This window comes from Tessaracoccus yangjingae (assembly GCF_055326235.1).
In genome coordinates this window covers 361,284-473,328 of record NZ_JBUZNN010000002.1, presented here as the reverse complement: position 1 = coordinate 473,328, position 112,045 = coordinate 361,284, and the positions used below count along the sequence as shown (strand labels likewise).

The window sequence follows — 112,045 nt, the reverse complement described above, 5'->3', positions numbered from 1 at the left end:
GCGGGTGACGCCGGGCTCGACGTGGATGAGTGGTTCTCGACCGTGACCCGCGCCCGGCCGTACGCCGGCCTGGAGCGCGGCCTGCTGGACTCCGTCGTCGAGCTGCTCACCGGCGCCTACCCGGCCGCCGACTTCGGGGAGCTGCGGGCGCGGCTGGTCCTCGGCGACGACGGGCGGCTCTATCCCCGGCCTGGCGCGCTGCGCCTCGCCGCCACGTCGGGCGGCACCATCCCGGACCGCGGGATGTTCGGCGTGTTCCTCGCCACCGACGAGCAGGGGTCGCGTCGCGTCGGGGAGCTCGACGAGGAGATGGTCTATGAGTCGCGGGTGGGCGACGTGTTCACGTTGGGCGCCTCCGCCTGGCAGATCGAGGAGATCACGCGGGACCAGGTGCGCGTCTCCCCCGCGCCCGGCCGCACCGGCCGCCTCCCGTTCTGGCGGGGCGACGACGAGGGCCGGCCCGCGGAGCTCGGCCGCCAGATCGGGCGTCTGCAGCGAGAGATCTCGCGGGACCCGTCGCGGCTCGACCGCCCGCAGCTCGACGCGAACACCCGCGCGAACCTGGCCACCTACATCGAGGAGCAGCGGGCCGCGACCGGAGTGCTGCCCGACGACACCACCGTGGTTCTCGAGAGGTTCCGCGACGAGCTGGGTGACTGGCGCGTGGTGGTGCACTCCCCGCTCGGTCGCCGCGTGCTCGGCGCCTGGTCGCTCGTGATGGCCGAGGCTCTCTCCCGGGCCGCCGGAGTCGATGTCCAGCCGGTCGTCTCGGACGACGGGGTGGTGCTGCGGCTGCCCGACTGCGAGGCCGCGGACCGGCTCCCCGAGTTGCTCGTCGTGGACCCAGACGACGTGATCGACATCGTCACCTCGCAGGTTGGCGGCACGGCGCTGTTCGCCGGGCGCTTCCGGGAGTGTGCCGCGCGCGCCCTGCTGCTGCCCCGCCGTACCCCCGGGCGCCGCGCGCCGCTCTGGCAGCAGCGCCAGCGCGCCGCGCATCTCCTCGAGGTCGCCCGCCACCATCCACGCTTCCCCATCATCATCGAGACAGTCCGCGAGGTCACGCAGGACGCCTACGATCTGCCCGGCCTCGTCGAGCTGATGCGCGGACTGCGCTCCGGCGGGATTCGGCTGGTCGAGATCACCACCGAAACCCCCAGCCCGTTCGCCGCGACACTGCTCTTCCGCTACACCGGCGCCTTCATGTACGACGGCGACACCCCCCTGGCCGAGCGGCGCGCCGCGATGCTCTCGATGGATCCCGAGCTGCTGGCCGCCGCCCTCGGCACGCTGGATCTGCGGGAGCTACTGGACCCGGACGTTGTGGCGGAGGTGGTGGCTGAGCTGCAGCACACGGCGCCGCAGCGCAGGGCGGCCACCGTCGACGACCTGGCCGAGCTCCCCCGCCTCCTCGGGCCCGTGCCGCTCACCGCCCTCCCGGAGCGGGTGGCGCTGCCGGATCTCGACGCGGCGCTGGCGGAGCTGGCAGGCCGGGTGGCCACTGTGCGGCTCGCGGGGGCACCCCACCTGGCGGCCCCCTCGGACCTCGGGCTGCTGCGCGACGCGCTGGGCGTGCCGGTACCGCACGGGCACACCGCGCCCCCCGCCACCGAGGGCCGCGACCCCCTCACCCAGCTGGTCGCCCGCTTCGCCCGCACCCACGGCCCCTTCACCGCGCGGGAGGCAGCGGCCGCGTTCGGGCTCGGGGCGGCGACGGTGGCGCTGATCATCGAGCGGGAGGTGGCGGCCCGGCGCCTCATCACCGGCAGGTTCACGCCGGGGGTGACCGATCAGGAGTTCGTGGACCCAGAGGTCCTCAGGCGGCTGCGCGGGCGCAGCCTTGCGGCCGCCCGGCGCGAGCTCCAGCCCGTCTCCCAGAGCGCCTACGCGCGCTTCCTCGCCGCCACGCACCTCCTCGACCACCGCCCCCGCTCCAGCCCCGACGAGGTCCTCCTCGCCCTGCAGCGCCTGGCCGGCGCGGTGTTGCCGGCCAGCGCGTGGGAGACGCAGGTGCTGCCCTCCCGGCTGGCCGGCTACTCGCCCGCGCACCTGGACGCGCTCGTGGCCGAGTCGGAGGTCGTCATCCGGGTGCGCGGGTCCGCGGGCCCCAACGACCCGCTCGTCGCCCTCGTCCCGGCCGCCGACCTCGACCTGCTCGGACCCGTCGAGGTTCCCCCGTCGGAGGAGGCGCTCGCCCTGGCGGCGGCGCTCGCCGAGGGGGACGGCACCTTCGCCTCGCTGCATGCCTCCCTGGGCGGCTCGTCGGCGGAGCTGACCGAGGCGTTGTGGAGGGCCGCTGAGGAGGGCGCGGTGGCGCCGGCCTCGATGGCGGCGCTCCGGGCGCGGATCGGCGGCAGCAGCCGAGGCGCCCACCGGGCGGCGCGCCCCTCGCCGCGGCGCCGGGCGCGGCTTCCGCGCCCCTCGCGCGGACTGCTCATGGCCGGCGGACTGATCACGCCTCCGTCGGCCGCCGGGCGCTGGTACCGCCTGCGCGATCCCCAACTCCCGCCCGCCGAGGCCGCGATCGCGACGGCGTCGTCGTGGCTCGAGCGGCACGGGGTGGTCACCCGGGGCGGGGTCACCGCCGACGGGACACCGGGCGGGTTCGCGGCCGCATACCGGCTCCTGTCAGAGCTGGAGAGCGCGGGCACCGTGGTGCGGGGCTACGTCGTCGAGGGCCTGGGCGGGGCCCAGTTCACCACGCGGGAGGTGATCGGTCAGGTGCGTTCCTTCGCCGATTCGCCGGACCGCACCGAGTGGCCCTCCGGTGCGCGCCATCCCGCCCCGGCGGTCCTCGCGGCCCTCGACCCGGCCAACCCGTACGGCAGCGTGCTGCCCTGGCCGGAGCACCCCAGCGCCCGCCCGGCAAGGGCGGCCGGGGCGCTCGTGGTCCTGGCCGACGGGCTCTGCCTGGCCCACGTCACCCGCGGCGGCCGGGTCCTGACCCTCTTCGGCGACCCGGCGGACCGGTCCGAACGGGCCGCCATGGTCACCCGGGCCCTCCTCGAGGCCGTCGCCGAGGGGCGCATGGAGCGGCTGCGGATCGAGGAGATCGACGGAGGCCGCGTGGGAGGTTCGGGACTCGAGGCGGCGATGCGGGCCGCGGGGGGGCGGATCTCGCCGAAGGGCATCGTGCTGGAGCCCGGGCATGCCTGAGGGGGATTCCGTCTGGCGCCTGTCCCGGCGGCTGCAGCCGCTCGTCGGCCGCACCATCGTGCACAGCCAGTTCCGACTGCCCCAACTCGCCACCGCCTCCCTGACCGGCACCACCATCAGGCGGGTCTGGCCGCACGGCAAGCACCTGTTCTGGCTGTGCGACGAGCAGGTCCTGCACACCCACCTGCGCATGGAGGGCGCCTGGCGCACCCACCCCGTCGGGCAGCGGTGGGGCCTCCCCTCGCACACGGCGCGGCTGGTCGTCCAGGTCTCCGGCGGCGTGGAACTGGTGGGCCACAGCCTGGGGCTGGTGGAGCTGTGGCCCATGGCGGAGTTCGGCACCCGCATGGGCCACCTCGGCCCGGACCCGCTGGCCGAGGACTGGGCGACCTCCGGGCGGTGGGCTCCGACCGGCCGCGACGAGGCCCTCCGCCGGATGCTCGCCACCCCCGAGCGCACCGTCGGTGAGGCCCTCATCGACCAGCGGATCCTCGCCGGGGTGGGCAACGAGTACCGCGCCGAGATCTGCTTCCTGCGCGGGGTCCATCCGGCCACGCCTGTCGGCCGCACCGATGCCGGCGCCGCTGTGGACCTCGCCGCGAGGGTCATGCTCGGCAACCTCGACAGCCCGGTGCGTACCTTCACCGGCGACCACCGCCCTGGGCACGCCAGCTTCGTGTTCGGGAGGAAGGGCCGGCCGTGCCGACGGTGCGGCGCCGCCGTGGAGTCGGCGACGCTCGGCGGCGCGACCTCGGTGGCGGACCCCCGCGCGGGCCAGGAGCGAATCATCTGGTGGTGTCCCACCTGTCAGCCGGGGCCCCTGACCTGACGCCCCGCCCACGCCGGTGATGCCCGGTGTGGAATACTCATCGATGTAAACCAACGATCCGAAGGGGTGCCTCATGGCTGCGACGATGCAGGACGTCGCCCGGCTCGCCGGCGTGTCGGCCAAGACCGTCTCGAACGTGGTCAACGACCACCCCCACGTCAGCGACAGCACCCGCAAGAAGGTGCTGCAGGCCATCGAGAAGCTCGACTACGAGCTCAACATCACGGCCCGCAACCTGCGCAAGGGTCGCACGGGCCTGATCGGCCTGGCGCTCCCTGAGCTGAAGCTGCCCTATTTCGCGGAACTGGCGGACTCCGTCATCGTCGAGGCCGAGAAGGTGGGCCTGCGGGTCCTCATCGAGCAGACCAACTCGGACCGGGAGCGCGAGATCGACGTGCTGCACGGCCAGCGGCGGTTCATGACCGACGGCCTGATCTTCTCCCCGCTGGCGCTGGGCCAGGACGACATCCACCTGTTCAAGGTGGACTTCCCGCTCGTGCTGCTGGGCGAGCGGGTGTTCGGGTCCACCAACGACCACATCACCATGAGCAACGTCGAGGCCTCCAAGGCCGCCACCAAGCACCTCCTTGACACCGGGCACCGCCGCATCGCGGTCATCGGCACGCACCCAGGAGAGAAGGTGGGCTCGGCGGCGCTCCGCGAGCAGGGGTTCCGCGCGGCCATGGCGGAGGCGGGGGTTCCCGTCGACGAGCGGCTGATGTGCGAGACGCAGATCTGGCACCGCAACACCGGCGCCCAGGCCATGGACGCCCTCATCGCGTCCGGCGCGCCGTTCGACGCGGCCTTCGCGCTCAACGACGCCATGGCTCTCGGCGTCCTGCACAGCCTCAGCTCCCACCGCATCGACGTCCCGGACGACGTGGCGGTCATCGGCTTCGATGACATCGAGGACGCCGCCTACACCCGGCCCACCCTCAGCACCATCGCACCCGGGCGCGACGAGATCGCCTCCCGCGCCGTCGCCCTCCTGCAGGACCGGATCGCGGAGAGCAACACCTCCCCCGATGGCCGCAAGCCCATCCAGCGGATCTTCGCCCAATACGAGCTGGTGATCCGCCAGTCGGCACCCGCCATCTCCTGATCCGGTAATCGATACCCCGGGCGGGGCCACATCGCGCCTTGACCGGCACCAACCGTCGTGTCATGATTGTTTACATCGATGAATGACCGAGCGGCGAAGGAGCCGATTTCATGAGCGTTGCACGCCTAGTCCTCAACCCTGCCTACACCGTCGGCCCCGTCCGGCGGCGCACCTTCGGGTCGTTCGTGGAGCACCTGGGACGCTGCGTCTATACCGGCATCTACGAGCCCGGTCACCCCACCGCCGACGAGGACGGCTTCCGCGGCGACGTGCTCGACGTGGTGCGCGAGCTGGGCGTCTCGACGGTGCGCTACCCCGGCGGCAACTTCGTCTCCGGCTACCGCTGGGAGGACGGCGTGGGCCCGGTCGAGGACCGTCCCGCCCGCCTGGATCTCGCCTGGCACTCGACCGACCCCAACACCTTCGGCACAGACGAGTTCATGAAGTGGGCCGCCAAGGCCGACATCGAGCCGATGATGGCCGTGAACCTCGGCACCCGCGGCGTGCAGGAGGCCCTCGACATCCTCGAGTACTGCAACGTGCCGGGTGGCTCACACTTCGCCGACCAGCGCCGCGCCAACGGCGCCGAGGAGCCCTACCGGGTGAAGATGTGGTGCCTGGGCAACGAGATGGACGGCCCGTGGCAGATCGGCCACAAGACCGCCGAGGAGTACGCCAGGGTGGCCACCGAGACGGCCCGCGCCATGCGGATGATCGATCCGGGGATCGAGCTGGTGGCCTGCGGCTCGTCCGGCCGCTCCATGCCGACCTTCGGCGAGTGGGAGCGCACGGTCCTGACCGAGGCCTGGGACCAGGTGGACATGGTCTCCGCGCACGCCTACTACTGGGTCAAGGACTCCGGCCTCCAGGAGTTCCTGGTCTCCGCCGAGGACATGGACCGCTTCATCGCCTCCGTGGCCGCGACCGCGGACGCCGTGGCCACCGCCCGCAAGAGCGACAAGACCATCGGCATCTCGTTCGACGAGTGGAACGTCTGGTACCAGGACCGCACGCCGTCCCAGCCCCCGACGGGGGACGACTGGCCGGTGGCACCCCGCCTCCTGGAGGACCACTACAGCGTGGCCGACGCCGTCGTGGTGGGCAACCTGCTCATCTCGCTGCTCCGCCACACCGACCGGGTGTGGTCTGCGAGCCAGGCCCAGCTCGTCAACGTCATCGCCCCGATCATGGCCGAGCCCGAGGGCCCGGTCTGGAAGCAGACCATCTTCCATCCCTTCGCGCTGACCTCGAAGTACGCCCAGGGCGACGTCCTGCGCGTCCTCATCGACGGCCCCACCATCCGGAGCGCCGAGTTCGGCGACGTGCAGGCGGTCGACGCCGTCGCCACCTGGAGCGAGGCGGAGGGCGCTCTGTTCCTGGTGAACCGGCACGAGACCGACACCGTCACGGTGTCCTGCGAGGTCCCGGCCGGCACCTCGCTGGCCGAGGCCGTGGTGCTGCACCACAGCGACCCGCTGTGGCAGGCCAGCCCTGAGGACGACACCACCGTCGCACCGAGGGCGCTGGACTCGGCCGTCATCGACGGCGCAACCCTCACGCTCGACCTGCCGCCCACGTCGTGGGCCATGGTCCGCCTGGCCCGCTGACGTGCGGAGCCGAATGGCGGCGCTGGCCGTCGCCGTCGCCCTCGGCCTGACCGGATGTCAGGCCGAGGGCGGCGCCCCGGAGTTCGCCGACGTCACGGTGCACGACCCCGATCACATCGCCGTCGACGGCACCCACTACCTCGTCGGCTCCCACCTGCAGGCGGCCTCCAGCCCGGACCTCCTCCGGTGGACTCAGGAGGCCGAGGGCGTCAATCCCGAGAACCCCCTGTTCGAGGACGTCACGCAGGAGCTCTCAGAGGCCCTCGAGTGGGCGGAGACCGACACGCTCTGGGCCCCGGACATCATCCAGCTCGCCGACGGGCGCTTCTACCTCTACTACGACGCCTGTCGCGGGGACTCGCCGCTCTCGGCCATGGGCATCGCGGTAGCCGACGAGGTGACCGGCCCCTACGAGGACCTGGGGCTGATCCTCAGGTCCGGGATGAGCGGAGAGAGCGAGGACGGTACCCCGTTCGACGCGCGCGTACACCCCAACGTGATCGACCCCGACGTCTTCTACGACGCCGACGGCAAGCTATGGATGGTGTACGGGAGCTTCTCAGGCGGCCTGTTCATCCTCGAACTGGACCCGGCGACCGGCTTCCCGCTGCCCGGCCAGGGCTACGGCACGCACCTGTGGGGCGGGAACCACTCCCGCATCGAGGGGCCTGCCGTCATCTACGACGAGGAGGCCGGCTACTACTACCTCTTCGTCACCTACGGCGGCCTTGACGCGGGCGGCGGCTACAACATCCGCGTCGCGCGCTCGGAGAACCCCGACGGACCGTACGTGGACGTCGAGGGCCGGGCGATGTCGGACGTGAAGTCCGATCCCACGCTTCCGCTGTTCGACGACGTCACCATCGCCGAGTCCGCAGTCAAGCTCATGGGTAACCACGTGCTGGCCCCGGCGGCCGACGGAATGCCAGCAGTCGGCTACGTCTCCCCGGGTGGCAGCTCGCCGTTCGTCGACGAGGAGAGCGGCCGCACCCTGATCGCCTTCCACACCCGGTTCCCCGGGCGGGGAGAGGCACACCAGGTGCGAGTCCACGAACTCGACATCGACGGGGACGGCTGGCCCGTCATCTCGCCGCTGCGCTGGGCGGGCGATCCGGACAGGGAGGCATCCGCCGATGACGTGCCCGGTTCCTACGCGCTGGTGGACCACGGCCCGCGCACCATCGGCCGGTCGATGGCGGGGACCGAAGCCATCACGCTGGCCGACGACGGCACCCTGACCGGGGACCGGGCCGGCACCTGGGAGGCCGACGGCGACCGCGTGATCCTGACGCTCGACGGTGACAAGGTCACCGCGGAGACCTTCCGGCAGTGGGACGAGGCGGGCCAGAGGTGGGTGACGACGCTCAGCGGCCTGACCGCCGGTTCCACCGCGCTGTGGGCGGTCCCCCAGAGCTGATCTCTCAGCGGACGCTGCGGCGCACGCGCAGCTCAGGAGCCAGCTGCGTGCGCGCCGGGGCCTGCCCACGAATGGCTGCCACGAGCACGTCCACGCAGGCGCCGCCGAGCTCCGTGAACGGCTGAGCGACGGTCGTCAGCGGCGGGGCGAAGAAGGCGGCGCCGATCGAGTCGTCGTAGCCGACCACACTCACCCGTCCCGGGACGTCGACCCCCGCGTCACGCAGCCCCGCCATCAGACCCAGGGCGATGGCGTCGTTGCCGCAGAACACCGCGTCCGGCAGGGCACCGTCGTCGAGCATTCTCTGCGCGGCCGCGTACCCGGACTCGGCGGACCAGTCCCCCACGATCAGCTCCGGCACGGGCAGCCCGGCGTCCGCGAGGGCGTCGCGCCACCCCGAGATGCGCTCCCGGGCGTCGAACCAGTCCAGGGGGCCGGAGATGTGGGCCACGGTGCGACAGCCGCGTCCGACCAGGTGCTCGGTGGCCATGCGGCCGCCCATGCGCTGGTCGACGGTCACCACGTGGCAGCCATCGGTGGGCGCGGTGTCGGCCATCAGCACGGTCGGGATCCCGATGCTGTGCTCTCGGGTGAGCCTCGCCATCCGCTCGTGCGGCGCGACGATGGCGATACCCTCGACGCCGCGGTCGCGGAAGCCCTTGAACACCTGGGCCACCTCGTCGTCATCGGGGTTCTCGAGCGCCGCGACGAGCGTCGAGTAGCCGGCTGCCCTGGCCGCCACCTCGATCCCGGCGACGGTGCCGGACGGGCCGACGAAGCCGGACCCCGTCCAGACCACCCCCAGGAGGGCGGTCTGCTGCGTGATCAGCGTCCGAGCCGCGAGGTTGCGGACGTAGCCCAACTCGGCGATGGCCGCCTCGACGCGTTCACGGGTTTCCGGGCGGACCGTGTCGGGGTCGTTGATGACCCGCGACACCGTCTGGTGGGACACGCCCGCCAGACGGGCCACGGCGATCATCCCCGGGGGCCGGGCGGCGGCCCGACCCCCACGGGACACGGGCTCAGACGCCCTGGGTGAGCCGGTGGTAGACCTGCTCAAGGCGGCGCTCCTGCGCGAAGCCGCGGGCGGTGGTGGTCTCGTCGATGATGGCCAGCTCCATGCCTGCGATCTCGGCGAAGTCCTCCCACATCTCGCGGGTGGTGGCCGTCGACATGGCGGTGTGGTGCGCCGCGCCGGAGATCAGCCAGCACTCGGCCGAGGTGGCGAAGTCGGGAGCGGGCTCCCAGACGGCGCGGGCCACGGGGAGGTTCGGCAGCGGGGCGTCGGGCTCCACGTTCGTGACGATGTTCATCGTGAGGCGGAAGCGCTCACGCATGTCGGCCATGGCGACGACGAGGGCGGGGCCGGCGTCGGCGTCGAAGACCAGGCGCACGGGGTCCTCGCGGTCCCCGATGCCGAGGGCGTGTATCTCGAGCTTGGGCTTCGAGGTGGTGAGGCTGGGGCACACCTCGAGCATGTGGGCGCCGAGGATCTTCTCCTTGCCCGGCGTCATCTCGTAGCAGTAGTCCTCCATCAGCGACGCCCCACCGGGGAGGCCGTAGCCCATCACCTTGGCCAGACGGACCAGGATCGCCGTCTTCCAGTCGCCCTCGGCGCCGAAGCCGTAGCCCTCTGCCATGAGGCGCTGGACGGCGAGGCCGGGGAGCTGCTTGAGCCCGCCGAGGTCCTCGAAGTTGGTGGTGAAGGCGCCGAACTTCCCGGCCTCCAGGAAGCTCCGCATGCCGAGCTCCTGGCGTGCCCCGTAGCGCAGCGACTCGTGCCGGTCGCCGCCCTTGCGGAGCTCGGGGACGACGTCGTAGAGCTCCTCGTACTCGGCCACCAGGGCGTCGACGGCCTCGTCGGAGACGGCGGCGACGGCGGCCACGAGGTCGTTGACGCCCCAGGTGTTGACGGAGACGCCGAGGCGCAGCTCGGCCTCGGTCTTGTCACCCTCGGTGACTGCGACGTTGCGCATGTTGTCGCCGAACCGGGCAAGCTTGGTGTTGTGGAGGGAGTCCCAGCCGGCGGCCGCGCGGGCCCAGGTGCCGATCTTCTCCTGCACGGCCGTGGTGGACGCGTGGCCGACGACAGTGCGGCGGGCCTTGCCCAGCCGCGACGCGATGTAGGCGAACTCGCGGTCGCCGTGCGCGGACTGGTTGAGGTTCATGTAGTCCATGTCGATGGTGTCCCACGGCAGGCCCATCGAGGCCTGGGTGTGCAGGTGCAGCATCGGCTTGTCCAGGGCGGCGAGTCCGAGGATCCACATCTTGGCCGGCGAGAAGGTGTGCATCCAGGTGATGACGCCGATGCAGCTCGGGTCCGCGTTGGCGGCCAGCATCTCGGCGCGGATGGCGTCGCGGTCCTTGAGCGTGGGGCGGTGGACGATGGAGACGGGGATGGACTCGGCCCCGTCGAGCAGCGCCGCCACCTCCTGGGACTGTGCGGTGACCTGATCCAGGGTCTCGGGGCCGTAGAGGTCCTGGGATCCGGTGAGGAACCAGATCTCCTTGCCGACGAAGGGGCTTTCCATGGGTTCTCCTTGAGGATCTTCGCTTCCGGCCCAGGCCAGCCGTCGATGGCACGGCCTCACCGATGTGAACGTTCACAGATTAGGCTCTTGCGGCCCCGTTTGTCCACCCCGCAGAGTCCTGGCCGGGGGCGTCGCGGGTCAGATGAGCTGGGCCTCGAGCCGGCCTCGCGTGCCGGCGTCGAGCGGCATCTTCCTGCCGTCGAGGTCCGCGCACACCAGGACCGTGCGGCCGCGGACGAAGAGCGTTCCTTCGGCCGGGTCGACGATCTCGGCGGCCAGGGTGATCGACGACGATCCCAGCGCCACCGGCGCGACCCTCACCTCGTACGGGTCCATCCGATGGTCCATCTGGGCCACGTAGTCCACATCCTGGCGAGCGACCAGCCAGAGGTGCCGGCTACCCGACGACCCGACGCGGGCCATGCCCGGGTCCCAGCGCGTGGTCGCGGTGATGCGGGCCTGTTGCAGGTAGTCGAACACCTTGGCGTTGTTGATGTGGCCGTAGGAGTCGAGATCCGTCCAGCGGACCGGCAGCGGCACAGCGGTCCCGCGACCTTCGAGCGACGGCGCCACCAGCGCCCTCATCGGCTCGGCCTCCACGCGGTGGGACTCGAAGAACGGCCTGTACTCCGGCCTGATCCGCGTCGGCGCCTGGCCCTCGAAGTCGAACGGACACAGCAGCGTCCTGGCGACCACCGCCAGTTCACCGTCCTGTCGCAGCTCATAGGAGAGCGCCACCCGGGCGGCACCGAGCTCGGAGACGCCGAGGGACACCTCGACGCCGTCGTCCGAGTAGTCGATGGCGCGCCGGTACTCGATCTGGTGCCCGACCACGACGACGCCGTCGTCCAGGAGCTGCGATGCGGGCCCGCTGCGCAGGAAGGCCACGCGGCCCTCCTGCAGGTAGTCGACGATGATGGCGTTGTTGACGTGCCCCTGCGCGTCCAGGTCGGACCAGCGCAGGGGGCAGCGAACCTCGAACACTCAGTCTTCCTGCGGGTACAGCGAGTCCACGATGGCCGAGTACTTCTCCGTGACGATGGAACGGCGGATCTTCATGTTGGGCGTGACGCCCGCATTGTCGACCGTCAGCTCATGGTCGAGGATGGCGAACTGCTTGACCGTCTCCCACCGCTCGAGCTTGGCGTTGACGCGCTCCATCCACTTCTCGATCGAGGCCTTGATCTCCGGGCGTTGGCTCAGCTCCGCATAGCTGAGGTTGCCCAGATCGCGCTTGTCCGCCCACTTCTGCAGCATCACCGGATCCAGCACCACCAGGGCCGAGACGTACTTGCGTCCCTCACCGATGGCCACCGACTGCGCCACGTACGGGATGTTGGCCTGGATGGCGCTCTCCACCTTCTGCGGAGCGACGAACTTCCCGCCCGAGGTCTTGAAGAGGTCCTTCTTGCGGTCGGTGATCTTGAGGTGCCCGGTGGGCGTGATCTCCGCGATGTCGCCGGTGTGGTACCAGCCCTCGGCGTCGATCGCCTCGGCCGTCTCCTCGGGGAGGTTGTGGTAGCCGGGCGTGATGATGGGGCCGCGAAGCAGCAGCTCACCGTCGTCGGCCAGCTTCTTCTCGATGCCGGGCAGGATGGGGCCGACCGTGCCGAAGTGCGGATCCTTGGGCAGGTCCACGCCGGCGATGGCGCTGGTCTCCGTGGCGCCGTAGCCCTCCACGATGAGGATGCCCGCGCCGTAGAACCACTGCTGGACCTGCGGCGAGAGCTTCGCGGCGCCGGAGATCATGAACTTGATGTTGCCGCCCAGCTTCTCCTTGAGCTTGGAGAAGACGAGCTTGTCCGCGACCTTGTACTGCAGCGCCAGGGCGCCCGTGAGGGGCCGGCCGGCGAGGCGGTCGTCGATGGACTGGTAGCCCACATGGAAGGCCCAGCGCGCGATCCTGCCCTTGAGGCCGGTGGACCCCGTCATCACGGCCGCACGCACCTTCTCGAAGATGCGCGGGGCGCCACACATGAACGACGGCTTGACGATGCCCAGGTTCTCGACGATCTTGTCGATGCGGCCGTCGACCGCCGACGCGAAGCCGTAGTCCAGCTGCACTGCGATGAGGGCCTTGCCGAAGACGTGGCTGAGCGGGAGCCACAGGTACTGCAGCTCGTCCGGCCCGATGATGTCGAGATACTTGGTGGCGGCGCCCTCGTAGACCCAGGACATGTGGTTGAGCCGGACGCCCTTGGGTCGGCCGGTGGTGCCCGAGGTGTAGATCAGCGTCGACAGCGACTCCCGCGAGGTCTTCGCGATCGCGTCGTCGACGGCGGTGGGGTGCTCGGCCAGGTACCGCTCGCCGGCCTCCTTGAGGTGCTGGAACGAGATGATCCGGTCGTCGAGCGTCAGGCCGGTGGTGTCGAACACGACGATCGTGTGCACCTGCTCGTCGAACTCCGGGGTGTCGGTGAGCTTCGCCACCTGCTCGGCGTTCTCCGCGACGAAGATGACCGAACCCGAATCCTTGACGATGAAGTGCAGGTCACCCGCCTGGGTGTTGGGGTACACCGTCGTCGTGGCGCCGGCGGCGAGGGCGATCGCGAGGTCCGTGAAGATCCACTCGATCCGGGTGTTGGAGCAGATCGCCACGCGCTCCTCGTACTGGAGTCCGCGCGAGAGGAGGCCGGCGGCGAGGCGGTCCACGATGTCGCTGGTCTCCTGCCACGTCAGCTTCGCCCATGCGGTGGGACCCTCGACGGCGCCCTCCGGGTACATGAAGGCCAGCTTGCCGGGCGTGGCCGCGACGCGGCGCCGCAGCATGTGACCGACGTTGTCGGCCGCCTTCTCCAAGAGTTCTTCCCGAATGCCCACGTGACAGTCCCTTCCTCAGCGTTTCGCCAAGACTATCGGGGGCCCGCAGGAGCGGGTAGAGGTTTGCGCCAGAGGCGTGTCACCCCGGGGGTACTTGAATACTAAACAATCTGCTACGCTGGGGGAATGTCCGAACCAGTGAACGGGTGGCTCAGTGAGAGCCAGCAGCGCGTCTGGCGGAGCTATCTCCTGGCCAAGACGCACATCGACGACTACCTCGAGGAGGCGCTCCGGGACTTCGGTCTCAGCCTCGCCGAGTATGAACTCCTCGTGCGGATGTCGGAATCACCGGACCATACCATCCGCATGGGCGAGTTGGCGGCCTCCGTCGGCCACTCGCGCTCCCGCCTCACCCACACGGTCAAGCGCATGGAGCAGGCCGGGTACGTGACGCGGACCTCGTGCGCCTCCGACGGTCGCGGCGTCCAGGCCACCATGACCGAGGCGGGCTTCGAGCTGCTGAAGAAGGCTGCGCCGGCGCATGTGGACTCGGTGCGGCGGGTGTTCGTCGACGCCATGTCCCCTGAGGACTACGTTGCCCTCGGGCGCGCGATGTCGGCGGTGCTGGCGGTGGCAGACTAGGGCGGGTGACCACCACCTCCGCGGCCCACGCTGACCTGCTCGACCGTCTCGGGGATCTCGCGGAGATCGTCGACACCTCCACCCTGACGCGGGCGCTGTACTCCAGCGACTCGTCGCTGTACCGCGTTGCGCCGATGGCGGTGGCCCACCCCCGCACCCCCGACGAACTCGTCGCCCTCGTGCGGGCCGCGCTGGAGTCGGGCACCCCCATCACCGCCCGCGGAGCCGGCACCTCGTGCGCGGGTAACGCCGTCGGCCCGGGCCTGGTGATCGACACCTCTCGGCACCTCAACCGGATCCACTCGATCGACCCCCAGACGCGCACGGCCGTGATCGATCCCGGCGTGGTCCAGGACCAGCTGCAGATCGCCGCCCGCCCGTTCGGCCTGCGCCTCGGCCCGGACCCGTCCACCTCGAACCGCTGCACCGTGGGCGGCATGATCGGCAACAATGCCTGCGGCCCCAGGGCGCTGGGCTACGGCCGGATGGCCGACAACGTGGTCTCCCTCGACGTCGTCACCGGCAACGGTGAGCTCCTCACCCTCGGCGCCGACGACGTGCCCGAGCTGCGCTCGCTCGTGGCGGCCAACCTCGGGGTCATCCGCACCGAGTTCGGCCGCTTCACCCGCCAGGTCTCCGGCTACTCGCTGGAGCACCTGCTGCCGGAGCACAAGTTCGACCTCCCCAGGTTCTTCGCCGGCACGGAGGGCACGCTCGGCGTGATCGTGCGGGCCACGGTGCGGCTTGTCGCCGACGCCCCGGAGCGGCTGATGGTGGCGCTGGGCTATCCCACCATGGCCGACGCGGGTGACGACATCGCCAACCTCCTGCGCTTCAAGCCCACCGCCTGCGAGGGGCTCGACCGCCGGATCGTGGACGTGGTGGTCGCGAAGTCGGGCGCCGCCTCCGTCCCCCCGCTGCCCGCGGGAGACGGCTGGATGTTCCTGGAGGTGGTCGGCGACGACCCCGCGGAGGTGCGTGCCCGGGCCGAAGCCCTCGCCGCCGAGGCCAAGGCCGGTGAGGGCTGGGTGGTGGACGACCCGGCGCTGGCGGCACAGTTGTGGAAGATCCGGGCCGACGGCGCCGGCCTGGCGGGCGTGAGCCTCGAGAAGCCCGCCTACGGCGGGTGGGAGGACGCCGCCGTCCCGCCCGCCCAGCTGGGCAACTACCTCCGCGCATTCGACGACCTGCTGGCCAAGCACGGCCTCCACGGCCTCCCCTACGGCCACTTCGGTGACGGCTGCGTGCACTGCAGGATCGACTTCCCGCTCACCGAACCCGACGGCGCCGCGCGGTACCGCGCCTTCGTCGAGGAGGCCGCGACGCTGGTGGCCGGCTTCGGCGGATCCATGTCGGGCGAGCACGGCGACGGCCGCGCCCGCTCCGCGCTCCTACCCCACATGTACTCCCCCGCCGCGATCGGGCTGTTCGCCGGCGTCAAGCAGATCTTCGACCCCCGCAACCTGCTCAACCCCGGGGTCCTGGTGGACCCGGCGCCGGTCGAGCAGGACCTTCGGATGGTCGCCGCGAGTCGCTCACCCCTCTCCCTGTCGGACGCCCAGTTCGTCGAGGAGGTGCACCAGTGCAGCGGAGTGGGCAAGTGCCTGGCCAACACCACAGCCGCCGGCGGCGTCATGTGCCCCAGCTTCCAGGCCACGAGGGACGAGAAGGACTCCACGCGCGGCCGTGCCCGCGCCCTGCAGGAGATGGTCAACGGCTCCCTCATCACCCAGGGATGGCGCTCCCCCGAGGTGCACGCCGCCCTTGACCTCTGCCTGTCCTGCAAGGGGTGCGCCCGCGACTGCCCCACCGGGATCGACATGGCCGCCTACAAGGCGCGCGTCACCCACGAGCGGTACAAGGGCCGGCTGCGCCCGCGCAACCACTACGCGCTCGGCTGGCTGCCGCGCTGGGGCCGACTCATCACCGCCGTCCCGGGGCTGGGTTCGCTGGTCAACCTGGTGGGCAAGGCCCCGGGCCTCGGCCGGCTGTTGAGGTGGGGCGCCGGGGTGGACACCCGCCGCGACATTCCCCGCTTCGCGAACCGCAGCGCCCGGAGCCGGATGCCCGCCGTGCCCGCAGGCTCCAAGGGGCGCGTGCTGATCTGGGTGGACTCGTTCTCGGACTGCTTCGAGTCGAACTCGTTCGCCGCCATGGTGCAGGTGCTGGTTCGCCTCGGCTACGAGCCGGAGGTCCTGAAGGAGAACGCCTGCTGCGGGCTCACGTGGATCTCCACCGGCCAGCTCGACGGCGCCCGCCGTCAGCTCACCGCCGCCGCGGCCGTCCTGGCCTCCTATGTGCGCGACGGGGTGCCCATCGTCGGCGTAGAGCCGTCGTGCACCGCGGTGTGGCGCAGCGACGCCCCCGAGCTGCTCCCGGGCGACGCCAACGTGGCCGCGCTCAACGGCGCGGTGCTCACCCTGGCGGAGTTCCTCGCCACCGACAAGGACTTCCGCGCCCCGGACCTCACCGGCCACACCATCGTCGCGCAGCCGCACTGCCACCATGCCTCCGTCATCGGGTGGGCCAAGGACAGGGCGCTGATCGAGTCCACGGGCGCCACGCTTGTCGCGGTGGGCGGCTGCTGCGGCCTGGCCGGCAACTTCGGCGTCGAGCGCGGCCACCACGACGTGAGCGTGGCCGTCTTCGAGCACGACCTGGGCCCCGCCGTCGAGGCGCACCCCGACGCGATCGTGCTCGCGGACGGGTTCAGCTGCCAGACCCAGCTGACCTCCCTGGCGGGGAGGGCCTCGATGTCGCTGGCGGAGCTGCTCGCCACGCACTGACCGCGGCGCGCCGGAACATCAATGCAACCGGCGCCCTCCCCCGAGGCGTAGACAGGGCACATAGTCATAACGCCAAGAAGGAGGGGAAGCGACGTGGACGAAGCCCAGTTCGACCGGTTCTACGCGAGCTCGTATTCCAAGCTCGTGGGCCAGGTCTATGCGATGTGCGGCAACCTGGCCGAGGCCCAGGACTGCGTCCAGGAGGCGTTCATCCGGGCGTGGGACCATCGCAGCCAACTCGACGTGCAACGCAGCCCGGACGCCTGGGTGCGCACCACCGCGTACCGCCTGGCCGTCAGCCGCTGGCGCAAGGCGCGCCGCGCGTTCCGGCAGCCGGACAGGGCGCTCGAGCCGGAGCGCACCCTTGAGCCCACGCCGGACCGGGTGGCCATCAACCGCGCACTCGAGCAACTTCCCGACGCGCAGCGCCGGGCGATCGTGCTCTACCACCTGTGCGACCTGAGCGTCAACGAGATCGCCCTGGAGGTGGGCTCCCCCACCGGCACCGTCAAGGCCAGGCTCGCCCGCGGGCGGCAGACGCTCGCCCGCCTACTCAACACCGATTTGGAGGTCCGTCATGCCTGAACACATCCCTGAGTTGGACCACCTCGCTGCCCAGGCCAAGGAGGCCAGCATGCTCCCCGCAGATGAAGTCCGTCGCCTCGGCGACCGCCGTCGCACCACGCGGCGCGCCGGCCTCGCCGTGGCCGCCGTCGGTGCTGTCGCCGCGCTCGGCGTGGGCGTCTGGGCCGTCGCCCCCATGCTCCGCGGGGCCGACAACCCCGACTGGGCCGCCTCGCCCAGCCCCACCGTCAGCCCCGTCGAGAGCCCCAGCGCCTCGCCGGACCCGACGGCGTCACCGAGCCCGACGGAGGCGCCGTCGCCCACCGCGCCGGCCGGCCCCACTCCCCCGACGTGGGCCAACGTGCCCACCGTCGAGCTGATGTACCCGTACGACGCCTCGATGGTGGGGGTGCTGTCCGAGAGCGAGGCGATGGGCGAGACCGCCAAGGGCCTGTGCGACCGCGGCGAGTGGGGCAGCCCCACCACCACCCTGGTCCGCTCGTTCGGGATCGAGGGCGAGCTTCCCACCTACGCCATCGTGCTCGGGTACGCCGACGTGGCCGCCGCCTCGGAGGGATACGACGAGATCCACACCGCCGCCCTCGAGTGCGAGACGATCATGACGGACGCCGGCTGGGACCGGGTCAGTTCGGCCGAGGACCTGCGCCTGCCGTTCGACGGCTCCACCGTCGAGCAGGAGCCCACCAGGGCGGCGTACTTCTACGGCATGGCCGTCATGGACGGCGAGGACGTGGGCGTGTTCAACGACACCCTGGTCATGCAGGCCGGCGAGCGAGTGGTGTGGCTGGTGAGCACCTTCGAGGGCATGGACAACAACTGCTCCGTGCTCGCCGGCGATGACGCTGGGCAGTGCTCCTTCGCCAAGTCGCTGCCGGAGGTGCTCGAGCTGCTCGTCAAGTAACCGAAAACGCACAGGCGCTCCCCGGTCTCACGACCGGGGAGCGCCTGCGTGTGGGGGGTCAGCGGGTGAGGCGGCGGTGCGTCGAGCGGTGCGGACGCGCGGCCTCCGGGCCGAGGCGCTCGAGCTTGTTGACCTCGTAGTCGGCGAAGTTGCCCTCGAACCAGAACCAGCGCGGGGTGCCGTCCTCGTCCTCGCCCTCCCAGGCGAGCATGTGAGTGGCCACCCGGTCCAGGAACCAGCGGTCGTGGGAGATCACGACGGCGCAGCCGGGGAAGTCCAGCAGGGCGTCCTCCAGGCTGGAGAGGGTCTCCACGTCCAGGTCGTTGGTGGGCTCGTCGAGCAGCAGCACGTTGCCGCCCTGCTTGAGCGTCAGGGCGAGGTTGAGACGGTTGCGCTCACCGCCGGAGAGAATGCCGGCCAGCTTCTGCTGGTCCGGACCCTTGAACCCGAACGACGCCACGTAGGCGCGCGAGGGCATCTCGAAGTTGGCCACCTTGATGAAGTCCAGGCCGTCGGAGACCACCTGCCACACGTTGTCCTTGGGGTTGAGGCCCGAGCGGCTCTGATCCACGTAGCTGAACGAGACCGTCTCGCCGATCTTGACCTCGCCCGAATCGGGCTCCTCCTGGCCGGTGATGGTCTTGAACAGCGTGGTCTTGCCGACGCCGTTGGGCCCGATGATGCCCACGATGCCGGCGCGGGGCAGGGTGAAGGACAGGTCCTTGATCAGCACCCGGTCCCCGAAGCCCTTGGTGAGCTTCTTCACCTCGAGGACGATCGCGCCCAGGCGCGGGCCCGGGGGGATGTTGATCTCGGAGGTGTCGATCTTGCGGTTGCGCTCGGCCTCGGCGGCCATCTCCTCGTAGCGCTGCAGGCGGGCCTTGCTCTTGGCCTGGCGGGCCTTGGGCGAGGACCGCACCCACTCAAGTTCCTTCTCGAGGATCTTGGCGCGCTTGGCGTCCTTCTTGCCCTCGATCTGGAGGCGCTGGCGCTTCGTGTCGAGGTAGGTGGAGTAGTTGCCCTCGTACGGGTGCAGCTTGCCGCGGTCCACCTCGCAGATCCACTGGGCGACGTTGTCGAGGAAGTACCGGTCGTGGGTGACGGCCAGGACGGCGCCCGGGTAGGACTTGAGGTGGCCCTCGAGCCAGTTCACCGATTCGGCGTCCAGGTGGTTGGTGGGCTCGTCGAGGAGCAGCAGGTCCGGCTGCTGGAGCAGCAGCTTGCACAGGGCCACGCGGCGGCGCTCGCCGCCGGAGAGCACGTCGACGATGGCGTCCGGCGGCGGGCACTGCAGGGCGTCCATCGCCTGGTCGAGACGCGCGTCGACGTCCCAGGCCTCGTGGGCGTCGAGGTAGGTCTGCAGGTCACCCATCTCGGCGAGCAGCGCGTCGAAGTCCGCGTCCGGCTCGGCCATCTCGTGGCCGATCTCCTCGAAGCGGGCCATCTTGGACTTGATCTCGGCGACGGCCTCCTCCACGTTCTCCTGGACCGTCTTGCCCTCGGTGAGCGGGGGCTCCTGGAGCAGGATGCCGACGGTGGCGCCCTTGGCCAGCGCCGCGTCGCCGTTGTTGGGGCGGTCCATGCCGGCCATCAGCTTGAGCATGGTGGACTTGCCGGCGCCGTTGGGGCCGACGATGCCGATCTTGGCGCCGGGATAGAAGGACAGGGTGACGTTGTCGAGGATCACCTTGTCGCCCACCGCCTTGCGGACGTTGTGCATGGTGTAGATGAACTCAGCCACGTGGAGTGCCTTTCGAATTGACCGCAGGCCAGTATGCCAGCAATCCCCAGGAGACCCGATTCGGCCGGGTGAGGCTCAGAGCAGCCTGTCCAGCGCGGCGCGGGCGGCGGCGTAGCGCTGCACCTCGGCCTCGGCCGGGGCGATCACCAGCTCCCGCGCGACGGCGGCGACGGAGGCCTCGAGCGCCTTCTTCGCGCGGCGCGCCGCCCGGTTCGCGGCGGCCGCGATGGCCAGCTGGGAGCCGGCCGAGAGCAGGATGCCGGCCGCGACACCCCCCAGCGCCAGGAGGGTGGGCAGCGGCACCCGCGGCCCGTCCGCGGGGCCGATCGGCACGGTGGCGAGCTGCCCCAGCCCGAAGTAGGAGAGCACCACGTTGAGCGTGAGCCAGCCGAGCCCCACCACGACGGCGCCGATCAGCAGCCACTGGAGGACCCGGATGACCTGCCACCACACCGGCGTCCGCGACACCTTCAGGTCCGTGGCCACGACGGCGCGGTCCAGCTGATCGCCCAGCGTGTGCTCGTTGCTGCGCACCGCGCGGAAGATGGCCTCCTGCCACACCGCGGGCATCCCCTCCCCCAGCTCTGCGGCCACGGCGCGCAGGCCGGAGGCCTGCTGGGCCGCCGCGGCGGCGGAGCGGGCAGGCAGCGAGCTGCGGGTGAGCGACGGCGCCTCAAGCTCGGCACGATCGGGGGGCGCGCCCAGGCGCAGCCTCTTCAGCGGATCCGGCCTCAGGCGCCCCAGCCACTTCACGAGCGGCCAGCCCGTGGCCAGCTGTCCGCGATGCCGCACCGAGCTGCGCACGGCGTCGACGACGACGTCCACTCCCGCCGCACCCGACAGGTGGGCCGTGAGCCGCCCGACAGTGCCCTTGTCCGCGGCGCCGACCCTGCCCCGGCCCACCGCCGCGTCGAGCTGCCCGGCCGCCACGGCCACGTCCGCGGCCAGGCGTGCGGCGGCGGCACGCTTGCCCTCGGCAAGCCGCGACAGCTGCTCGCGCAACTCACCGACGCCGACGCCGGTGACCGCGCTGGTGGCAAGGACGGGCACGTCGGCCAGGCCGTCGTCGTCCAGAAGGCGTCGCAGATGAGCGAGGCACTGCTCGAGCTGCGGCGGGGTGAGGCGGTCGGCCTGGTTGAGCACGACGGTGATCACGTCGCGGTGCTGCGCCAGCGGCCGGAGGTAGTTGTGGTGGATGGCGGCGTCGGCGTACTTCTGGGGGTCGAGCACCCAGACGAACTGGTCCACCACCTCCACCATGCGGTCCACCTCCTGGCGGTGCGACGAGGCGGTGGAGTCGTGGTCCGGCAGGTCCAGCAGGACCAGGTCCGCCATCCGGGGCTCCGGGGGCGCCACCTCGTGGCGGCGGGCCACGCCCAGATGGTCGAGGAGTGCGGTGTTGGTGGCGGAGAAACTGGCGGCGAGGGTGCTCGACGTGGTGGGCCGGCGGGGCCCCTGCTCCGCCAGCCTGGTGCCCGTCAGGGCGTTGAACAGCGAGGACTTGCCCGAGCCGGTGGCGCCGGCCAGCGCCACGACCGTCTGACCGCCCGCGGCCAACCGCCGGGAGGCCCGCCCCAGCACGGCCTCGGTGTGCTGCTCCACCTCGGCGGGTACCCGCCCCGCCACCAGGCCCAGCGCATCCCGCAACCCGTCGAGCTGCTCCGTCACGGTGGCCATCAGTCCATCCCCACTGGCCGGGTGAGATCGTCGAATGCGGCCCGGGCCGCGGACCGCAGCGCCGTACGGGCGCCGTCCAGGGCGCCGGCTGCCGCAGGGTCCACCGCGAGGGCATCCAGCACCTCGGTGTAGCGGGCCAGCTCGCCGGCCATGACAGCGTCGACGCGGGCCTCGAGTTCCAGCCGGGCCTGCTGCGCGAGCTTGCGCACGGCGTCCTCGCCGAAGACGGCCTCGAGCAGCCGCTGCGCGAGCACGGAGGCGCCGCCGGCGATGCCCACCTCGGCGCCCGTGAGCCCTCCGGTCAGGGTGAAGACGTAGATGATCAGGGCCGCCCCGACTGCGTTGGTGCCCAGCGCCAGGAACCGGGCCCGCATGCGCCGGCCGCGCCCCTGCTCCTCCACCAGGCGGAGCACGTCGGACTGCCAGGCCCGGATGGCGCCCGCGGCCACCTCGTCGAAACCCTCGGACGCGGAGGTCAGGGCGGGGACGGCGGCGACGATGTCGCGGCCCCAGCGGGTGTGCGACCATGCGACCGCGGTGGCCTCGGCGGCTCTCTCCCCGGCGTCCTTGACGACGGCGGCCAGGCTGTCGGAGATGGCCACCTCGACCGCCTCGACCTTCTCGTCGCCGGTGAACCAGCCGGTGATCCGGTCCCGGAGGGCACCGATGCGCTGCTCGACCGAACGCATGAACTCGCCGGTGCCGACCAGGTCCTGCCATCGGCTCAGGATCTCGCCGCGGAGCATGGTGCCGTCGCCCGCCGCTCGGCCCACGTCCGCGGCGGCGTCGCGGTAGGCGCGGGCGGCCTGCTCGCGCAGCTCGTCGACCGCCGCCCCCTGCCGCACCATGCCCTCGGCGAGGCCCTCGAGCTGGGCGTCGATGGAGCGCACGGAGCCGGCGAGGGTCTGGACCGCCACCTGGGACCGGGCCTCGGATTGGGCCGCGAGGGACTCCACCCAGTGCCGGATGCCGGCCACGTCACCCGGGGGGAGCATGCCGTCGTGCGGGAGGGAGCGCTCGACGACCGCGAACAGCCTGGCCGAGGCCAGGCCCCGCTCCGCGAGCATCTGCGCCAGATGACCTGCCACCTCGTCCACGGCGCCGGGCGGGCAGCGGTTGACGATCACGGCGACGACGGTGTTGCGCTCGGCCGCCGCCGCCAGGTAGTCCCAGGGCACGGCGTCGGCGTAGCGGGCAGCGGAGGTGACGAACAGCCACAGGTCGGCGGCGAGCAGCAGCTGGCGAGCCAGGCTGCGGTTGGCGTCGTCGACCGAGTCGATGTCCGGGGCGTCAAGCAGCGCGAGGCTGGGAGGGAGGTCCGGGAAGGCCACGATCTGGAGGGCACGGGAGTCGTGCAGCTGGGCGTCGGTGCGGACCAGCCCGGGCAGCACGTTGTCTGAGCGGAACCACGCCTCGTCCTGCGGGTGGCAGACCAGGACTGGCGACTTGGTGGTGGGACGCAACACGCCCGGCCTGGTGACCGCGGCCCGGAGCATGGAGTTGACCAGCGTGGACTTGCCGGCCCCGGTTGACCCGCCGACCACCGCCAGCAGGGGCGCGTCGAGGCGCGCGGCGCGCGGCAGCAGGTAGTCGCGCACCTGGTGGCCGAGGGAGACGGTGAGCGCCCGCTGCTCCTCCGCGCCCGGGAGGGGCAGCGGGAACTGGGCCGAGGCGAGGGCGTCGTCGAGCCTCCGGAATGCCTGCGCCAGGCTGTCTGCGCCGCTCATCGCGGCCAGTTCCCGCCCACGCCGGCCGGGCCTGGGGCCTGGGGCGGCGGGTAGGCGGCGGTGACGGGGCCCGGGGTGGCGCCGTCGGGCGGCGGGGCGGGCGGCAGCGGCCTGCCGCGGCGGCGCTCGATCAGGCGCAGGCCTGCGGTGTCGGTGAGGGCCTTGCCGCGCAGGGCGTCGATCTCGTGGATGAGGTCGTGCGCGTGCCGGTGGCCCGCCTCCCCGACGAGGCCGCGGGTCATGGAGTTGCGCAGGTAGGCCAGCTCGGTGACCCGGCGCACGAGTGTGGCTGTGTGCCAGAAACGGCGCGGACCGCGGAAGAGCGCGAACCACAGCAGCTTCACCCGCTTGAGCGGGCCGCCGAACACGGCGACGTCGCGCTCGGTCAGCCAGCCGGCGCGCTGGAAGTCGGTGAGCCGGGCCCGGATCAGCTGACCGTTGCCGACCACGCTGACGATGAGCGAGATGATGATGACGCCCACCAGGCCGAGCGCCAGGAACCAGGCGCGCTGCAGCTGGTCCATGGGGTTGGTTGAGGCGAGCCCGTTGAACAGCATGTGCCCGGCGCACGCCAGCATGAAGCCGCCCACGGGCGCGAGGACGCGCACGATCCTGCTGCGGGCGCCCAGCCCGATCACCAGCCCGGAGGCGGTCATCAGCGTGAACAGCGGGTGGCCGAACGAGGTGTAGACGCCCCTGAGCATCACGAGCTCGAGCATGGTCTCGTCGGGGTTGGCGATGGTGATGTCGTGCGTGGCCTGCATCCAGACGCGCGCGTAGTAGATGATGTTCTCGGTGAAGGCGAAGCCCACGGCCGACAGGCCCGCGAGCGCCACGAGGCTCAACCGCGACACCATCCGGCGCCGCCAGAACAGCACGAGCACCACCAGGATGGTGGCCTTGGACAGCTCCTCGATGAACGGCGCCGAGAACACCGCGGCCCGCGAGCCGGTGTCCGAGTTGGCCTCGGTGGTGGCCATCATCTCCGCGGCCCACGAGTTGACGTGGATGGAGATCCACGTGGACGCGCACGCCCCCCAGAGGAACGTGAGCACCCACACCACGGGTGAGGAGGCCCGGAAACGGTCCAGCCACACGAACAGCGCCGAGTACGCGAGCGCGGTCCACATCGCCCAGAAGGCGGCCTTGCGGAACGCCTCGTCGGTGATGCCGAGCGTCTCGGTGCCGTCCTCGAACACCTGCGACGGCGCCAGGATCCAGTACTGGGCGTAGAGGAAGTAGGCGTAGGCGGGCAGGAGGACAAGAGTCATCCAGAACAGCGGGCTGGCCACCATCCGCCGGTACCACGGGCCGGACCTGGGCACCGGCAGCCCGTTGAGCCGTCTCTCCCGGTTGTCGATCTCCGTGGTAGTCATGATGGCGATAGCGTACCCGGCCCCGTCTCCGGGCCAGGGGCGATGCGGTTACGGTGGGGCCATGCAGAGCTTCTTCGAGTCCATGACGCCGTGGGACCACAACGACGGCTCGCTGCACGTCTACGTCCTGCCCGATGACGACGTGGCCGACCGGATCGAGAAGCTGCAGGCCCGGATCGACGGTGTCGCGGGCCTCCCGCCGATGCCCCGCGCCTGGCTGCACTTCACCGTCAACCGGCTGGCCCAGTTCGACGACCTGACCATGGCGGAGCTCACGCGCCTCGCCGAGTCGCTCACCGCCGAGCTGGCGGGTGTCGCGGCCTTCGACCTGGAGGTGGGGGCGCCGCACGTCCACGACGTCGCCGTCGAGTGCGTGGCGGAGGCGACGCCGGGCTGGGACGCGCTGGTGGACGCCGTGCGCCGGGCCGCGCTGGCCACGTTCGGCGGCACCATGCCCGACCGGCCGTACGCGCCGCACGTCAGCCTGGCCTACGCCACCGCGGAGGTCTCCGACCCCGAGCTGCGGGCCCGCCTCGACGGCGCGCCGGCGCTCGGCCGGATCCGCGTGGGGAAGGCGCACCTGGTCTCGGTGACCGTGCGCCCCGAGGTGGGCACGTTCGACTTCGTCGAGCTGGCCAACTGGTCCCTGTGAGGGTGGCGCCCCAGGCAGGACTCGAACCTGCGCACGACAGATTAGAAGGCTGTTGCTCTATCCGCTGAGCTACTGGGGCTGACGGCGTCGAGTGTACTGGGCCGGGCGCTGCTGATCGAACACCCATCCCAGCCCGCCGGGCTGGGTGGGTTGAGCCAATGGATGGGTTCGCGACGTGGCCCACGCTGACGCTGAGCGTGCGCAGTTCCGCGAACCCATCCATTGGCTCAAACCTCCACACCCGCCCACATGTGGCTGGCATCGGCGGCTAGGCCTAGATTTGGCTCCCATGAGCGAGAAACTGGTGTGGGTCGACTGCGAGATGACCGGGCTGGACCTGGTCCACGATGCCCTGATCGAGGTCGCGGTGCTCGTCACCGACGGCGACCTCAACGTCCTGGGCGAGGGCGTCGACCTCCTCATCAGGCCCACCGACGAGTCCCTGGCCCAGATGGGCGACTACGTCCGCGACATGCACACGAAGTCCGGGCTCCTCGACGCGCTCCCGGCCGGCCTCACCATGGAGGAGGCGACGGCGCAGGTGATGGACTACGTCCGCACTCACGCGCCGGTGGCCCGCAAGGCCCCGCTGGCCGGGAACACCATCGGCACGGACCGCGCCTTCCTCGCCCGCGACATGCCTGAGCTCGAGCAGTGGGTGCATTACCGCAACGTGGACGTGTCCACCCTGAAGGAACTGGCCAAGCGCTGGTTCCCGCGGGTGCACTACCAGGCTCCGAAGAAGGCCGGCAACCACCGGGCGCTCGCCGACATCCAGGAGTCCATCGAGGAGCTGCGCTACTACCGCGAGGCCGTCTTCGTCAAGGCTCCCGGGCCCTCGACGACCGAGCTCAGGGCCATCGCGGAGCGCCACCGCGGCACGGTGACGGGCGCCGCGGCGGGGTGATTTCGCCCCGCCACCAGGGGTGCGCTATTGTTTCTCAGTCGTCGCGCCCCTGTGGTGATGTCGGCAGATGGTGGGTATAGCTCAGCTGGTAGAGCACCTGGTTGTGGTCCAGGGGGCCGCGGGTTCAAGTCCCGTTACTCACCCCAGCAGACCCGGTCCGTATGGGCCGGGTCTTTGCTTTCCTCACACGGGAGAACGCGAGAGGCTCGCTTCCCGCGCGAGCGCACCTCGCATACGGTGGGCCTCCTCGCATACCCAGCAGGCTGTGCGAGGACACCCACGGTATGCGAAGTGGCGGTCAGTGGGCGACGAGCGGCTCACACACTCAGATCGCGGCGGGCGAAGAAGCGGTACGTCCCGGCCACAGCGACGACGATGATCCCGAACGACAGCGCTAGGAACACCGGGTCCAGGGCGCCGTCGGCGATCAGCGTGGCCGCGTCGAAGTACTTGAACGGCGTCAGGAACCTCAGGAAGGACAGGTTCTCGTTGAGGTTGACCAGGTAGTACAGCAGGAAGGTGAGGAACATCACCGACGTGGCCCGCGACGGCGCGACCTTCGGCCTCCTCGCCACCCCCGCCACCAGCGCCCCGACGGAGAGGAAGATGAGCTGCAGCACCAGCAGCCCGGCCATCAGCACCTGGACCGTCCCGCTCGTTCCGCCGTCGCCGAAGAAGTCGACGAAGTACAAGGACGAGAACGCCGTCACGAGGTTGAGGATGACGACGTTGGCCAGTCCGGCGAGCAGCTTCCCGGTGAGGGCCGAACCACGCGTGATGGGCTTGGCGAAGAGGAACTCCGACGTCCTGTCGCGCTCCTCCTTCGAGACGAGCGTCGAGCCGAGGAGGACGGCGTGCACGGCCCCCATCACCGCGATGTAGAGGAACAGCACGCCGAAGAACCCGATGGCGGTGGACAGGTCGAACCCGGTCATCCCGAACACCACGAGGACCGCCCTGGGCAGCGTGGCCAGAATGGCCTCCACGGACTCCCCCGCCTCCTCGTAGCCGGCGAACTTCGCCATGCCTGCGCCGACGAGCGCCACCATGCCGAGGGACCAGAACAGCAGCCCGAGGCGGTGCACCCGCATCTCCCGCTTGAACACGTTCATCGTCATGCCGCCTAGGTCGAGGACCGGATGTCCTTGCGCAGGTAGATCAGGTAGCTCAACCCGATCGCCGCGACGCAGAATCCGCCGAGGATGGCCAGCGACACCCCGTCGAGGGCGCCGTCGGCGATGATGTCCGAGGTCTCGAAGAACTTGAACGGGGTGATGAAGCGCACCTCGTCGTTGGCCAGCACGTCGCCGAGCATCCCGACGATGTAGAAGGCGAAGACGGTGGGCAGCGACACCGCGACCACGGACTTGATCCGGGGGATCGTCACGGAGAACAGCGCCCCCAGGGCGAGGAAGAACAGCTGGACGAGGAACAGCGTCGACGCCATGAGGAGGAAGGTCAGCGCCGAGAACGGCTCGTCGGCCATCACCGTGGCGATGCCGTAGGCCACGCCGGAGAAGGCCACGTTGGTCAGGAGCAGCAGGACGAGGGCCGCGCCGAGCTTGGCGCTGACCACCGCCTGCCGGGTGACGGGCTTGGTGAGCAGGAAGTCCGCGGTCTTCCCGGTGGTCTCCTTGGAGATGATGCCGGTGCCGAGGTTCATCGCCTGGATGGCACCTGCGAGGGTGACGAACCCCAGGAGGTAGCCGAAGAAGCCGAAGATGGTGAAGAAGCTCGCCAGGGAGATGTTGAGCGCCACCATGACGACGTCGGGGAACTGCTCGAACACCTTGCGCGTGGCCTCGATGTCCTGGGTGAACGCCGGGTACAGCGACATGAACACCACGATGAGCCCGCACAGCGACACCACCCAGGTGATCGTCGAGGCGCGGTAGGCCCGCAGCTCCCGGAGGAAGACGTTCACCGCTCCTCCCCCCGCTGGTAGTAGTGGAGGAAGATCTCCTCGAGATCGGGCTCCTCCACGAGCAGATCGACGAGGTCCAGGCCTGCGAGGACCCTGGTGACGGCGTTCATCTGGCCCCGGTAGAGGAAGCTCACCGAGTGGTTGGTGACCGCCAGGTCGCTGACGCCGTCGAGCTCGAAGAGCCCCGCGTCGGGCTCGCCCGCCAGCTCCAGGCGGAACCTCTTTGTCTGGTTCTCCAGGAGGGTCCTGATCTCCTCGACCCGAATGATCGACCCGTCCTTGATGATGGCCACCCGGTCACACAGCCGCTGGACCTCGCCCAGGATGTGCGACGAAAACAGGATGGTGGCGCCCCGCTGGTTCTCCTCCCTCAATCGATGGAAGAACTCCTGCTGGATCAGCGGGTCGAGCCCGCCGGTGGGCTCGTCGAGGATGATGAGCTTCGGCTCGTGCGCGAGCCCCTGGATGATCCCGACCTTCTTCTTGTTGCCGTAGGACAGGTCGTCGACCTTCTTCCTGAGGTCCAGGTCGAACAGCTCCGCGAGTTCATGGATCCTGGCCTCGGTGGCCTTGGCGTCCGCCGCGTAGAAGCTGGCCGAGTACTTGAGCAGGTCGATGGCGCGCATGTCGTCGTAGTAGAAGACCTCGGACGGCAGGTAGCCCACCTCCTGGCGGATCTCGGGGCCGAACCTGGTGATGTCCTTGCCGAACACGGTGGCCGACCCGCTGGTGGGATGGATGAGGCCGAGCAGCGTGCGGATGGTGGTGGACTTCCCCGCCCCGTTGGGCCCGATGAAGCCGTAGATCTCGCCCTCGTGCACCGACATGTCGACGTCGACGATGCCTCGAGCGGTGCCGTAGGACTTGGTGAGCCTCTGCGTCTCGATGACGTTCATTTCTGCTCCGATGAGCGATGGAACCACCTTCAATCGTAGCCATCCGGGCTCGGGGCGGCGGGCCACGCGCCACACTGGTCTCCATGGCCGCCATCACCGCCGTGCTCGGCGACATCACCACCCAGCGTGTGGACGCGATCGTCAACGCCGCCAACAACCGGATGCGCGGAGGAGGCGGCGTCGACGGCGCCATCCACCGCGCCGGCGGGCCGACCGTGCTGCGTGACTGCGTGGCCCGCTTCCCCGACGGGCTGGCCACCGGGGACGCGGGGTGGACCACCGCCGGTGATCTGCCCGCCCGCTGGGTCATCCACACCGTCGGCCCCAACTTCGCCGCGGGCCAGCGGGACCGCGCGCTGCTCGAGTCCTGCTACCGCCGGGCGCTGGGGGTGGCCGACGAGCTGGGCGCCAGGAGCGTGGCGTTCCCGCTGATCAGCGCGGGGGTGTACGGCTGGCCGCTGTCCGACGCGGTCGCGGCCGCCGTCGAGACGATCGCGGCCACCCCGACGAGGGTCGTCGACGTGAGGCTGGTCACACCGACGCAGTCCACCCTCGAGCAGCTACGAGCGGCTCTTGCGGCCGCGACCCCGATGCGCATCCTGCAAGGGGTGCGGGTGCTGCATGGGCGCGGCTATCACAGGGTGCGCGTCCGGCCGGGGGTGAGCCCGTCGGGCATGCACTGGCGAGCGACGCTGAGCGTCCACGGGGCCGACCGGCCCGCCCTCCGCTACACCACGGGGGACCTCACCAGCTTCGCCGGGGGCGAGGTCACGGTCACCACCTCCCCCGATGCCGTGGCGGACCTGATCCTGGGCCACTGGCCGGGCCTGGCTCCCACGTCCGACGATCCCGCCTACGTCGGGTGGTACGCCGAGCTCATGAGCCGGGTCGAGGCGAACCGGCTGCCGATCGCCTCGGCCGACTACTTCGACGACACGGCAGGCTGGGAGATCGGGTGGGGCAGCGGCGTGAGGTTCCCCCACCCGCCGGGCGAGGCGTGATGCGCCTGCGCCGCGCCGATCCGCGCTCACCCGGGTACACGCGTCGCCGTCACGGCACCGGGTTCGGCTACCGGGACGCCGACGGTCGCCCGCTGGAAGCCGCCGAGGTGGAGCGCATCCGCTCGCTGGCCATCCCGCCGGCCTGGACCGATGTGTGGATCTGCCCGCATCCCAACGGACACCTCCAGGCTGTCGGGACGGACGACGCCGGGCGCCGCCAGTACCTGTACCACCGCGCGTGGCGGGTCCGCCGCGATCGCGCCAAGTTCGACCGCGTGGCCGCCGCGGCCGAGCATCTGCCGGCCGCCCGGCGCAGGATCACCCGCGACCTCGCGCTTGAGGGCATGCCGCTGGAGAGGGCGGCGGCCGCCGCCGTCCGCCTGCTCGACGTGGGCTACTTCCGCATCGGGAACGACGCCTACAGCGACGCCCACGGCTCGTTCGGGCTGACCACCCTCGAGCGCCGCCACGTGCGCCGGGCCGGCGACGCGCTGGTGTTCAGGTTCACCGGCAAGTCGGGAGTCGAGCACACCGTCGAGGTGGACGACCCCGCCGCCGTGGCGGTGCTGGACCGGCTCCGCCGCCGACGCGACGACAGCCAGAGGCTGCTTGCGTACCGGGCCGAGGGGAGCTGGCGCGACCTCACCAGCGCCTCGGTCAACGGCTACCTGCGGGAGTTGCTCGACGGCAGGCTGACCGCCAAGGACTTCCGCACCTGGCACGCCACCGTGATCGCCGCGGACGAGCTGGCCCGCTCCGAGGAGCCTGGCGACACCGTGGCGTCGCGGAAGCGGGCCATCAGGGCGGCCGTGGTGGAGGTGGCGGGATACCTCGGCAACACCGCGACGGTGGCGCGCTCGTCGTACATCGACCCTCGCGTGATCGACGCCTACGAGGCCGGGGTCACCATCGCGGCGGCGACGGGACGCAGGTACGGCTCCCCCCAGGCCCGGCAGGCGGGGCTGGAGAGAGCCGTCCTCGAGCTGCTCGGCTGAGGCTCAGAACACCGGGCGCCCGCCCGTGACCCCGAGCACGGTGCCGCTGACGTAGGACGCCTCCGCCGGGCTGGCCAGGAACACGAACGCGCCCGCGAGCTCCGACGGCTGGCCGGCCCGGCCGAGCGGCGTGTCGCCGCCGAACGACGGCATCCCCTCCCCCGGCTTGGTGGCCGGCTGGAGCGGGGTCCAGATGGGCCCTGGCGCCACCGCGTTGACCCGGATGCCCTTCGGGCCGAGGTCCGCGGCCAGGTTCACGCTGAAGTTGTTGATGGCAGCCTTGGTGGCCGCGTAGTCGATCAGCGACTCGGAGGGGTCATAGGCCTGGATGGAGCTCACGTTGATGATGCTCGAGCCGGTGCCGAGGTACTTCAGCGCCTGCTGGCTGACCCAGAACAGGGCGTAGAGGTTGGTCTTGAAGACGCGGTCCATCTCGTCGGTCGTCACGTCCGCGAGCCCGTTCTCGCGGCGGGCCCACTGGAAGCCGGCGTTGTTGACGACGATGTCGAGGCCCCCCAAGCCCTCGGCAGCGTCGTCGACGACCCCGCGCGCCACCGACTCGTCCGTCAGGTCGCCGGGAACCAGGACGCAGGCCCGCCCCGCCTTCTCCACCCAGCGGCGCGTCTCGTCGGCGTCGGGCTGCTCGTCGGCGAGGTAGTTGATCGCCACGTCGGCGCCCTCCCGCGCGTAGGCGATGGCGACGGCGCGCCCGATCCCCGAATCCCCGCCCGTGATCAGTGCCCTCAGCCCGGCCAGGCGCCCGCGGCCCACCCACGTCTCCTCGCCGTGGTCGGGGGTGGGCTCCATGGGCGGGGTCAGGCCCGGAGGCTGCTGCTCCTGCTCCGGGAATCCACCCTCGGGGCCGGCAAGGTCCTGCGCCGCCTTGTCCACCGCGTACAGATCGGCGTTCCCGGGGGTGTGCTCAGTGGGGTTCGGCATGGTCATCCTCCTGTGTCTCGGCTCGGGGGCTGTCGCTCCCCTCCCTGACGGGTACCCCGCTTTCCCCGCGGCAAACATCGGTCCCGGTCCCGTCCGGCGGCGTTACCATGAGCGCACAGACGGCGGCGAAGGAGCAGACGTGGGTGTACTGAGCGTGCTGAGCGGTGACGAACCGAACCCGGTGGACCCGGCCGCGCCGTCGGAGGCGCTTCCCGACAGCCATGGCCTGAGGGAGGCCGCCGTCGACCTGACGAAGGGCGATGTGACCCTCTACCGCGACCTTCTCGTGGCGCTGCCCGGCCTGCTCGACGACGGCGAGACCCTGCTCCTGGTCTCGGTGGCCCAGGCGCCGGTGGACGGGACCCTGGAGCCGGTGCCCGCGGTGCTGGCCCTCACCGATCGCTCGCTCCTGGTGGTTGAGCAGCCCGACGCCGCGCCCCTGAGCATCGACTACCTCGCGGACGACGTGGTGCTGAGCCCCGAGCGCGGCCTCCTGGCGGACTCGCTGCTGATCCAGTGGGCCGGCGGCCAGGTGCTGCAGCTGGCCGACGTGTCGAAGAACGTCCGCAACCTCCCGGCGGCGGTCGTCCAGCAGCGCGAGCTCACCCTCCCTGTGACGGAGGCGGCACCGGCCGCGCCGGAGAGCCCCGGGGAGGCCGTGCTGTCGCAGGTGAGGTCCCTCGGCGAGTTGCACGCGGACGGCCTGCTCACGGACGAGGAGTTCGCCGCCCAGAAGGCGCGGCTCCTCGAACGCCTCTGACCTGCGTGCGGCACGACAGCCGGTAAAAAGCATCGGCCCCCGTCCTGAGAAGGACGGGGGCCGAATCTGGTACACCGCCAGGGACTTGAACCCTGAACCCGCTGATTAAGAGTCAGCTGCTCTGCCAGTTGAGCTAGCGGTGCGCGCGAGGACTAAATGTAGTGGCAGTCCCCCGCCGAAGTCCAATCGGCCGTCTTCGGGGGCTGGTTCACCGGGTGAGCGCGCGGCGGGTGCGCGCCTCGAGCGACGTCCGTCGCTTAGCGATGGAGTTGATCGTCACCGCGAACACCACGAGGCCGAGCACGGCGCCGCCGATGGCGATCAGCCTGTCGGTGCGCCAGCCGCCCTCCTCGTCACGCACCTGCGCGGCGGCGGCGTCGAACTCGGCCTTGGCGAACTGCTTGACCTGGTCCACCCCTGCGCGGGCGATGTTCTGCGGCTTGACGGCCTCCACCGCATCCGACGTGGCCTGCGCGAGCTTCGCCCGGGCCGCGGCCAGGTCTGCGCGGATCTCGTCGACGGATCGTGAGCCATTAGACATGCGGTTCTCCTCAACTGACTGCCCCCAGCCTATTCAACCAAACCAGCCCGTGGTCGGGGGCCCTAGAATGACGCGCATGACCGCACGCCTGACCACCGGCTCCACCGCCCCCGCCTTCACCCTCCCCGATCAGGACGGCGAGAGCGTCTCCCTGGCCGACCACGCCGGCGGCACGGTGATCCTCTACTTCTACCCCGCCGCCATGACGCCCGGCTGCACCACGCAGGCCGTGGACTTCTCGGAGTCGCTGGCAGAGTTCACCGACGGCGGCTACACGGTCCTCGGCTGCTCGCCCGACCCGGTGGAGCGCCTGGCCAGGTTCAAGCAGACATCGGAGGTGGGCTTCACGCTGCTGGCGGACCCGGACAAGACGGTGCACAACCTCTACGGCGCCTACGGCCCGCGCAAGCTGTACGGCAAGGAGATCGAGGGCGTCCTGCGCTCCACCTTCGTCATCGACGTCGACGACGCGGGCGTGGGCACCGTCCGGGTGGCCCAGTACAACGTCAAGGCCACGGGGCACGTCGCCAAGCTGCGCCGCGAGCTGGGTGTCTGACACCTCGTTCCACACCATCGACGCCGAGCCGGGCGCGGGCGTCGACGTCGAGATCGAGATCAGGCGCTCGCGCTTCCTCACCCGCCTGCGCAGGGTGACGAGCGAGGACGCGGCCCGCGCCGTCGTCGAGGAACGACGATCGGCGCACTTCTCCGCGCGTCATCACTGCTCGGCCTTCGTGCTCGGACCCGACGGCCGCACCGCGCGCAGCTCCGATGACGGTGAGCCCGCCGGCACCGCGGGCGTGCCGATGCTCCAGGTGCTGCAGAAGAACGCGCTCACTGACGTGGTCGCGGTGGTCACCCGATACTTCGGCGGGGTCAAGCTGGGCGCGGGCGGGCTGGTGCGCGCCTACTCCGACGCCGTCGCCGCGGCCGTCGAGGCGGCGGGGTTCCGTGAGGTGCGGCTGAACCGCATCCTGCGGGTGAGCGTGGGCTACGCCGACGCGGGCGCCTACGAGGACCAGCTACGCTCCCTGGTGCTGCCGTCCGGCCTCGTGGCGACGGTGGACGGCGTCGAGTGGACGGACCGCGCGCACATCCTGGTCGCGGTGCCCGCCGGCGCCGAACAGGAGCTGGACGAGGCCCTGGCCGCGCTGTCGGGCGGCGCCCTGAGCGCGGTCCCGGCCGGCGAGCGCTGGGTGGGGTGAGCTGAAGACGAACCGGCGCTGCGCCGCGTAGCTGACCGCGAACAGCACCGCCTCGGTGATCAGCTTGGCCGCCACCAGCCCCACCACCTGGTGCAGGGCCGACAGCAGCGCGTAGTTGGCCGCCAGCACGACGACGGCGAGGGCCGCGTAGCGCAGCGCGCTCGTCCGGTTGCCGGTGCCGAAGGTGACGTGCCGGTTCAGCGAGTAGTTCACCGAGGCGCTGACCACGCGGGCCGCCACGGCCGAGAAGAGCAGGTTCCCCGTCGCCGCCATGACGATGAACAGCAGCGCCGCGTCGACGGCGAAGCCCGCCAGCGATGCGGCCCCAAACGCCAGCAGCGGGCGGTACACGCGCCACGAGTCGCGGACGGGCCGGAAGTGGGAGGACGCGTTGCCGTGCAGGTAGATGGTCTCGATCGGCACCTCGCGGATGCTCAGGCCCGCGCTCCGCGCCTCGAGGAGGAGGCTCAGCTCGTACTCGAACCGCTCGCCGCTGACGCCGCGCAGCCACGGCAGCATCGCGGCGGGGTAGGCGCGCAGCCCGGTCTGGGTGTCGCGGACGCGGATGCCCGTGACGGCCCGGAACAGGACGGCGGTGACGGCGTTGCCGACGCGGCTCCTCGCCGGCACATCGCCCGAGAATCCTCGGCCGCCGAGCACCATCTGGTCGTCACGCGACACCTCGCGCCCTACCCGGATGGTGTCGTCGACGGAGTGCTGGCCGTCGCTGTCGGCGCACACCACCACGTGGCCGGGGAACAGCGCCTCCGCCTCGCGGAAGCCCACCTTCAGCGCGTGGCCCTTGCCGCGGTTGGGCAGGTACCGCCGGAGCGTGGCGCCTTCGCGCTGGGCGCGGCCGAACACCTCGGCGTAGCGGGCTCCGGACCCGTCGTCGACGACCAGCACCCCGGACACCTCGGGGCGGGCCCTGAGCGCGCGGCACAGCTCGACGAGGGTCTCGCCGGGCTCGTAGGCCGGAATGAGCACGATCATCGCCATCACCGCCCGATCCAGAGGATGTCGCTGGTGCCGCGTTCCTCGCCCTTGCCGAGCGGGTTGTTGACCAGCTCGTCGTCGTAGATCATCACCGACGAGCCCCCGCCGTCGAGGTTGTAGGCCACCTGGCAGCCCAGGTCGGCGAACAGCTTTGCGAACTCGGGCAGGGTCATCCCCCGGCTGTACCCGGAGCTGCGCCCGTCCACCACCACGAACACGAAGTGGTTGGCCCCGATCATCCCCAGTCCGGTGCGCGGGTGGCTGCCCTGGATGGAGTGGTTGCCGACGTTGGTGTCGATCTCGATCCGGTCGATGCCGCTGACCACCGCCCCGCCGTCGACGAGGGTGGGGCCGAAGGAGAGGGTCTGCCACACGCCGTCGGAGATCAGCTGGGCGGCCCCCGTGGCGGTCTCGTCGTAGGAGCGCATGGTGCCGTCGCGGTAGAGGGCGAGGCCCTGGCGTGCGGGGATGTCGCGGAAGGCGACGCCGTCGCGGATGACGATGCCGGTGTCGCGGAAGCCGTAGTAGTCGCCGTTGACGGCGAACAGGGCGCCGACGTCCGCCGCGATCGACGAGGGGAGGTCGATGATGTTGGTGCCGAAGGTGTCCTCGGCGAACGCGCTGCGCAGCGCCGTGGCGTCGTCGAGGACGACATCGGCCACGAACCAGGCCTGCGCGTCCGATCCGCTGCCACTCGTGTGGGCGGTGATGTCGATGCTGCGGCCGGCCGTGGCCGTGGCGCCGGCGGTGGGGGTCGCGGACGCCTGGGTGCCGGGCAGGCCGGTGTAGTCCGAGGCGGCGGTCACCTCGGCGTGTTCGATGAGGAACCGGTCGAGCGCCCACGAGGTGCCGCCGACGGCGGCCAACCCGAGCGCCGCAGCTCCGCCGAGGAACACGCGGCGGTTGAGGATGCGGGGTGCGGTGCTGGTCATGCCGACGACTCTGTCGGCCGCGGCTGTGCGCCAGCGGTGAGAGACCCCTGGGTCCCCTGTCTACTCCGCGCTCACGTTCCGGGAGCCGACCCGGCGAGGCCGACCCCCGCACGTCGCGTGTGTTGTACCGAAGAAGGGACTTGAACCCTCACGCCCGAAGGCACAGGAACCTAAATCCTGCGTGTCTGCCAATTCCACCACTTCGGCTCGCCCCGAGGGGCGCGCCTCAGTCTAGGCGACCCCGTGGCGCGGTGCCCAGTGGGAACCGCGCCGCCACCACGTAACGCGCCCCCGGGAGGGACTCGACCAGGCACAACTCCTCGGCCCGCCAGCGCCAGCCGGGGAACGAGTCGAGGATGTCCAGCCAGCGCACCGCGGGCAGCCCGCGGTTGTGGCGGGCCAGGGTGAGGTGGGCGACGAAGCGGGCGCCGTCCGCGACCACCCCCGCCCGGCTCGCGGCGGCCCGGCAGGACGCGGACAGCGCGGACAGTTGGGCGCTCCCGGCGTCGACCGCCAGGGCGAGCACCCGGGCCTTCGCCGCATCGGGGAAGGCCAGGCCGCCCACGAGGTGCAGGTCGAACGGCGCAGCGTGCGCGGCGACCTCCGCGAGGTTCTCCTCGAGCCGCATCACCCGCGCATCCTCCACATCCCCCATGAAGGACGTCGTCACGTGCCACCCCTCGGGCCGGCTCCACCGCAGCGACGGGTCGGCGTCGCGGCGTGGTTCGAGCAGTGCGTCGATCTGCGCGACCACCGCGGCGGGCGGCAGAACGGCGGTGAACATGCGCGCTCCCATGGAGACCAGCCTACGGGAGCGCCGGTGGGTAGCCTGCTGGCATGGGCAGACTCCGCAGCTGGTTGTCAGACGTTCCTCAGCGGTTCTGGTTCATCCCCGCGCTGTTCATCACCGCGGCGATCGCGGCGTCGCAACTGCTGGTGTGGGCCGATCGCGCGGACCTCCCCCTCCCGGGTGTGGTGGAGGCCTTCCTGTTCGACACCGGCGTCGACGGGGCGCGCGCCCTCCTCACCGCCGTGGCGTCCTTCCTGGGCGTCGCGGGCACCGCGTTCTCCATCACCATCTCGGTGATCAGCACCACCTCGACCACCTACGGGCCGCGCCTGGTGCGCAACTTCATGCGCGACCGCAACAACCAGATCGTCCTGGGCGTACTGGTGGCCACGTTCGTCTACACGCTGATGGTGCTGCGCACCATCCGCTCCGCGAGCGACGACGGCTCCGCCTTCGTGCCCCACATCGCCGTCAACGGCGCCATCGCCCTGGGCGTGGTGGACGTCTTCCTGTTCGTCTGGTTCATCCACCACATCGCGGGATCCGTGCAGGTCGACACCCTCGTCAAGGGTGCCCGCGACGACTTCCGCCGCGCGGTCCTCGACAACTGGCTGGACCCCGACGACCCGCACGTCGACCGCTTCGATCCGCCGGCCGAGGGCGGCGCCGTCGTGACCCTGGGCCGCGCGGGCTACCTCACCAGAATCGACCTCCGCGCCCTGGCCGAGGACATGACCCAGACCGCCACCTCCGTGCGGTTGCTCAAGCGGGTCGGGGACCAGGTGATGGAGGACGAGCCGCTAGCCCTGGTGTGGCCCGCCGAGGCGCTCGAGGTGGCGCGGCCCCGGGTCCGCGACCATGTGCACGTGGGGCCCTCCAGGACCACGGAGCAGGACGTGCGGTTCGCCCAGCAGCAGGTGGTGGAGCTCGCGGTCCGGGCGCTGTCACCCGGCACCAACGACCCGTACACGGCCGTCAACGCGGTCGAGGAGGTGGCCGCGGGCGTGCTGACCGCCATAGCACGGCCCGACACGGGCACCATCCTGGTCGACGACGACGGGGCCCCACGACTGTATCTCCGCCCCGTGACGGCCGCGGAGATCGTCGACATGCCCTTCGAGCACCTCCGTCCCTACGCGCTGAACGCCCGCATCGTGCTGGAGTCGTTGGTGGACCTCGCCGCCAGGATCCGGGTGGCGGCGGTGGACCCGGAGCTGGCCGCGCGGGCAGACCGACACGTCGACCTACTCGTGGAGGAGGCCGAGGGCCACCTCACCACGCCCGATCTGGCGGCGCTGAGGCGCTACGTGGCCACGAGCCGGGCCGAGTCTCCCGCCCAGCCCCCCGCGCAGCCCTGAGCCGTCACCCGTCGTCGTCGACGACGGCGCGCACCAGCGGGTCGATGCCCGCGGGGCTGAGGGCCGGGTCGTCGACGGAGAGGGTCCTGACCGGCCCCGGGCCGGTGGCGCGGGTCTCGAAGCGCACCGTGACCCTCCCCAGACCCGCGCCCCACACCCAGCCGCGACCATGCTGGTCGTGGACGACGTCCGCGCCCGGGTGGAAGCCGCGGCCGCGCACCCCGCTCAGGCCCACGTCCTCCCCCGCGCTCACCTCCGTGACCGTCGAGGCCGCCTCCTCGTCGCCGAAGAGCCGCTCCTGTGCCGAGGTGGCGAAGTTGCTCACCCCGATGCCCAGCAGCCGCACGCCGGCCCGCACGTCCACCTCGCCGAGCAGCTCGAGGCCCGCGGTGGTGATGACGTCGACGGCGTCGGTGGCGCCGCCGAGGCTCCGGGCCACGCTGCGGGTGGTGAAGTCCGGGAACCGCACCTTGACGGTGACGGTGCGCGCGAAGTAGCCGGCGCGGTTGAGCCGGGCGGCGACGGCGGCGGCGTCGCGGCGGAGGATCGCCTCCAGCTGGGCGCGGTCCGTGAGGTCGGTGGCGAAGGTGTCCTCCGTCGAGATGGACTTCGGGTCCCGCTGGGGCTGCACCGCACGAGTGTCGCGGCCCCAGGCGAGCGCGGCCAGGCCCTCGCCGGCGGCCTGGCCCAGCTCCCGGATCAGCTCGGCGCCGTCGGCGGCGCGCAGGTCCACGACGGTCCGCACGCCGATGGCGGACAGGCGCTGCTCGGTCGCCGGGCCCACCCCGGGGATGGCCCGCACCGGCAGCTGCGCCAGGAAGTCGAGCTCCTCGGCGGGGTCCATGATGCGTGCGCCGTCCGGCTTGGCCGCCTCCGAGGCGAGCTTGGCCAGGAACTTCGAGGAGCCCACCCCCACCGACGCCGTCAGCCCCTCGGTGCGGGCGGTGAGCTCGGCCCGCAGCGCGGCCACGCGCGCCGGCAGCTCGCCGTCGGCCCACCCCGAGGGCGCGAGGTCCACGAACGCCTCGTCGAGGCTCAACGGCTCCACCAGCGGCGACACCTCATGCAGCAGCGCCATCACGATCCGCGACGACTCCCGGTACGCCTCGAACCGGCCGCCGAGGAAGGCCGCGTTCGGCGCCCGGCGGCGCGCCTCGGCCCCGGACATCGCGGAGCGCACCCCGAACCGCCTCGCCTCGTAGGACGCGGTGGCCACCACGCCCCTGGGCCCAGCCCCGCCCACGACGACGGCCTTGCCGCGCAGGCTGGGCTTGTCGCGCTGCTCGACGGCGGCGAAGAAGGCGTCCAGGTCGAGGTGGAGGATGCGGCGCGCCATCGCCCCGTCAGCCGGCGGCCGGCGTGGGCCGGTACTGGGTGAAGTCGAAGCCCTGCCTCACCTCGCGGGAGACCTCGGTCCACTCCCTCGGGGAGATGACGGGGAAGCGCGCGCCGCCGTCGGGCTCCTGATGGACGTGGGTGATGTCCAGCTCGGTGAGGTACGGCCACGCGGCCTCGTAGATCTGGGAGCCTCCGCCGACGAAGCACACGCGCTCGGGGGTCTGGGCGGCCAGGTCGAGGGCCTCGGTGATGGAGTGCGCCACCTCCACGCCCTCGTCAGTCCACTCGGGGTCGCGCGTGACGACGATGATCCGACGGTTGGGCAGCAGACCGATCTGCTCGTGCGTGCGCCGTCCGAAGATGACCGTGTTGCCGGTGGTGACTCCCTTGAACCGGCGGAAGTCCTCGGGGATGTGCCAGAGCATGTCCTCGCCCGAGCCGATCACCCAGTTGTCGGCCACGGCCGCGATCGCCACGATCCTCATCGCTGTCCCACCGGCTGCATCTCAACCACATTCCCCGCCGGGTCCACCAGGACCCAGCCGTCGCTCGTCGAGTCGGTGGCCGTGACCCGCGCCCGCGGCTCGCCGGCGACCGACCACTCCAACCGGACCTCCTTGATCGCGCCGGTGAGGTTGGCGCCGGCCTGGTCCAGGCCCGTCTGCACCAGCGTGTCCATCAGGTCGAGTTCCACCAACTCCGCAGGAGCCGACTGGCTCGAGGCCGTCACCTCGACCGCGTCGAAGCCCAGGCGGGAGAACGGGGACGCCTCGCCCGGCGAACGGGCCTGCACGGCCACCCCTCGGATCTCGTCGACGGTGATGGTCAGCGCGCTCACCGAGTCCAGGCCCTGCTCCCGCAGGATGGCGGAGGTTTCCGCCCATCCCTCGAAGAAGATCGGCTCGGCGTCCACCACCACACCCACCCACTCCGGCTCGGGCACCCCCAGGAAACCGGAGTCGGAGTCCATCATGGTCGGCCCACTGAAGCTGATGACGCCCAGCGCCACCAGTCCCACGGCGGCGGCACCCACGCCGAGCAGGGTCCGGCGGCCTACACCGCCCGGTGGCGAGCCGTCGTACACCGCCGGCAGGGGCTGGAAGGCCGCCGGCGGCGCGGGCTGCGGCCGGAAGGCCGCCGGCGGCGCCTGCACAGGCACGATGTTGGGCTGCGGCAGGCCCGCGAACTGGGCCATGGCGTCGCGGTGGGTGACCGCCGCCAGCACCGCGTTGCTGCGCACCTCGAACTCCGCCTCGTCGAGCCGCCCATCCGCATACGCGGCGGACAGCAGGTCGAGGTACCGGTCCCGCTCCTGGAAGGACGGCCGCAGTTCGCTCATGACGGACAGGGTAGCCGCCTACACGGCGATGGGCGCCTTGATGGCCGGGTGGGGGTCGTAGCCCAGCAGCTCGATGTCGGCCAGCGTGAACGCGTCCAGCTCGGTGACCGCCGGGTTGAGCCGCAGGTGGGGCAGCGGCCGCGGCTCCCTGGTGAGCTGCTCGGCCACCTGGTCCACGTGGTTGGCGTAGATGTGCGCGTCGCCCAGGGTGTGGACGAACTCGCCCACCCGCAGGCCGGTGACCTGCGCGACGAGGTGCGTGAGGAGCGCATAGGAGGCGATGTTGAACGGCACGCCCAGGAACACGTCCGCCGAGCGCTGGTACAGCTGGCAGCTGAGGCGGGCCGGCCCGCCGTCGTCCGCCGGGGCCACGTAGAACTGGAACAGCGCGTGGCACGGCGGCAGCGCCATCTCGTCCACGTCCGCCACGTTCCAGGCCGACACGATGTGCCGACGCGAGTCCGGCCTGGTCCGGATGGACTCGACGACCGCGGCCAGCTGGTCGATGTGGCGGCCGTCCGGCGTGGGCCAGCTCCGCCACTGGTACCCGTAGACCGGGCCGAGGTTGCCGTCGGCGTCGGCCCACTCGTCCCAGATGGTGATGTTGTTCTCGTGCAGCCACGCCACGTTGGTGTCGCCGCGAAGGAACCACAGAAGCTCCCCGAACACAGAGCGCGTGTGCACCCGCTTCGTGGTGAGCAGCGGGAATCCGGCCGAGAGGTCGAAGCGCATCTGGTAGCCGAACACCGAGCGCGTGCCGGTGCCGGTGCGGTCCGCCTTGTCGACTCCCGTGTCGGTGATGTGGCGCAGCAGGTCCAGGTACTGCTTCATGCGGCGCCCTCCCGGGCCAGCTGCTTGAGGTAGCCCACGAAGCCGCGCACCGCGTTGCCGCGGTGGCTGATCGAGTCCTTCTCCTCTGCGGTCAGTTCCGCCGACGACACGGCCAGGCCAGCGGGGATGAACAGCGGGTCGTAGCCGAAGCCGTGGTCCCCCCCGGGCGCCTCTGCGATCCTCCCCGGCATCGTCCCGTGCCACACCCTGCGTTCGCCGGTGGGCGAGACCATGGCCAGCGCGCACACGAACCGCGCCGTGCGCCGCTCGGCGGGCACGCCGTCGAGCTGGGCCAGGAGGAGCTGGTTGTTGTCCTCGTCGTCGCAGGCGGGGCCGGCCCAGCGCGCCGAGCGCACCCCGGGCATGCCGTTGAGCTCGTCCACCTCGAGGCCCGAATCGTCGGCCACCGCCACCAGGCCGGTCTCGCGGGCGGCGGCGGAGGCCTTGAGGAACGCGTTGCCCTCGAACGTGCGCTCGGTCTCGGCCGGCTCCGGGTAGCGGGCCACCTCGCCCAGGCCCAGCACCTCCACCCCGACGCCCTCGGCCGCGAGGATGCGGCGCAGCTCGGCGAGCTTCTTCGGATTGTTGGTGGCCAGCACCAGCTTCTCCGGCAGCCTCATGCGAGGGCCTCGCGCTGCAGGCGGGTGAGCTCCGCGCAGCCGACGGTGCCGAGGTCGAGCAGGGCGCCGAGCTCGTCGCGGGAGAAGGGCGTGCCCTCGGCGGTGCCCTGCACCTCGATGAAGGCAGCGGACCCGGTCATCACGATGTTCATGTCCGTGCCCGCGGCGGAGTCCTCCTCGTAGTTGAGGTCCAGCAGGGCCACCCCGTCGGCGTTGAAGCCCACGGACACGGCCGCCACGGAGTCCGTGAGCGGCTCGCCCTTCAGCGCGCCCAGCCCGCGCAGGTGCGCCACGGCGTCTGCCAGGGCAACGTACGCCCCGGTGATGGCGGCGGTGCGGGTGCCCCCGTCGGCCTGCAGCACGTCGCAGTCCAGCACGATGGTGTTCTCCCCCAGCGCCTTGTAGTCCACGACGGCGCGGAGCGAGCGGCCGATGAGGCGGGAGATCTCATGGGTGCGGCCGCCGAGGCGGCCCTTGACGGACTCCCGGTCCGAGCGCGTGTGCGTGGCGCGGGGCAGCATGGCGTACTCGGCCGTGACCCAGCCCAGGCCCGAGCCCTTGCGCCAGCGGGGAACCCCGACGGTGACGGAGGCCGCGACCAGCACGCGGGTGCGGCCGAACTCCACCAGCACGGATCCCTCGGCGTGATCCAGCCAGCTGCGGGTGATGCGCACCTGGCGCAGGGCATCGGGGGCGCGGCCATCGCCACGGCTGAACGTCATGGCGCCTAACCTACCGGGGCGGCGGCGGGGCGCGAATCCGTCCCGATCTCGACATGCTCCACGTGGGTCACGAACCCACCGAGCAGCCTCCGGCCGATGCCCTGGAAGTCCGACGCGTCCCCCGTGGTGAAGAAGCGCCGCGTGGCCTCCCGGGGCTGGTGGCGCAGCAGGCCGGCCTGGGTGAGCTGCGAGTAGGTGGACTGCGCGCACGCCTCCGCCGACGACACCAGGGTCACGCCGTTGCCCAGCACGTAGCTGATCACGCCGCTCAGCAGCGGGTAGTGCGTGCAGCCGAGGATCAGCGTGTCCGCCTGCGCCTTGGCGACGGGGGCCAGGTAGTCCCGCGCCACGTCCAGCAGCTCGTCGCCTCCGGTGATGCCGGCCTCGACGAACTCGACGAAGAGCGGGCAGGCCTGTGCCGTCAGGGTGATGTGGGGGGCGATCGCGAACGCGTCATCGTAGGAGCGGGAGTTCACCGTCGACTCCGTGGCCACCACCGCGACCCGGCCGTTGCGCGTGGCCGCGACAGCACGGCTCGCCGCGGGCAGCACCACCTCGGTGATGGGCACGTCGTAGCGCTCGCGGGCGTCGCGCAGCACCGCCGACGACGCGGAGTTGCACGCGATGACCAGGGCCTTCACGCCCTGGGCGACGAGGAAGTCCAGCCCCTCGAGGGCGAAGGCCCGCACCTCCGCAATCGAGCGGGGGCCGTAGGGCGCCCGGGCGGTGTCGCCGAGATAAAGGAAGTCCTCGTTGGGCAGCTGCTCGACGAGCGAGCGCAGCACCGTGAGCCCCCCGAAGCCCGAGTCGAACACGCCGATGGGCCGCTCGATCAGGTCCCTAGTCATCGGCGGGCTCGAAGTCCAGCGGGTCGAGGCTGGCGCCCAGCCGCAGGCACGTGTCGCGCGATTCCATCAGGTCCTCCAGGAGGTAGCCCAGCCACTCGATGAGGTCGTGGAGGCCCGAGTCGACGTCGGTGGCCTCGGGCTGGGCGAGGCGTTCCGGGCCGGCGAGCTCGGTGTACCAGAAGAGCCGCAGCGCCCCCAGTACCTTCGCCCAGTCGTCGACCCTGCCCAGCGGCACGGGCACGTACCCGTCCCAGCCGTCGAGGTCCTCGACGACGCCGCGGGCCGCGGCCACACGGGCCCTCGCCTGGCTGTGGATGGAGTCCCGCCAGAAGTCGTCCGCGTCCTTCGCCACCGGCATCGCGGGCGGGAACAGCCTGACCAGGCGGGGATTGCCGAGCATGCGGTTGGTGGGATCGTCGGCGAGGTCGGCGACGATCTGCTCGAAGGCGTCGTCGCTCTCCGCGGGCAGGAGCTCGCCCACCTGGGAGGCGTACAGCTCGATCATGTTGCGCAGGCCGTCGCCTCGGCCGTCGCGGCCGTCGAAGGCCCAGACGATGTCCTCAGGCTCCAACATCGTCATGACTGCTCCATCGAGGCCCACAGGTTGTAGCCCTGCATGGCCAGCACGTCGCGCTCCATCGCCTCGCGGTTGCCGGTGGAGACCACCGCCTTGCCCTCGTGGTGCACCTTCAGCATCAACTCCTCCGCCTTCTCGAGCGGGTACTTGAAGTACTCCTGGAACACGTAGGTGACGTAGCTCATGAGGTTGACCGGGTCGTCCCAGACGATGGTGACCCACTGGCCCACGGTCAGGGCCTCCTCCGCGGGCGCCTCGAGAATCTCGACTCCGCCATCGCCTGCACTGCTCATGGCCCCAGGATAGGGTGCGGTCCATGACCACCGCGCTGCTCACAGACCACTACGAGCTCACCATGGTGCAGGCCGCGATGAACGCGGGCACGGCCAACCGGCGCAGCCTCTTCGACCTCTTCACGAGGCGTCTCCCGGAGGGTCGCCGCTACGGGGTGGCGGCGGGGCTGGGGCGCGCGGTGGAGGCCATCGAGCGGTTCCGCTTCGACGAGGCCGAACTGAGCTGGCTGCTCGAGCGCCGGATCATCCAGGACAACCTGGCCGAGTGGCTGGCGGACTACCGGTTCAACGGCGACATCTGGGGCTATCCCGAAGGAGAGGTGTACTTCCCCGGCTCCCCCGTGCTGTCGGTGGAGGGGACGTTCGCCGAGGCCTGCCTGCTGGAGACGGTCCTGCTGGCCATCTACAACCACGACTCGGCCATCGCGGCGGCCGCCTCCCGCATGACCTCGATGGCTGGCGACCGGCCGTGCGCCGAGATGGGGTCGCGGCGCACGCAGGAGTGGTCCGCAGTCGCCGCCGCGCGGGCCGCGTACGTGGCGGGCTTCGCCTCCACCTCCAACCTCGAGGCCGGCCGCAGCTACGGCGTGCCCACCATCGGCACCGCCGCCCACTCCTTCACCCTGCTGCACGACACCGAGGAGGACGCCTTCCGCGCGCAGCTCGCCACCCTGGGGGACTCGACGACACTGCTGGTGGACACCTACGACATCGCCGAGGCGATCCGGCTCGGGGTCGAGCTCACTGAGGGCCGCCTCGGCGCGATCCGGCTCGACTCGGGGGATCTGGCCATCGTGGCCCGGCAGGCGCGCGACCTCCTCGACGACCTGGGCGCCACCCACACCCGGATCATGGTCACCTCGGACCTCGACGAGTGGCAGATCGCCGCGCTGCAGGGCGCCCCTGTCGACGGATACGGCGTGGGCACCGCGCTGGTCACCGGCTCCGGGCACCCCACCTGCGGCTTCGTCTACAAGCTGGTGGCCCGCGCGGACTCGGACGCGCCGGACGCGCACATGACGCCCGTGGCGAAGAAGTCCAAGGGCAAGAACACGCTCGGCGGCCGCAAGTTCGCGATGCGCCGCCGCGGCGCCGACGGCAGGGCCGAGACCGAGGTCATCGGGCTGGGCACGCCTCCGGCCAACGACGGCAACGACCGGGACCTGCTCGTCCCCGTGATCGAGCGGGGCCAGGTGGTCTACAGTGCCACGCTCGAGGACGCGCGCCGCAGGCACGCGGAGTCGCTCGCCGAGCTCCCCGTGGGTGCGCTGCGGATCTCGAAGGGCGAGCCCGCGCTGGAGACCCTGATCCTCGACGAGACCGGCGACGAGACCACCAACCCGTACCAGGCGGCCCCGGTGGTGCACAACATCTGACGCGATCCCTCCGCCGCTTGTGATGGCGGGGGTGGGCTCACAGGATGACGGCGTGGTCGCCTCGGCCGGGCTGCGCACCGGTCACCCGGCTCCGAGCCGCCGCGACCACGGCGGACAGGTCGAGCCCGTAGAGCGGCCCGCCGCCGGCGCGGTGGGCATCGAGGTGGCCCGCGCCCCGCTCCACGAGCCGCAGCGCCCCGGTCCGGTTCCCCCGCGCCGCATGGGTGAGGCCCACGCACAGCTGGGCGAGCCCCTGCCACAGGTCCCGCTCCTCTGCCGGGCACGCCTTCCAGCGGGCCTCCAACACCTCGTGGGCGGAGAAAGGCCTTCCCTGCCTGAGAAGATCCCGCGCGGCCTCCAGCGACTCGAGGGGAGGCAGCGGCTCCTCGGAGACAGGCTCCACCCCCGCAGCCCCATAGGGCAGCGGCCGGCCCAGCTCGTCCCGCGGCCGCGCCTGACGTGCGCGGCCCGAGGGATCACGGTCACGCATCGCAGCCTCCCCTCCGCCCGGTCCGCGGGTCAGCGCCGGCAGCGCTCAACGGTCCCAGCGCGATTCGGGCTGCTCGTCGACCCCGTTCATCACCGCGGCCAGGCGGCGCGGCAGGGGCGCCTTGAAGATCTCCTCCAGCGTGATCCGCTTGCCCCGCATGTCCGCCAGGGGCACCCGCCAGTTGGGGTACTCGTCCACCGTGCCCGGCTGGTTCTGCGTCTGCCGCTCCCCGACCGCGTCGGTGAGCCCCGCCAACAGCACCTTCGACGGCGTCCGTTGCAGGAACTTGTGCAGGGCCAGCATCACCTCCGCCGGGTCCTCCGCCTGACCAGGATCGAGCAGCCCCTCGTCGACGAGCTTCGCGAGCCAGCCGGCCTGCTCGCGCTGGGCGCTGGCCAACTCCTCCCCGAGCGGCTCAGTCAGCAGGCCCAGATGGTCCCGCAGCCGGACGTGGTCCCCGGCCAGGTAGCCGAGGGTGGGCGGCAGGTCGTGCGTGGTGACCGACGCCATGCAGTACTCGCGCCACCACTGCGCGTCCAGCGGCTCGCCGTGCATGCCGGCCTCGAACCACAGCACCGAGGTGCCGAGGATGCCGCGGCGGGCGAGGTAGTCGCGGACCCACGGCTCGACGGTGCCGAGGTCCTCGCCGACGATGAGGGCCTGCGCTCGCTGCGCCTCCAAGGCCAGGATGCCCACCAGCGCCTCGTGGTTGTTGCGGACGTAGGTGCCCTTGGTGGGCCCGAGCCCCATCGGCACCCACCACAGGCGGAACAGGCCGATGATGTGGTCGATGCGCACGCCGCCGACCCGCCTCAGCGCGGCGGAGACCATGGCCCTGAACGGCGCGTACGCCAGCTCCTCCAGCTTGTCCGGCCGCCACGGGGGCTGGCCCCAGTCCTGCCCGGCCTGGTTGTACTGGTCCGGCGGCGCGCCGACGCCCATCCCGGCTGCGAACACGTCGGGCATCATCCACGTCTCCGCGCCCTGGCGGTGCACCCCGACGGCGAGGTCGGTGACGATGCCCACGGGCATGTTCACCTCCGCGGCGACGGTCTGGGCGGCGGACACCTGGCTCTGCGCGATCCACTGCAGCCACTCGAAGAAGTCCACCTCGGCCGCGTTGGCTTCGGCATACGCCGCGACCTCCGGTGACGACGGGCGGCGCAGTTCCTCAGGCCACTCGGTCCACAGCTGGCCGTGGCTCACCGACAGGCAGGACCAGAGCGCGAAGTTGCGCAGCCCGACGCCCTCACGGCGGCGGAAGTCCTCGTACGCGATGCGGCGGGCGGACCGCATGCCGGCCTCGTGGATGAGCCGCAGCGCCTCGATCTTCAGCGGCCAGATGGCGTTGCGGTCCACGATCCCGGACGTCTCGGCCGCGGCCTGGGCCTGGCGCCGCAGCGCCTTGATCCGCATCCTGACCGACCGACCGAGGGTGGCGTACTCCTCGATGGCCTCGGGCCGGATGTAGATGGGGTTGATGAACCGGCGGCTCGCCGGCAGATACGGCGAGGGCTCCATCGGCGGCACGGGCTGGGCCGCGTGCAGCGGGTTGATCAGTACGTACCCGGCGAACTGCTTGGTGCCCGACCACGTGATGAGGTCCGCCAGGTCCGCCAGGTCGCCGATGCCCCACGACTGCTTCGAGGTCACGGAGTACAGCTGCGTGCCGTAGCCCCAGATCCGCTGGCCGCGCATGGCCGGAGGGAAGCCGACGAAGCCGGGCGTGACGATGAGGGAGCCGGTGTGCACGCCGGTGACGGTCTGGGCCACCACGTGGTGGTAGCCGGTGGGCAGGTCGTCGCCGAGCCAGAAGCTGGCCTCGCCGATGGCCTGGCCCTCGACCCAGCGGTCCGGGGCGAAGTTTTCCGACTGCCAGGCGGGCCTGGTCTCGCCCGACTCCAGCCGCACGTGGACGCGGACGTCTGTGCCGGCGGGCAGGTGGATGGCAACATGGACGCCGCGACCCTCCTCGACCACCGTGCACGAGGGCACCGCCCTCAGCCATCGCTCGTCCTCGAGCCTGGTCAACGCGGCGTCCGCGGCCTCGGGGGTGCTGGCGTCGACGTCGAAGGCGGCCAGCACGGAGACGATGGTCTCCGCCGGGATGGGGACGTGCCTGCCCTTCCAGTCCCAGAACTCCTGGGCGATGCCGAAGCGCTCGGCGAGCTGGTTCAAGCCGGGGTGGAGGTCATTCACGGTGGGTGCCCTTAACGGATCTTGAGGACGTGGGTCTTTGCGATCATGTCACCCAGGGTCTGCTTCTCGCGGGTGAACGCGGCGAACAGTCCGTTGATCAGCCAGATGACCTCGTAGAGGATGGCGCTGGCGATGCCGCGGACGGCGGCGGTGGTCCAGTCCAGCTTCGAGTCCGCGGGGGCGCCCGCCTTCACCACCCTCATGCCGAGCACCAGCTGCCCGACGGTGGCGCTCAGGGTGCCGTACAGCACGGTGCGGTAGACGGCCATGATGGTGGCGCCCAGGATGGCGCTGTAGAGCAGCGCGGTCCACAGGTCCGCCCCGGGCACGGGCGGATCCGCGACCGGGTTCTCCACCCAGATCTCCAGGTCCCGGAGATAGCGGTTCAGGATGGTGTCGATCATGACGGTGAGGCCGAGGACGCCGGCCGCGATCTGAGTCACGATGCCCAGCAGGATCGAGTCGATGATGAAGCCCAGCGCGCGCCAGCCGAACCCGGCGTAGGGGCGGCCGGCCTGGTACTGGGGCCCGCCCATCGGCGTGCCGTAGCCGGCCTGGGGCGGATAGCCGTAGCCCGGCTGGGCGTGCGGCTGCGGCGGGGGCATGTGCGGGTCACGCGTGGCCTGCGACCACGCGATCCCGTCCCAATAGCGCTCGCCGCCGGAGCCGGCCGGGTCCGGGTACCATCCTGCGGGCGGCTGCTGGGGGGTGTAGGTCATGGGTCCAAGGATGCCATGACCAGCGCGCGGACCGTCAGCCCGCCGGCCGGTGCAGCTCGTTGGGCAGATACCCGATCCGGCGGCTCACCACGATGGCCGCGACGGACGCGAGGGTGAGCAGCGCGAGCGGCGCCGAGTAGGCCAGCTTCTGCGGCGGCACGAGCAGCAACGCGGTGTAGATGCCGCCCGCCACGGCGGTGACCACGGAGTTGCCCACGGACTCGGCCACCTGCATCGACGACTGGTTTCGGCCCTGCTCGAAGGACGACGACAGGCTCATGACGGCCACCGCGGAGCTCGGCATGGTCAGGCCCATCCCCAGCCCGGCCACGATCCACGCCCCCAGGCCCACCGCCAGCGGCACCGCGGGCCACCACGCGAAGGCGGTGATCGCGGCGATGCCCACCGTCGAGCAGGCCGCGCCGGCCGTGACGTAGGCGCCGCGGTCCAGCCGCACCCAGGCCTGGGACTGCAGCCAGGAGCCCGTGGTCCAGCCGATGCTGCCGACGGTGAGCGCGAGCCCCACCTCGAAGGGGCTGAGGCCGCGCAGCTGCTGCAGGGTGACCAGCAGGATGGTCTCGGCAGCGAAGAACGTGCCGGCCTGCAGGGCCCGGGCGAGCACCACGCTGGGGATGCCCGGGCTGATGCCGAGGGTGCCGGGTGCGAGGATGCCGGGGAGCCCCCACATGAGCGCGGCGAGCCCGAGGACGCCGGAGGCCGCGCTGACCCAGCCCAGGTTCTGACCGGCCAGGAGAATGAGGGAGGGGCCGAGCGTGACGGCCACGGTGGGGAGCACAGCCACCGGGGGCACGTCGTCCTCCCCCGAGCGGAAGCGCGCCTGCACGCCGCGCAGGCCGGGGAGGGTCATCACGAACGCCACCGCCACCAGCGGCAGCATGGTGGCGAACACCAGCCGCCAGTCGTAGTGCGTCAGCCAGGCGGCGAACGGCGGGCCCACGAACGCGGGCAGCAGCCAGCAGAACGACACCAGGGCCATCACCCGGGGCCGGTCGCGCGGCTCGAAGCCGTGGGCCACCGTCACCGACAGCGTGAGGTTGAGCGCCCCGGCGCCGAGGCCCTGCACCGCGCGGGCGGCCAGCACCACCCACACGTTGGGCGCGAACCAGCCGAGCAGCAGCCCGACGGCGAACAGCGCGAACCCGGCGTACATCGGGGCCGCGGGGCCGCGGGTGTCCGCGACCCGCCCGCTCACGATGGTGGCCAGCAGCATGCCCGAGACCATCGTCGTGAACGCCCACGGGTACAGGTGGGCGGCGTCGAACGAGGCCATCACTGTGGGGATGGCGGTGGCGAGGCCGATCGACTGGAAGGCCACGGAGAACACCGAGAGCATGATCCCGACGATCAGCGTCCGGCTCCCAGACCCGGTCATGCCCCCACCTCCGCGGACTAGCATAGGTGCCATGAGTGAACTCGCCCCCGGATCACAGACCGTCATTGAGGAACGCACTGAACTGTTCGAGGACGGGGACCAGGACCGCTTCTCGCACTACGTGCCCAAGGACAAGCTGGTGGCCGCAATGGTCAACGGCACCCCCGTCGTGGCCCTGTGCGGCAAGGTGTGGGTGCCCACGAAGAACCCCGAGAAGTACCCGGTGTGCCCGGAGTGCAAGGAGATCTGGGAGTCCCTGAACCCGGGCGAGTGAGCCGGGCTCAGTAGCGGTAGCTGTCCGGCTTGAACGGGCCGGACGGGTCCACCCCGAGGTAGCCGGCCTGCTTGGCGGTCAGCGTCGACAACTCCACGCCGAGGGCGGCGAGGTGGAGGCGGGCCACTTCCTCGTCGAGGTGCTTGGGCAGCGTGTACACGCCGACGGGGTACTCCTCGGTCTTCGTGAACAGCTCGATCTGGGCGAGCACCTGATTGGTGAACGAGTTGCTCATCACGAACGACGGGTGCCCGGTGGCGTTGCCGAGGTTGAGCAGCCGGCCCTCGCTGAGGACGAGGACGGAGTGCCCGTCGGCGAAGCGCCATTCGTGGACCTGGGGCTTGACCTCGATCTTCTCGACGTCGGTGCGGGTCTCGAGGCCCGCCATGTCGATCTCGTTGTCGAAGTGGCCGATGTTGCCCACGATGGCCTGGTGCTTCATCCGGGCCATGTCGTCGGCGGTGATCACGTCGCAGCAGCCGGTGGCTGTGATGAAGATGTCGGCGCGGTCCACCACGGAGTCCAGCGCGGCCACCTGGTAGCCGTCCATGGCCGCCTGGAGCGCGCAGATGGGGTCCACCTCGGTGACGATGACGCGGGCGCCCTGGCCGCGCAGCGACTCGGCGCAGCCCTTGCCGACGTCTCCGTAGCCGCAGACCACGGCCACCTTTCCGCCGATCAGCACATCGGTGGCGCGGTTGATGCCGTCGATGAGGGAGTGGCGGCAGCCGTACTTGTTGTCGAACTTGGACTTGGTGACCGAGTCGTTGACGTTGATGGCCGGGAACAGCAGCGTGGCGTCGCGGGCCATCTCGTACAGGCGGTGCACGCCCGTGGTGGTCTCCTCGGTGACGCCCTTGACGGACGCGGCCAGCGCCTGCCAGTCCACCATCCCCTGGGCCTCCCGCAGGGTGTCGAGGATGACGCGCCACTCGTGCGAGTCACCGTCCGTCGCCTCGGGCACGACGCCGGAGCGCTGGGCCGCGACGCCCTGGTGCACCAGCAGCGTCGCGTCCCCGCCGTCGTCGAGGATCATGTTGGGCTGCCCGCCGTCCGGCCACTGCAGGATCTGACGGGTGCACCACCAGTACTCCTCCAGCGTCTCGCCCTTCCAGGCGAAGACCGGGATCCCGGCCGCGGCGATGGCGGCCGCGGCGTGATCCTGGGTGGAGAAGATGTTGCACGAGGCCCAGCGCACCTCGGCGCCGAGCGCCACCAGGGTCTCGATCAGGACGGCCGTCTGGATGGTCATGTGCAGCGACCCGGCGATCCTCGCCCCCGACAGCGGCCGGGTGGCGCCGAAGCGCTCCCGCATGGCCATGAGGCCGGGCATCTCGTGCTCGGCGAGGGTGATCTCCCTGCGGCCGAAGTCGGCGAGGGACAGGTCAGCTACGCGAAAATCCACGCGGCCACTCTACCCGGCCTGCGGCGCCTACCCCGACGCGGCGATGTGGGCCAGCGCGAGGTCGTAGCCGCCCACGCCGCAGCCGATGATGATGCCCGAGGCCTTGGCCGAGAGCACGCTGTGCTGCCGGAACTCCTCGCGGCCGTGCACGTTCGAGATGTGCACCTCCACGTAGAAGGGCACCAGCGCCGCGGCGTCGGCCACTGCGTACGAGTAGTGCGTCCAGGCTCCCGCGTTGAGGACGACGGCGGCGCCGGCGTCGGCCGCCTCGTGCAGCCACCCCACCATCTCGCCCTCGTGGTCCGTCTGGCGCACCTCGACGTCTAGGCCCATCCCGCGCCCGGTGCCGACGAGGTGCTCGGCGAGTTGGGCGTGCGTGGTGGCGCCGTAGACCTCCGGCTGCCGGGTGCCGAGCCGCCCGAGATTGGGGCCGTTGAGGACGAAGACCTTGCGCATGGCCACTACTCTGCCAGCCCGATCTCGAGGTACGCGGCGCCGTAGAGGCCCCGCTGGAGCAGCGTCACGTAGCGCTCCACGTCGCTGAGGGCCAGGTCGGCGTCGCCGGACGAGATCCGCGCCACGCGCACGCCGACGCTCTCGGCCCGCCGCGCCAGCCGGTCCGCGACGTCGCTCAGCCGGTCGGTGAGCTTGTCGTCGTCCAGCAGCAGGAGGCACGGCTGGACCTCGGCGACGCCGTCGACGGGGTCCGCGAACGGGTCCCGGGGCTTGACGGCGCAGAGCAGGGTGTCGAGCTCGGCCGCGTCCGCCGCCAACGCCGGGCGCCCGCAGGCGCGCCGGACTGCCTCCGCGATCCTGCGCGAGGCGCGGCCGGCCAGCACGGTGCCGCCCCAGATGAGGGGAAGAGAGTCCGCCAGGTACAGCGCGAGCTCCTTGCCCGGGTTGTCCGACAGGTCCCGGCCCGGGGCGCAGGCCTCGGCCACGAGGTCCGCCGCGTCCGCGACGTGCGCGGTGTGTACCGCCGGCCCGAGCCCGAGGTCGCCGAGGAGGGAGAGGACGGCCACCGCCGCGGACAGCGGATCGGACTCGACGGCGGGGATCAGGGTGGTGGCCGGCGAGGCGGTCATGCGGGCCAGCCGCGACCCCGCGGGAGCCGCCACGATCATCGTCGCGCCTCGGCGCATCGCCTCGACGGCGCACTGCAGGACCCACTCCGGCGTGTCGTCGTCGCCCAGGACGACGGCGAGGTCCAGCGGCCCGACCCAGGCGGGCAGCCCGGGGCCCGGCCACGCCATGAACGGGACGGGGCAAGCGCCCTCCAGCACGGCGCGGATCAGCCGCGCCTCGGCGCCCAGCGCGAGGATCCCCCTCGGACGGTCGGCGCGCTCCAGGTGGCCCACCGGCTCCGAGAGGGCCGCCCGCCGGATCCGGGCCCCCGTCGAGGCGAGCCGGCGCAGGCCCTCGTGCGCGTCGAGATCCGGGTGCTCCAGGCGCCCGTCGTCGAACTGCAGCTGCCCGTTCACAACGTGCTGCGGGCCTGGTCGATGAGGAGCACGGGGATGTTGTCCCGCACCGGGTAGGCCAGCCCGCAGGCCCGGTTGGTGCACACCAGCTCGTGCGCGTCGTAGTCCACCGCGAACTTGGCGTGGCACGCCGGGCACGCCGCCACGGCCATGAACTCGGGCGAGAGCTCCATCGTCTTGTCTGCCATCATCGTCTGACCTCCACGAGTCGTCGCTTGGTGAAAAATCTACCCGGCCCGGACGAGGCCGAGCACCTCATCGCGCAGGGCCCGCATGGTGTCGGCGTCCCGGGCCTCCACGTTGAGCCGCAGCAGCGGCTCGGTGTTGCTCGAGCGCAGGTTGATCCACCACCCGGCTTCCCGGTTGCGGACGGTGAGCCCGTCCACCCGGTCCGCCTCGCCGCGACCCTCGAACGCCGCCGCCACGCGGTCCATGTGCCCCGGGGCGTCCTCGACGGTGGAGTTCAGCTCGCCGGAGCGGTGGTAGCCGTCGTAGACGGCGGCCAGCTCGGACAGCGGCCGATCCGCCTGCCGCACCAGTTCGATGACGTGGAGCGCGGCGAGCATGCCGGTGTCCGCAGACCAGAAGTCGCGGAAGTAGTAGTGGGCCGAGTGCTCGCCGCCGAACACGGCGCCGGTGCCGGCCATCAGTGCCTTGACGTAGGTGTGCCCGACGGTGGACTGCTCGACGCGCCCGCCGTGCCGCTCGACCGCCTCGCCGACGCACCAGGAGGTGATGGTGTTGGTCACGATGGTGGAGCCCGGGTGCTTGGCCAGCTCCGCGACCGCGATCATGGCGGTGACCACCGAGGGGTCCACCACGCCGCCGCGCTCGTCGATGATGAAGCAGCGGTCCGCGTCCCCGTCGAAGACCAGGCCGAGGTCCGCGCCGTGCCGGACGACGGCGCGTTGCGCGTCCACCAGGTTCTCCGGCTCCAGCGGGTTGGCGGGGTGGTTGGGGAACGTGCCGTCCAGGTCCAGGTAGAGCCCCACCACGTCGAGCCCGCGCCCTGCCAGCGCCGTGAGGGCGGTGTGGCCGGCCATGCCGTTGCCCGCGTCCACGACGACGGTGAGCCCGCGCTCCCCCGTCGGCGGTACCAGGTCCGACAGCTTGTCCGCGTAGGCCTCCAGAGCGTCCAGTTCGCGGTAGCCGCCGGTGACCTCCGCGCCGATGCCGACGGTGGCGGCGATGTCGCGCAGCCGGGCCATGAAGTCCGCCGGCACAGGCCTGGCGTCGGCCAGGCAGAACTTGACCCCGTTGTACGAGGCGGGGTTGTGGCTGGCGGTGAACTGCACCCCTGGAAGGCTCAGCCAGCCGGAGGCGAACCACAGCTCGTCGGTGGAGCTCAGCCCGATGTCGACCACCGAGGCCCCGGCGCGGCGGGCGCCGTCGGCGAAGGCCAGCGACAGCTCCCGCCCGAGGACGCGCATGTCGCGGCCGAGCACGAACTCGCCCGGCCCGAGCAGCTCGACGAACGCGGCCCCGAGGGCCCTGGCCCCCTCCTCGTCCCACTCGGGGTGATCGCCGACGACGATGCCGCGGATGTCGTTGGCCTTGAAGATCTGGGGGGCTAGCACCGGCCCAGCGTATCGCCTGCGCCGGGGAGGCTCAGTCGATCGTCGGCACGAGGCGCAGGTGGCCGCCGCGGCCGTGCTCCTCGTGCTCGACCGGGCGACGGACCGGCTCCGGGGCGGGGTCGTCGTGGCGCAGCCCGATGGCGCGCACCGCGTCCGCCAGGGCCATCAGGTCGTCCTGGGGCACCGCCGGGGTGGGCACCCGGCCGTCGAGCGGGAGGCGGATGACCTCCCAGCCCTTCGGCACGCTGGTGCGCTCCGCGTGGACGGCGCACAGGTCGTAGGAGCCGGGTTCGGCCGCCAACGCGAGGGGGCCGAGGACGGCGGTCGAGTCGGCGTAGACGTAGGTCAGCGTGGCGACGGCCGGGGCCACGCACGCGGTACGGGAGCATCTGCGCACGGGCTGACGGTACCCGACGGTGGACTAGGGTTGCCGCATGCCACGCAGACGAGACCGGCACGGGCGCGGGATCCGCGGCCCGCTGGCCGCCCCCAACCAGTGGACCGGGCGCCCGGTGCCCCTCCACCGGCCCTCGCGCGTGGACTTCTTCAACGACTGCGTGACCTCCGCGATGGCGGACATCGCCGCCGTCGCGCCCGACGCGCTCAACGGGGTCATCGTCGGCGTCGAGGACGTGCCCCACCTCAACGTGGCGTGGTCCGGGGACCGGGTGCCCCTCTCGGCGGCGCTTGAGCCTGGCCGCGGCAGGTCCGCGCAGATCGTCATCTTCGAGCGCCCGCTGGAGCACCGCGCGTCGTCCCGCAGCCAGCTGCGCAGGCTGGTGCACCGCACCATCGTCGAGCAGCTCTCCACCCTGACGGGACGCAGCATCGACGAGTTGATGGGCGGCGACTGGGACGACGAGGACTGAGCCGGCGGGCTCAGCGTAGGCCGGGCTGCTGTTCGGCCGGCAGGGTGAGCGCGGGGGCGTCGGCCGCCGGGCCGAGCGGCACCACCACGGTGCCCGCCGGTGCCGGCGTGAAGGCGGCGGCGATCAGTTCGCCGTCCGCCGTCACCGAGACCACCACCGGATCCCCGGCGGGGATCGCCACTGCCACCGTGTAGCCGGGCTCGACGGTGACCTCCTGCGTGGCCGCCGTGCCGCCGACCGGCGTGAGGGTGACCTCGGCCACCACAGCCGCGGAGCGGCCGGGGTTGCTGAGCTGGAGCACGCCCGAGCCGGGGACCAACCCCGCCAGGTCCGCGCCCGGCTCCCCCGCCACCACGGTGGCCGGCGAGCCGGCCCCGCCGGTGACGAGCGCCGCGCCGACCGCCTCGGGCGCGGTGACCCGCACCGCCGTCGCCTCGCCCGCCAGCGGGGCCGTGAGATCGACCGCGATCGTGGTCATGGCGGGGATGGACAGCGACTCCGCCACGGCCGGGACGTAGGGCCCTGCCGGGCCCATGCCCTCGATTGCGACGTCCACGCGGTCCTCGTGCGGGTTGGTCACCAGCAGCCGGGTGCCGGTGGCGCCGGCGGGGGCGCCGGCGAGCAGGTGCTCGGTGGCCGCTGTCGTCGGCGGCGAGACGAGCGCGGGCCTACCCTCCACGGCGGCGGCCAGCATGGCGACCCGCCCCTGGCTCGCGTCGAAGACGACGCCGAGGGGGCCGGTGGGTGCCAGCACCGACAGCGCCACCCGGCGGCTGACGCCCGGCGCGAGGGCGATGCCGCGCGCGCCCACCGCCGCGATCTCGCCCTGCGGGCCGAGCAGCGTCAGGTCGACGGCGGCCTCCGTCGGATCGGTGTTGACCAGGATCAGCTCCACCGTGGACGGATCCGCGACCAGCACCATGCCCGACGTGGCAGGCGTGCCACACGGGGCGAAGGCCGGCTCAGCCCGGGCCAGGAGCACCCCGGCCGAGATCCGGTTCTCCGCGCTGAGCTCGACCGGCCCGGTCAGCGGGTCCGCCGCGGGGGCGACGACCTCGCGCGCGGCGCCGTCGAGGGCGGTGACCGTCACGGGTCCGGAGCCCCCGATCAGCGCCGTGCCGGGGAGGGCGCAGGTCAGGCTGGTGCTGCGGGGCAGCTCGATCACCTCGGCCGCCGGCTTCCGCAGCGGGCTGATCAGCGCGAGACCGACCGCGACGGCCACCACCAGCACCAACGCCCCCAGCGACAACGCGGCTCTGCGGATCATTCCTGTCCCCTTCGCGCGACGGTGGCGCCACCCAGCGACGGCGCGGCCAGGATGACCAGCACCACGACGACGAGGAGCTGCACGGCGAACCTCCAGGGATGGGGCTCCGGGCGCACCACCACGTCGCCGCCGTCGGCGCCGAGCTGGAAGGTGAGCCGCTCCGCGCCGTCCACCCGGGCCAGGGCGCGCCCGTCGAGGGTGGCCTCCCAGCCGGCGTCCGGGGTTTCGGCGACCACCAGGACGCGGTCCGGTCCGCCCGGCTCGACGGTGCCGCGCAGCAGCGGCTCGGCGGTGTCGCCGTCGGTGACCTGCGTGCGCGACACCAGGCCCACCACCGTCCACACCACCGTGGTCCCGTCCGCGGCCGCGCTGGTGAGGCCGGCAGCGTTGTCCAGCGCCGCCCTGGTCTCAGGGCCGAATCCACGGAGCCAGACGTGCGAGACGCCGAGCCCCGTGAGCTGCTGGGCGACGTCGTCGGGCACCGAGGCGGTGGAGAAGGCCTGCACCAGGGCGAGGAACTCGGCGGAGAAGTCCCCCACCGGGTTGCGCTCGCCGGTGCCCCACTGGGGCTGCCTGGCATCCACCACGTTCCAGGCGAGAACCCCGTCGGCGGTGCGCTCGATCATGAGGGCCCGGGTGTCGCGGGGGGAGTCGAGCACGTCGCGCACGTAGCCGGGCAGGGCGGACGCGCGGTCCGCGACCGGCCCGGCGAAGCCCACGACGGCCCACACCCCGGCGGCCAGCAGCCCGCTGAGGCCGAGCGCCAGCGCCGACCGCGACACCGACGAGCCCGCGCGCTCCACGGCCACCACCGGCGCGAGGAGGGCGGCCACCACCAGCAGCGCCCAGGGCGACAGCAGGACCCGCGCGGTGCCGCCGTCGACCGTGACCACCAGCCGCGACAGCAGGGTCCCGACGATCAACGGGGCCGCCACGCACACCACGGCCCAGCGCCAGGCCGTCCCCGTCAGACGGGCCATGGCCGCGACGGCCACCAGCGCCAGCACCGCGAAGAACGCCACGTTGGCCCACAGCGGCAGGCCCGACGGCAGGATGCGCCCCACCACCAGCGCGAAGGAGGCCGGCGGGAAGTCCGGCCAGGCGAGCGGATCCAAGCCGGTCAGCAGCCTCCCCGGGTGCGTGGCCAGGACCACCAGCCACGGCGCGAGGAACAGCCACGCGGGGGCCACGCCGACGGCGGCGTCGACCACCCGGTCGCGGTCCCGAATCGCCCAGACCACGGCGGCGATGGTGACCGCCGGCAGCAGCACGGGCCACACGAGCGAGGCGATGATCAGCCAGAACGCCGCCCCGGCGGGGGCGCGGAGCCGCTCGGCGCCCGCCGTGTCGTTGCGGACCACTGCGTGGACGGAGCGGGCGAGCAGGGGTCCGACGACGGCGAGCACCATGCCGCTGACGTCGCCGGCGGTGACCAGCCCCAGCAGGATCGTCGCGCCGGCCCAGGCCGCGGAGACGGCCGCCGCGGGGGCAGCCGCGACGCCGAGGCGCCTCAGCAGGGCGAGCGCGGACAGCCCGGCGAGCGCGGGGGTGGCGAGCAGGGCGAGGAAGGCGAACCAGCCGGGGCTGCCCAGCCCCGCCAGCGACGCGACGGCGGCCACACCCATCCACGGTGCCTCACCTGCGAGGTAGGCCTCCCACACGGCGCCGATCGACGCGGGCGCGGGCAGGAGCCCTCCCCCGGAGACCGGACCGAGGCCCAGCAGCGTTCGACCCGCGGCCCCGGCGGCCACCGCCAGCACCATCAGCAGGGCGGTGACGGGCGAGAGGACGCGGCGGCGGACCGGCCCGCCCGCGAAGTCGTCGCCGGTGAGGTCGTCGATGGTGGTGTCCGCCTCGCGCAGGTCCCGGAAGCGCTCCGCCAACCCCGATCCGAGCTTGTCGACGGCGTGGCGCAGCGGCCAGAAGCGGTTGGGCAGCAGGTCGGCGGGCGTGAGGTCCTCGTCGGGCATCCGGGCGGCCAGCGCCGCCGTCGCCTCGGGAGTGCGCAGGTAGCCGCGCACCGCGGAGATCTCGGCGCCCGCATGACCGGGCGACTTGGCCAGCAGGAAGCCGAGCGCCCGCACCAGCGAGGCCAGCACGATGCCCACCCTGGAGGCGCCTCGGGAGCCCGCCACCCTGAGCGCGGCCAGGCGGTCGTCCTCGTGCGGGTGCCGCGGGGAGGGGCGCTCGCCGGTGCGGCCGGCGCGACGGTGGGTCAGGGCCGCCGCGGGCCAGGTGAGCACGCGGTAGCCGACGGCGTTGGCGCGCCAGCCCAGGTCAACACCGTCGCGGTGCCTCTCCACCTCGGGGACGAGGCCGCCGATCTCCCGCCACGCCTCGCCGCGCACCAGCAGCCCGGCGGTGGACCCGCCCAGCACGTCGCGGGACTCGGTCTGCTGCTGGTCGACGTCCCCCTCCTCCACCATCGGCACCCGGAGGCCGCCGGGCGTGATCGCCTGGCCCACCTCGGAGAGGGTCTCGGGGTAGTTACGGCGCTTCGGCTCGAGCAGCTTGGGCACCACGACGTCTGCCTGGCGCGCGCCGTCGAGGAGGTGCGCGAGAGTGTCGCGGCGGGGGGAGGAGTCGTCGTGCAGCAGCCAGATCCAGTCCGGCTCCGTGTCGCCCAGCCCGAGCGCCACCGCGGCGCCGAAGGTGCTGCCCTCTCCGCCGTCGATGAACTCGTCGAGGACCCCCTCTGCCGTCGCGCGCAGCAGCAGCTCCCGGGAGCCGTCGGCCGAGGCCGTGTCCACGGCCACCAGGCGGCCGGGGCGGGGCTCGAGACCGGCGAGGGCGAGCAGTTGTCGGGGCAGCCAGTCCTCGGCGTCGTGGACCACCATGACGGCGGTGACGGTGGACGGATCGATGGGTGGGGCCTCACCGGCCGGATCCTCGTTGTCGATCCAGGACCAGAGGTCCTCCAGGCGTCCGTGCTGCGGTTCCTCGGTCAAGCTGTCCGGACCTCCGAACTAGACGGCAGTGCGCTTCAGCTTACGCCGCTCGCGCTCGGAGAGACCGCCCCAGATTCCGAAACGCTCGTCATGCCCCAGCGCGTACTCGAGGCACTCGGTCCTGACCGTGCAGTTCTGGCACACGCGCTTGGCCTCGCGCGTGGAGCCGCCCTTCTCCGGGAAGAAGGCCTCAGGATCCGTCTGGGCGCAGAGGGCGTCAGCCTGCCAGGCGAACGCTGCGTCATCTCCGAAGAGATCGATCGTCTGATCCACTGACGCCTCCCTTCGTTGCCTTGAATTACACACGAGTGATTTTGATCGGTCAAGCCGATCAGGCGAATTCGTCCCCCCGCTTCGTCCGCACGAGGGCGACCAGCTCCTTGACGCGCTCCGAATCGGCCAGTGGCGCCACCAGGGTCGCGGTGGGGGTCGCGACGACGAGGTGGTCCCGAAGTCCGATGGCGCTCACCACGTGCCGGGGGCCCACCGCGTTGATGAGCACGCAGCCGGTGGAGTCCAGCGTGACCACCGCCCCGTCGACGGCGTTGCCGTCCGCGTCGGAGCTGAGCAGCTCGGCCAGGGAGACGAATCCGCCCACGTCGCGCCAGTCGATGGACAGGCCCACGCTGACCACCTCGGCGTCGGTGAGTCCCGCCGAGGCCGGCTCCATCACGGCGTAGTCCACCGAGATCTTCCGCAGCGTGGGGAAGATCTCGTCGAGCCGCCCGGGCTCCGCGACGATGGCCCGCACCTTGGCGGCTGTGTCCGGCAGCAGCTGGTCCAGCTGGCTGAGCAGCGTGGCGGCCCGCCAGACGAACATGCCGGCGTTCCACCAGTACTGGCCGGTGGCCAGGTACTCCTGGGCGACCTCGCGCGAGGGCTTCTCCTTGAACTGCGCCACCCGGTGCACCCCCGGGAAGCCCTCGAGCTCCTCGGCCCGGTGCAGGTAGCCGTACCCGGTGTGCGGGGACGTGGGCACCACGCCGAGCGTCACGAGCGACCTCGGGCGCGCCTCCGCCACCTCGAAGGCCAGCGTCAGGCTGCGGGCGAACTCGTCGACGGGGGTGATCACCTGGTCCGCGGTCACCATCGCGACGACGCCCTCGGGGTCCCTGGCGGCCACCTCGGCCGCTGACCAGGCCACTGCGTTGAGGGAGTCGCGGCCCTCGGGCTCGCCCAGGATGTTGCCGGCTGGGAGCTCGGGGATCTGCGCGGCCACGTCGTCGGCGTACGCACGCCCGGTGCACACCAGGATGTTCTCCGGCGGCACCACGCCGTCGAGCCGGTCGTAGGCGAGCCGGAGCAGGGAGGCGCCCCCGAACAGCTCCAGCAGCTGCTTGGGCCGGCCCTGCCGGGACAGGGGCCACAGGCGGGTGCCGGAGCCACCGGCCATGATCACGACGTAACGCATGCCAGGGAGGCTATCGAATGGCAGGGTCGCGTGCCCCCGGTAGTGTCGGGCCATGCTGATCGACGCCCTCCGCCGCCGCGTGGCCCGCCAGGGCGCGCAGCCGCTGCTCACCTACTACGACACCCTCGACGGCTCGAGGATCGAGCTGTCGGCGGTCACGTTCGCCAACTGGGTGGACAAGACCGCCAACCTCATCGAGGACCTCGGGCACGAGGACGGCGAGCCGATCGACATCGCGCTGGCCGAGACGCACCCGGCCCACTGGGTGACGCTCGTGTGGGTGGCCGCGGCGTGGCAGCGGGGCTGCCCGGTGAACCCCGGGGCCTCCGGCGCCGACCTGCTGGTGGTGGGGCCGGGCGACCAGCGCCGGGCCGCGGTCACCGTCGCGTGCTCGCTGCACCCCCTGGGGCTGGGGTTCCCGTCTCCACCCGAGGGCGCCGTCGACTACCGCGAGGCCATGGCGCAGCCGGATGCGCACGACCTGTCGCCCCTCGGCGAGTCGACGATGTGGGGCGGGGAGCCGGCGCCGGAGACGAAGCCGAGGGACGGCCGGGTGCTGCTGCTCGACCCGCCCGCCGGGTGGGCCACCGTGGCAGAGGCCCTGGTGGCGCCGGTCCTGGGGGGCGGGTCGACGGTGGTGGTCGTCGGAGCGTCGCGGGAGCGGGCGGCCGATATCGCCGCGGCCGAGCGGGCGCTACTCGCCTGAGGGCTCCTCGTCGGAGTCCTGCGCGGCCTCCGGCTCGGGCTCTGTCTCCGGCTGCGGCTCCGGCTCGGGGTCGACGGCGGCGAGGACCGCTCCCCCGCCGAGGGTGGCCAGCATCTGGCGAACGTTGGACAGCTGGGCCGTGATCGAGTCGCGACGCTGGGTGACTGCCGCGAGTTCGCGGTCCGAGTCGCGGCGGATCCGCTCGGCGCGGGTCCGCGCCTCGCTGACCAGCTCGTCGGCCTCGCGTTCGGCCTTCGCCCGCACGGCCTCGGCCTGCGACGAGGCGTCCGAGATGATGCGCTGGGCCTCGTTCTCGGCGGCCCTCAGGTTCTCCTCGGCGGCCCTCAGCTGGTCCTCGCGCTGCCCCATGGCGACGGCGAAGTCCGCGGCGGCGGAGTCGCGGCGCTCGGCGAGCGTGCGCTCGAAGTCGGCCGCGGACTGGGCCGCCCGGGCCTGCTGGGACTCGTAGACCGCCTCGGCCTCCTCCCGGCGGGTCGCGGCCTCGCGGTCCGCCTGGTCCAGGATCTCGTCTGCCCGGCGCTGGGCCCCGGTGAGCCTGGCCTCGGCGTCGGCCTCAGCCGAGGACCGGGTGTCGACGGCGTAGCGGTCCGCCTCGGCCAGCATCGCCTGGGCGCGGCGGGTCGAGTCCTCGAGGAGGGTCGCGGCCTCCTCCTGGGCGGCGCGGCGGGTGTGGTCGGCCTCCTCCTCTGCAAGCGAGAGGATCTGCCCCACCCGCTCGCCGAGATCGGCGAACGTGGGCCTCGACGCTGTGTGCTGCGCGCGCGCCGCCTCCTCCGCCCGGGCCTGGGCCTCCGCGAGGCGCGCCTCGAGCGCGGCCCGCTCCTGGCCGGCCTGCCTGGCCTGGACGCTGTGCTCGCCGAGCTCGGCGCGCGCCGCGTCGAGGGCCTGCTGCAGCGTGGCGATCTCGGCGTCCACCTGGGACGGCTCGTAGCCGCGGAGCACGGTGCGGAAACTGGGTGTGGTCATGAGTCCTCGCTGGTGGTGGGGGTGGTTCCTGGGACGGAGAGCGCTTCGATCACGCCGGAGAGGCTGCTCAGCTGCGCGGTGATGTTGTCGCGCCGGCGGGTGAGGCGGGCCACCTCGTCGCGCGCCGCCTGGACCGTCTCGCGGGCTCCCGACCGTAGCGCCTCGGCCTCCGTCCGTGCTTCGGCCAGGAGCCTGACGGCCTCCTCGCGGGTGGCGCGGGTGCGCTCGAACGAGGCGCGCTGCGAGCGCTCGAGCTCCGCTGCCAGGGTGTCGCGGACGAGGGCGGCGTTGGCCTCCGCCTCCGTGGTGCGCTCCTCGGCGCGGCGCACGATGGCCTCCGCCTCGCGCCGTGCCCGCTCCAGGGTGTCTGCCGCCCGGGCCTCCGCCTCCGCCTGGGACCGGGCCGCGTGGTCGGCGGCCGCGCGCAGCTCGGCGTCCGCCCTGGCGCGGACGTCCGCCGCGTCGACCTCCGCCGCGCGGGTCCGCTGCCTGGCCACCTCGACGGCGCGGGCGGTGGTGCCGGCCAGCTTGGCCCTGAGCTCCTTCGCGCGGGTGGCGTTGTCGAGGTGGGCGTCGCGGGTGGTGCGCGCGATGTCCGCCCGTGCGCCGTCGAGCAGGGCCGCCACCGTCGTGCGCGTCCAGGACAGCTCGGCCGCGGCGTCCGCCAGCTGCGCCTGCGAGCGGCTCTCGGCGTCGTCGATGAGGCGGGCCGCCTGGGCGGTGGCCGCCTCGCGCTGGGACTCGATCTCGGCCACGGCTTCCGCGCGGAGCCGGTCGGCCTCGTCCCGCGCGGCCCGGAGGTGCGCGTCGGACTCCGCCTCGGCGCGCCGCGCCTCCTCGGCCGCTTCGGAGCGGATGTGCTCCGCCTCGGCGGCTGCGGCCGCGACGACGGCGGCGGCGCCACGCTCCGCCTCCTCACGTTCCTGCTCCAGCCGCGACACCTGCTCGGCGCGTTCACGCTCCGCCTCGTGCCGCGCGCGTCCGGCCTCGGCCTCGGCGTCGGCCACGAGGGCGCCCGCCTGCCGCCTGGCCTCTTCGAGCACGCCCTCTGCCTCGGCGCGGGCGTCGGCGATGAGTTCGTCGGCGGCGCGCTGCGCGGAGTCGGTGATCCGGCCGGCCTGGTCCGCGGCCTCGGTCAGCGTCCGCTGGGCGTCCGCGCGGGCCTCGTCGAGCCGGTGCCGGGCGAAGTCCAGCTCCCCGGCGGCCTCGTCGCGCTGGCGGAGCAGCCCCGCCAACTCCTGACGCGAGCGGGCCACGTCGGCCTCGGCCTCCTCGCGCACCCGGTCCGCCAACCGCTGGGCCTGCAGGAGCAGACCGCTGGCGGTCTCGGCGGGCCCCGCGGTCACTGCGGCAGGCCGCGAACGAACCCGGCCCCCCAGTAGAGATGCATGACGGCCAGCACCACGGGGAACCTGAGCCGCGCGGCCGGGGAGAGTGAGCGGACGCTCGCCGTCGCCGCCACGAGGAACGCGGCGTAGACGGCCGGGGCGATCAGGAGCGCGGTGAGGAGGTTGCTGCGCAGCACCAACCCGAGCAGGCCGCCCAGCAGCCCGCCGCCGAGGCCCAGCACGGTCAGCGGCGGGGCCAGGTAGCGCAGGGACAGCGTGTCGGGGTGGCGGCGGGCCACCTCGCGGCGCCACTGGCCGGTGGTGAAGAACTGACGGGCGAGCGCGCGCCAGCTGTCGCGGGGGTGGTAGACCACGCGCAGGTCAGGCGTGAAGTAGACGAGATGGCCGGCGCGGCGCAGCCGGTAGTTGAGCTCCCAGTCCTGGGCGCGGTGGAGGGTCTCGTCGTAGGCCCCGACCTCCTGGAGCCTGGCCTTGCGGAACACTCCCAGGAACACGGTGTCGGCGGGCCCGGCGGGGGTGTCGGCCAGGTGGAAGCCGCCGCCGCCCAGGCCCAGGCGGGAGTTGTAGGCGGCCGCGATGGCCTCCGAGAGCGGTGAGGTGCCCTGCGCGTCCATGAGCCCGCCGACGTTGGCGGCCCCCGTCTCCTCAAGGAGACGGACTGCGGTGGCGATGTATCCGGGGCTCAGCTCACCGTGCCCGTCGACGCGCACGATGACGTCGTGGGAGGCGTGGCCGATGGCGATGTTGAGGCCGGCGGGCGTGAAACCGGTGGGGTTGTCGAGCACGACGATCCGCGGGTCCGCGGCGGCCAGCTCGTCGGCGATCTGACGCGTTCGGTCCTCGCTGGGCGCCACCGCGAGCACGATCTCCAGCTCGCCCGGGTAGTGCTGATCCAGCACGCGTCCGACGGCGGCGCGCAGATGCTTCTCCTCGTTGCGGATGGGCATCACCACGCTGACAGGCTGCACCGGATCTCCTCTCTCCGGGGACAACCTAGCTGACAGAGCAAACAGCTTCCAGATCGGGGGTCTCGGTGTAGGGTTCGCCGGCCGAGGGCTCGGGCGAGGGCGACGACACGGCGTCCGGGGCGTCCCCCGATGGCTCGACGGAGGCCGGCGCGGACGAGGCCGCGGGCTCCTGGGTGGGCTGTTCGGAGAGCTTCTCGTCGACGGTGGCGCGGATCAGGTCGAAGTCCGGGTCGGCGGAGACGATGAGCGGCGGCGCGAAGTTCACCGAGGTGATCTTCTGCTCGCGCGCCTTCAGGGCGAGGTCGGCCAGGTCGGCGATCGCGCCGGTGCCGACGTCGGTCTTGAGCAGGTCCCCGCCGGCCTCGCTGAGCTCCACGAACTTGGTGGCCACCGTGGCGGGATCGAGCTGCTGGACCATCGCCGACATCACGCACTTCTGGCGCACCATGCGCTCGTAGTCGCTGGACTCGGCGCGGGAGCGGGCGAACCACAGGGCGTGGTAGCCGTCGAGCAGTACGTCCTCGCCGGGCTCGATGTAGCCGCTGATCTTCGAACCGCCACCGCCGATGGGGATGGGCTTGGCGATGTCCAGCCGGATGCCGCCCATGGCGTCGATGAGGGCGCTGAAGCCGTGCATGTCGACCAGCGCGTAGTAGTTGAGCTCCAGCCCGAGGGTCTCCTCGACCGCCTCCATCATCGCGGTGAGGCCGGCCTGCCCATCCGGATACAGGTCGGCGTGCTCCTCGCCGAGGGTCCAGATGCCGTTGAGCATGCAGGCGCCCTCGTCGCAGACGTAGCCGTCCGGGTAGAGATCGTCCAGCGGCGAGGAGTCCGGGAACCGGACCTTCTGCAGGTTGCGCGGCAGGCCGAACAGCACGGTCCGGCCGGTCTGTGCGTCGATGGACGCCACGTTGATGGAGTCAGGCCTCAGGCCCTCGCGGTCTGCCTCCGAATCCGCCCCGAGCAGGAGGATGTTGTAGCGGCCGTCCTTCACCTCGGACTCGCCGCCCCCACCGAAGACCTCGCCCACGTTGCGCGCCGCCACCAGGGCGTTGGCCGCCGCGGTGGTGACGGCGCCCACGGCGAGCACCATGACCAGCGAGGTGATGGTGAGCACCAGGCGGGGACGCCGCGGCAGGCGGAGCGGACGGGCGAGCCGCCAGGAGTCCAGCAGGAGGAGGACCCAGCCGGCGAAGAGCACCCAGAGTGCGAACCGCACGACGGTGGCCACCCAGGGGGTGAGCAGGACCCCGACGGTGGGGCCACGCCACAGCCACAGGCCCAGCACCACCAGCAGCCCCAGCAGCGCGGCGGCGCCGTAGACCCGCGACGCGAGGCGGCCCACACTGTGGTTCCCGGCGAAGCGCTGCACCGAGCCGGGCAGCAGCGCCGACATGACGACGAAGCCGAGGGCGCGACGCGCCTGGACGCTCTGCGCCTCGGTGGGCTGCGATGCGGTCACGTGGTCTCCTCCTGGCTGTGCTGCGCCCAGTTTCGCGCCCGCACTGCGCCCGGCAAAATCTGCCACGCCGGGGCGCGGGTATCCTGGCCGGCGGACTAGGAGGCTCACGGGTGGCTCAACGCGACGGGGACATGGACTGGTTGTACCGGCAGGAGCAGCCGGACCAGCCGGAGCCGACGGCGGTCATGCCCGCCTTCCCCGCGCCGGACCGGCCGGCGGCGCGCCCGTCCGCCGCGGCCCGTCCCAGCGCCCCGCCTCCCCCGCCGCCCGTCACGCCGAGGGCCACCCGGCGGCGGACCCGCCGCCGGCGGCCGGTCCGCCGGTTCGTCGGCACCCTGCTGGCGCTGTGGCTGGTGTTCCTCGTCGCCACACCCTTGATCGCGTGGAGCATCGGCACCCGCGTGGACGCCACCCCCGCCGGGGAGCGTCCGGCGGACCAGCCGGGCACCACCGTGCTGCTCGTGGGCTCGGACGCCCGCCCGGGCGTGGCCGGGGCGCGGACGGACACCATGATGCTGATGCACCGCCCAACCGTCGGGGACCCGGTGCTACTCTCCCTCCCCCGGGACTCGCTGGTCTCGATCCCCGGGCGCTCCGACAACCGGCTCAACGCCGCCTTCGCGTTCGGGGGCGCTCCTCTGCTCGTCGAGACGGTTGAGGCCAACACCGGGATCCGGATCGACGGCTACCTCGAGGTGGGCTTCGACGGCGTCGTCGACGTGGTGGACGCCATCGGCGGCATCGAGGTGTGCCCCACGTTCGACATCGACGACCGCGACTCGCACCTCACCATGTCGGCCGGGTGCCAGACGGTGGACGGCACGACGGCGCTCGGCTACGTCCGCATGCGCAAGGGCGACCCACGAGGCGACCTCGGCCGCATCGAGCGCCAGCGGGAGGTGATGGGCGCGATGGCCCGCGAGGTGATCCATCCGCTCACCGTGCTCAACCCGGTGCGCTACTGGCGGCTCAACATGGCCGCCGCCCAGTCCCTGGGTCGCGGCGAGGACACGGGCCTGCTGGACATGGCGGCCGTGGCCGCGGGCTTCGTCGCCGCCACGACCGGCAGCGGGATCAGCATGACGGTTCCGGTCGCCGGCACGGGCAACGTGAGCGGGGTCGGCTCGATCGTGCGCTGGGACGACGACGCGGCGGCCGGGGTGTTCGCCGCCCTCGCGGCCGGCGACACCACCGGGCTCGGGTCCTAGGAGACCGCCGGCTCGCCGCGCGGGATCGGGGTGAACATCTCGGGCTCGTCCCGCCCACCAACCGTCAGCGATGTCCTGAGACATCACACACAGGGTCCACACACCGTGGACTGGGGTGGGCTACGCCTGCTGGCCCGACGCCTCGCGGACGACGGCGCCCTTGGCGCGGGCGGCGTCGCGCAGGGACTCCTGGAAGTCCAGCATCCGCTCCGTCAGCGCCTCGTCCGAGGCGGCCAGGATCCGCACCGCGAGCAGGCCGGCGTTGCGGGCGTTGCCGATGGCCACCGTCGCCACCGGGACGCCCGCGGGCATCTGCACGATCGACAGCAGCGAGTCCATGCCGTCGAGGTACTTCAGCGCCACGGGCACGCCGATGACGGGCAGCGGGGTGAGCGCGGCGAGCATGCCGGGCAGGTGGGCCGCCCCGCCTGCGCCGGCGATGATCACCTTGACGCCTCGGGAGTGGGCCTCGCGTCCGAAGGTCACCATGTCCTCGGGCATGCGGTGCGCGGAGACCACGTCGGCCTCGAACGGCACGCCGAACTCGGCCAGCGCGTCGGCCGCCGCCGACATGGTGGGCCAGTCGGAGTCCGACCCCATGACGATCGAAACGAGGGGTTCAGGCATTCGGGTCTCCCATCAGGTAGCCGGCCGCGTGGTGGGCGCGGCGGCGGACGTCGTCGAGGCTGGTGCCGAGGGCGGTGACGTGGCCAACCTTGCGGCCGGCCTTCACCTCCTTGCCGTAGAGGTGCACGCGGATCTCGCGGTCCCGGGCGAAGACATGCATGAGGGCGCCGGTGAGGTCCTCCTCGGCGCCGCCGAGGATGTTGGTCATCACGACCACGTCGTCGCGCAGGTCCGGGGAGCCGAGCGGCAGGTCGAGGACGGCGCGGATGTGGTTCTCGAACTGGCTCGTGCGGGCGCCGTCGATGGTCCAGTGGCCGGTGTTGTGGGGGCGCATGGCCACCTCGTTGACCACGATCCGGCCGTCTCGGGCCTCCATCAGCTCCACGGCCAGCACGCCGACCACCCCGAGCTCGGTGGCGATCCGGATGGCCATCTGCTGCAGCCCGGCCGCGCGGTCTGGGTCCAGCCCCGGAGCCGGGGTGAAGGTCTCCACGCAGATGCCGTCCGTCTGGACGGTCTCGCTGATGGGGTAGGCCACCACCTGGCCCGACGGTGAGCGCACGACGATGGCCGACAGCTCGCGGGCGAAGTCGACGAACTCCTCCGCGACGATGCGCACCCGTTCCCCTGCGGAGGTGTGCGCGATGCCCTCGAAGGGGACGTCGGCCTGGGTGTCGTCGTCCAGCTTCCACACCCCCTTGCCGTCGTAGCCGCCGCGGGAGGTCTTGGCGATGATGGGCCAACCCTGCCGCTCACCGAAGGCGGCCAGCTCGTTGACCGTGTCGCACACCGCGAACGCGGGGCAGGCCACCCCGAGCTCGGCCATCTTCTCGCGCATGAGCGCCTTGTCCTGCGCGTAGACCAGCGCGTCCGGCCCGGGCCGGACGGCCACCTTGCGGGAGACCTCGGCCAGATGCCGGGTGGGCACGTGCTCGTGGTCGAAGGTGAGCACGTCCACGCCGTCGGTGAAGGACATCAGGGTGTCGAGGCTGCGGTAGTCGCCCACCACGGCGCCGCGGACCACCTGGGCGGCGGACACGTCCGGCCCCTCCGCGAGGAGGTGGACGTCGATGCCGAGCGGGATGGCGGCCTGGTGCATCATGCGGGCCAGCTGCCCACCGCCGGCGATGGCCACTGCGTAGCGACGAGTCACCGGGGCAGCATACCCAAGGCGCTACTCCTGGCCGTCGTCCTGCTCGCTGAACAGCAGTTCGGTGATGGTGACGTGCACGCGCTCCACGTCCGGCACGTCCGGCAGGCGCAGCGGCTCGCCGGCCGCGGTCTCCAGGATGAGCGTGCCGCAGCCGAGCATCCGGTCCGTCAGCGAGCGCTCGTAGTTGACGTTGTTGATGCGGCGCAGCGGCAGGTCGTGGCCGAGCCGGTTGATGATGCCCCGGCGCGTGATGATCCGGCGGTCCGTGATGGTGTAGCTGGAGGTGACCCACCGCAGGAACGGGATCAGCACCAGGAACAGGACGAGCACCAGGGCCAGCCCGGCGACCGCCAACGGCCCCCAGGGCTGCCACTCGGGCGGCAGCAGGGCGAAGGCGACGCCCACGCCGGCGCCCAGGAGGATGAGGATCAGGGCGGGGCCGATCAGCGCCTTGACGTGGGTGTGCATGGAGGCGACGACCACCTCGCCGCGACCGAGCTGGTCCTTGTCGATTGCCATGGCGCCCAGTGTGGCACGTGGCGCCGACGAATCAGCTCAGCTTCGCGTGGACGACGTCGCCGACGGCGAACGTCTCGATGCCGGTGGCGGTGGTGACCTGCAGCCGGCCCCACTCGTCGACCCCTCTGCCTGTCCCGGAGACGCGACGGTCGCCGTCGAGAATCACCGTCAGCGGCGCCCCGACGGAGGCGCACCGGGCCTCGTATTCGGCGCGCAGGTTGCCGCGCAGCTGCCAGGAGCGGTAGACCCGCTCGAAGTGGCCGAGCACCCCGGCCACGATGCGGCTCTGATCGGTGGGCAGGCCCTCGAGGGCGAGGGATGTCGCGGTGGGCACCGGCAGCTGGTCCTCCGCCAGGTCCACGTTGATGCCGATGCCGACGACCGCGCGGGCCCCGTCGGGCTGCTCGATGCGCTCGGACAGGATGCCGCAAACCTTGCGCCCGCGGATGAGGACGTCGTTGGGCCACTTGAGCGACACGTCCGCCCCTCCCCCGGCAAGCTCTCCGATGGCCGACGACACCGCCATGCCCGCGAGGAGGGAGAGCCAGCCCCACTGGGGGAACTCGGGCTGCGGGGTGAGCAGCACCGACATCGAGATCGAGGTGCCCGGCGGGCTCACCCACTGCCGGTCGAGCCTTCCCCGGCCCGCGGTCTGCTCCATCGAGACCAGGGCCATGCCCTCCGTCGCGCCGGCACGGGCGCGGGCCGCGAGATCGGCGTTGGTGGATCCGGTGGACCCGATCACCTCGACGGAGCGCCAGAGTGTCGCGGCGGGGAGGATCGCGGCAATGCGGCCCGCGTCGGGAAGGCTGGACGTCACCGCCACATCGTAGCCAGCCCCACCGCGTGGAGGGCGGGCACCTCTACCGGCAGGCGCAGGGGGCTGGACGCCGGACCGGCAGGTGTGACACCGTGGCGATCACCCTGGACACACTGGCCACAAGCACGGGAGGCCGCGGTCATGACCTCGCTATACACCGCCGTGAGGGTGATGGTCGCGGCCGTCGCGCTGGCATCGGTGGCCGTGTGCCTGGTCACCGGGGCCGAGCCCGCGACGTTACCGGCCACGACGTGGCCGGTCCTGCTGGCCATGGTCGCGTCGACGGCGGTCGTCTCCATCGTGATCGCGGGCCTCGGGCGGGGCTGGCGGGGCCTCCGCACCGTCCTCAGCGCCCTCGCCGTCATGGCTGCCGCCTATCCGGGTCTGTGGGCGCTCGCCGGCCTCGCCTCGTCCGTGTCCCCGGACTCGGCGATCGCCTGGGCGGCGGCCGTCATCGCCGGAATCGGCCACCTCCCGCTCATCGGCGCATTCTCCGTGGTGCCGCTGCTCAGCGTCCGCTACCTCGGTCGCGGCACAGGACGAACACTCCTCGTGGCCGTCGTCGCCCTGGCGGTGGGCGCCGCCGTCTCCTTTGCGCTGTTCTTCGACGACTTCGCACCGCTGGCCGCGTCTGCGCTGATGCCGTCGTCGATCGGCGAGCAGGTGGGGATGGCGCTCAACGTCGCCTACCTGGCCACGGTGCTTGTCGGCCCGTCGGCAGCCCTGCTCGCCACCTGGCGGAGCGCGCCCGACGTGGCGGCGGCCCGCCGCCTGGCCCTGGTCGCCGGCTCGGCCCTCACCGGAACTCTCCTCGTCCTCGTCTGCGGCGCGCTGGGCGGCGCGTCCGTGCTGGGGGGAGCGGTGGTCCTCGTCGGGATGTATGCGGCGTTCGCCATCGTCGTGGCGGGGAGCGTCCGGGCGCTTGCGGTCGAACCGGCGGAGCCGACGACGACAGCCGAGGCGCCCGACCGGGACGCAGAACCGGTGGACGCGCCCGCCCCTCCCGCCGCACCCGGCGGGCTGTCGATGCTCACGGCCCGCGAGCGGGAGGTCCTGGAGTTGCTGGCGGAGGGACTCTCCAACGCCGGCATCGCCGCCAGGCTCGTCCTGTCCGAGCGCACGGTGGACGCCCACCTGCGGTCGGTGTTCGTGAAGCTCGACCTCCCTCAGGGCGCGCACCACAATCGGCGCGTCCAGGCGGGCAACGTCTACCGGGAGTCCGTCACCGCGTCGACGGCGTGACGATCGGCCTTCCGAACCCCACTTAGGCGAAAGGGCCGATGCGGCTCCAGGCCGCCGCTCCTACGGTCGAAGGCACCGCCATCGGCCCGAGAAGGAGACTCGCATGTCCCGCCCCCTCACCCTGCTGGCCCTAGTGTGGGCACCGTTCCTGTCGATCTTCGTGTTCGCCGCCCAGGGGGACACGAGCGCCCTGCACATCGCCTCCCACATCCTGGCGCTGGCCCTGCTCATCCCCGCCTCCCTCCTCGCGTGGAGGATGAGGCGCGAGGCCCCCGGAAAGGCGTCGCGGTGGATCCTGACGCTCCTCTCGGTCAGCGTGCCGGTCGCCGTGCTCGGCCACGCCGGCGAGCTGGCCGTGGCCGTTCTCCGGCTCGCCGAGGACGGGTGGGTCAACCTCGATACCGCGGACATCTGGGAGCACGGCCCGCATGTGACGATCGCCGGCGTGACGATCCCGGCGATGATGCTGAGCATGCTGCTCACGGTGGCCCTGGCGGTCGCCTCGCTGATCGGTCGACGCTCCGCGCCGAGGACCGTCGAGCCAAGCCACCCCACAATCTGAGCGGGCCCGGGGAGTGGCCTGTCGCGCCGCTATGGTGACCCCATGGAGATCGACATCCACACCACTGCCGGTCGGATCGCGAATCTCGGAGTGCGCATCGATGAAGCTGTGCACGCGGGTTCGGCCGAAGCGGTGGAGAAGCAGCATGCCAAGGGGAAGATGACCGCCCGAGAGCGGATCATGGCCCTCCTCGACGAAGGAAGCTTCGCCGAGTTCGACCAGTTCTCACGTCACCGCACCACCGCCTTCGGGATGGACGCACGGCGTCCGTTCGGCGACGGCGTCATCACCGGCACCGGGTCCATCCACGGCCGCCCGGTGTGCGTGTTCAGCCAGGACGTCACCATCTTCGGTGGCGCGCTCGGCCAGGTGTACGGCGAGAAAATCGTGAAGATCCAGGACTTCGCCCTCAAGACGGGGGTGCCGATCATCGGCATCAACGAGGGCGGCGGGGCCCGGATCCAGGAAGGGGTGGTCTCGCTCGCGCTCTACGGCGAGATCTTCAAGCGCAACACGCGCGCCTCGGGCGTGATCCCGCAGATCTCGCTCATCATGGGCGCGGCCGCGGGTGGCCACGTCTACGGGCCCGCCCTGACGGACTTCGTCGTCATGGTGGACAAGACCTCCCAGATGTTCATCACCGGCCCGGAGGTGATCAAGACGGTCACCGGCGAAGACGTCTCCATGGAGGAGCTCGGCGGCGGCCGCACCCACAACACCAAGTCCGGAAACGCCCACTACCTCGCCGCTGACGAGAACGACGCCATCGAATACGTCCGCGAACTGCTCACCTACCTACCGCAGAACAACCTGGAGGACCCGCCGCTCTTCGACGACGAGGAGGTGGACCTCACCATCACGGACCACGACCGCGAGCTGGACCTGCTGGTCCCAGACGCCGCCAACCAGCCCTACGACATGCGAGAGGTCATCCGCAACGTCCTCGACGACGACGAGTTCCTCGAGGTGATGCCCCTGTTCGCCGGCTCGATCATCGTGGGCTTCGGCCGGATCGAGGGCCGGTCCATCGGCATCGTCGCAAACCAGCCCACGGTGTTCGCGGGCTGCCTGGACATCGACTCGGCGGAGAAGGCCGCCCGGTTCGTCCGCACCTGCGACGCGTTCAACATCCCCGTGCTCACCTTCGTCGACGTGCCCGGCTTCCTGCCCGGCGTCGGCCAGGAGCATCAGGGCATCATCCGGCGCGGCGCCAAGCTGATCTACGCCTACGCCGAGGCCACCGTGCCGCTGCTCACCGTGATCACGCGCAAGGCGTACGGCGGCGCGTACGTGGTGATGGGCTCCAAGCACCTTGGTGCCGACATCAACCTGGCCTGGCCCACCGCGCAGATCGCGGTCATGGGCGGGCAGGGTGCGGTCAACATCCTCTACCGCAAGCAGATCGCCGCGGCCGAGGATCCGGACACCGAACGCGCCCGGCTGATCCAGGAGTACGACGACGAGCTCACCAACCCGTACGTGGCGGCGGACCGCGGCTACGTCGACCAGGTGATCTACCCGCACGAGACCCGAGCCCAGGTGATCCGGGCCCTGCGCCTGCTGCGCTCCAAGCGCGAGGCGCTGCCGCCGAAGAAGCACGGGAACATCCCGCTATGACCGGGCCGATCACGCTGAGCGGCGCCCACCTCACGGAGGAGGAGGTGGCCGCCGTCATCGCGGTGGTCCACGCCTCCGCCGGCCCGGAACAACTGCGCTCCCCCGACGACCGGCCGCTGGCCGGCGGGTGGAAGTCCTACTACCGCACCGTCCGCTCGCCGCTCGTCGGTGGGCGGGAGGCGTGGCGGACCTATCACCGGATGTGACATGCGGCTGATCCTCGCCTCCAAGTCACCGGCCCGGCTCGCCGTGCTGCGGCGCGCCGGGCTGGACCCGGAGGTGATCGTCTCCGGCTTCGACGAGCGCCAGGTGCAGGACCCGGTACCCACCCGGCTCGCCGCCCGGCTCGCCGAGTTCAAGGGCACCGCGGTGCTGCCGCAACTGACGGGAGACTTCGTGCTCCTGGCCTGCGATTCGGTGCTCGAATTCGAGGGCCGCTCGCACGGCAAGCCGGGCTCCAAGGAGGCCGCCATCGAGCGGTGGCGGCGGATGCGCGGCCGGGAGGGCCTCCTGCACACCGGCCACTTCGTCGCGGTCCGGCAGGGCGGCGCGGAGACACGCTCGACGCGTGTGGGGTCCACCGTGGTCAGATTCGCGGACCTGCCCGACGACGAGATCGAGGCCTACGCCGCCACCGGCGAACCCCAGCGCGTGGCGGGCGGGTTCACCATCGACGGGCGAGGCGGCGCCTATGTCACGGCGGTCGAGGGGGACCCGTACAACGTCGTCGGGGTGTCGCTGCCGTTGTTCCGGCAGATGGTCATCGACGCAGGCGTGCCCTGGCAGTCGCTCTGGCGCTGAGCGTCTCGTCAGTAGAGTTGTCCCGTGCAGCGCATCACCCTGGCCCTCGTCGCCCTCCTCGCGGTGGCCGGCTGCTCCTCGGCCCCTGACTCCACGCCTGCGCCGTCGGTCACCGTCAGCGCCCCCACGGAGGCTCCAGCCGACGGGGTGCTGCTCTCGGACCTGGGCTTCCTCAATGCCCCGCCCGGCTTCTCGATCCCGCGCGGCGCCGACATCGAGCAGGAGGTGGACAGCGCCAACAACGTGACCGTCGTGCTGACCGCCCCAGCCGGCGACGAGGTGGCCGCCTACCTGCGCCGCAACCTGCCAGCCATGGGCTTCACGATCACGGCCGACGCCAACGGCTCCATGCTGTTCGAGTCCGCCGTCCACGACGGCGCCTTCACCATCACCGGGGACCTGTCGGCGCTCAGCCTCCGCACGGACAGATCGTCCTAGGCTGAGGCCATGGAACTGCTGACCCTGGTGGCGTACGCCGTGGCGGGATTCCTGGCGGGCACGGCGCTCTCGATCACCATCTCGGTGGTCATGAGCTTCATCGTGCGCCGCAGGAGGGGCCTCGCCTTCGTGTCGCGGCGCCTCAAGGTGCCCCAGCGGCTGCTCTTCACGCTCGGCGGAACGGGCCTCGGGGTGGCGATGGCGACGGCTGACCCCGAACCGTCGTGGCGGCCGCTCTTCATGCAGGGCTTCCTCATCGTGATCATCCTTGCCGGCGCCTACCTGGGCACCGGCGTGATCAAGGCGGTGGAGGACGGCATCGTCGCAGGCGCGCGTGAGGAGGAGGGCACCGACACCTCGCGCTTCCGCCGCGTGCGCACCCAGATGCAGGTGGTGGCCCGGGTGCTGATCGCGGTGGTCTGGACCATCGCACTGGGTTGGGCGCTGTTCACCTTCCCCGCCCTGCGCACGCTGGGCGCGTCGCTGTTCGCCTCCGCCGGTCTGCTCTCCATCGTCGCCGGCCTGGCCGCGCAGTCCACTCTGTCGAACGTGTTCGCCGGGATGCAGCTGGCCTTCAGCGACGCGCTGCGCGTGGGAGACCTGGTGGTCTTCGACGACGAGATGGGCACGGTCGAGGAGATCACGCTGACCTACGTGGTGGTGGGCACGTGGGACCAGCGGCGCTGGATCGTGCCCAGCACCTCGTTCACCACGCAGGCCTTCCAGAACTGGACCCGCGGACAGGCGCACCTGTTCGGCACCGTCGAGCTGGACCTTGACTGGCTCGTGCCCGTGGAGGCCATGCGGGTGGAGCTCCACCGCATCGTCGAGGCCAGCCCGCTGTGGGACAGGAAGGAGGTCAGCCTCCAGGTGACAGACGCCACCGGTGGGCCGGTGCGCCTGTTCGCCGTCGTGTCGGCCGCCACCTCGGGCGACCTGTGGGACCTGCGCTGCCACGTCCGCGAGGAGCTCATCGCCTGGGTCCAGCGGCACGCGCTCTACGCGCTCCCCCGCACCAGGCTCGAGCCGGAGACCACGCCGGCGCCGCCCATCGAGGAGCGAGAGGAACTCGTCGAGCAGATGGTCAGCGAGTACGAGGCGGAGAAGGCGCTCGAGGAGTCCTCCAAGGAGACGGCCCTGCTGCCGCCCGTGAAGCGGGACGCCTCCGACGAGATGGCCAGGTCCTGGTTCCAGGCCCTTCGGGACCGCTAGCCCGACCCCGACAGGGTCAGGGCCACGTCGCGCGGGTCGGCCAGAGCCAGGGCCACCATGGCGTCCAGGCGGCCGCGCCGCGGCTCTGGGAGGTCGTCGACCGGGAACCACTTCACATCGGTGGACTCGTCGTCGGCCACGCGCGCCTCGCCGTCGATCCACCGGGCGCGGAACCCATGGTCCAGGAACTGGCACACGTCGCCGTTGGGGTAGGTGATGGGCTCGTTGACCACCAGCCAGAGCAGGCGCTCCACCTCGATGCGGACGCCCGCCTCCTCCAGCGCCTCGCGCGCCGCGGTCTCGGCCGGGTTCTCCCCGGGGTCCACGATCCCGCCGATCGGCGCCCACTCCCCGGTGTCGGAGCGGCGCACGAGCAGCACCTCACCGTCGCGCACGACGAGCACGTTGGCGCCCATGAGCCACAACGGGGCGTGCCCGACATGCCGGCGAAGCTCTGCGATGAAGGGAGGTGTGGCCATGGTGGAAAGTGTCACAGGGAGTGGACGCAGGACAAAGTTGCACGGCGCACCTGGATAGACTCCGAGCCAAAGCCGAATACAGGAGGAACAGAGTGGGCAACGTCGCCGTCTCCAAGGTTCTGATCGCTAATCGAGGCGAGATCGCCGTCCGCGTGATCCGCGCCGCCCGGGACTCGGGCATCGAATCCGTGGCCGTCTACGCGGACTCCGATTCCGAGTCGCTGTTCGTCAAGCTGGCCGACGAGGCCTTCGCCCTGAACGGCGCCACCCCGGCGGACACCTATCTGAACATCCCCAAGCTGCTGGACGTCGCGGCCCGATCGGGCGCGAACGCCGTGCACCCCGGTTACGGGTTCCTCGCCGAGAACGCGCACTTCGCGCAGGCCGTCATGGACGCCGGCCTCATCTGGATCGGTCCGCCGCCGGCGGCCATCGAGGCTCTGGGCGACAAGGTGAAGGCCCGCCACATCGCGCAGAAGGTCGGCGCCCCGCTGGTGCCGGGCACGGCAGACCCGGTGGCGGGCGCCGACGAGGTGGTCGCCTTCGCCAGCGAGCACGGCCTGCCCATCGCGATCAAGGCCGCCTTCGGCGGTGGGGGCCGCGGTCTCAAGGTGGCCCGCACCATGGACGAGGTCGAGGAGATGTTCGAGTCCGCAACCCGCGAGGCCGTCACCGCCTTCGGGCGCGGCGAGTGCTTCGTGGAGCGCTACCTGGACAAGCCCCGCCACGTCGAGACGCAGTGCCTGGCTGATTCACACGGCAACGTCGTGGTGGTCTCCACCCGCGACTGCTCCCTGCAGCGCCGGCACCAGAAGCTTGTCGAGGAGGCACCGGCGCCGTTCCTCACGGAGGATCAGGTGGCGCGCCTGTACTCCTCCAGCAAGGCCATCCTCAAGGAGGCCGGCTACGTCGGCGCCGGCACCTGCGAGTTCCTGGTGGCCCTCGACGGCACCATCTCCTTCCTCGAGGTCAACACCCGCCTCCAGGTGGAGCACCCGGTCTCCGAGGAGGTCACCAGGATCGACCTGGTCCGCGAGATGTTCCGGATCGCGGCGGGCGAGGAGCTGGGCTACTCGGACCCGGAGATCCGCGGGCACTCCATCGAGTACCGGATCAACGCCGAGGACGCGGGCCGCAACTTCATGCCCGCCCCCGGCACCCTGGTCAAGTGGCACGCACCCTCGGGCCCCGGCGTCCGCGTCGACGAGGGATACCACGTGGGCATGACGGTCCCGGGAGCGTTCGACTCTCTGGTGGCCAAGCTGATCGTCACGGGGGCTGACCGGGACCAGGCGCTGGCCCGGTCGCGCCGGGCTCTGGCCGAACTCCAGATCGAGGGCATGCCCACCGTCGTCCCGTTCCATCAGGCGGTGCTGGAGGAGCCCGCCTACACCGCGCCCGACGGTGCGTTCGGCGTGCACACCCGGTGGATCGAGACGGAGTTCACCGGCGAGATCGCACCGTACACGGGGGTGCTCGGCGAGGCCGAGGACGTCCCCGAGCCGGAGATCGTGACGGTGGAGGTCAACGGCAAGCGCGTCGAGGTGAAGCTGCCCGGCGGCTTCGGCGCCCGGCCGGCCGCGTCGAAGGCCGTGAAGAAGCCCACCAAGCGGGACCGGGGCGGGAGCAAGGTCTCCGCGCCGTCGGGCAACTCGCTCACCTCCCCCATGCAGGGCACCATCGTCAAGGTGGCGGTCCAGGAGGGGCAGCAGGTGGGCGAGGGCGAGACCATCGCTGTGATCGAGGCCATGAAGATGGAGCAGCCGCTCAACGCCCACCGCGACGGCGTCATCGTCGGGTTGCGGGTGGAGGCCGGCCAGGCCGTCACGGCCGGAGAGGTGCTCTGCGAGATCGTCGACGCCGAGTGAGCTGAGCTTGAGGCCGGGGTTATCGTTGAGTGAACAGCCCCGGCCTTAAGGATCCGCCACATGTTCTCCGGTCTCTTCACCATGATCATGGTGATGGTCGTGGTCAGCATCATCGTCTCGATCACCTCACGCCGGTCAGCACCCCCGCCCCCGCAGATCAACCGCTGGAGCGATCCCTACGCGCTCCCCCACCCCGGCTACCCGCAGCCGCACCCCTACCAGCAGCCGGTCTACCCGATCAGCCCCGGGGCGCGCGCCGCGCTGGACGAGGACATCACCACCTTCGGCGGCGAGCTGCGCGACCTGGACCTGGACGTGGTGGGCCGGGAGCTCGACGCCGCGGCCGCTGCCGACTACACGCGGGCGCTGGACGCCTACGACGGGTCCAAGAACCAGCTGCAGCGCGCCCAGACGGACGCCGACGTCCGCCGCATCGCCGAGATCCTGGAGGACGGCCGGTTCGCCGTCGCCTCCGTCAAGGCCCGCGTCAACGGGCATCCCCTGCCGGAGAAGCGGCCCCCGTGCTTCTTCGACCCGGCCCACGGCCCCTCCACCCAGAACGTGCGCTGGGCCCCTCCCGGCGGCGCGGTGCGCGACGTTCCGGCGTGCGCGGCGGACGTGCAACGGGTCATGACGGGCCTGGATCCGTCCATCCGCCTCGTGCCCATGGGCGCCCGGCAGGTGCCCTACTGGGAGAACCAGCAGTACGCGCCGTGGGCGCAGGGGTACTACGGCCGCTACGGCATGGACCCGGCGCTGCGTCAGATCACGCACGGCGCGCTGATGATCGGCGGTTTCTCGCTCCTCATGGGGCTCCTCGACGACTGAGGACACCGCGTCCAGGGCCCACGGGCCCCACCGCGGGACGGGGTCGCTACGGTTGACCCTGCGCCTACGCGACAGTAGGTTCAGCGACCGTTGGGAGCCTGATGTCCACCGCAACCGAGGCCATCCGCGCCGCACGTGACCTTCTGCTCGGCCTCCGGGGCGACGGGGACGCGGCCAGGGAGTCGTTCGAATGGCCCGAGATCAACGGGCCCTTCAACTGGGCGATCGACTGGTTCGACGCCGTCGGCCGGGGCCGCGACGACCTCGCCCTCTGGATCCGCGACGAGCAGGACCGCGACGAGCGCTACAGCTACGCGGACCTGGTGGACCGCTCGGACCGGCTCGCCGGCTGGCTCGCCGCCGAGGGGGTGGGCAAGGGCGACGCCGTGATGCTGATGCTGGGCAACCAGATCGAGCTGTGGGAGGCGATGCTGGCGGTGATGAAACTGGGCGCGGTGATCCTTCCCACATCCCAGGCGCTGCAGGACTTCGACCTCGAGGACCGCGTCCCGCGGGCCGGGGTCCGGGCCGTGCTCGCCAACCCCGTCGACGAGGCGAAGTTCGACGCCGTCGAGGGGCCGCTGTTCCTCACCACCGGCGCGGCCCACGACCGGTGGCGCTCCGTCGCCGACGCCGCCGGGTGGCCCGCGGCCCCGCGCCCGGTGGTCACCGACGCCTCGGACCCCGTGCTCTACTACTTCACCTCGGGCACGACGAAGGACCCCAAGCTGGTGGTCCACACCCAGCTCAGCTATCCCGTCGGCCACCTCTCGACGATGTACTTCCTCGGCGTCCGCCCGGGCGACGTCCACCTCAACATCTCCTCGCCGGGCTGGGGCAAGCACGCCTGGTCCAGCTTCTTCTCCCCGTGGCTCGCCGAGGCCACGGTGTTCAGCTACACCTATCAGCGGTTCGACGCCGCCGCCCTGCTGCGCGAGCTCGAGGACGCCAAGGTCACCACCTTCTGCGCGCCTCCAACGGTGTGGCGGATGATGATCCAGGCCAACCTCGGGGAGCGCCCATCCGCCCTGCGCGAGATCGTGGGCGCCGGCGAGCCGCTGAACCCCGAGGTGATCTCGACGGTGCGGCGCGCGTGGGGCCTGACCATCCGCGACGGCTACGGGCAGACCGAGACCACGTGCACCGTCGGCAACGCGCCCGGCGAGCCGGTGAAGCCGGGGGCCATGGGCAAGGTGATGCCCGGCGTGGCGGTGGAGATCATCGATCCCGACACCGGCCAGGCGGCCCGCCAGGGCGAGATCACGCTGCCTCTGGAGCCGTGGCCGTACAACCTGATGTCGGGCTACCTCGGGGGCGCCCCCACCGCGCAGGCGGATGGTCGCTACCACTCGGGCGACCTGGTGAGCGTCGACGACGACGGCTACCTCACCTACGTGGGGCGCACCGACGACGTGTTCAAGGCCTCCGACTACAAGATCTCGCCGTTCGAGCTGGAGTCGGTGCTCATCGAGCATCCCGCGGTGGTGGAGGCGGCGATCGTGCCGTCCCCGGATCCGATCAGGCTGGCCGTTCCCAAGGCGTACATCGCGCTGGCGGCCGGGGTGGAGCCGACGGCGGAGACCGCCCTGTCCATCCTGCAGCACGCCAAGGAGCGCCTGGCGCCGTACCTGAGGGTGCGCCGGGTGGAGTTCGCCGAGCTGCCGAAGACCATCAGCGGCAAGGTGCGCCGCGTGGTGCTGCGCGCGCGGGAGTTCGACGCCTCCGTCGAGATCGTCGACTTCCGCTACGACCAGTTCCCGGAGCTGCGCGGCTGACTCACGTGGTCAGCAGGGCGCCGTCGCGGCTGTGCAGCCGGCGGGCGGCCTCCGCGATCGAGCCGGACATCGAGGGGTAGACCGTGAACGCCTGGCTGAAGTCGTCCACCGTGACCTTCTGCGCCACGGCGATCGACACGGCGTGGATGAGCTCGGAGGCGCGTGGCGCCACCACCACCCCGCCGATGATGATGCCGGTGGTGGGCAGGCAGAACAGCTTGACGAAGCCGTCGGTGAAGCCCTGCATCTTGGAGCGGGCGTTGGAGGCCAGGGGCAGCAGCACGGACGCCACCCGGACGTCGCCGGTGTCCGCCTGCTCCTGCGTGATGCCGACGGTGGCGATCTCCGGGGTGGTGAACACGTTGGACGAGACGCGCCTGAGGTCCAGTGGGGTGACCGCGTCCCCCAGCGCGTGCCACATGGCGATGCGCCCCTGCATGGCGGCCACCGAGGCCAGGGCGAACACCCCGGTGATGTCGCCGGCGGCGTAGATGTTGCGCACGCTGGTGCGCGAGACGCGGTCCACGGTGATGTGGCCCGACGGCGTCAGCGCCACGCCCGCCTCCTCCAGCCCCAGGCCCGCCGAGTTGGGGATCGCGCCGACGGCCATGAGGCAGTGCGAGCCGCGCACCTGGCGGCCGTCCTCCAGCGAGACCACCACGCCGTCGCCGTCGCGGCGGGCCGCGAAGGCCCTCGATTCGCTCATGATCTCCATGCCGCGGCGCTCGAACGCCCGCTGCAGCACCGCGGCCGCGTCCTGGTCCTGGCCAGGGAGCACCTGCTTGCGCGAGGACACCAGCACCACGTCGCAGCCGAGCCCGTCGTAGGCCGAGGCGAACTCCGCCCCGGTCACGCCGGAGCCCACGACGATGAGCCGCTCGGGCACCTCGGTGAGGTTGTAGACCTGCTTCCAGTTGAGGATCCGCTCCCCGTCGCACTGCGCCTCTGGCAGCTCACGCGGGGTGGTGCCGGTGGCCACGAGCACGATGTCTGCGTCGAACCCCTGTTCGCCGGCCTCCGTGGAGGCGACGACGCGGGTGGGGCCGTCGAGCCGGGCGGACCCGGCGACGATGTGGACGCCGTCCTGACGCAGCCGCTGCGCGATGTCCGCGGACTGGGCGCGGGCCAGCGTGAGCACCCGCTCGTTGACCTCGCCGAGGTCCACCCGCACCACGTCGCTCACGTCCGGGGCGGCGATGTGCAGGCCGAGCTGGCGGGCGCTCTCGATGCGCACCATGACCTCCGCCGTGGCGATGAGCGTCTTGGAGGGCACGCAGTCGCTCAGCACCGCTGCACCGCCGAGCCCGTCGCGCTCGATCAGCGTGACCTCACCACCGAGCTGGTTGGCCACGAGGGCCGCCTCATAGCCGCCGGGTCCGCCACCGATGATCACTACCTTGGTCACGGCCCCATCTTTCCACAGCCGCCATCGACCCGATCGGGGCTCGCCTATGCTGGACCGGGTGAGTGAACCCTTCGAGCTGGCCTCCGGGGCCGCAGACTTTCTCCGCTCCCGCTTCGACATAGACCGCATCGATCTGGCGCTGGTGCTGGGTTCGGGATGGTCCTCCGGCGCAGACCTCCTCGGCGAGTCCGTCGGCAGCATCGAGCTCGGAGCCGTCCCCGGATTCAGCAGGCCGGTCGTCAGCGGGCACGGCGGCGAATTGAAGGTCATCCGCACCCCGGCGGGGAAGGTCGCGGCCACGTTCACCGGCCGCACCCACTTCTACGAGGGCCGCAGGGTGGAGCCCGTGGTGCACGGGGTCCGGACGGCGGCCGCCTGGGGCGCGTCCACGCTCGTGCTCACCAACGGGTGCGGCGGGTTGAACCCGGCCTGGGCGCCCGGCACGGTGGTGCTCATCGCGGACCACATCAACCTCACCGGCGCCACCCCGCTCCGGGGCGCCACCTTCATCGACATGACCGAGGCCTACTCCCGCCGGCTGCGGGACCTGGCGCACCGCGTCGAACCGTCCCTCCCCGAGGGCGTCTACGTCCAGTTCCAGGGGCCGCAGTACGAGACGCCGGCCGAGGTGCGCATGGCGGGGGTCCTCGGGGGCGACCTTGTGGGCATGTCGACCACGCTGGAGACCCTGGCGGCTCGAGAGGCGGGCATGGAGGTGCTGGGGCTGTCGCTGGTCACCAACGCCGCGGCGGGCCTGAGCGGCACCGCGCTGGATCACACCGAGGTGCTGCAGGCCGGCCGCGACGCCGGGCCCAGGCTCGCGGCGCTCCTCGCCGGGATCGTCGGGGAGCTGTAGATGAGCGGCCTGCTGGACCGGGCGCAGGCCTGGCGCGACACAGACCCCGATCCGGACACCGCCGGACGGCTGGACGAGCTGATCGTCCGGGCCCAGGCCAACGACCACACCATCCGGGAACCGGCGCTGGCGGAGCTGGCCGAGGCGTTCGCGGGGCCGCTGGAGTTCGGCACCGCCGGGCTCCGCGGGCCCATCGGGCCCGGCCCGGCGCGCATGAACCGGGTGGTGGTCACCCAGGCGGCCGCGGGGTTCGCGGCGTGGCTGGCGGCCAACGGCCACTCCGGCGGGCGCGTGATCGTGGGCCACGACGCCCGGCACAAGTCGGACGAGTTCGCCCACGACACCGCGGAGGTGATGGCCGGGGCGGGCTTCGAGGTGCTCTGGACGGGCGAGCCCATCCCCACCCCCGTCGTCGCGTTCGGCATCCAGCACTTCGGCTGCGTGGCCGGGGTGGTGGTCACCGCCTCCCACAACCCGCCCGCGGACAACGGGTACAAGGTCTACCTCGGCGACGGCTCCCAGATCGTGCCGCCCACCGACGCCCAGATCGCGGCGGAGATCGCGGCTGTCGCGGCCGACGGGTGGGCCACGCTCCCCCGCTCAGACGCCCGCCGCGACGTGACCGCCGAGCTGCTCGACGCCTACGTCGAGCGCGCCGCCTCGCTCTACCCCGACGAGTCCGCCCGGGACCTGGTCTGGGTGCACACCGCGATGCACGGCGTGGGCGCCAAGACGGTGCGCCGGGTGGCGCAGGCCGTGGGGCTGCCGGCCCCCGTCGAGGTGTCGCAGCAGGCCGAGCCCAACCCCGAGTTCCCCACCGTCGCGTTCCCCAACCCCGAGGAGAAGGGCGCCATCGACCTGGCGCTCGCCCTGGCGGAGTCGGAGCACGCGGACGTGGTGATCGCCAACGACCCCGACGCTGACCGATGCGCGGTGGCCGCCGTGGTCGACGGGCGCTGGCGGATGCTGACCGGCGACGAGCTGGGCGCCGTCCTGGGCCACGACGCGATCGCCCGCGGGGTGCCCGGCACGTTCGCCAACTCGGTGGTGTCGTCGACGCTGCTGGGCCGGATGGCGGCGGCTGCTGGGCGTCAGCACGTGACCACGCTGACCGGCTTCAAGTGGATCGGCCGGGTGCCGGACTTGGCCTTCGGCTATGAGGAGGCCATCGGCTACTGCGTCGATTCGCGCGCCGTGCCGGACAAGGACGGCATCACGGCCGCGCTGACGGTGCTGCGGATCGTGGCGGACCTCAAGGCCGCCGGCCGGACGCTGGCGGACCTGCTCGACGACATCGCCCGCGAGCACGGCCTCACCGCCACCTCGCAGTTGTCGGTGAGGGTCGCGGACCTGTCTCTCATCGCCGACGCGATGGCCCGCCTACGCGCCCACCCGCCGTCGGCGCTCCTGGGCGCGCCGGTGACGGTGGTGGACCTGTCCGTCGGCACGGAGACGCTCCCGCCCACGGACGGCGTCGAGCTGACCGGCGAGCGGGTGCACGTCGTGGCGCGGCCGTCCGGGACGGAGCCCAAGCTGAAGTGCTACCTGGAGGTCCGGCTGGACGTCGACGAGTCAGCCGACGTCCGCGCGGCCCGCGCTGTCGCGGCGCAACGCCTTGCCGCGGTGCGGTCCGAGATGGCGGAGGCCCTCGGCGTGGACGCCTGATCCTCAGCCACCGTTCGGCGGCAGTGGATACAGTGGAACCCATGACGAAGCTGCGCTCCGGTCTCCTCGCTCTTCTGCTGGCACTCGCGGTCGTGTGGGTGGGGGTGTTCCCGGCGGCCGCGGACGACTCGGCCCCGATCACCCGGTATGACGTGGCCGTGGATCTGGCCACCGACGGCGTCGCCAGCGTGACGATCGACTTCACGATGGACTTCTCCGCGCTCCGGGGCCGCGGCCCCTACATCCTGCTGCCCACGCTGCAGGAGGACGGCGCCAACCCGGACGAGAACTACGTCTTCCGCTACTCCAACATCTCCGTGTCGTCCTCCACCGGCGCAAACACCCAGGTGCTGCAGGAGAACGCCTCTGACATGCTGTCGCTGCGGATCGGCAACGAGAACATCTTCAACACCACGCCGCAGGACTACACCCTCTCCTACGACGTGACCGGCCTCATCGCGACCGACCACCCTGTGAGCGGCCTCGACGAGTTCAACTGGGATGTCATCGGGCCCGCGTGGGAGTCGCGGTTCTCGAACATCACCGTCGAGGTCACCGGCCCCGCCGGGCTGCAGCAGGTGGCGTGCTTCTACGGGCCTTCGGCCGAGACCCCCTGCGACGCCACCCAGACCGGCGACGCGGCCACGTACTCGCTGGCCTCCCTGCCCCCCAACAACCGGATGCAGGTGGTGGCCGGGTACCCGGCCGGCACCTTCCCGGGCGTCACGCAGGAGAAGGCCCGCCGCGTCACCGCGGCCAACGCGTTCGAGCTCAACGCGGGCACCGGGGCCGTCACCGGCGCCGGCCTCATCGCCGCCATCGTGGGGCTCATCGCGGTGCGCCGCCGCCACGCCCGCGACGACGTCTACCTGGGGCTGACCCCGGGCCTCACCCCCCTCGCCGGGCAGGAGGAACGGGTCGGCACGCGCAGCGGGAAGTTCCCCGTCACCGTGCAGTTCCACCCGCCGAAGGGCGCCACCCCCGGCGAGATCGGCACGCTGATGGACACCACGGCGGACAACGTCGACGTGTCGGCCACCATCGTCGACCTCGCGGTGCGTGGATACCTGCGCATCCACTCGCAGTCGAAGAAGGACTTCACGCTGGAGGCGCTGCACGCGCCCGCCGGCCGCCTGGAGCCCTTCGAGGAGAAGCTGCTCGGGGACCTGTTCAAGGGCAAGAGCGTGCGCAGCTCGAAGGAGCTGAGCAAGGCGAAGTTCGCCGACGTCCTGCCGGACGCGCGCAACGGCCTCTACACCTCGGTGGTGAGCAAGGGCTGGTTCAAGGGAAACCCCACGACGGCGCAGATGGTGCCCATCATGCTGGGCGCGCTGGCCATCGGTGCGGGGGTGGTCCTCACGTTCATCGCGGCCGCCGTGGGCTGGGGGCTCATCGGCATCCCGCTGGCGGTCTTCGGCATCGGCCTGATCGTGATGTCGAGCAAGTTCCGCAAGCGCACCGCCACCGGGTCCGCCTACCTGGCGCAGGCAAAGGGCTTCGAGCTGTACCTGCGGACGGCGGAGAAGGAGACCCTCCAGTTCGAGGAGGGCGAGGACATCTTCAGCAAGTATCTCCCCTACGCCATGGTGTTCGGTGTCGCGGACCGCTGGTCGAAGCTGTTCGCCGACCTCGGCGCGCAGGGCCTGTACCAGGCCAACACCTCCTGGTACGTGGGCGCGGACCTCATGCACGGCTACTACTTCGCCAGCGCCATGAACAACCTCACCCACTCGATGTCGGACGCCATGCAGGCCGCCCGCATGGACGGCATGAGCTCCTCGACGGGCGGATCCAGCGGGTTCTCGGGCTTCTCCGGCGGCGGCGGGTTCGGCGGCGGTGGCGGCGGCTCCTGGTAGCCGCCAACTGCCGGGGCGTTAGTCTTCTCCAATGACCCGGACGCTCCTGCTCGTCGCCGGCCCGTCCGGCAGCGGCAAGTCGCGGCTCACCCGGCTCGCCACCGCCGACGGCGGGGCCGTGGCCCTCTCCCTCGACGACTTCTACCTCGACGTCGACCACCCCGGGCTCCCCACCACACCGATGGGTATCCCGGACTGGGACGACCTGCGCTGCTGGGACCTCGAGTTGGCCGTCGCGACCCTGCGCCGGCTCCTCGACGACGGGGAGGCCGAGGTGCCGCGCTACGACATCTCGCTGTCGAGGAGGGTCGGGATGCGGCGCGTCGAACTGGCAGGAGCCGAGGTGGTGGTGGCGGAGGGCATCTTCGCCCCGCAGACCCTCGTGGCGGCCCGCGAGGCCGGCATCGCCGTCGAGGCGCTGTGGCTGGACAGGCGGCGCGAGACCAACTTCGTGCGCCGGCTGCTGCGCGACCTGGAGGAGCGCCGCAAGCCGCCGCTGGTGCTGGTGCGGCGAGGCGTGGCGCTCTACCGGGCCGAGCCGGCCCTCCGGCTCGAAGCCTTGACGGCCGGCTTCACGCCGTCGCCCATGCGGGCGGCGGTGCGCCGCGTCAGCCCGCGATCGGAGCCCAGCTCGGGCCGGTGACGCCCAGAGTCTCGTCCAGCTTCGTGAACAGCGGCGAAGGCTTCGTCAGCGGCGTGCCGGCCACGATCGGCCGCGACTCCCACACTGCGCCCTGCGCCGCGTAGTCGCCCTGCAGGGTGGGGTAGGTGAGGTCCCCGTCGGTCACCTCGACGATCTGGGGCTGCGCCGCCCACACGCCCTGGCCGCCAAGAGCCTCGAACACCTTCTGGGCCGAGTGCGGCAGATACGGGGTGAGCAGCGTGTTGCAGTCCGAGACCACCTGGAGGGCCACGTGGAGGACGGTGTCGCGGCGGGGGACGTCGTCCTTCAGCTTCCATGGCTCCTGGTCCGACAGATACTTGTTGGCCAGCCCCACGATGCGCATCGCCTCGGTGATGCCTGCCTTGAACCGGCGGGCGGCGATGTGCTCGCCCACCACGTCGAAGGCGGTGCGTGCCTCGTCGAGGAGCGCCAGGTCAGCCTCCGTCAGCTCACCTGCCTCCGGCACTGCGCCGACGTTCTTGTGCGCCATCGAGATGGAGCGGTTGATCAGGTTGCCCCACTCGTTGGCCAGCTCGAAGTTGATCCGGCGCACGAACTCCTCCCAGGTGAAGTCCGTGTCCTGGTTCTCCGGCCCGGCCACCGCGATGTAGTAGCGCAGCGCGTCCGGCCCGAACTCGGCCAGGAAGTCGCCGACGAAGATCGATGCCCCTCGGGAGCTGGAGACCTTGGAGCCCTTCATGGTCATGAACTCGGAGCTCACCACCTCGGTGGGGAGCTGCAGCTCGCCCAGCGACGGGCGCACCTCGCCGCCCCTGGTGCCCTGCCCGTTGGCGCCCAGCAGGATCCCTGGCCAGATCACCGAGTGGAAGACGATGTTGTCCTTGCCCATGAAGTAGTACGAGCGGGCGGCGGTGGAGTTCCAGAAGGCGCGCCACGCCTCCGGGTCACCCGAGCGGCGGGCCCATTCGACGGAGGCCGAGAGGTATCCGATGACGGCGTCGAACCAGACGTAGATGCGCTTCATGGGCGCGTCGCGCCATCCGTCGAGGGGCACCGGCACGCCCCAGTCGAGGTCGCGGGTGATCGCGCGGGGCCGGATCTCGGCCAGCAGATTGTGGGAGAACTTCAGCACGTTGGGACGCCAGTCCTCGCGGCTGTCGATCCACTGGCCCAGCATCGGCGCGAGGGCGGGCAGATCGAGGAAGAAGTGCTCGGTCTCGACGAACTGCGGGGTCTCGCCGTTGATCTTGGACTTCGGGTCGATCAGGTCCGCCGGGTCGAGCTGGTTGCCGCACTGGTCGCACTGGTCCCCGCGGGCGTTGTCGTAGCCGCAGATGGGGCAGGTGCCCTCGATGAACCGGTCTGGCAGCGTCCGGCCGGTCGACGGCGAGATGGCGCCCATCTGCCGCTCGGCCTTGACATAGCCGTTGTCGTAGAGGGCGGTGAAGAGGTCCTGCACCACCCGGTAGTGGTTGGGGGTGGTGGTGCGGGTGTAGAGGTCGTAGGACAGGCCGAGACCCTGCAGGTCCTCGACGATCTGCTGGTGGTACTTGTCGGCGGTCTGCCGGGGAGTGAGCCCCTCGGCATCCGCCTTCACCTGGATGGCGGTGCCATGCTCGTCCGAGCCCGAGACCATGAGCACGTCGTGCCCGGCCATCCGCATGTACCGGGAGAACACGTCCGACGGCACGCCGAAGCCCGAGACGTGACCGATGTGACGGGGACCGTTGGCGTAGGGCCAGGCGACGGCGGCAAGAACGTGACTCATGCGCGCCATCCTATCGGCGCGCGTCAGGTGTCATTCACGCGGTAGAACGGTGAGCACGCGCTGGATGTGCTCGCGGAACTCGGCCATGAAGCTCGCCAGGACCTCCCTGAGCCCGTCGTCGGTGATCTCGCCGTCGGGGGTCACGTTGATCCCGTCGAGCTTGATGTAGGCCTCCGGCGCGGTCATCTGCCGGGCGTTGCAGAAGGCCAGCACGGAGCGGAGGCTCTGCTGGGCCACGGCCGTGCCGATGTTGCCGATGGAGGCCCCGATGATCGCAGCGGGCATGTGGTCGAACGAGTTCTGCCCCCACGGCCGCGACGCCCAGTCGATGGCGTTCTTCAGCGCCCCGGGGATGGACCGGTTGTACTCGGGGGTGATGAACAGGATGGCCTGAGCGGCCGCGATCGACTCCTTGAGCGCGCGTCCTTCCTGCGGGTAGTCGCCGTCGTAGTCGGGCGAGTAGAGGGGCAGGTTGTCGATGCGGATCTCGCTGAACTCGAGATCCCTCGGCGCCACGGAGATGAGAGCCTTCGACAGGGTCCTGTTGATCGAGGTGGAGGAGAGGCTTCCGACGAAGTAGCCCACGCGGTAGGTGGTCATGACGCTGCTGTCCCTTCTGCCACCCGGGCGGGGGTCGGCCGGGTACGGCCCTGCCGACTCTACCCAGCGGGCCCCCGCGGGGAGGTCTCAAGCGGAAAGCCGGGTCAGCCGATCCTGGTCGCCTGGGCGAAGCGGAGCCGCCAGCCGGCCGGGAGCTCCAGCCAGAGCGCGCTGACGAGCGCCCCGTCGCCCTGCCACCGCACGAGCGTCGACCCCGCCCCCAGGGTGTCGACCCCGTGAAACTCCACGTCACCGCCGGGTTGCCACGGCACGGACCCGGTCTGGGCCCCGTCGGCGGAGTGCGCCACGAAGTCGTGGTGAAGGGGCGCGGCGGCGGGGTCCTCGACGGCGGCGCGGGTGAGCCGCACCAGGGCGGCTTTGGTGCGCGGCGAGGCGGACCCGGCCACGGGTCTGGGCGCGTCGGGTTCCTCGGCCGCCGAGAACGAGAACAGGTCCGGTTCGGGCTCCACCTGACCGACTGCGAAGTCGCTGCGGCCCACGGGGCGCGAGGTGGCCGGAAAGCCCGGACCGTGTGCGACGGGCTCGCCGCGTTGGAAGGCGGTGGCGGCGGCGCGGGCGCGCTCGTCGGCCGCCTCGTTCATCGCGTGTCCCGCGTGGCCCTTAACCCACTCGAACTGGACCTTGCGACCCTGGAGCGCCGCGTCGAGTTCCTTCATCAGCTCGACGTTGAGGACGGGCTTGCCGTCACCTTTCTTCCAGCCCTTCCGCTTCCAACTGGGCAGCCACTTCGTCAGGGAGTTGATCACGTACTGCGAGTCGCAGAGGATGCGCAGCGGCTCGTCGAGGTGCGCGGTGGAGCGGAGCAGGTCCAGCACCGCCATGAGCTCGCCCATGTTGTTGGTGCCGTGGTCCCAGCCGCCGGCCGCCCAGATGTCGTCGCTGACATACCACGCCCAGCCCGCGGGGCCGGGGTTGGACAGGGCAGAGCCATCGGCGGCGGCAACGATCACGCGGGAGAGCGTAGTCGATCGGTTAGGCTCGCCCGCATGAGCACGCCCCCGATCCCGCCGCAGCCCGCCGAGCCGGACACCAAGGACTGGACCTGGGTGAACGAGCGCCCGTGTCCCGAATGCGGATTCGACGCCAAGGCAGTGGCGCCCGAGAGCCTTCCCTCCCTCATCCGCGACGCCTCGGCCCGCTTCCAGGCGGCCGTCGACCAGCGCGGCGCCGAGGAGCGCCCCTACCCCGGCACCTGGTCGGCCATCGAGTACGGACGCCACGTCGCCGACGTGTGCGAGGTGATGACGGCGCGTCTGGGCCTGATCCTCGACAGCGACGGCGCGGGCGCGGAGTTCGAGGACTGGGACCAGGACGCCGCCGCGGCGGAGTACTGGCTCTCCGACGCCAACGCCACGCGGATCCTCATCGCCGAGCGCGGCGAGGCGGCCGCCAAGGCCTGGTCGGAGCCCGAGGGCGACCAGTGGGAGTGGACCGGGCTCCGCAGCAACGGGTCGCGCTTCACGGCCCTCTCCCTGGGCCGCTACTTCGCCCACGACCTGACGCACCACCTGCACGACCTGGGCGCCTGAGCTAGACGAGCAGTCCGTGCCGGCGGGCGGCGGCGACCGCCGCAGTCCGCGACTCGGCGCCGAGCTTCGCGAACGCGTGCACCAGGTGGGTCTTCACCGTGCCCTCGGAGATGAACAGCCGCTTGGCGATCTCCCGGTTGGTCACTCCCTCGGCCACGAGCCTCAGCACGTCGATCTCGCGGGCGCTGAGGGTGGGCACACCTTGGGCCATCCGCTCGACCACGCGGCCCTCGAGGTCCCGGGAGAGCACCAGCCGGCCATCCGCCGCGTCGGCGATGCCCGCGATGATGTCCTCCGGCTCGGCGTCCTTCAGCAGGTAGCCCGCCGCGCCCGCCAGGACGGCGCGGGCGATGTCCGAGTCGTTGTCGTAGGTGGTGAGGATGAGCACCGCGGGCCCGCCCGGCATGGCCCGCAGCGCCGACGTGACGCCCACGCCGTCGAGGCCCGCCCCCAGGCGCAGGTCGCACAGCACCACGTCGGGACGGGTCCGCGTCACCGCCTCGAGCGCCTCCTCGCCGGACGCCGCGGCCCCGACCACCTGGATCCCGTCGGCGCCGTCGAGCAGCGCCCGCAGCCCCGACCGGACAACCGGGTGATCGTCGACGATCAGCACGCGGGTCATTGCAGGGCCTCCACCGCGGGGATCAGGGGAAGCCGCAGCGCCACCGCGGTGCCGCCCGGCTCCGACTCCACCTCGACGCCGCCCCCCAGCTCCGCGAACCGCTCGCGCAGGGCCCGCAGACCGTACCCACCCGCGGGTCCGGCGACGACGGGCCGGGCGACGTCGAAGCCCACGCCGTCGTCGACGACGTCCAGGTGCACCTCGTCGCCCGCGCGGGCCAGCTCGACGTTGACGCGGCGCGCCCCGGAGTGCAGCCGCACGTTGGCAAGGGCGCCCTGGGCGCCGCGCAGCAGGGCAACCTCGATGGGGGTGGCCAGCCTGGGCAGCTCAGGATCGACGGCGACCGCCCACTCCGCGCCCAGCGCCCCCGCCACCTCGGCGGTCAGCCTGTTCAGCGGCGCGGCCAGCCCACCCGCACCGGGGGTCTCCGGCGCCAGCGCCATGACCACCCTGCGCGACTCGGCCAGATTCTCCGCGGCGGTGGCCTCGATCTCCGCGACCAGCCGGGCGGAGGCGGCCGAGTCACCTGCCCGGTTGGCGGCCCTGGCGAGGAGGACGATGGACGAGAAGCCTTGGGCGAGCGTGTCGTGGATGTCGTGGGCGAGCCGCTGCCGCTCGGCCATCACCCCCGCCTCCCTCTGCAACCGGGCGGTCTCGTCCTCGGCCCGCAACACCTCGGCGAGAAGCCGGTGATGCTCGGAGGCCTCGTGCTCGAACTGCAGCACGCCCCGCGCGATCCCAACCGCCACCAGGGCCCCGACGAGCGGCCCCAGCACCGCGCCCACGCTGTGGCCGTCCGTCATCGCCAGCACCGTCACGACGACAGCGAGCGTCACGGCCGTCACCAGCAGCGAGGCGAGGAGTGGCAGGACCGTGGCGGCCAGCAGCCACAGCGGGAAGATCACCCAGAGGAAGTCCGGGGACAGCACCATGAGGGCGACCGTGGCCAGGAACAGCAGCCCCACCCAGACAGATCTCCCCACGTTCCCCAGCCGGGGATGCACGGCAAGGCCCGCGACGAAGACCGTCAGCAGCCCGCCCGCCAGGAGCATCAATGGCCACCCGCCCCCACCGTTCCAGGCGAGCACGGTGGCCACCATGAGCAGCCCGACGAACAGCAGCGCGACACCGACCCTCAGCCACCATGACGCCGACCAGCGCGGCGGGTGGTCGGTCGTCGTCGTCACGCCCCCACGGTAGCGGGGGCGGGGGCGGCAACGAGAGCGCGGCGCAGGATCACGAACAGGAACACGAACGTCCCCGCCAGCATCATGTGCCCCAGCCCGGCGATACCAGGCCACATCGGGGAGGTGGCGAACGGGATCTCAAGCACCTGAAGGGTCCCCTTGACCACCATGGCGCCGAAGGTGAGGCCCAAGGCGACGTTCCACAGCACGGTGAACAGCTTCGTGGGCCCCTCTGCCAGGGCGAAGCTCCGCGCCAGCGCCAACACCACCAGCAGCATCAGCGTGCCGAGGGCGAGGGCATGGGTGTGCGCTCCGGAGAGCATGGTGTTCCCGGTGAAGTCGTTGAGCTTGGTCAGCTCGCGCCAGTAGAGGCCGGAGGCGAGCCCGAGCGCGGTCCAGGCGGCGGCGGAGATGAAGAGTCGATTCAGCATGACCCCATGCTTCCCTGAGACGCACCGCGGCGTCCCCCGCCGAGCATCCACCGTCCGATGGACCCGTCAGCCGAGGCTCAGCGTGACGGCACGGTACCTCTCGACGTAGCCGGCGCCGAGTGCGGCCGCACGGACTTCGCCGTCGTCCACAGGCACTTCCACCGCCCAGCCCCGCGTCAGGGGCACGGCGGTGGGGACCCGGGCGGAGGGAGAAGCCGCGGTGAGGACGACCGCGGCGTGCGAGAGCCCGCAGCCGAGCCCCTGCAGGGCCTCCGCGAGGTCTCCGGGGAGAGCGCGGATCACGGCCGGCCCCCCGCACCACCCGGTCACCTCGGCCAGCGCCCGGTCCAGCGGCACACCCGGGTCGCCCAGCGCAAGGGCGCGGCCGTCCCCGAGCTGCCACCCGCCCAGCCGTGCGCGGCGCCCGGACGGGGTGGACCGCTCGAGCACCCGCTCGATGTCCGCAGGCCGGGATGTGGCGAGCACCGTCCTCGGCGGGACCTGGCGGACCGCCTCGGCCTCTCCCCTCGGCACCCACACCGGCCCCCGGTCCTCCGGCAGCACCACGTACCACTGGTCGTTGGCCGCCAGGAGGTGCCCGACGACGTCCCTCGCGGCGCCACCGCTCACCCACCTCAGGCTGAGCCTCGGGGCACCCTCGGGAAGTTCGTGGATCAACGGGCCGCCGCGTAGGCGGGAAGGATGAGCTCGCCCACGATCCGCTCGCGCTGGTCGTGCGGGAGGAAGGCCGCCCGCATCGCGCGGACGGTGGCGAGCTCGACGTCGTCGAGCGTCCAGCCGAAGGTGTCACTCAGCAGGGCGAACTCCCGCGACATCGTCGTGGCGCTCATGAGCCTGTTGTCGCAGTTGACCGTCACGTTGAAGTCCAGGCGGTGCAGCAGGTCGACGGGGTGCTCCGCCATCCTGGCCGCGATGCCGGTCTGCAGGTTCGACGACGGCGAGACCTCCAGCGAGATGCGCGCGTCTCGGACGTAGGCGGCCAGTCGTCCGAGCCGCGGGCCCTCGGCCGTGGCCTCGATGTCCTCGACGATCCGCACGCCGTGCCCGAGCCTTGCCGCTCCACAGACCTGGACCGCCTCCCAGATCGACGGCAGGCCGTACGCCTCGCCGGCATGGATGGTGAAGAACATGTTGTCGTGCCGGAGTTGCCGGAACGCCTCGACGAACCGCGACGGCGGGAACCCGTCCTCCGCGCCGGCGATGTCGAAGCCGCACACCGACTCGTCGCGGTAGCGCACCGCCAGCTCGGCCACGTCTGTCGACGGCTCGGAGTGCCGCATCGAGGTGAGGATCTGCTGCGCCACGATCAGGTGGCCCGCGGCGGAGGCCACCGCCATGCCCGAGGCCAGGCCGTCGCGGACGGACTCGACGATGTTCTCCAGGGACATGCCCAGCCGCTGGTGCTGGCGCGGCGCGTAGCGGGCCTCCGCGTAGACCACCCCGTCGGCGGCCTGATCCACGACGAACTCGTGCGCCACGCGCTCGAGCTGCTCCGGGGTCTGCATGGCGGCCACGGTGTGCTCGAACGTCTCCAGGTAGCGCACCAGGGAGCCGGAGTCCGCCGCCTCGAAGAACCACTCCCGCAACGCGTCGGGATCGGTGGTGGGCAGCTGGTGGCCGTTGGCGGCGCAGTGCTCGATGACGGTCTCGGGGCGGAGCCCGCCGTCGAGATGGTCGTGGAGCGCCACCTTGGGCAGCGGCCTGAGGTCGTCGATGGAGAGCATGCCGGTCAGGTTAGCGAACCGACGGGGCGACGGCGTCGAGGTCGTCCGGGCCGAAGGCCTGCGGAAGCATGGCGGCCAGGGTGAGGATCCCGGCGGGCGTCTCCATGAGGAGCCCGCTCCCTCCGTGCTCGAAGAGCAGCTGCCGGCAGCGGCCGCAGGGAGTGATGACGTCCCCGTCGCCGTTGACGCAGGTGAACGCAACCAGGCGGCCTCCCCCACCCGCGACGAGGTCCGAGATCAGGCCGCACTCGGCGCACAACGTCACGCCGTAGGCGGCGTTCTCCACGTTGCAGCCCCCCACCACGCGCCCGTCGTCCACCAGCGCCGCCGCCCCGACCTGGTAGTTCGAGTACGGCGCGTAGGCCCGCCTGGAGCGCTCGACCGCCACGGCGCGGAGCGCGCCCCAGTCCACACCGCCGCTCATCAGTGGCTCTTGACGAAGTGCGCGCCGTCCGCCGCCGGGGGCCGGACGCGGCCCACGAGGCCGGCCACGGCGATGATGGTGGCCAGGTAGGGCAGCATCTCGATGAAGTCGCTGGGGATCGGCAGCTGCATCAGCTTGGTGGTCTGCGCCAGGGCGCGGGCGAAGCCGAAGAACAGCGCCATCAGCGCCGCGAGGACGGGGTTCCACCGGCCCATGATCACCGCGGCCAGCGCGATGAACCCGTTACCGGCGGTGGGGTTGTTGTCCTGGAAGGCGCCCACGGACCCGATCGTGAAGTAGGCGCCGCCGAGGCCGGCGAAGACGCCGCCGAGCAGGACGGCGGAGGCCTTCGTCCAGATCACGTTGATGCCCACGGTGTCCGCCGCGTGCGGGTGCTCACCCACCGAGCGGACCCGGAGCCCCCAGATGGTGCGGTACAGCAGGAACCACACCAGCGGGACGGCCAGGAGTCCGAGGTAGGTCAGCGGCTTCTGGGTGAACAGGATGGGGCCGAGGAACGGGATCGACTCCAGCCCCGGGATGCGCCAGGCCTGCATCGGGGAGACGAAGCTGTAGGCCTCCATGTTCTTGGCCACGAGCTGCTGGTAGATGAATCCGGTCAGGCCGGTGGCGAGCAGGTTGATCACCACGCCGATGATCACGTGGTCCACGAGGTACTTCAGCGTGAACAGCGCCAGCACGCAGGCCATGAGCACGCCGGCGAGGGCGGCCGCGAACAGTGCGGCCACGAAGGACTGGGTGATGGAGTAGGTCAGCGAGGCCGAGAACGCCGCGGTGAGGAACATGCCCTCGATGGCGATGTTGACCACGCCCGCCCGCTCGGCGAGCACGCCGCTCAGGACCCCGAACAGGAGGGGGGTGGCGTACTCGAGGGTGAGGTTGAGCTGGCTGGTGAGCGTGAACGGCAGGGTGGAGCTGGCCGCCGCCCAGACGATGAACCCGACGAGGACGCCGACGCCCGCCGCGACACCGGCCGCCGTGCGCAACCCCCGGCTCAGCCGCCCGGACAGGAATCCGATGCCGGCACCCAGCACCAGAAGTGCGCAGAACAGCACCGTGGCCGTGCCGGGGACCTCGAGGGTGGGGAGCTTGACGTCGGCGAACGCGTCGGACAGCGCGATCAGGCCGGACTTGTCGACGGTGAACGCCATCCAGAGGAGCAGCACGCCGATGACGGTGATCAGGACTCCGGTGGAGAGCCTCTGGGCGCGCTTCTCGGGGGATTCGACGATGGTCTTCTCCACCGTCGTGGGGATGATGTCGACGCTCACGCCTGTGCCACCTTCGCGCTCGGTTCCGATGCTTGCCTGACCTTGCGTTCACGCAGGAACGGCAGCAGCCACACGACGAAGGCGGGGGCTGCCACGAACAACACGATGAGCGCCTGGATGAGGTCGGTCAGCCGGTCCGGCGTGTTGGCCATGGTGACCATCGTCCGGCGCGACGCCTTCAGCGCGCCGAAGAGGAGGCCGGCGAAGACCACCCCGAGCGGCCGCGAGCGGCCCAGGAGCGCCACGGTGATCGCGTCGAAGCCCAGGGTGCCGACGATCGTGCCGGTCATCTGGGGCGGGAAGCCCGTCAGCAGCTCGGGGGCGGTGACGACGAGGACGCCGGCCAGGCCCGCCAGGCCGCCCGCCAGGGCCATGGTCAGGACGGTCACCGTGGAGACGCTGGCGCCCGCCGTGGCGGCGGCGTTGGGGTTCAGGCCCACCGCCTTGAGGTGGATGCCGAACTTCGTGCGCTCCAACAGCCACCAGACGGCGGCGGCCGCCAGCAGCGCCAGCACGAAGCCGAGGTGCAGCCGGGTGCCGTCGATGCGGGGCATGGTGGCGGTCCACTCCAGGACCGGCGAGATGGGATCCGCGCGCCCGGGCGCCTGGAAGGCCTCCTGCAGCATGAAGAACGCCAGGAGGCTGCCCGCGATGTAGTTCATCATGATGGTCACGATCACCTCGTGCGCGCCGGTGCGCGCCTTCAGCACGCCGACGATGCCGCCCCAGACCGCGCCCGCGAGGAGGCCGACGGCGATGACCAGGGGGAGGTGGAGGAAGATCGGCAGGCCCTTGACGGTGAACCCGATGAAGGCGCCTGTGAGCGCCCCCATCATGGCCTGGCCCTGGGCGCCGATGTTGAACAGCCCGGCGCGGAACGCCACCGCGACACCGAGGCCCGCGGCGATCAGGGGCGCGGCCTCCGCGGTGGTGTTGGTGATGGCCACCCAGGAGCCCATCGAGCCGACCCACATGGCGTAGAACGTGGTGGACACCTTGGCCCAGCTGGCCGACAGCGCGTCCCCGGGCTGCGCGAAGAAGTAGGCCCAGGTGGCCGCGACCTCGGCGTCGGAGACGATCATCACGACGGCGCTGACCAGGAAGGCCAGCACCAGCGAGGCGACGGTGATGATCAGGGTGTTGACCCACTCGGGCCGGTGCTTGACGGTGGCGGCCTGGCTCATGCGCGTGCTCCCTCGATGGTGGCGACGGCCTCGTCGTAGCCGATGCCGGCCATCATGAGGCCCAGGACGTCGCGTGGGGTGTCCGGGGCGACGATGCCGACGATCCGGCCGCGGTACATCACCGCGATCCTGTCCGCCAGCGACTCGACCTCCTCGAGCTCGGTGGAGACGATGAGCACCGCGGTGCCCTTGTCGCGCTCCTCGACGATGCGTCCGTGCAGGAACTCGATGGCCCCGACGTCCACCCCGCGGGTGGGCTGGCTGGCCAGTAGCAGCGTCAACGGGCGCGACAGCTCGCGGGCCAGCACCACCTTCTGCTGGTTGCCGCCGGAGAGGGACCTGACCGGCTGCGTGTGGGAGCCGCTGGTGCGGATGTCGAACTCCGCGATCCGCGCGTCAGCGTTCTCGGCGATGCTCTTCAGATCGAGCGAGCCCCTGCGGCTGAACGCGTCGAGGTTGTTGAGCACGAGGTTCTCCGCGATCGAGAACTCGCCCACGAAGCCGTCCCGGTGCCGGTCCTCGGGCACGTAGCCGAGGCCCGCCTCGATGGTGGCGGCGGGCTTGCCGTGGGTGATGTCCACGCCGTCGAGGGTGGCGCGGCCGGAGAGCGGCTGCATGGTGCCCAGCAGCGCCTCCGCCAGCTCGGTCTGCCCGTTGCCCTGCACGCCGGCGATGACCACGATCTCGCCGCCGCGCACCGTGAGCGACAGCTTGTCGACGGCGACGGCGCCCGACGGGCTGGCGACGGTGAGGTCCTCGACGACGAGCCGGTCGGGGCCAGGCTCGGCGGGCTTCTTGCGCACCTTGAGGTCCACGGCGCGCCCCACCATCATCGAGGCGAGCTCCGCCTCGGAGTCCCCGGGTTCGGCGGTGCCCACCACCTTGCCGCGGCGGATGACGGTGATGTCGTCGGCCACCTCGCGCACCTCGCGCAGCTTGTGGGTGATGAAGATGATGGCGCGACCCTCGTCGCGCAGTGCCTGCATGACGGCCATCAGCTCGTTGATCTCCTGGGGCGTGAGCACGGCGGTGGGCTCGTCGAAGATCAGGTAGGTGGCGTCGTTGGCGAGTGCCTTGAGGATCTCCACGCGCTGCTGGATGCCGACCGGCAGGTCCTCGACGAGGGCGTCGGGATCCACGTCCAGCTTGTAGCGGGCGCTGAGGTCCCGCACGCGGGCACGCGCCGCGTTGATGTCGAGACGGCCGCCGCGGCCGGGCTCGTGGCCCAGCACCATGTTCTCGGCGACGGTGAAGACCGGGATGAGCATGAAGTGCTGATGCACCATGCCGATGCCGGCAGCCATGGCCTGCTTGGGGTTGGTGAGCCTGAGCACCTCGTCGCCCAGGCGGATCTCGCCCGAGTCCGGCTGCAGCAGCCCGAACAGGATGTTCATGAGCGTGGACTTGCCCGCGCCGTTCTCACCGAGCAGGCAGTGGATCCTCCCCGGCACGGCCTCGATGCTGATCGAGTCGTTCGCGGTGAGGGAACCGAACCGTTTGGTGATCCCTTCCAGGGACAACACGGGGGTCCGCGGGGTTGTCATCGCTGACACGTGCTCCTCCTTGGCCGACATGGCGTGACAGAAAGCGTAGCGGGAGGGGCACTGACGCGCCCCTCCCGCTGTTGACTTCGCGGCTAGCCGCCCAGGATCACTTGGGCTGGCTCGGCGAGGTGATGGTGATGGTGCCGCTGATGATGTCGGCCTTGATCTGCTCCAGCTCGGACTTCAGCTCGTCGGAGACCTTGGCCTCGAAGTCGTGGAACGGGGCCAGCGAGACGCCGTCGTTCTCCAGGGTGCCCACGTAGGGGTCCGAGGAGAAGGAGCCGTCCATGGCGGCCTTGATGGCCTCGAAGACGGCCACGTCCATGCCCTTCTGGACCGAGGTCATGATCTGGGGCCCGAACTCGGGCGCGGAGATGAAGCCGTCGGTGTCCACCCAGATGGCGTTGACCTTGCCGTTGGACTCCTTGGCGGCCTGCAGGGCGCCGAGGCCGGCGGGGCCGGCGACGGGGAGGATGATGTCCGCCCCCTGGGCGATCAGGGTGCTGGCGGTGTTCTTGCCGCCGGGGATGTCACCGAACGGGTTGTTGCCGCCCACGAACTGGCCGTCCTGCTTGGCCTCGTCCCACCCGATCAGCTTGACGTCTCCGCCCTTCTGCTCGTTGTAGTACTTGATGCCCTGCGCGAAGCCGTCCATGAAGATGGTCACGGTGGGGTACTTGGCGCCGCCGAAGGTGCCGACGGTGCCCGTCTGGGTCATGCCCGCGGCCAGGTAGCCGGCCATGAAGGAGGGCTGCGCCGTGTTGAAGATCAGGCCCTTGGCGTTGTCGACGCCCTCGAAGGACGAGTTGTCGACGATGGCGAAGTTGACCTCGGGGTTCTGCTTCGCGGCCGCCTCGGTCGCCGTGGCCAGCGCGAAGCCGACGGTGATGACGATGTTGCAGTTGGCGTCGATCATCGACTGCACGTTGCCGGCGTACTCGCCCTCGGCGTTGGACTCGATCTGGTTGGTCTGGATGCCCAGCTCGTCCTTGGCCTGCATCATGCCGTTGTAGGCGGTCTCGTTGAACGACTTGTCGTCGAAGCCGCCCGCGTCGGAGACCATGCACGCGGTGAAGTCCGACTCCGCCGCCGGGGCGGAGGACTCCGGGGCGCTGGCCGAGGCGCTGTCCGTGGCCGCGGGTGACGTGGTGGCGCTCGGCGGCGCGGCGCAGCCGGCGAGAGTGAGAGCGGACGCGGCAGACAGCGCGAGGACGCTCAACAGGGACTTCTTCACGAAGCTTCCTCCTTGACGGGAAATTAGTTGCGTGACGGACCTTACCCTGGCGGGCCCGAGACGTCGCTACCCGGAACTTGATCGTTATAAACACGCAACAATGCGGCGCCTCAGCCGGGCGAGACCTGCCGCACCAGGGCGCCCGCCGAGCGCACCATCGCCACGGTCTGCTGGCGCCAGTCCACGTCCTGGCTGCGGTAGGGCCCCGTCGCCAGCGAGATCACCACGGCGGCCGCCCGCAGGCGCAGCTCGACGGGGTCGACGCGGCGGTCGAACACCGGCACCCACCGCGTGAGGAGGTCGCGGACCTTCGCCTCCTGCTCCGGGTTCATCCGCTGGATCGTCGAGAGGTGGCCGATGAGACACGCCAGGTCGTCCGCGCGCCGTCCCGGCCCGATGGTGTCCACGTCCAGCAGTCCCACCACGCGGCCCCCCGCCACCCTCAGCTGCCCCTCATGGAAGTCGCCGTGCGTGGCCTCGACGCCCGGGGGGAACCCCGCGAGCCCGGCCGTGATCCGCGCGGTCAGCTCGGCCAGCTCGTCGCCGAGCTCGGGGAGGGTGGCGGCCACCATGGCCGAGTAGTGCGCCACGGCGTCGGCCCAGGGCGGTCGACGTTCCAACGAGGCAACCGACGCGGGCATGGAGTCAAGGAGCTCGATCAGCTGTTCCGGCGTGCACGGGTCACCCTCCTCGAACAGCGCCGTGGCCAGTGAGGTCCCGGGCAGCTCACGCAGCAGCAGCAGGTGGTCCTCCGTGGCCAGCGCCACCTCCGGGGCCGGCACGCCTGCGCGGCGCAGCATCACGTGCTTGGCGTGCACGTCGGCGAACATCCGCTCCCGGAGCACCTTGACGTAGAACACCTCGCCGGTGCCGGCGACCTCCACCCTGACGACTGCGCGCCGCCTCGGCCGGTACCCCACCATGGTGAGCGTGAGGTCCTCGGCGGCGACGCGGTGCGCGGTCACTCCCCCGGCGTTGAGCGTGTCGGCCATCCGCTCGGGGAACGCCGCCCGGGGCAGCCCCGCCAGGTCCGGGTCGAACGGGTACAGCCACACCGCGACCCGCCGGTGTCCGTCCTCGAAGATCTCGGCGCGCGAGTCCGAGGGGAGCAGCGGCCCCGTGCGGGCGCTCACCCCGAGCAGTTCGGTGCGCTCGCCGTGCGGCCACGCCACGGTCGCCAGGTAGGTGGCGGTGGTGGAGTGCTCGGGGGCCGCGTCGACGTGCTCGATGGCCCAGCTGAGCAGCTGCCCGCCCTGATGCTCGACGGCGGCGCGCAGCAGCGGCTCGACGCGGGGGCCGGTCAGCAGCCCCAGGCCGTCGTCAGGCATCGGCGTCCACCGCCGGGACGCTCTCCCGGCGCAACGAGAACCACGCCGCCCGCCGGCCGTCCATCTGCGTGGCCTCCAGGGTGAACCGGCCGGGGGTGTCGTCGTGCACGTCCTCGGCGGGCAGCGTGAAGGTGAGCGAGTCGCCCAGCTTCGGCAGCGCCCCGAGCAGGGCCATGAAGAATCCCGCCACCGTGTCGTAGGGCCCCTCCGGGATCACGTAGCCGGTCAGCTCGGCGAACTCCTCGATGGTGGTGAGGCCGTCCACCTCGTCGATCTGGCGGGGGGCCGAGTCCGCCGGGAGGTCGTACTCGTCGGTGATGTCGCCGATCAGCTCCTCCATCAGGTCCTCCAGCGTCACGATGCCGGCGGTGCCGCCGTACTCGTCGCGGACGATGGCCAGGTGCGCCCGGGCACCCCGCATGGCCGTAAGGGCCCGCAGGATCTTGACCGTCTCGGGGAGGAACAGCACCTCGCGCGCGATGCTGCCCACGTCGCCGTCGCGGGCCGTCCCCTCGATGTCCATGAGGTCGCGCACGTGGATGAAGCCGGCGAGGCGGTCCGGCGACCCGTCGGTGACCGGGTAGCGGGAGTGCGGCGCGCCGCGCACCTCGCGGTGGGCGAGCCCGATGGGCATCTCGGCGGGCAGGAAGTCCACCTCGGTGCGCGGCACCATGACCTCCCTCAGCGATCGCTCCCCGGCGTCGAACACCTCGTCGACGATGCGGCGCTCCTCCTTGCCCAGGGTGGAGGATCCGATGACCATGGCGCGGATCTCCTCGTCGGTCACGGCGTCGCGGGACAGCTTCGGGTCCCCGCCGAGGATCCGCACCAGAGCGTCGGTGGACACCCCGAGGAACCAGATGAGGGGGCGCGTGAGCGTCGCGATGCCGGACACCAGCGGCGCGAGCGTCAGGGCGAAGGACTCGGCGCGCTGCATGGCGAGCCGCTTGGCGGTGAGCTCACCCACCACGATCGAGAAGTACGAGATGACCACCGTGACCAGGACCAGCGACACGGTGCCCGAGACGGACTCGGCCATGCCCCACTCCACCAGCACCGCAGAGAGCGCGTCGGCGATGGTGGCGCCGCCGAAGGCCGCCGAGAGGAAGCCGGACAGGGTCACGCCGATCTGGACGGCGGAGAGGAATCGGTTGGGGTTGCCCGTCAGGCGCTCGATGGCCCGGCCGCGCTTGCCCTTGCCGGCGAGCTGCTTGACCTGGCTCTCGCGCAGGGTGATCAGCGCCATCTCGGCGGCGGCGAACGTGCCGCCGATGATGATGAAGACGGCGATCAGGGCGATGTCGGTCAGCACGTGGCCGGACTCCTCGGTCAGCGGAAGATGACGGTGCGGTCACCGTCGGCCAGGACGCGGTGCTCCGCGACGAGGCGCACGGCCTCGGCGAGGGTCTGCGACTCCTGGGCCTGGCCCTTGCGCACCAGCTTGGCCACGTCCATGGTGTGGTCCACCCGCACCACGTTCTGCTCGATGATCGGGCCCTCGTCGAGGTCTCCTGTGACGAAGTGCGCCGTGGCGCCGATCAGCTTGACGCCGCGGGTGTGCGCCTGGCGGTACGGGTTGGCGCCCTTGAAGCCGGGCAGGAAGGAGTGGTGGATGTTGATCGCGCGGCCTGCCAGGAACTCGCACAGCTCAGGGCTGAGGATCTGCATGTAGCGGGCCAGCACCACCAGCTCCACGCCCTCCTCGTCGACGAGGCGCCGCACCTCCGCCTCGAACTGCGGCTTGGTCTCGGCGGTGACCCCCTGGTGGGTGAAGGGCACGCCGTAGAACTCGGCCATGGGGGCAAGCACGTCGTGGTTGGCCATGATGCGCACCACGTCGATGGGCAGGTCCCCGGCGCGCCAGCGGAAGAGCAGGTCGTTGACGACGTGCCCCGCCTTCGAGGCGAGGATCAGGGTTCGCACCGGGCGGGCGGCGTCGTCGACCCGGAACCGGGCGCCCAGCTCCCCGGCGGGGCCCGCGACCGCGGAGGTCAGCGCGTCCGGCTCGGCCCCGTGCACCTCTATCCGGGTGAAGAAGTGGCCCGTGTCCGGCGAGGTGAACTGCTGGAGCTCGGTGATGTTGCCGTGCGCCGCGACGATGCCGCCGGTGATCGCGTGGACGATCCCCGGCCGGTCTGGGCAGTCGAGCGTGACGACGAGCTGATGCATGGGCGCCATGGTAGTGGTCACCCCCAGCGGCCGGTTAGCCGCGCCGGGCGCGGATTTTGGGCGACGGCGCAGCATGACCCCGCCGACTTGTTACTCTGCCTTCGCGCAACGACGCGCGACTCGACCTGTAGCAACGACGCTCAGCCCAGAGGAGACACAACTTGATGCACGAAAGCACCCCAGACGCTCCAACCGGGGAGATCCCGGCGGAAGAGTTCCACCGTGTCCAGCAGTCCCCGGAGTTCGCACGCCTCAAGCGCACCTTCCGGTCCTTCGCCTTCCCGATGACCGCCGTGTTCCTGGTCTGGTACTTCGCCTACGTCCTGGCGTCGATCTTCGCCAAGGACCTCATGATGACCGAGGTGGCGGGCAACCTCACCGTCGGCATCCTGTTCGGCCTCGGCCAGTTCGTCAGCACGTTCCTCATCACCTGGCTGTACCTGCGCCACTCGACCAGGAACGTCGATCCGCTGGCCAAGGCCCTGCGTGAGGATCTGGAGGCGAGCGCACGATGAGACTCCTCGAGACCCAGCAGCTGGGCAACCCGCTCATCAACATCGCCATCTTCGCCGCGTTCGTCGTGTTCACGATGGCTGTGGTCATCCGGGTCACCCGCGGCGGCAAGAAGAAGGCGGGAGACTTCTACACCGGCGGCGCCCAGTTCGACGGACGCCAGAACGGCTTCGCCATCGCCGGAGACTACCTCTCGGCCGCCTCGTTCCTCGGCATCGTCGGGGCCGTGGCACTGTACGGCTACGACGGCCTGCTGTACTCCGTCGGCTTCCTGGTGGCGTGGCTCGTCGCGCTGCTGCTGGTGGCCGAGCCGCTGCGCAACACCGGCAAGTACACGATGGCCGACGTGCTCAGCTTCCGCATGCGGCAGAAGCCGGTCCGCCTCGCGGCCGCCACCTCCACCCTGGCGGTCAGCTTCTTCTACCTCCTCGCGCAGATGGCCGGCGCCGGCGCCCTGGTGTCGCTGCTGCTGGGCATCGCCTCACCCATGGGCCAGAACATCGTCATCGCCATCGTCGGCCTGCTCATGGTGGGCTACGTGCTGATCGGCGGCATGAAGGGCACCACCTGGGTGCAGATGATCAAGGCCGTGCTGCTCATCCTGGGCGCGGGCGCGATGACCATCTGGGTGCTGGCCTTCGCCGGGTTCAACCTCTCCACGCTGCTGGGCGAGGCCATGGCCACCACCGCCGCCGACGGGTCCGAGGTCAACCTCCTCGCCCCGATGGAACGCTACAAGGATCCGCTGGCCCTCATCTCCATGGGCCTCGCCCTCGTGCTGGGCGCCTCCGGCCTCCCGCACGTCCTCATGCGCTTCTACACGGTGCCCACCGCGAAGGAGGCCCGCCGCTCCGTCACCTGGGCGATCGGCCTCATCGGCGCCTTCTACCTGTTCACCATGGTGCTCGGCTACGGGGCGGCCTGGCTGGTAGGCCCCAAGGCCATCTCGGAGATGCCGGGCGGGGCCAACGCGGCTGCCCCGGCGCTCGCCTACGAGCTGGGCGGCACCATCCTCATGGCCGTCATCGCGGGCGTGGCGTTCGCCACCATCCTGGCCGTCGTCGCCGGCCTCACCATCACCGCGTCGGCGTCGTTCGCGCACGACATCTACAACTCGGTGCTGAAGGACGGCAAGGCGGACCCCGCCAAGGAGGTCAAGGTCGCGCGCATCACGTCGGTGACCATCGGCCTGGTGGCCATCGTGGGCGGCATCGCCGCCAACGGCCAGAACGTCGCGTTCCTGGTGGCGCTGGCCTTCGCCGTCGCAGCCTCGGCCAACCTGCCGTCGATCCTGTACTCGCTGTACTGGAAGCGGTTCTCCACCGCCGGGGCGGTGTGGTCGATCTTCGGCGGCCTCATCACCGCGGTCACGCTGATCGTCTTCTCCCCCGCGGTGTCCGGGCTGAAGACCTCGATGTTCCCCAACGTCGACTTCGCCTGGTTCCCCATCGACAGCCCGGCGATCGTCTCCGTCCCGGTGGGCTTCTTCCTGGGCTGGCTGGGCTCGGTGCTCAGGCCGGACGGCCCGGAGGTGGCGGACCGGGCGGCCGAGATGGAGGTCCGCTCAATGACCGGCGCCGGCGCGGAGGGCGCCATCGACCACTGATCGTTCGCCCCCGACGCAGGACGGCCCGCCCCTCGATGGGGCGGGCCGTTCTGCGTGCGGTGATGCGGCTCAGATGAGCCCGAGCTCGGTGACCGCGTTGCGCTCGTCGACCAGCTCGGCGACGGAGGCGTCGATCTTCCCGCGCGAGAAGTCGTTCAGCTCCAGCCCCTGGACGATCTCGTACTTCCCATCCTTGACGGTGCACGGGAACGAGGAGATGAGGCCCTCCGGGACGCCGTACGAGCCGTCGGACGGGACGGCCATGGACACCCAGTCCCCCTCCGGCGTGCCGAGCACCCAGTCGCGCATGTGCTCGACGGTGGCGTTTGCGGCCGAGGCGGCCGACGACAGGCCGCGCGCCTCGATGATCGCCGCGCCGCGCTTGGCGACGGTGGGGATGAAGGTGTTCTCCAGCCACTCCTGGTCGTTCACGAGCTCGGCGGCGCTCTGGCCGCCCACCTTCGCGTTGAAGAGGTCCGGGTACTGCGTGGCCGAGTGGTTGCCCCAGATGGTCATGTGGCTGATGTCGGTCACGGGGCGGCCGAGCTTGGCGGCGAGCTGGGAGAGGGCCCGGTTGTGGTCCAGGCGGGTCAGCGCGTTGAACTGCTCCGCGGGGATGTCGGGGGCGTTCTGCTGGGCGATGAGCGCGTTGGTGTTGGCGGGGTTGCCCGTCACCAGCACCTTGACGTCGTCGGCGGCGACGGCGTTGAGCGCCTTGCCCTGGGCGGTGAAGATGGCGCCGTTGGCCGACAGCAGGTCTCCGCGCTCCATGCCTGCCTTGCGGGGCATCGCGCCCACCAGCATGGCCAGGTTGACGCCGTCGAAGACCTTGTTGGGATCGTCGCCGATCTCGATGTTGACCAGGTTGCCGAAGGCGCAGTCCTGGAGCTCCATGACCACGCCCTCGAGCGCCTTGAGCGCCGGGGTGATCTCCAGGAGGCGCAGCTCGATGGGGGCGTCGCCGAGCAGCGACCCGCTGGCGATCCTGAACAGCAGGCTGTAGCAGATCTGGCCTGCTGCGCCGGTGACGGCGATCTTGACGGGAGCGGCAGTGCTCACTTGTGATTCCTCTCGTGACGGTCGGTGTCGGACTCTCGACAGCGACTCTACCGGTGCGGAGGGGCACCCGTAGGCCGGGGCCGGGTCTGTCAGATGATCCGGAACACCCAGTGCGCGACCTCGATGAACACGATGATCGCCAGCCAGATCATGAGGCTGATGGCGAGCCACCCGCCGCGCACGAAAGCCAACGCCCTGGCCTGCGCCGACGGGGACAGGAACAGGTTTCCCTCCAGGATGTTCCAGTGCGTCATGGAGGTGAACACGAAGGTGGTCGACACCGTGACGAGGATGCACCAGGGGCACAGGGCCCCGATGACGAACGTGGACTGGAACAGCAGCCAGTACGCGAAGATCACGCCGAGCAGGTAGACCACGTTGGCGGTGAACATGAACCAGCGCGGGAACCGGGTGCGGGCCAACGAGGCCACCGCGATGGTCATGACCACGGGCTCGGCGATGAGGCCCAGGAAGGCGTTGGGGAAGCCGAACACGTTGGCCTGCCACGTTGAGCCCACCGTGACGCAGTCGAAGACCGCGTTGATCGAACAGCTGAGCACCACGTCGGGGTTCTGCGCGATGAGGATGGCGTCGTAGGACAGCACGAACGACGCGATCAGGCTGAGGGTGGCGAAGACCAGCATCTCGAGGAAGAGGATGGTGCGTGAGCGGGAGCTCGGCCCCAGGTCCGCGTCGATCTGGGCTCTGTCGTCCTCGAGGGCGTCGCTCTCCTGCATGGCCCCCATCGTAGGGGTGCGCCTCAACGCGACGGCGGCACCACCAGCGCCAGCACCGCGACGGCGGCGCCCATGCCCGCCATCACCACCACGTCCACCCAGCGCCGCCTCAGGGTGAGCAGGCCGGCGATCTCCCTGGGGAGCACGAGCCGCAGCAGGGCGCCCAGCAGGAGCGCGCCGGCGATCAGGAGGGCGGCGCGGCGCCAGTGCCCGAAGGCCGCGAACCCCACCCCCGCCGCCAGCACCGACAGCGAAGCAAGGAGCGGCCACGGGTTGCTGGGGTAGGAGTCCGCGGGCTTGTCGGGCCTATCCGGCATGCAGCGCTTCCGCGCGGTCCACGACGTTGCTCAGCAGCATGGCTCGTGTCATCGGGCCGACGCCGCCGGGGTTCGGGGTGACCCAGGCGGCCTTCTCCCACACGTCCGGCGCCAGATCGCCGACGGTCTTGCCGTCAACCCGGCTGACGCCGACGTCGACCAGCACGGCGCCCTCGCGGATCATGTCGGCGGTGATCATGTTCGGCACGCCGGCGGCGGCGACCACCACGTCGGCGGCCCGGGTGTGGGCGGCGAGGTCCCGCGTGCCCGTGTGGCACAGCGTCACCGTGGAGTTCTCGCTGCGCCGGGTGAGGATCAGCCCGAGCGGGCGCCCGACGGTGATGCCACGGCCCACCACGCAGACCTCGGCGCCCTTCAGCTCCACGCCGTGGCGCCTCAGAAGCTCGACGATGCCGCGCGGCGTGCACGGCAGGGTGGCAGGCTCGTTGAGCACCAGGCGGCCGAGGTTGATCGGGTGGAGGCCGTCGGCATCCTTGTCGGGATCGATGAGGCCGAGGGCCCAGTTCTCGTCGAGGTGCTTCGGGATGGGCAGCTGCACGATGTAGCCGGTGACCGCCTCGTCCGCGTTGAGCGACTCGATGGCCTCCTGCAGCTGGGCCCTGGTGGCATCCGCCGGGAGGTGCACGCGGATGGAGGCGATGCCCACCTCCTCGCAGTCGCGATGCTTCATCTTCACGTAGCTCTGGCTGGCCGGGTCGTCGCCGACGAGAACGGTGGCCAGGCCCGGCGTCACGCCGCGCTCCCGCAGCGCGGATACCCGCTGCGCCAGTTCGGTCTTGATCGCGGCCGCGGTGGCCTTGCCGTCGAGCTTCTGGGCGGTCACGAGGGCCTCCTGGTCAGTGGAAGAAGTGGCGGGTGCCGGTGAAGTACATGGTGACGCCGGCGGCGGAGACCGCGTCGATGACCTCCTGGTCACGCACCGAGCCGCCCGGCTGCACGATTGCGCTCACGCCCGCGTCGAGCAGCACCTGCGGCC

Annotated in this window: 107 protein-coding genes, 4 tRNA genes and 2 pseudogenes (2 of these 113 only partly in view); 40 read left to right on the top strand and 73 right to left on the bottom strand. The window is 71.5% G+C overall.

What is annotated here, in order from left to right:
• From ACZK5D_RS05115 to ACZK5D_RS05095, 5 genes are all read left to right on the top strand, one after another.
• Positions 1-3,156: the 3' portion of a DEAD/DEAH box helicase gene (locus ACZK5D_RS05115; RefSeq protein WP_463664494.1), read on the top strand. The gene continues 1,416 nt to the left of window position 1, outside the view; the window shows 3,156 of its 4,572 coding nt (coding positions 1,417-4,572); its start codon lies beyond the left edge, outside the window; the stop codon is at positions 3,154-3,156.
• Positions 3,149-3,985: a DNA-formamidopyrimidine glycosylase family protein gene (locus ACZK5D_RS05110; RefSeq protein ID WP_463664493.1), complete on the top strand. Its 837-nt coding sequence runs from the start codon at positions 3,149-3,151 to the stop codon at positions 3,983-3,985. Before ACZK5D_RS05115 ends, ACZK5D_RS05110 begins: the two co-directional genes overlap by 8 nt.
• A gap of 73 nt (positions 3,986-4,058) precedes the next feature.
• Positions 4,059-5,087, top strand: a complete 1,029-nt coding sequence (locus ACZK5D_RS05105; protein WP_463664492.1) for a LacI family DNA-binding transcriptional regulator — start codon at positions 4,059-4,061, stop codon at positions 5,085-5,087.
• A 110-nt stretch (positions 5,088-5,197) separates the two neighbouring features.
• Entirely contained in the window at positions 5,198-6,694 is a 1,497-nt protein-coding gene (gene arfA / locus ACZK5D_RS05100) for an arabinosylfuranosidase ArfA (protein ID WP_463664491.1), read from the top strand.
• A gap of 1 nt (position 6,695) precedes the next feature.
• Positions 6,696-8,111: a glycoside hydrolase family 43 protein gene (locus ACZK5D_RS05095; RefSeq protein ID WP_463664490.1), complete on the top strand. Its 1,416-nt coding sequence runs from the start codon at positions 6,696-6,698 to the stop codon at positions 8,109-8,111.
• Between the two features lie 4 nt (positions 8,112-8,115).
• On the opposite strand, the gene ACZK5D_RS05090 is transcribed toward ACZK5D_RS05095, so the two are convergent.
• The 4 genes from ACZK5D_RS05090 to ACZK5D_RS05075 form a co-directional block, all read right to left on the bottom strand.
• The gene (locus ACZK5D_RS05090) at positions 8,116-9,090 is read right to left on the bottom strand and encodes a LacI family DNA-binding transcriptional regulator (RefSeq protein ID WP_463664541.1); all 975 of its coding nucleotides are present in this window, start codon (positions 9,088-9,090) and stop codon (positions 8,116-8,118) included.
• Between the two features lie 43 nt (positions 9,091-9,133).
• Complete coding sequence (araA, locus tag ACZK5D_RS05085) at positions 9,134-10,642, bottom strand: L-arabinose isomerase (RefSeq protein WP_463664489.1); 1,509 nt, start codon at positions 10,640-10,642, stop codon at positions 9,134-9,136.
• 138 nt (positions 10,643-10,780) lie between these two features.
• Positions 10,781-11,626, bottom strand: coding sequence for an acyl-CoA thioesterase (locus ACZK5D_RS05080; RefSeq protein WP_463664488.1), 846 nt, complete (start codon positions 11,624-11,626; stop codon positions 10,781-10,783).
• Positions 11,627-13,462, bottom strand: coding sequence for an AMP-dependent synthetase/ligase (locus tag ACZK5D_RS05075; RefSeq protein ID WP_463664487.1), 1,836 nt, complete (start codon positions 13,460-13,462; stop codon positions 11,627-11,629).
• Positions 13,463-13,588: 126 nt separating this feature from the next.
• On the opposite strand from ACZK5D_RS05075, the gene ACZK5D_RS05070 reads away from it, so the two are divergent.
• The 4 genes from ACZK5D_RS05070 (at position 13,589) to ACZK5D_RS05055 (ending at position 18,316) form a co-directional block, all read left to right on the top strand.
• Positions 13,589-14,044, top strand: a complete 456-nt coding sequence (locus ACZK5D_RS05070) for a MarR family winged helix-turn-helix transcriptional regulator (protein ID WP_458996460.1) — start codon at positions 13,589-13,591, stop codon at positions 14,042-14,044.
• A 5-nt stretch (positions 14,045-14,049) separates the two neighbouring features.
• Positions 14,050-16,830: an FAD-binding and (Fe-S)-binding domain-containing protein gene (locus ACZK5D_RS05065; RefSeq protein WP_463664486.1), complete on the top strand. Its 2,781-nt coding sequence runs from the start codon at positions 14,050-14,052 to the stop codon at positions 16,828-16,830.
• 93 nt (positions 16,831-16,923) lie between these two features.
• Positions 16,924-17,415 (top strand): RNA polymerase sigma factor, encoded by a 492-nt coding sequence (locus ACZK5D_RS05060; protein ID WP_463664485.1) that lies wholly within the window; start codon positions 16,924-16,926, stop codon positions 17,413-17,415.
• Positions 17,408-18,316, top strand: a complete 909-nt coding sequence (locus ACZK5D_RS05055) for a hypothetical protein (protein WP_463664484.1) — start codon at positions 17,408-17,410, stop codon at positions 18,314-18,316. Before ACZK5D_RS05060 ends, ACZK5D_RS05055 begins: the two co-directional genes overlap by 8 nt.
• A gap of 58 nt (positions 18,317-18,374) precedes the next feature.
• Here ACZK5D_RS05055 and ettA read toward each other — a convergent pair whose 3' ends face one another.
• The 4 genes from ettA to ACZK5D_RS05035 all read right to left on the bottom strand — a co-directional run bounded on the left by ettA (position 18,375) and on the right by ACZK5D_RS05035 (position 24,837).
• On the bottom strand, positions 18,375-20,057 hold the full coding sequence (ettA, locus tag ACZK5D_RS05050) for an energy-dependent translational throttle protein EttA (RefSeq protein WP_463664483.1): 1,683 nt from the start codon (positions 20,055-20,057) through the stop codon (positions 18,375-18,377).
• A 75-nt stretch (positions 20,058-20,132) separates the two neighbouring features.
• A complete protein-coding gene (locus ACZK5D_RS05045) occupies positions 20,133-21,734 on the bottom strand; it encodes a GTPase (RefSeq protein WP_463664482.1) in 1,602 nt (533 codons plus the stop codon).
• Positions 21,734-23,461 carry an ABC transporter gene (locus tag ACZK5D_RS05040; protein ID WP_463664481.1) on the bottom strand — a complete coding sequence of 576 codons (1,728 nt, stop codon included), beginning with the start codon at positions 23,459-23,461 and terminating at the stop codon, positions 21,734-21,736. The genes ACZK5D_RS05045 and ACZK5D_RS05040 overlap by 1 nt, the downstream gene beginning before the upstream one ends.
• Positions 23,458-24,837, bottom strand: a complete 1,380-nt coding sequence (locus ACZK5D_RS05035; protein ID WP_463664480.1) for a PrsW family intramembrane metalloprotease — start codon at positions 24,835-24,837, stop codon at positions 23,458-23,460. Before ACZK5D_RS05035 ends, ACZK5D_RS05040 begins: the two co-directional genes overlap by 4 nt.
• 61 nt (positions 24,838-24,898) lie before the next feature.
• Between ACZK5D_RS05035 and ACZK5D_RS05030 the strand changes: the two genes are divergently transcribed.
• Positions 24,899-25,489 carry a 2'-5' RNA ligase family protein gene (locus ACZK5D_RS05030; RefSeq protein ID WP_463664479.1) on the top strand — a complete coding sequence of 197 codons (591 nt, stop codon included), beginning with the start codon at positions 24,899-24,901 and terminating at the stop codon, positions 25,487-25,489.
• Between the two features lie 3 nt (positions 25,490-25,492).
• On the opposite strand, the gene ACZK5D_RS05025 is transcribed toward ACZK5D_RS05030, so the two are convergent.
• Positions 25,493-25,568, bottom strand: a tRNA-Arg gene (locus tag ACZK5D_RS05025).
• 210 nt (positions 25,569-25,778) lie between these two features.
• Between ACZK5D_RS05025 and orn the strand changes: the two genes are divergently transcribed.
• Together orn and ACZK5D_RS05015 are read left to right on the top strand one after the other, a co-directional pair.
• Entirely contained in the window at positions 25,779-26,396 is a 618-nt protein-coding gene (gene orn / locus ACZK5D_RS05020) for an oligoribonuclease (RefSeq protein WP_463664478.1), read from the top strand.
• 70 nt (positions 26,397-26,466) lie between these two features.
• Positions 26,467-26,542, top strand: a tRNA-His gene (locus ACZK5D_RS05015).
• Between the two features lie 171 nt (positions 26,543-26,713).
• On the opposite strand, the gene ACZK5D_RS05010 is transcribed toward ACZK5D_RS05015, so the two are convergent.
• The 3 genes from ACZK5D_RS05010 to ACZK5D_RS05000 are packed head-to-tail and all read right to left on the bottom strand — an operon-like array spanning position 26,714 to position 29,216.
• Positions 26,714-27,514: an ABC transporter permease subunit gene (locus tag ACZK5D_RS05010; RefSeq protein WP_463664477.1), complete on the bottom strand. Its 801-nt coding sequence runs from the start codon at positions 27,512-27,514 to the stop codon at positions 26,714-26,716.
• Between the two features lie 5 nt (positions 27,515-27,519).
• Positions 27,520-28,320, bottom strand: a complete 801-nt coding sequence (locus ACZK5D_RS05005) for an ABC transporter permease subunit (protein ID WP_463664476.1) — start codon at positions 28,318-28,320, stop codon at positions 27,520-27,522.
• Positions 28,317-29,216, bottom strand: a complete 900-nt coding sequence (locus tag ACZK5D_RS05000; RefSeq protein WP_463664475.1) for an ABC transporter ATP-binding protein — start codon at positions 29,214-29,216, stop codon at positions 28,317-28,319. The genes ACZK5D_RS05005 and ACZK5D_RS05000 overlap by 4 nt, the downstream gene beginning before the upstream one ends.
• A gap of 83 nt (positions 29,217-29,299) precedes the next feature.
• Between ACZK5D_RS05000 and ACZK5D_RS04995 the strand changes: the two are divergent.
• Both ACZK5D_RS04995 and ACZK5D_RS04990 read left to right on the top strand, forming a co-directional pair.
• Positions 29,300-29,791, top strand: a pseudogene (locus ACZK5D_RS04995) (O-acetyl-ADP-ribose deacetylase); the annotation flags it as partial.
• Positions 29,792-30,216: 425 nt separating this feature from the next.
• On the top strand, positions 30,217-31,212 hold the full coding sequence (locus ACZK5D_RS04990; protein WP_463664474.1) for a DNA topoisomerase IB: 996 nt from the start codon (positions 30,217-30,219) through the stop codon (positions 31,210-31,212).
• A 3-nt stretch (positions 31,213-31,215) separates the two neighbouring features.
• On the opposite strand, the gene ACZK5D_RS04985 is transcribed toward ACZK5D_RS04990, so the two are convergent.
• Positions 31,216-32,151 (bottom strand): SDR family oxidoreductase, encoded by a 936-nt coding sequence (locus tag ACZK5D_RS04985; RefSeq protein WP_463664473.1) that lies wholly within the window; start codon positions 32,149-32,151, stop codon positions 31,216-31,218.
• 139 nt (positions 32,152-32,290) lie between these two features.
• On the opposite strand from ACZK5D_RS04985, the gene ACZK5D_RS04980 reads away from it, so the two are divergent.
• The gene (locus tag ACZK5D_RS04980; protein ID WP_463664472.1) at positions 32,291-32,911 is read left to right on the top strand and encodes an SHOCT domain-containing protein; all 621 of its coding nucleotides are present in this window, start codon (positions 32,291-32,293) and stop codon (positions 32,909-32,911) included.
• A 67-nt stretch (positions 32,912-32,978) separates the two neighbouring features.
• Here ACZK5D_RS04980 and ACZK5D_RS04975 read toward each other — a convergent pair.
• Positions 32,979-33,054, bottom strand: a tRNA-Lys gene (locus ACZK5D_RS04975).
• 65 nt (positions 33,055-33,119) lie between these two features.
• Positions 33,120-33,452, bottom strand: coding sequence for a DUF3618 domain-containing protein (locus ACZK5D_RS04970; protein ID WP_458996439.1), 333 nt, complete (start codon positions 33,450-33,452; stop codon positions 33,120-33,122).
• Between the two features lie 76 nt (positions 33,453-33,528).
• Between ACZK5D_RS04970 and ACZK5D_RS04965 the strand changes: the two genes are divergently transcribed.
• Together ACZK5D_RS04965 and ACZK5D_RS04960 are read left to right on the top strand one after the other, a co-directional pair.
• Positions 33,529-34,008: a peroxiredoxin gene (locus tag ACZK5D_RS04965; RefSeq protein ID WP_458996438.1), complete on the top strand. Its 480-nt coding sequence runs from the start codon at positions 33,529-33,531 to the stop codon at positions 34,006-34,008.
• Positions 34,001-34,657 carry an IMPACT family protein gene (locus tag ACZK5D_RS04960; RefSeq protein ID WP_463664471.1) on the top strand — a complete coding sequence of 219 codons (657 nt, stop codon included), beginning with the start codon at positions 34,001-34,003 and terminating at the stop codon, positions 34,655-34,657. Before ACZK5D_RS04965 ends, ACZK5D_RS04960 begins: the two co-directional genes overlap by 8 nt.
• A 15-nt stretch (positions 34,658-34,672) precedes the next feature.
• Here ACZK5D_RS04960 and ACZK5D_RS04955 read toward each other — a convergent pair.
• From ACZK5D_RS04955 to thpR, 4 genes and pseudogenes are all read right to left on the bottom strand, one after another.
• Positions 34,673-35,650 (bottom strand): annotated as a pseudogene (locus ACZK5D_RS04955) (GtrA family protein); the annotation flags it as partial.
• Between the two features lie 5 nt (positions 35,651-35,655).
• Entirely contained in the window at positions 35,656-36,585 is a 930-nt protein-coding gene (locus ACZK5D_RS04950) for a phosphodiester glycosidase family protein (protein ID WP_463664470.1), read from the bottom strand.
• Positions 36,586-36,710: 125 nt separating this feature from the next.
• Positions 36,711-36,792, bottom strand: a tRNA-Leu gene (locus tag ACZK5D_RS04945).
• Between the two features lie 19 nt (positions 36,793-36,811).
• Positions 36,812-37,381 (bottom strand): RNA 2',3'-cyclic phosphodiesterase, encoded by a 570-nt coding sequence (gene thpR / locus ACZK5D_RS04940; RefSeq protein WP_463664469.1) that lies wholly within the window; start codon positions 37,379-37,381, stop codon positions 36,812-36,814.
• A 41-nt stretch (positions 37,382-37,422) separates the two neighbouring features.
• Between thpR and ACZK5D_RS04935 the strand changes: the two genes are divergently transcribed.
• Complete coding sequence (locus ACZK5D_RS04935; RefSeq protein WP_458996422.1) at positions 37,423-38,733, top strand: DUF2254 domain-containing protein; 1,311 nt, start codon at positions 37,423-37,425, stop codon at positions 38,731-38,733.
• A gap of 4 nt (positions 38,734-38,737) precedes the next feature.
• Here ACZK5D_RS04935 and ACZK5D_RS04930 read toward each other — a convergent pair whose 3' ends face one another.
• The 9 genes from ACZK5D_RS04930 to clpS are packed head-to-tail and all read right to left on the bottom strand — an operon-like array spanning position 38,738 to position 45,301.
• A complete protein-coding gene (locus ACZK5D_RS04930; RefSeq protein WP_463664468.1) occupies positions 38,738-40,069 on the bottom strand; it encodes a DNA polymerase IV in 1,332 nt (443 codons plus the stop codon).
• A gap of 7 nt (positions 40,070-40,076) precedes the next feature.
• A complete protein-coding gene (locus ACZK5D_RS04925; protein ID WP_463664467.1) occupies positions 40,077-40,556 on the bottom strand; it encodes a dihydrofolate reductase in 480 nt (159 codons plus the stop codon).
• Positions 40,553-41,410 carry a DUF1707 SHOCT-like domain-containing protein gene (locus ACZK5D_RS04920; protein WP_463664466.1) on the bottom strand — a complete coding sequence of 286 codons (858 nt, stop codon included), beginning with the start codon at positions 41,408-41,410 and terminating at the stop codon, positions 40,553-40,555. The genes ACZK5D_RS04925 and ACZK5D_RS04920 overlap by 4 nt, the downstream gene beginning before the upstream one ends.
• Positions 41,411-41,428: 18 nt before the next feature.
• Positions 41,429-42,241: a thymidylate synthase gene (locus ACZK5D_RS04915; RefSeq protein WP_458996418.1), complete on the bottom strand. Its 813-nt coding sequence runs from the start codon at positions 42,239-42,241 to the stop codon at positions 41,429-41,431.
• Positions 42,238-42,861 carry an RdgB/HAM1 family non-canonical purine NTP pyrophosphatase gene (gene rdgB, locus ACZK5D_RS04910; protein WP_463664465.1) on the bottom strand — a complete coding sequence of 208 codons (624 nt, stop codon included), beginning with the start codon at positions 42,859-42,861 and terminating at the stop codon, positions 42,238-42,240. Before rdgB ends, ACZK5D_RS04915 begins: the two co-directional genes overlap by 4 nt.
• Positions 42,858-43,583, bottom strand: a complete 726-nt coding sequence (gene rph / locus ACZK5D_RS04905; RefSeq protein ID WP_463664464.1) for a ribonuclease PH — start codon at positions 43,581-43,583, stop codon at positions 42,858-42,860. Before rph ends, rdgB begins: the two co-directional genes overlap by 4 nt.
• Positions 43,584-43,588: 5 nt before the next feature.
• The gene (murI, locus tag ACZK5D_RS04900) at positions 43,589-44,431 is read right to left on the bottom strand and encodes a glutamate racemase (RefSeq protein ID WP_458996416.1); all 843 of its coding nucleotides are present in this window, start codon (positions 44,429-44,431) and stop codon (positions 43,589-43,591) included.
• Positions 44,424-45,011, bottom strand: coding sequence for a DUF2017 family protein (locus ACZK5D_RS04895; RefSeq protein ID WP_458996415.1), 588 nt, complete (start codon positions 45,009-45,011; stop codon positions 44,424-44,426). Before ACZK5D_RS04895 ends, murI begins: the two co-directional genes overlap by 8 nt.
• The gene (gene clpS / locus ACZK5D_RS04890) at positions 45,008-45,301 is read right to left on the bottom strand and encodes an ATP-dependent Clp protease adapter ClpS (RefSeq protein WP_458996414.1); all 294 of its coding nucleotides are present in this window, start codon (positions 45,299-45,301) and stop codon (positions 45,008-45,010) included. Before clpS ends, ACZK5D_RS04895 begins: the two co-directional genes overlap by 4 nt.
• A gap of 23 nt (positions 45,302-45,324) precedes the next feature.
• Here clpS and ACZK5D_RS04885 point away from each other — a divergent pair, with 23 nt between their 5' ends.
• Positions 45,325-46,677 (top strand): nicotinate phosphoribosyltransferase, encoded by a 1,353-nt coding sequence (locus tag ACZK5D_RS04885; RefSeq protein WP_463664463.1) that lies wholly within the window; start codon positions 45,325-45,327, stop codon positions 46,675-46,677.
• A 37-nt stretch (positions 46,678-46,714) separates the two neighbouring features.
• Here ACZK5D_RS04885 and ACZK5D_RS04880 read toward each other — a convergent pair whose 3' ends face one another.
• From ACZK5D_RS04880 to ACZK5D_RS04865, 4 genes are read right to left on the bottom strand one after another with little or no spacing between them, the layout of a single operon-like run.
• On the bottom strand, positions 46,715-47,167 hold the full coding sequence (locus ACZK5D_RS04880) for a DUF309 domain-containing protein (protein WP_463664462.1): 453 nt from the start codon (positions 47,165-47,167) through the stop codon (positions 46,715-46,717).
• Between the two features lie 45 nt (positions 47,168-47,212).
• The gene (malQ, locus tag ACZK5D_RS04875; RefSeq protein ID WP_463664461.1) at positions 47,213-49,366 is read right to left on the bottom strand and encodes a 4-alpha-glucanotransferase; all 2,154 of its coding nucleotides are present in this window, start codon (positions 49,364-49,366) and stop codon (positions 47,213-47,215) included.
• A gap of 11 nt (positions 49,367-49,377) precedes the next feature.
• The gene (locus ACZK5D_RS04870; RefSeq protein ID WP_463664460.1) at positions 49,378-50,085 is read right to left on the bottom strand and encodes an RDD family protein; all 708 of its coding nucleotides are present in this window, start codon (positions 50,083-50,085) and stop codon (positions 49,378-49,380) included.
• 34 nt (positions 50,086-50,119) lie between these two features.
• Positions 50,120-51,478, bottom strand: a complete 1,359-nt coding sequence (locus ACZK5D_RS04865) for an MFS transporter (protein ID WP_463664459.1) — start codon at positions 51,476-51,478, stop codon at positions 50,120-50,122.
• Positions 51,479-51,509: 31 nt separating this feature from the next.
• Between ACZK5D_RS04865 and ACZK5D_RS04860 the strand changes: the two genes are divergently transcribed.
• Positions 51,510-51,752, top strand: coding sequence for a DUF3039 domain-containing protein (locus ACZK5D_RS04860; protein ID WP_463664458.1), 243 nt, complete (start codon positions 51,510-51,512; stop codon positions 51,750-51,752).
• A gap of 7 nt (positions 51,753-51,759) precedes the next feature.
• Here ACZK5D_RS04860 and ahcY read toward each other — a convergent pair whose 3' ends face one another.
• Genes ahcY through ACZK5D_RS04830 form a run of 6 tightly spaced genes read right to left on the bottom strand, consistent with a single transcriptional unit; the run spans position 51,760 to position 56,612 of the window.
• Positions 51,760-53,157: an adenosylhomocysteinase gene (gene ahcY / locus ACZK5D_RS04855; protein ID WP_463664457.1), complete on the bottom strand. Its 1,398-nt coding sequence runs from the start codon at positions 53,155-53,157 to the stop codon at positions 51,760-51,762.
• Between the two features lie 27 nt (positions 53,158-53,184).
• Positions 53,185-53,613 carry a type II 3-dehydroquinate dehydratase gene (locus ACZK5D_RS04850; RefSeq protein WP_463664456.1) on the bottom strand — a complete coding sequence of 143 codons (429 nt, stop codon included), beginning with the start codon at positions 53,611-53,613 and terminating at the stop codon, positions 53,185-53,187.
• Positions 53,614-53,618: 5 nt separating this feature from the next.
• The gene (locus ACZK5D_RS04845) at positions 53,619-54,638 is read right to left on the bottom strand and encodes an SIS domain-containing protein (RefSeq protein WP_463664455.1); all 1,020 of its coding nucleotides are present in this window, start codon (positions 54,636-54,638) and stop codon (positions 53,619-53,621) included.
• Positions 54,635-54,829 carry a Trm112 family protein gene (locus ACZK5D_RS04840; RefSeq protein ID WP_463664454.1) on the bottom strand — a complete coding sequence of 65 codons (195 nt, stop codon included), beginning with the start codon at positions 54,827-54,829 and terminating at the stop codon, positions 54,635-54,637. The genes ACZK5D_RS04845 and ACZK5D_RS04840 overlap by 4 nt, the downstream gene beginning before the upstream one ends.
• A gap of 36 nt (positions 54,830-54,865) precedes the next feature.
• On the bottom strand, positions 54,866-56,215 hold the full coding sequence (locus tag ACZK5D_RS04835) for a phosphohexomutase domain-containing protein (protein ID WP_463664453.1): 1,350 nt from the start codon (positions 56,213-56,215) through the stop codon (positions 54,866-54,868).
• 31 nt (positions 56,216-56,246) lie between these two features.
• The gene (locus ACZK5D_RS04830; protein WP_458996400.1) at positions 56,247-56,612 is read right to left on the bottom strand and encodes a DUF3499 domain-containing protein; all 366 of its coding nucleotides are present in this window, start codon (positions 56,610-56,612) and stop codon (positions 56,247-56,249) included.
• Between the two features lie 37 nt (positions 56,613-56,649).
• Between ACZK5D_RS04830 and ACZK5D_RS04825 the strand changes: the two genes are divergently transcribed.
• Complete coding sequence (locus ACZK5D_RS04825) at positions 56,650-57,084, top strand: metallopeptidase family protein (protein ID WP_458996399.1); 435 nt, start codon at positions 56,650-56,652, stop codon at positions 57,082-57,084.
• A 10-nt stretch (positions 57,085-57,094) separates the two neighbouring features.
• Here the strand turns inward: ACZK5D_RS04825 and ACZK5D_RS04820 are convergent, their stop codons facing one another.
• Genes ACZK5D_RS04820 through ACZK5D_RS04805 form a run of 4 tightly spaced genes read right to left on the bottom strand, consistent with a single transcriptional unit; the run spans position 57,095 to position 62,710 of the window.
• Positions 57,095-58,351 carry a DUF5719 family protein gene (locus ACZK5D_RS04820; RefSeq protein ID WP_463664452.1) on the bottom strand — a complete coding sequence of 419 codons (1,257 nt, stop codon included), beginning with the start codon at positions 58,349-58,351 and terminating at the stop codon, positions 57,095-57,097.
• Positions 58,348-61,299 carry a glycosyltransferase family 2 protein gene (locus ACZK5D_RS04815; RefSeq protein ID WP_463664451.1) on the bottom strand — a complete coding sequence of 984 codons (2,952 nt, stop codon included), beginning with the start codon at positions 61,297-61,299 and terminating at the stop codon, positions 58,348-58,350. Before ACZK5D_RS04815 ends, ACZK5D_RS04820 begins: the two co-directional genes overlap by 4 nt.
• Positions 61,300-61,317: 18 nt before the next feature.
• A complete protein-coding gene (locus ACZK5D_RS04810) occupies positions 61,318-61,572 on the bottom strand; it encodes a WhiB family transcriptional regulator (RefSeq protein ID WP_458996396.1) in 255 nt (84 codons plus the stop codon).
• 58 nt (positions 61,573-61,630) lie between these two features.
• The gene (locus ACZK5D_RS04805) at positions 61,631-62,710 is read right to left on the bottom strand and encodes a mannose-1-phosphate guanylyltransferase (RefSeq protein WP_463664450.1); all 1,080 of its coding nucleotides are present in this window, start codon (positions 62,708-62,710) and stop codon (positions 61,631-61,633) included.
• Between the two features lie 52 nt (positions 62,711-62,762).
• Here ACZK5D_RS04805 and ACZK5D_RS04800 point away from each other — a divergent pair, with 52 nt between their 5' ends.
• Positions 62,763-63,416, top strand: coding sequence for a TIGR03089 family protein (locus ACZK5D_RS04800; protein ID WP_463664449.1), 654 nt, complete (start codon positions 62,763-62,765; stop codon positions 63,414-63,416).
• On the opposite strand, the gene ACZK5D_RS04795 is transcribed toward ACZK5D_RS04800, so the two are convergent.
• From ACZK5D_RS04795 to ACZK5D_RS04780, 4 genes are read right to left on the bottom strand one after another with little or no spacing between them, the layout of a single operon-like run.
• Positions 63,405-64,403 carry a coiled-coil domain-containing protein gene (locus ACZK5D_RS04795; protein WP_463664448.1) on the bottom strand — a complete coding sequence of 333 codons (999 nt, stop codon included), beginning with the start codon at positions 64,401-64,403 and terminating at the stop codon, positions 63,405-63,407. The genes ACZK5D_RS04800 and ACZK5D_RS04795 overlap by 12 nt on opposite strands.
• On the bottom strand, positions 64,400-65,749 hold the full coding sequence (locus tag ACZK5D_RS04790) for a coiled-coil domain-containing protein (RefSeq protein WP_463664447.1): 1,350 nt from the start codon (positions 65,747-65,749) through the stop codon (positions 64,400-64,402). The genes ACZK5D_RS04795 and ACZK5D_RS04790 overlap by 4 nt, the downstream gene beginning before the upstream one ends.
• Positions 65,746-66,756 (bottom strand): glycosyltransferase family 2 protein, encoded by a 1,011-nt coding sequence (locus ACZK5D_RS04785; RefSeq protein WP_458996502.1) that lies wholly within the window; start codon positions 66,754-66,756, stop codon positions 65,746-65,748. The genes ACZK5D_RS04790 and ACZK5D_RS04785 overlap by 4 nt, the downstream gene beginning before the upstream one ends.
• Positions 66,746-68,182: an LCP family protein gene (locus ACZK5D_RS04780; RefSeq protein WP_463664446.1), complete on the bottom strand. Its 1,437-nt coding sequence runs from the start codon at positions 68,180-68,182 to the stop codon at positions 66,746-66,748. Before ACZK5D_RS04780 ends, ACZK5D_RS04785 begins: the two co-directional genes overlap by 11 nt.
• Before the next feature lie 110 nt (positions 68,183-68,292).
• Here ACZK5D_RS04780 and ACZK5D_RS04775 point away from each other — a divergent pair, with 110 nt between their 5' ends.
• Positions 68,293-69,390, top strand: a complete 1,098-nt coding sequence (locus ACZK5D_RS04775; RefSeq protein ID WP_463664445.1) for an LCP family protein — start codon at positions 68,293-68,295, stop codon at positions 69,388-69,390.
• Positions 69,391-69,510: 120 nt separating this feature from the next.
• Here ACZK5D_RS04775 and purE read toward each other — a convergent pair whose 3' ends face one another.
• Genes purE through ACZK5D_RS04755 form a run of 4 tightly spaced genes read right to left on the bottom strand, consistent with a single transcriptional unit; the run spans position 69,511 to position 72,509 of the window.
• A complete protein-coding gene (gene purE, locus ACZK5D_RS04770) occupies positions 69,511-70,017 on the bottom strand; it encodes a 5-(carboxyamino)imidazole ribonucleotide mutase (protein ID WP_458996389.1) in 507 nt (168 codons plus the stop codon).
• A complete protein-coding gene (locus ACZK5D_RS04765) occupies positions 70,010-71,170 on the bottom strand; it encodes a 5-(carboxyamino)imidazole ribonucleotide synthase (RefSeq protein WP_463664444.1) in 1,161 nt (386 codons plus the stop codon). The genes purE and ACZK5D_RS04765 overlap by 8 nt, the downstream gene beginning before the upstream one ends.
• Before the next feature lie 21 nt (positions 71,171-71,191).
• A complete protein-coding gene (locus ACZK5D_RS04760; RefSeq protein ID WP_458996387.1) occupies positions 71,192-71,689 on the bottom strand; it encodes a PH domain-containing protein in 498 nt (165 codons plus the stop codon).
• A gap of 31 nt (positions 71,690-71,720) precedes the next feature.
• Positions 71,721-72,509: a biotin--[acetyl-CoA-carboxylase] ligase gene (locus tag ACZK5D_RS04755; RefSeq protein WP_458996386.1), complete on the bottom strand. Its 789-nt coding sequence runs from the start codon at positions 72,507-72,509 to the stop codon at positions 71,721-71,723.
• A gap of 141 nt (positions 72,510-72,650) precedes the next feature.
• On the opposite strand from ACZK5D_RS04755, the gene ACZK5D_RS04750 reads away from it, so the two are divergent.
• The 7 genes from ACZK5D_RS04750 to ACZK5D_RS04720 all read left to right on the top strand — a co-directional run bounded on the left by ACZK5D_RS04750 (position 72,651) and on the right by ACZK5D_RS04720 (position 78,381).
• Positions 72,651-73,751, top strand: coding sequence for a helix-turn-helix transcriptional regulator (locus ACZK5D_RS04750; protein ID WP_458996385.1), 1,101 nt, complete (start codon positions 72,651-72,653; stop codon positions 73,749-73,751).
• Positions 73,752-73,854: 103 nt separating this feature from the next.
• Positions 73,855-74,313: a hypothetical protein gene (locus ACZK5D_RS04745; RefSeq protein ID WP_458996384.1), complete on the top strand. Its 459-nt coding sequence runs from the start codon at positions 73,855-73,857 to the stop codon at positions 74,311-74,313.
• Between the two features lie 42 nt (positions 74,314-74,355).
• A complete protein-coding gene (locus ACZK5D_RS04740; RefSeq protein WP_458996383.1) occupies positions 74,356-75,930 on the top strand; it encodes an acyl-CoA carboxylase subunit beta in 1,575 nt (524 codons plus the stop codon).
• Complete coding sequence (locus ACZK5D_RS04735) at positions 75,927-76,136, top strand: acyl-CoA carboxylase epsilon subunit (protein WP_458996382.1); 210 nt, start codon at positions 75,927-75,929, stop codon at positions 76,134-76,136. Before ACZK5D_RS04740 ends, ACZK5D_RS04735 begins: the two co-directional genes overlap by 4 nt.
• Position 76,137: 1 nt before the next feature.
• Entirely contained in the window at positions 76,138-76,731 is a 594-nt protein-coding gene (locus ACZK5D_RS04730) for a Maf family protein (RefSeq protein WP_463664443.1), read from the top strand.
• Between the two features lie 24 nt (positions 76,732-76,755).
• Positions 76,756-77,169: a lipoprotein gene (locus ACZK5D_RS04725; protein WP_463664442.1), complete on the top strand. Its 414-nt coding sequence runs from the start codon at positions 76,756-76,758 to the stop codon at positions 77,167-77,169.
• Positions 77,170-77,178: 9 nt separating this feature from the next.
• Positions 77,179-78,381, top strand: coding sequence for a mechanosensitive ion channel family protein (locus ACZK5D_RS04720; RefSeq protein ID WP_463664441.1), 1,203 nt, complete (start codon positions 77,179-77,181; stop codon positions 78,379-78,381).
• Here ACZK5D_RS04720 and ACZK5D_RS04715 read toward each other — a convergent pair.
• Positions 78,378-78,860: an NUDIX hydrolase gene (locus ACZK5D_RS04715; RefSeq protein WP_463664440.1), complete on the bottom strand. Its 483-nt coding sequence runs from the start codon at positions 78,858-78,860 to the stop codon at positions 78,378-78,380. The two genes, ACZK5D_RS04720 and ACZK5D_RS04715, sit on opposite strands and share 4 nt — an antisense overlap.
• A 92-nt stretch (positions 78,861-78,952) precedes the next feature.
• Here ACZK5D_RS04715 and ACZK5D_RS04710 point away from each other — a divergent pair, with 92 nt between their 5' ends.
• From ACZK5D_RS04710 to ACZK5D_RS04700, 3 genes are all read left to right on the top strand, one after another.
• On the top strand, positions 78,953-80,728 hold the full coding sequence (locus ACZK5D_RS04710) for an acetyl-CoA carboxylase biotin carboxylase subunit (RefSeq protein ID WP_458996376.1): 1,776 nt from the start codon (positions 78,953-78,955) through the stop codon (positions 80,726-80,728).
• Positions 80,729-80,788: 60 nt separating this feature from the next.
• On the top strand, positions 80,789-81,556 hold the full coding sequence (locus ACZK5D_RS04705; protein ID WP_463664439.1) for a hypothetical protein: 768 nt from the start codon (positions 80,789-80,791) through the stop codon (positions 81,554-81,556).
• 101 nt (positions 81,557-81,657) lie between these two features.
• A complete protein-coding gene (locus ACZK5D_RS04700) occupies positions 81,658-83,331 on the top strand; it encodes an AMP-binding protein (RefSeq protein ID WP_463664438.1) in 1,674 nt (557 codons plus the stop codon).
• Position 83,332: 1 nt separating this feature from the next.
• Here ACZK5D_RS04700 and ACZK5D_RS04695 read toward each other — a convergent pair whose 3' ends face one another.
• Complete coding sequence (locus ACZK5D_RS04695) at positions 83,333-84,736, bottom strand: NAD(P)H-quinone dehydrogenase (protein WP_458996373.1); 1,404 nt, start codon at positions 84,734-84,736, stop codon at positions 83,333-83,335.
• Positions 84,737-84,782: 46 nt separating this feature from the next.
• On the opposite strand from ACZK5D_RS04695, the gene ACZK5D_RS04690 reads away from it, so the two are divergent.
• From ACZK5D_RS04690 to ACZK5D_RS04675, 4 genes are read left to right on the top strand one after another with little or no spacing between them, the layout of a single operon-like run.
• The gene (locus ACZK5D_RS04690; protein ID WP_463664437.1) at positions 84,783-85,592 is read left to right on the top strand and encodes a purine-nucleoside phosphorylase; all 810 of its coding nucleotides are present in this window, start codon (positions 84,783-84,785) and stop codon (positions 85,590-85,592) included.
• Positions 85,593-87,257: a phospho-sugar mutase gene (locus tag ACZK5D_RS04685; RefSeq protein ID WP_458996371.1), complete on the top strand. Its 1,665-nt coding sequence runs from the start codon at positions 85,593-85,595 to the stop codon at positions 87,255-87,257.
• A gap of 41 nt (positions 87,258-87,298) precedes the next feature.
• Complete coding sequence (locus tag ACZK5D_RS04680; protein WP_458996370.1) at positions 87,299-89,113, top strand: DUF2207 domain-containing protein; 1,815 nt, start codon at positions 87,299-87,301, stop codon at positions 89,111-89,113.
• A gap of 31 nt (positions 89,114-89,144) precedes the next feature.
• Positions 89,145-89,756, top strand: a complete 612-nt coding sequence (locus ACZK5D_RS04675; protein WP_458996369.1) for a uridine kinase family protein — start codon at positions 89,145-89,147, stop codon at positions 89,754-89,756.
• Here the strand turns inward: ACZK5D_RS04675 and metG are convergent.
• From metG to ACZK5D_RS04660, 3 genes are all read right to left on the bottom strand, one after another.
• A complete protein-coding gene (gene metG / locus ACZK5D_RS04670) occupies positions 89,722-91,506 on the bottom strand; it encodes a methionine--tRNA ligase (protein WP_458996368.1) in 1,785 nt (594 codons plus the stop codon). The two genes, ACZK5D_RS04675 and metG, sit on opposite strands and share 35 nt — an antisense overlap.
• 30 nt (positions 91,507-91,536) lie before the next feature.
• Complete coding sequence (locus tag ACZK5D_RS04665; protein ID WP_463664436.1) at positions 91,537-92,106, bottom strand: NADPH-dependent FMN reductase; 570 nt, start codon at positions 92,104-92,106, stop codon at positions 91,537-91,539.
• Positions 92,107-92,210: 104 nt separating this feature from the next.
• The gene (locus ACZK5D_RS04660) at positions 92,211-93,077 is read right to left on the bottom strand and encodes an RNase H family protein (protein WP_463664435.1); all 867 of its coding nucleotides are present in this window, start codon (positions 93,075-93,077) and stop codon (positions 92,211-92,213) included.
• A gap of 36 nt (positions 93,078-93,113) precedes the next feature.
• Between ACZK5D_RS04660 and ACZK5D_RS04655 the strand changes: the two genes are divergently transcribed.
• A complete protein-coding gene (locus tag ACZK5D_RS04655) occupies positions 93,114-93,656 on the top strand; it encodes a DinB family protein (RefSeq protein ID WP_463664434.1) in 543 nt (180 codons plus the stop codon).
• Position 93,657: 1 nt separating this feature from the next.
• On the opposite strand, the gene ACZK5D_RS04650 is transcribed toward ACZK5D_RS04655, so the two are convergent.
• The 13 genes from ACZK5D_RS04650 to purU form a co-directional block, all read right to left on the bottom strand.
• Complete coding sequence (locus tag ACZK5D_RS04650) at positions 93,658-94,278, bottom strand: response regulator (protein WP_463664433.1); 621 nt, start codon at positions 94,276-94,278, stop codon at positions 93,658-93,660.
• The gene (locus ACZK5D_RS04645; protein WP_463664432.1) at positions 94,275-95,465 is read right to left on the bottom strand and encodes a sensor histidine kinase; all 1,191 of its coding nucleotides are present in this window, start codon (positions 95,463-95,465) and stop codon (positions 94,275-94,277) included. Before ACZK5D_RS04645 ends, ACZK5D_RS04650 begins: the two co-directional genes overlap by 4 nt.
• A complete protein-coding gene (locus ACZK5D_RS04640; RefSeq protein WP_458996362.1) occupies positions 95,462-95,896 on the bottom strand; it encodes a DUF2871 family protein in 435 nt (144 codons plus the stop codon). Before ACZK5D_RS04640 ends, ACZK5D_RS04645 begins: the two co-directional genes overlap by 4 nt.
• A 66-nt stretch (positions 95,897-95,962) precedes the next feature.
• Positions 95,963-96,526 (bottom strand): hypothetical protein, encoded by a 564-nt coding sequence (locus tag ACZK5D_RS04635; RefSeq protein ID WP_463664431.1) that lies wholly within the window; start codon positions 96,524-96,526, stop codon positions 95,963-95,965.
• 44 nt (positions 96,527-96,570) lie between these two features.
• Positions 96,571-97,641, bottom strand: a complete 1,071-nt coding sequence (locus ACZK5D_RS04630) for an adenosine deaminase (RefSeq protein WP_463664430.1) — start codon at positions 97,639-97,641, stop codon at positions 96,571-96,573.
• Positions 97,642-97,651: 10 nt separating this feature from the next.
• A complete protein-coding gene (locus ACZK5D_RS04625; RefSeq protein WP_463664429.1) occupies positions 97,652-98,065 on the bottom strand; it encodes a cytidine deaminase in 414 nt (137 codons plus the stop codon).
• Positions 98,065-99,357: an ABC transporter permease gene (locus ACZK5D_RS04620; RefSeq protein ID WP_458996358.1), complete on the bottom strand. Its 1,293-nt coding sequence runs from the start codon at positions 99,355-99,357 to the stop codon at positions 98,065-98,067. Before ACZK5D_RS04620 ends, ACZK5D_RS04625 begins: the two co-directional genes overlap by 1 nt.
• Positions 99,354-100,541 (bottom strand): ABC transporter permease, encoded by a 1,188-nt coding sequence (locus ACZK5D_RS04615; RefSeq protein ID WP_463664428.1) that lies wholly within the window; start codon positions 100,539-100,541, stop codon positions 99,354-99,356. The genes ACZK5D_RS04620 and ACZK5D_RS04615 overlap by 4 nt, the downstream gene beginning before the upstream one ends.
• Complete coding sequence (locus ACZK5D_RS04610; protein WP_463664540.1) at positions 100,538-102,085, bottom strand: ABC transporter ATP-binding protein; 1,548 nt, start codon at positions 102,083-102,085, stop codon at positions 100,538-100,540. Before ACZK5D_RS04610 ends, ACZK5D_RS04615 begins: the two co-directional genes overlap by 4 nt.
• A gap of 106 nt (positions 102,086-102,191) precedes the next feature.
• Positions 102,192-103,319: a BMP family lipoprotein gene (locus ACZK5D_RS04605; protein WP_458996356.1), complete on the bottom strand. Its 1,128-nt coding sequence runs from the start codon at positions 103,317-103,319 to the stop codon at positions 102,192-102,194.
• Between the two features lie 110 nt (positions 103,320-103,429).
• A complete protein-coding gene (locus tag ACZK5D_RS04600; protein WP_463664427.1) occupies positions 103,430-104,647 on the bottom strand; it encodes a phosphotransferase in 1,218 nt (405 codons plus the stop codon).
• Positions 104,640-105,980: a hemolysin family protein gene (locus ACZK5D_RS04595; protein ID WP_463664539.1), complete on the bottom strand. Its 1,341-nt coding sequence runs from the start codon at positions 105,978-105,980 to the stop codon at positions 104,640-104,642. The genes ACZK5D_RS04600 and ACZK5D_RS04595 overlap by 8 nt, the downstream gene beginning before the upstream one ends.
• Complete coding sequence (purU, locus tag ACZK5D_RS04590; RefSeq protein WP_458996499.1) at positions 105,977-106,825, bottom strand: formyltetrahydrofolate deformylase; 849 nt, start codon at positions 106,823-106,825, stop codon at positions 105,977-105,979. Before purU ends, ACZK5D_RS04595 begins: the two co-directional genes overlap by 4 nt.
• 155 nt (positions 106,826-106,980) lie before the next feature.
• Between purU and ACZK5D_RS04585 the strand changes: the two genes are divergently transcribed.
• A complete protein-coding gene (locus tag ACZK5D_RS04585) occupies positions 106,981-107,331 on the top strand; it encodes a DUF485 domain-containing protein (protein ID WP_458996354.1) in 351 nt (116 codons plus the stop codon).
• Positions 107,328-108,935, top strand: a complete 1,608-nt coding sequence (locus tag ACZK5D_RS04580) for a monocarboxylic acid transporter (RefSeq protein ID WP_458996353.1) — start codon at positions 107,328-107,330, stop codon at positions 108,933-108,935. Before ACZK5D_RS04585 ends, ACZK5D_RS04580 begins: the two co-directional genes overlap by 4 nt.
• Before the next feature lie 69 nt (positions 108,936-109,004).
• Here ACZK5D_RS04580 and ACZK5D_RS04575 read toward each other — a convergent pair whose 3' ends face one another.
• From ACZK5D_RS04575 to purH, 5 genes are all read right to left on the bottom strand, one after another.
• Positions 109,005-109,994 carry a malate dehydrogenase gene (locus tag ACZK5D_RS04575; protein ID WP_463664426.1) on the bottom strand — a complete coding sequence of 330 codons (990 nt, stop codon included), beginning with the start codon at positions 109,992-109,994 and terminating at the stop codon, positions 109,005-109,007.
• A gap of 89 nt (positions 109,995-110,083) precedes the next feature.
• Positions 110,084-110,731, bottom strand: coding sequence for a vitamin K epoxide reductase family protein (locus ACZK5D_RS04570; protein WP_458996351.1), 648 nt, complete (start codon positions 110,729-110,731; stop codon positions 110,084-110,086).
• 23 nt (positions 110,732-110,754) lie between these two features.
• Positions 110,755-111,048, bottom strand: coding sequence for a DUF3017 domain-containing protein (locus tag ACZK5D_RS04565; protein ID WP_458996350.1), 294 nt, complete (start codon positions 111,046-111,048; stop codon positions 110,755-110,757).
• Positions 111,038-111,892, bottom strand: a complete 855-nt coding sequence (locus tag ACZK5D_RS04560) for a bifunctional methylenetetrahydrofolate dehydrogenase/methenyltetrahydrofolate cyclohydrolase (protein ID WP_458996349.1) — start codon at positions 111,890-111,892, stop codon at positions 111,038-111,040. The genes ACZK5D_RS04565 and ACZK5D_RS04560 overlap by 11 nt, the downstream gene beginning before the upstream one ends.
• 13 nt (positions 111,893-111,905) lie before the next feature.
• Positions 111,906-112,045: the end of a bifunctional phosphoribosylaminoimidazolecarboxamide formyltransferase/IMP cyclohydrolase gene (gene purH / locus ACZK5D_RS04555; RefSeq protein ID WP_458996348.1), read on the bottom strand. The gene runs 1,420 nt beyond the window's last position; only the last 140 of its 1,560 coding nucleotides appear in the window; its start codon lies off the right edge, out of view — the gene reads right to left on this strand; its stop codon occupies positions 111,906-111,908.

Bases quoted from the DNA above. Each gene is read 5' to 3' on its own strand.
- ACZK5D_RS04840 (WP_463664454.1), bottom strand. From the start codon at position 54,829: ATGATGGCAGACAAGACGATGGAGCTCTCGCCCGAGTTCATGGCCGTG.
- ACZK5D_RS04745 (WP_458996384.1), top strand. From the start codon at position 73,855: ATGTCCCGCCCCCTCACCCTGCTGGCCCTAGTGTGGGCACCGTTCCTG.
- ACZK5D_RS04795 (WP_463664448.1), bottom strand. From the start codon at position 64,403: ATGACCACACCCAGTTTCCGCACCGTGCTCCGCGGCTACGAGCCGTCC.
- ACZK5D_RS04820 (WP_463664452.1), bottom strand. From the start codon at position 58,351: ATGATCCGCAGAGCCGCGTTGTCGCTGGGGGCGTTGGTGCTGGTGGTG.
- ACZK5D_RS05055 (WP_463664484.1), top strand. From the start codon at position 17,408: ATGCCTGAACACATCCCTGAGTTGGACCACCTCGCTGCCCAGGCCAAG.
- rdgB (WP_463664465.1), bottom strand. From the start codon at position 42,861: ATGAGGCTGCCGGAGAAGCTGGTGCTGGCCACCAACAATCCGAAGAAG.
- ACZK5D_RS04920 (WP_463664466.1), bottom strand. From the start codon at position 41,410: ATGAGCGAACTGCGGCCGTCCTTCCAGGAGCGGGACCGGTACCTCGAC.
- ACZK5D_RS04625 (WP_463664429.1), bottom strand. From the start codon at position 98,065: ATGAGCGGCGGTGTGGACTGGGGCGCGCTCCGCGCCGTGGCGGTCGAG.
- ACZK5D_RS04570 (WP_458996351.1), bottom strand. From the start codon at position 110,731: ATGCAGGAGAGCGACGCCCTCGAGGACGACAGAGCCCAGATCGACGCG.
- ACZK5D_RS04735 (WP_458996382.1), top strand. From the start codon at position 75,927: ATGACCGGGCCGATCACGCTGAGCGGCGCCCACCTCACGGAGGAGGAG.
- ACZK5D_RS04630 (WP_463664430.1), bottom strand. From the start codon at position 97,641: ATGCTCTCCATCGACGACCTCAGGCCGCTGCCCAAGGTGGCGCTCCAC.
- ACZK5D_RS04825 (WP_458996399.1), top strand. From the start codon at position 56,650: ATGCCACGCAGACGAGACCGGCACGGGCGCGGGATCCGCGGCCCGCTG.
- ACZK5D_RS04665 (WP_463664436.1), bottom strand. From the start codon at position 92,106: ATGACCACCTACCGCGTGGGCTACTTCGTCGGAAGCCTCTCCTCCACC.
- purE (WP_458996389.1), bottom strand. From the start codon at position 70,017: ATGCCTGAACCCCTCGTTTCGATCGTCATGGGGTCGGACTCCGACTGG.
- ACZK5D_RS05040 (WP_463664481.1), bottom strand. From the start codon at position 23,461: ATGAGCGGCGCAGACAGCCTGGCGCAGGCATTCCGGAGGCTCGACGAC.
- ACZK5D_RS04720 (WP_463664441.1), top strand. From the start codon at position 77,179: ATGGAACTGCTGACCCTGGTGGCGTACGCCGTGGCGGGATTCCTGGCG.
- ACZK5D_RS04610 (WP_463664540.1), bottom strand. From the start codon at position 102,085: ATGACAACCCCGCGGACCCCCGTGTTGTCCCTGGAAGGGATCACCAAA.
- clpS (WP_458996414.1), bottom strand. From the start codon at position 45,301: ATGAGCAGTGCAGGCGATGGCGGAGTCGAGATTCTCGAGGCGCCCGCG.
- ACZK5D_RS04985 (WP_463664473.1), bottom strand. From the start codon at position 32,151: ATGCCGAACCCCACTGAGCACACCCCCGGGAACGCCGATCTGTACGCG.
- ACZK5D_RS05045 (WP_463664482.1), bottom strand. From the start codon at position 21,734: ATGGCCACCGTGACGGAGCAGCTCGACGGGTTGCGGGATGCGCTGGGC.
- ACZK5D_RS04925 (WP_463664467.1), bottom strand. From the start codon at position 40,556: ATGAGGATCGTGGCGATCGCGGCCGTGGCCGACAACTGGGTGATCGGC.
- ACZK5D_RS04865 (WP_463664459.1), bottom strand. From the start codon at position 51,478: ATGACCGGGTCTGGGAGCCGGACGCTGATCGTCGGGATCATGCTCTCG.
- ACZK5D_RS04700 (WP_463664438.1), top strand. From the start codon at position 81,658: ATGTCCACCGCAACCGAGGCCATCCGCGCCGCACGTGACCTTCTGCTC.
- ACZK5D_RS04760 (WP_458996387.1), bottom strand. From the start codon at position 71,689: ATGGCAATCGACAAGGACCAGCTCGGTCGCGGCGAGGTGGTCGTCGCC.
- ACZK5D_RS05110 (WP_463664493.1), top strand. From the start codon at position 3,149: ATGCCTGAGGGGGATTCCGTCTGGCGCCTGTCCCGGCGGCTGCAGCCG.
- orn (WP_463664478.1), top strand. From the start codon at position 25,779: ATGAGCGAGAAACTGGTGTGGGTCGACTGCGAGATGACCGGGCTGGAC.
- ACZK5D_RS04935 (WP_458996422.1), top strand. From the start codon at position 37,423: ATGGGCAGACTCCGCAGCTGGTTGTCAGACGTTCCTCAGCGGTTCTGG.
- ACZK5D_RS04880 (WP_463664462.1), bottom strand. From the start codon at position 47,167: ATGCGTGACCGTGATCCCTCGGGCCGCGCACGTCAGGCGCGGCCGCGG.
- ACZK5D_RS04655 (WP_463664434.1), top strand. From the start codon at position 93,114: ATGAGCACGCCCCCGATCCCGCCGCAGCCCGCCGAGCCGGACACCAAG.
- ACZK5D_RS05030 (WP_463664479.1), top strand. From the start codon at position 24,899: ATGCAGAGCTTCTTCGAGTCCATGACGCCGTGGGACCACAACGACGGC.
- ACZK5D_RS04715 (WP_463664440.1), bottom strand. From the start codon at position 78,860: ATGGCCACACCTCCCTTCATCGCAGAGCTTCGCCGGCATGTCGGGCAC.
- ACZK5D_RS05090 (WP_463664541.1), bottom strand. From the start codon at position 9,090: ATGATCGCCGTGGCCCGTCTGGCGGGCGTGTCCCACCAGACGGTGTCG.
- rph (WP_463664464.1), bottom strand. From the start codon at position 43,583: ATGACGTTCAGCCGTGGCGATGGCCGCGCCCCCGATGCCCTGCGCCAG.
- ACZK5D_RS04800 (WP_463664449.1), top strand. From the start codon at position 62,763: ATGCTGATCGACGCCCTCCGCCGCCGCGTGGCCCGCCAGGGCGCGCAG.
- ACZK5D_RS04675 (WP_458996369.1), top strand. From the start codon at position 89,145: ATGACCCGGACGCTCCTGCTCGTCGCCGGCCCGTCCGGCAGCGGCAAG.
- ACZK5D_RS04705 (WP_463664439.1), top strand. From the start codon at position 80,789: ATGTTCTCCGGTCTCTTCACCATGATCATGGTGATGGTCGTGGTCAGC.
- ACZK5D_RS04750 (WP_458996385.1), top strand. From the start codon at position 72,651: ATGACCTCGCTATACACCGCCGTGAGGGTGATGGTCGCGGCCGTCGCG.
- ACZK5D_RS04730 (WP_463664443.1), top strand. From the start codon at position 76,138: ATGCGGCTGATCCTCGCCTCCAAGTCACCGGCCCGGCTCGCCGTGCTG.
- ACZK5D_RS04615 (WP_463664428.1), bottom strand. From the start codon at position 100,541: ATGAGCCAGGCCGCCACCGTCAAGCACCGGCCCGAGTGGGTCAACACC.
- ACZK5D_RS05105 (WP_463664492.1), top strand. From the start codon at position 4,059: ATGGCTGCGACGATGCAGGACGTCGCCCGGCTCGCCGGCGTGTCGGCC.
- ACZK5D_RS05000 (WP_463664475.1), bottom strand. From the start codon at position 29,216: ATGAACGTCATCGAGACGCAGAGGCTCACCAAGTCCTACGGCACCGCT.
- ACZK5D_RS04565 (WP_458996350.1), bottom strand. From the start codon at position 111,048: ATGCCGGATAGGCCCGACAAGCCCGCGGACTCCTACCCCAGCAACCCG.
- ACZK5D_RS04690 (WP_463664437.1), top strand. From the start codon at position 84,783: ATGCTGGACCGGGTGAGTGAACCCTTCGAGCTGGCCTCCGGGGCCGCA.
- ACZK5D_RS04870 (WP_463664460.1), bottom strand. From the start codon at position 50,085: ATGACCTACACCCCCCAGCAGCCGCCCGCAGGATGGTACCCGGACCCG.
- ACZK5D_RS04950 (WP_463664470.1), bottom strand. From the start codon at position 36,585: ATGACCAGCACCGCACCCCGCATCCTCAACCGCCGCGTGTTCCTCGGC.
- ACZK5D_RS04850 (WP_463664456.1), bottom strand. From the start codon at position 53,613: ATGCGCAAGGTCTTCGTCCTCAACGGCCCCAATCTCGGGCGGCTCGGC.
- ACZK5D_RS04885 (WP_463664463.1), top strand. From the start codon at position 45,325: ATGACCACCGCGCTGCTCACAGACCACTACGAGCTCACCATGGTGCAG.
- metG (WP_458996368.1), bottom strand. From the start codon at position 91,506: ATGAGTCACGTTCTTGCCGCCGTCGCCTGGCCCTACGCCAACGGTCCC.
- ACZK5D_RS04685 (WP_458996371.1), top strand. From the start codon at position 85,593: ATGAGCGGCCTGCTGGACCGGGCGCAGGCCTGGCGCGACACAGACCCC.
- ACZK5D_RS05035 (WP_463664480.1), bottom strand. From the start codon at position 24,837: ATGACTACCACGGAGATCGACAACCGGGAGAGACGGCTCAACGGGCTG.
- ACZK5D_RS04650 (WP_463664433.1), bottom strand. From the start codon at position 94,278: ATGACCCGCGTGCTGATCGTCGACGATCACCCGGTTGTCCGGTCGGGG.
- ACZK5D_RS05010 (WP_463664477.1), bottom strand. From the start codon at position 27,514: ATGACGATGAACGTGTTCAAGCGGGAGATGCGGGTGCACCGCCTCGGG.
- ACZK5D_RS04740 (WP_458996383.1), top strand. From the start codon at position 74,356: ATGGAGATCGACATCCACACCACTGCCGGTCGGATCGCGAATCTCGGA.
- ACZK5D_RS04915 (WP_458996418.1), bottom strand. From the start codon at position 42,241: ATGAAGCAGTACCTGGACCTGCTGCGCCACATCACCGACACGGGAGTC.
- ACZK5D_RS04640 (WP_458996362.1), bottom strand. From the start codon at position 95,896: ATGCTGAATCGACTCTTCATCTCCGCCGCCGCCTGGACCGCGCTCGGG.
- arfA (WP_463664491.1), top strand. From the start codon at position 5,198: ATGAGCGTTGCACGCCTAGTCCTCAACCCTGCCTACACCGTCGGCCCC.
- ACZK5D_RS04895 (WP_458996415.1), bottom strand. From the start codon at position 45,011: ATGACGATGTTGGAGCCTGAGGACATCGTCTGGGCCTTCGACGGCCGC.
- araA (WP_463664489.1), bottom strand. From the start codon at position 10,642: ATGGAAAGCCCCTTCGTCGGCAAGGAGATCTGGTTCCTCACCGGATCC.
- ACZK5D_RS04860 (WP_463664458.1), top strand. From the start codon at position 51,510: ATGAGTGAACTCGCCCCCGGATCACAGACCGTCATTGAGGAACGCACT.
- murI (WP_458996416.1), bottom strand. From the start codon at position 44,431: ATGACTAGGGACCTGATCGAGCGGCCCATCGGCGTGTTCGACTCGGGC.
- ACZK5D_RS04585 (WP_458996354.1), top strand. From the start codon at position 106,981: ATGCACGAAAGCACCCCAGACGCTCCAACCGGGGAGATCCCGGCGGAA.
- thpR (WP_463664469.1), bottom strand. From the start codon at position 37,381: ATGGGAGCGCGCATGTTCACCGCCGTTCTGCCGCCCGCCGCGGTGGTC.
- ACZK5D_RS04990 (WP_463664474.1), top strand. From the start codon at position 30,217: ATGCGCCTGCGCCGCGCCGATCCGCGCTCACCCGGGTACACGCGTCGC.
- ACZK5D_RS04965 (WP_458996438.1), top strand. From the start codon at position 33,529: ATGACCGCACGCCTGACCACCGGCTCCACCGCCCCCGCCTTCACCCTC.
- purU (WP_458996499.1), bottom strand. From the start codon at position 106,825: ATGGCGCCCATGCATCAGCTCGTCGTCACGCTCGACTGCCCAGACCGG.
- ACZK5D_RS04580 (WP_458996353.1), top strand. From the start codon at position 107,328: ATGAGACTCCTCGAGACCCAGCAGCTGGGCAACCCGCTCATCAACATC.
- ACZK5D_RS04970 (WP_458996439.1), bottom strand. From the start codon at position 33,452: ATGTCTAATGGCTCACGATCCGTCGACGAGATCCGCGCAGACCTGGCC.
- ACZK5D_RS04600 (WP_463664427.1), bottom strand. From the start codon at position 104,647: ATGCCTGACGACGGCCTGGGGCTGCTGACCGGCCCCCGCGTCGAGCCG.
- ACZK5D_RS04680 (WP_458996370.1), top strand. From the start codon at position 87,299: ATGACGAAGCTGCGCTCCGGTCTCCTCGCTCTTCTGCTGGCACTCGCG.
- ACZK5D_RS04930 (WP_463664468.1), bottom strand. From the start codon at position 40,069: ATGGCGCGCCGCATCCTCCACCTCGACCTGGACGCCTTCTTCGCCGCC.
- ACZK5D_RS04805 (WP_463664450.1), bottom strand. From the start codon at position 62,710: ATGCGTTACGTCGTGATCATGGCCGGTGGCTCCGGCACCCGCCTGTGG.
- ACZK5D_RS05070 (WP_458996460.1), top strand. From the start codon at position 13,589: ATGTCCGAACCAGTGAACGGGTGGCTCAGTGAGAGCCAGCAGCGCGTC.